At 49.9% G+C, this 115,343-nt stretch carries 114 protein-coding genes and 1 pseudogene (1 of these 115 running past the window's edge); 40 read left to right on the top strand and 75 right to left on the bottom strand.

The features are described from left to right. Both FH968_RS03695 and FH968_RS03690 read left to right on the top strand, forming a co-directional pair. Nucleotides 1-894 carry the 3' portion of a Gfo/Idh/MocA family oxidoreductase gene (locus tag FH968_RS03695; protein ID WP_139877529.1) on the top strand. Its footprint begins 138 nt before the window's first position, so the window shows 894 of its 1,032 coding nt (coding positions 139-1,032); its start codon lies off the left edge, out of view; the stop codon is at nt 892-894. 111 nt (nt 895-1,005) lie between these two features. Then, complete coding sequence (locus FH968_RS03690; protein ID WP_223271279.1) at nt 1,006-1,314, top strand: hypothetical protein; 309 nt, start codon at nt 1,006-1,008, stop codon at nt 1,312-1,314. A 75-nt stretch (nt 1,315-1,389) separates the two neighbouring features. Here FH968_RS03690 and FH968_RS03685 read toward each other — a convergent pair whose 3' ends face one another. From FH968_RS03685 to yceD, 22 genes are all read right to left on the bottom strand, one after another. Continuing rightward, nucleotides 1,390-1,926, bottom strand: a complete 537-nt coding sequence (locus tag FH968_RS03685; protein ID WP_139877526.1) for a glycine zipper 2TM domain-containing protein — start codon at nt 1,924-1,926, stop codon at nt 1,390-1,392. 216 nt (nt 1,927-2,142) lie between these two features. Further along, on the bottom strand, nt 2,143-3,447 hold the full coding sequence (locus FH968_RS03680; RefSeq protein WP_139877523.1) for an NAD(P)/FAD-dependent oxidoreductase: 1,305 nt from the start codon (nt 3,445-3,447) through the stop codon (nt 2,143-2,145). A 225-nt stretch (nt 3,448-3,672) separates the two neighbouring features. Continuing rightward, on the bottom strand, nt 3,673-4,215 hold the full coding sequence (gene ycfP, locus FH968_RS03675; RefSeq protein ID WP_139877520.1) for an alpha/beta hydrolase YcfP: 543 nt from the start codon (nt 4,213-4,215) through the stop codon (nt 3,673-3,675). Between the two features lie 42 nt (nt 4,216-4,257). Next, nucleotides 4,258-5,283, bottom strand: coding sequence for a beta-N-acetylhexosaminidase (gene nagZ / locus FH968_RS03670; RefSeq protein WP_139877518.1), 1,026 nt, complete (start codon nt 5,281-5,283; stop codon nt 4,258-4,260). 15 nt (nt 5,284-5,298) lie between these two features. Then, nucleotides 5,299-6,153, bottom strand: a complete 855-nt coding sequence (gene thiK, locus FH968_RS03665) for a thiamine kinase (RefSeq protein WP_223271278.1) — start codon at nt 6,151-6,153, stop codon at nt 5,299-5,301. After that, the gene (gene lpoB, locus FH968_RS03660; RefSeq protein ID WP_255431475.1) at nt 6,107-6,703 is read right to left on the bottom strand and encodes a penicillin-binding protein activator LpoB; all 597 of its coding nucleotides are present in this window, start codon (nt 6,701-6,703) and stop codon (nt 6,107-6,109) included. Before lpoB ends, thiK begins: the two co-directional genes overlap by 47 nt. 55 nt (nt 6,704-6,758) lie before the next feature. Further along, the gene (locus FH968_RS03655) at nt 6,759-7,133 is read right to left on the bottom strand and encodes a YcfL family protein (RefSeq protein ID WP_139877513.1); all 375 of its coding nucleotides are present in this window, start codon (nt 7,131-7,133) and stop codon (nt 6,759-6,761) included. Between the two features lie 4 nt (nt 7,134-7,137). Then, entirely contained in the window at nt 7,138-7,494 is a 357-nt protein-coding gene (hinT, locus tag FH968_RS03650; RefSeq protein WP_139877509.1) for a purine nucleoside phosphoramidase, read from the bottom strand. Between the two features lie 247 nt (nt 7,495-7,741). Beyond that, on the bottom strand, nt 7,742-9,175 hold the full coding sequence (gene ptsG / locus FH968_RS03645) for a PTS glucose transporter subunit IIBC (protein ID WP_139877507.1): 1,434 nt from the start codon (nt 9,173-9,175) through the stop codon (nt 7,742-7,744). A gap of 300 nt (nt 9,176-9,475) precedes the next feature. Further along, the gene (locus FH968_RS03640; protein WP_139877505.1) at nt 9,476-10,270 is read right to left on the bottom strand and encodes a metal-dependent hydrolase; all 795 of its coding nucleotides are present in this window, start codon (nt 10,268-10,270) and stop codon (nt 9,476-9,478) included. A 10-nt stretch (nt 10,271-10,280) separates the two neighbouring features. Beyond that, nucleotides 10,281-11,288: a DNA polymerase III subunit delta' gene (gene holB / locus FH968_RS03635; RefSeq protein ID WP_139877503.1), complete on the bottom strand. Its 1,008-nt coding sequence runs from the start codon at nt 11,286-11,288 to the stop codon at nt 10,281-10,283. Continuing rightward, complete coding sequence (gene tmk / locus FH968_RS03630) at nt 11,288-11,926, bottom strand: dTMP kinase (protein WP_139877501.1); 639 nt, start codon at nt 11,924-11,926, stop codon at nt 11,288-11,290. Before tmk ends, holB begins: the two co-directional genes overlap by 1 nt. Continuing rightward, nucleotides 11,916-12,938, bottom strand: a complete 1,023-nt coding sequence (yceG, locus tag FH968_RS03625) for a cell division protein YceG (protein ID WP_139877499.1) — start codon at nt 12,936-12,938, stop codon at nt 11,916-11,918. The genes tmk and yceG overlap by 11 nt, the downstream gene beginning before the upstream one ends. Nucleotides 12,939-12,948: 10 nt before the next feature. After that, entirely contained in the window at nt 12,949-13,749 is an 801-nt protein-coding gene (pabC, locus tag FH968_RS03620) for an aminodeoxychorismate lyase (RefSeq protein WP_139877497.1), read from the bottom strand. A gap of 114 nt (nt 13,750-13,863) precedes the next feature. Beyond that, the gene (gene fabF / locus FH968_RS03615) at nt 13,864-15,105 is read right to left on the bottom strand and encodes a beta-ketoacyl-ACP synthase II (RefSeq protein WP_139877495.1); all 1,242 of its coding nucleotides are present in this window, start codon (nt 15,103-15,105) and stop codon (nt 13,864-13,866) included. An 87-nt stretch (nt 15,106-15,192) separates the two neighbouring features. Further along, the gene (gene acpP / locus FH968_RS03610; protein ID WP_034456161.1) at nt 15,193-15,429 is read right to left on the bottom strand and encodes an acyl carrier protein; all 237 of its coding nucleotides are present in this window, start codon (nt 15,427-15,429) and stop codon (nt 15,193-15,195) included. Between the two features lie 155 nt (nt 15,430-15,584). Then, nucleotides 15,585-16,319, bottom strand: a complete 735-nt coding sequence (fabG, locus tag FH968_RS03605; RefSeq protein WP_139877493.1) for a 3-oxoacyl-ACP reductase FabG — start codon at nt 16,317-16,319, stop codon at nt 15,585-15,587. 14 nt (nt 16,320-16,333) lie between these two features. Continuing rightward, the gene (gene fabD, locus FH968_RS03600) at nt 16,334-17,263 is read right to left on the bottom strand and encodes an ACP S-malonyltransferase (protein ID WP_139877491.1); all 930 of its coding nucleotides are present in this window, start codon (nt 17,261-17,263) and stop codon (nt 16,334-16,336) included. Between the two features lie 17 nt (nt 17,264-17,280). Continuing rightward, entirely contained in the window at nt 17,281-18,234 is a 954-nt protein-coding gene (locus tag FH968_RS03595) for a beta-ketoacyl-ACP synthase III (RefSeq protein ID WP_139877489.1), read from the bottom strand. 5 nt (nt 18,235-18,239) lie between these two features. Further along, nucleotides 18,240-19,274 carry a phosphate acyltransferase PlsX gene (plsX, locus tag FH968_RS03590; RefSeq protein ID WP_139877487.1) on the bottom strand — a complete coding sequence of 345 codons (1,035 nt, stop codon included), beginning with the start codon at nt 19,272-19,274 and terminating at the stop codon, nt 18,240-18,242. 11 nt (nt 19,275-19,285) lie between these two features. Next, entirely contained in the window at nt 19,286-19,456 is a 171-nt protein-coding gene (rpmF, locus tag FH968_RS03585; RefSeq protein ID WP_034456167.1) for a 50S ribosomal protein L32, read from the bottom strand. A 16-nt stretch (nt 19,457-19,472) separates the two neighbouring features. Then, the gene (gene yceD, locus FH968_RS03580; RefSeq protein WP_139877485.1) at nt 19,473-19,994 is read right to left on the bottom strand and encodes a 23S rRNA accumulation protein YceD; all 522 of its coding nucleotides are present in this window, start codon (nt 19,992-19,994) and stop codon (nt 19,473-19,475) included. 140 nt (nt 19,995-20,134) lie between these two features. On the opposite strand from yceD, the gene FH968_RS03575 reads away from it, so the two are divergent. Then, nucleotides 20,135-20,719, top strand: coding sequence for a nucleoside triphosphate pyrophosphatase (locus FH968_RS03575; RefSeq protein ID WP_139877483.1), 585 nt, complete (start codon nt 20,135-20,137; stop codon nt 20,717-20,719). Between the two features lie 59 nt (nt 20,720-20,778). On the opposite strand, the gene rluC is transcribed toward FH968_RS03575, so the two are convergent. Continuing rightward, nucleotides 20,779-21,741, bottom strand: coding sequence for a 23S rRNA pseudouridine(955/2504/2580) synthase RluC (gene rluC, locus FH968_RS03570; RefSeq protein WP_139877480.1), 963 nt, complete (start codon nt 21,739-21,741; stop codon nt 20,779-20,781). Nucleotides 21,742-22,314: 573 nt separating this feature from the next. On the opposite strand from rluC, the gene rne reads away from it, so the two are divergent. Further along, on the top strand, nt 22,315-25,578 hold the full coding sequence (rne, locus tag FH968_RS03565) for a ribonuclease E (RefSeq protein WP_139877478.1): 3,264 nt from the start codon (nt 22,315-22,317) through the stop codon (nt 25,576-25,578). 153 nt (nt 25,579-25,731) lie between these two features. Here rne and flgL read toward each other — a convergent pair whose 3' ends face one another. From flgL to flgB, 11 genes are all read right to left on the bottom strand, one after another. Continuing rightward, a complete protein-coding gene (gene flgL, locus FH968_RS03560; protein ID WP_139877476.1) occupies nt 25,732-26,694 on the bottom strand; it encodes a flagellar hook-associated protein FlgL in 963 nt (320 codons plus the stop codon). A gap of 16 nt (nt 26,695-26,710) precedes the next feature. After that, complete coding sequence (gene flgK, locus FH968_RS03555) at nt 26,711-28,372, bottom strand: flagellar hook-associated protein FlgK (RefSeq protein ID WP_139877473.1); 1,662 nt, start codon at nt 28,370-28,372, stop codon at nt 26,711-26,713. Nucleotides 28,373-28,457: 85 nt separating this feature from the next. Next, nucleotides 28,458-29,399, bottom strand: coding sequence for a flagellar assembly peptidoglycan hydrolase FlgJ (gene flgJ / locus FH968_RS03550; RefSeq protein ID WP_139877471.1), 942 nt, complete (start codon nt 29,397-29,399; stop codon nt 28,458-28,460). Next, a complete protein-coding gene (locus tag FH968_RS03545) occupies nt 29,399-30,496 on the bottom strand; it encodes a flagellar basal body P-ring protein FlgI (protein ID WP_139877469.1) in 1,098 nt (365 codons plus the stop codon). The genes flgJ and FH968_RS03545 overlap by 1 nt, the downstream gene beginning before the upstream one ends. 11 nt (nt 30,497-30,507) lie before the next feature. Then, nucleotides 30,508-31,203: a flagellar basal body L-ring protein FlgH gene (gene flgH, locus FH968_RS03540; RefSeq protein WP_139877467.1), complete on the bottom strand. Its 696-nt coding sequence runs from the start codon at nt 31,201-31,203 to the stop codon at nt 30,508-30,510. A gap of 55 nt (nt 31,204-31,258) precedes the next feature. Then, complete coding sequence (flgG, locus tag FH968_RS03535; RefSeq protein WP_139877464.1) at nt 31,259-32,041, bottom strand: flagellar basal-body rod protein FlgG; 783 nt, start codon at nt 32,039-32,041, stop codon at nt 31,259-31,261. Between the two features lie 31 nt (nt 32,042-32,072). Continuing rightward, entirely contained in the window at nt 32,073-32,828 is a 756-nt protein-coding gene (locus FH968_RS03530) for a flagellar basal body rod protein FlgF (RefSeq protein ID WP_139877462.1), read from the bottom strand. A 19-nt stretch (nt 32,829-32,847) separates the two neighbouring features. Beyond that, on the bottom strand, nt 32,848-34,056 hold the full coding sequence (gene flgE / locus FH968_RS03525; protein ID WP_139877460.1) for a flagellar hook protein FlgE: 1,209 nt from the start codon (nt 34,054-34,056) through the stop codon (nt 32,848-32,850). 27 nt (nt 34,057-34,083) lie between these two features. Beyond that, nucleotides 34,084-34,761 carry a flagellar hook assembly protein FlgD gene (gene flgD / locus FH968_RS03520; protein WP_139877458.1) on the bottom strand — a complete coding sequence of 226 codons (678 nt, stop codon included), beginning with the start codon at nt 34,759-34,761 and terminating at the stop codon, nt 34,084-34,086. 11 nt (nt 34,762-34,772) lie between these two features. Beyond that, nucleotides 34,773-35,177: a flagellar basal body rod protein FlgC gene (gene flgC, locus FH968_RS03515; RefSeq protein ID WP_139877457.1), complete on the bottom strand. Its 405-nt coding sequence runs from the start codon at nt 35,175-35,177 to the stop codon at nt 34,773-34,775. A 3-nt stretch (nt 35,178-35,180) separates the two neighbouring features. Further along, complete coding sequence (flgB, locus tag FH968_RS03510) at nt 35,181-35,597, bottom strand: flagellar basal body rod protein FlgB (RefSeq protein WP_064557739.1); 417 nt, start codon at nt 35,595-35,597, stop codon at nt 35,181-35,183. A 152-nt stretch (nt 35,598-35,749) separates the two neighbouring features. On the opposite strand from flgB, the gene flgA reads away from it, so the two are divergent. The 6 genes from flgA (at nt 35,750) to xdhC (ending at nt 41,141) form a co-directional block, all read left to right on the top strand. Then, on the top strand, nt 35,750-36,409 hold the full coding sequence (gene flgA / locus FH968_RS03505; RefSeq protein WP_139877454.1) for a flagellar basal body P-ring formation chaperone FlgA: 660 nt from the start codon (nt 35,750-35,752) through the stop codon (nt 36,407-36,409). A gap of 96 nt (nt 36,410-36,505) precedes the next feature. Beyond that, a complete protein-coding gene (flgM, locus tag FH968_RS03500) occupies nt 36,506-36,799 on the top strand; it encodes a flagellar biosynthesis anti-sigma factor FlgM (protein WP_139877452.1) in 294 nt (97 codons plus the stop codon). A gap of 4 nt (nt 36,800-36,803) precedes the next feature. Beyond that, the gene (flgN, locus tag FH968_RS03495) at nt 36,804-37,226 is read left to right on the top strand and encodes a flagella biosynthesis chaperone FlgN (protein ID WP_139877450.1); all 423 of its coding nucleotides are present in this window, start codon (nt 36,804-36,806) and stop codon (nt 37,224-37,226) included. 255 nt (nt 37,227-37,481) lie between these two features. Next, on the top strand, nt 37,482-39,788 hold the full coding sequence (gene xdhA / locus FH968_RS03490; RefSeq protein WP_139877448.1) for a xanthine dehydrogenase molybdenum-binding subunit XdhA: 2,307 nt from the start codon (nt 37,482-37,484) through the stop codon (nt 39,786-39,788). A 4-nt stretch (nt 39,789-39,792) separates the two neighbouring features. After that, on the top strand, nt 39,793-40,671 hold the full coding sequence (gene xdhB / locus FH968_RS03485) for a xanthine dehydrogenase FAD-binding subunit XdhB (RefSeq protein ID WP_139877446.1): 879 nt from the start codon (nt 39,793-39,795) through the stop codon (nt 40,669-40,671). After that, nucleotides 40,668-41,141, top strand: a complete 474-nt coding sequence (xdhC, locus tag FH968_RS03480; protein ID WP_139877444.1) for a xanthine dehydrogenase iron sulfur-binding subunit XdhC — start codon at nt 40,668-40,670, stop codon at nt 41,139-41,141. The genes xdhB and xdhC overlap by 4 nt, the downstream gene beginning before the upstream one ends. Before the next feature lie 58 nt (nt 41,142-41,199). Here xdhC and FH968_RS03475 read toward each other — a convergent pair whose 3' ends face one another. Next, on the bottom strand, nt 41,200-42,987 hold the full coding sequence (locus FH968_RS03475; protein WP_139877442.1) for a sigma-54-dependent Fis family transcriptional regulator: 1,788 nt from the start codon (nt 42,985-42,987) through the stop codon (nt 41,200-41,202). A 489-nt stretch (nt 42,988-43,476) separates the two neighbouring features. On the opposite strand from FH968_RS03475, the gene ygeW reads away from it, so the two are divergent. The 5 genes from ygeW (at nt 43,477) to arcC (ending at nt 49,633) form a co-directional block, all read left to right on the top strand. Beyond that, nucleotides 43,477-44,664, top strand: coding sequence for a knotted carbamoyltransferase YgeW (gene ygeW, locus FH968_RS03470; protein ID WP_139877440.1), 1,188 nt, complete (start codon nt 43,477-43,479; stop codon nt 44,662-44,664). Nucleotides 44,665-44,730: 66 nt separating this feature from the next. Beyond that, the gene (gene dpaL / locus FH968_RS03465; RefSeq protein ID WP_139877438.1) at nt 44,731-45,930 is read left to right on the top strand and encodes a diaminopropionate ammonia-lyase; all 1,200 of its coding nucleotides are present in this window, start codon (nt 44,731-44,733) and stop codon (nt 45,928-45,930) included. A 44-nt stretch (nt 45,931-45,974) separates the two neighbouring features. Then, nucleotides 45,975-47,192: a YgeY family selenium metabolism-linked hydrolase gene (locus FH968_RS03460; protein ID WP_139877436.1), complete on the top strand. Its 1,218-nt coding sequence runs from the start codon at nt 45,975-45,977 to the stop codon at nt 47,190-47,192. Nucleotides 47,193-47,253: 61 nt separating this feature from the next. Then, nucleotides 47,254-48,651, top strand: a complete 1,398-nt coding sequence (hydA, locus tag FH968_RS03455) for a dihydropyrimidinase (protein WP_139877434.1) — start codon at nt 47,254-47,256, stop codon at nt 48,649-48,651. A gap of 49 nt (nt 48,652-48,700) precedes the next feature. Next, nucleotides 48,701-49,633 carry a carbamate kinase gene (gene arcC / locus FH968_RS03450; protein WP_139877432.1) on the top strand — a complete coding sequence of 311 codons (933 nt, stop codon included), beginning with the start codon at nt 48,701-48,703 and terminating at the stop codon, nt 49,631-49,633. An 87-nt stretch (nt 49,634-49,720) separates the two neighbouring features. Here arcC and yqeB read toward each other — a convergent pair whose 3' ends face one another. Together yqeB and yqeC are read right to left on the bottom strand one after the other, a co-directional pair. Continuing rightward, nucleotides 49,721-51,355: a selenium-dependent molybdenum cofactor biosynthesis protein YqeB gene (gene yqeB / locus FH968_RS03445; protein WP_139877429.1), complete on the bottom strand. Its 1,635-nt coding sequence runs from the start codon at nt 51,353-51,355 to the stop codon at nt 49,721-49,723. Between the two features lie 21 nt (nt 51,356-51,376). Continuing rightward, on the bottom strand, nt 51,377-52,114 hold the full coding sequence (yqeC, locus tag FH968_RS03440; RefSeq protein WP_139877427.1) for a selenium cofactor biosynthesis protein YqeC: 738 nt from the start codon (nt 52,112-52,114) through the stop codon (nt 51,377-51,379). 564 nt (nt 52,115-52,678) lie between these two features. On the opposite strand from yqeC, the gene ygfK reads away from it, so the two are divergent. The 7 genes from ygfK to FH968_RS03405 all read left to right on the top strand — a co-directional run bounded on the left by ygfK (nt 52,679) and on the right by FH968_RS03405 (nt 65,117). After that, a complete protein-coding gene (ygfK, locus tag FH968_RS03435) occupies nt 52,679-55,789 on the top strand; it encodes a putative selenate reductase subunit YgfK (protein ID WP_139877425.1) in 3,111 nt (1,036 codons plus the stop codon). A 2-nt stretch (nt 55,790-55,791) separates the two neighbouring features. After that, nucleotides 55,792-57,120, top strand: a complete 1,329-nt coding sequence (ssnA, locus tag FH968_RS03430; RefSeq protein WP_139877423.1) for a putative aminohydrolase SsnA — start codon at nt 55,792-55,794, stop codon at nt 57,118-57,120. A 52-nt stretch (nt 57,121-57,172) separates the two neighbouring features. Beyond that, on the top strand, nt 57,173-57,952 hold the full coding sequence (gene ygfM / locus FH968_RS03425) for a molybdopterin-dependent oxidoreductase FAD-binding subunit (RefSeq protein WP_139877421.1): 780 nt from the start codon (nt 57,173-57,175) through the stop codon (nt 57,950-57,952). Next, nucleotides 57,949-60,819 carry a molybdopterin-dependent oxidoreductase Mo/Fe-S-binding subunit gene (locus tag FH968_RS03420; RefSeq protein WP_139877418.1) on the top strand — a complete coding sequence of 957 codons (2,871 nt, stop codon included), beginning with the start codon at nt 57,949-57,951 and terminating at the stop codon, nt 60,817-60,819. Before ygfM ends, FH968_RS03420 begins: the two co-directional genes overlap by 4 nt. A gap of 125 nt (nt 60,820-60,944) precedes the next feature. Then, nucleotides 60,945-62,369: a nucleobase:cation symporter-2 family protein gene (locus FH968_RS03415; protein WP_139877416.1), complete on the top strand. Its 1,425-nt coding sequence runs from the start codon at nt 60,945-60,947 to the stop codon at nt 62,367-62,369. Beyond that, nucleotides 62,366-63,682, top strand: a complete 1,317-nt coding sequence (gene guaD / locus FH968_RS03410; RefSeq protein WP_139877414.1) for a guanine deaminase — start codon at nt 62,366-62,368, stop codon at nt 63,680-63,682. The genes FH968_RS03415 and guaD overlap by 4 nt, the downstream gene beginning before the upstream one ends. A gap of 67 nt (nt 63,683-63,749) precedes the next feature. After that, nucleotides 63,750-65,117 (top strand): NCS2 family permease, encoded by a 1,368-nt coding sequence (locus FH968_RS03405; RefSeq protein WP_139877412.1) that lies wholly within the window; start codon nt 63,750-63,752, stop codon nt 65,115-65,117. A 52-nt stretch (nt 65,118-65,169) separates the two neighbouring features. On the opposite strand, the gene FH968_RS03400 is transcribed toward FH968_RS03405, so the two are convergent. After that, nucleotides 65,170-65,670 carry a 4Fe-4S dicluster domain-containing protein gene (locus tag FH968_RS03400; RefSeq protein ID WP_139877410.1) on the bottom strand — a complete coding sequence of 167 codons (501 nt, stop codon included), beginning with the start codon at nt 65,668-65,670 and terminating at the stop codon, nt 65,170-65,172. After that, nucleotides 65,670-67,628, bottom strand: coding sequence for an FAD-dependent oxidoreductase (locus FH968_RS03395; RefSeq protein WP_139877408.1), 1,959 nt, complete (start codon nt 67,626-67,628; stop codon nt 65,670-65,672). The genes FH968_RS03400 and FH968_RS03395 overlap by 1 nt, the downstream gene beginning before the upstream one ends. A gap of 393 nt (nt 67,629-68,021) precedes the next feature. Between FH968_RS03395 and FH968_RS03390 the strand changes: the two are divergent. Beyond that, nucleotides 68,022-69,344 (top strand): annotated as a pseudogene (locus tag FH968_RS03390) (nucleobase:cation symporter-2 family protein); the annotation flags it as partial. Nucleotides 69,345-69,417: 73 nt separating this feature from the next. On the opposite strand, the gene FH968_RS03385 reads toward FH968_RS03390, so the two are convergent. The 5 genes from FH968_RS03385 to rimJ form a co-directional block, all read right to left on the bottom strand. Beyond that, nucleotides 69,418-69,906, bottom strand: coding sequence for a cold shock domain-containing protein (locus tag FH968_RS03385; RefSeq protein WP_139877403.1), 489 nt, complete (start codon nt 69,904-69,906; stop codon nt 69,418-69,420). A 68-nt stretch (nt 69,907-69,974) separates the two neighbouring features. Then, complete coding sequence (gene murJ, locus FH968_RS03380; RefSeq protein WP_139877401.1) at nt 69,975-71,510, bottom strand: murein biosynthesis integral membrane protein MurJ; 1,536 nt, start codon at nt 71,508-71,510, stop codon at nt 69,975-69,977. 237 nt (nt 71,511-71,747) lie between these two features. Beyond that, nucleotides 71,748-72,671, bottom strand: coding sequence for a Gfo/Idh/MocA family protein (locus tag FH968_RS03375; RefSeq protein WP_139877398.1), 924 nt, complete (start codon nt 72,669-72,671; stop codon nt 71,748-71,750). 3 nt (nt 72,672-72,674) lie between these two features. Beyond that, the gene (locus tag FH968_RS03370) at nt 72,675-73,325 is read right to left on the bottom strand and encodes a YceH family protein (RefSeq protein WP_139877396.1); all 651 of its coding nucleotides are present in this window, start codon (nt 73,323-73,325) and stop codon (nt 72,675-72,677) included. A gap of 9 nt (nt 73,326-73,334) precedes the next feature. Next, entirely contained in the window at nt 73,335-73,919 is a 585-nt protein-coding gene (gene rimJ / locus FH968_RS03365; RefSeq protein ID WP_139877394.1) for a ribosomal protein S5-alanine N-acetyltransferase, read from the bottom strand. Nucleotides 73,920-74,161: 242 nt separating this feature from the next. On the opposite strand from rimJ, the gene mdtH reads away from it, so the two are divergent. The 8 genes from mdtH to FH968_RS03325 all read left to right on the top strand — a co-directional run bounded on the left by mdtH (nt 74,162) and on the right by FH968_RS03325 (nt 80,397). Beyond that, nucleotides 74,162-75,370, top strand: coding sequence for a multidrug efflux MFS transporter MdtH (gene mdtH, locus FH968_RS03360; protein ID WP_139877392.1), 1,209 nt, complete (start codon nt 74,162-74,164; stop codon nt 75,368-75,370). A gap of 75 nt (nt 75,371-75,445) precedes the next feature. Continuing rightward, on the top strand, nt 75,446-76,093 hold the full coding sequence (gene grxB, locus FH968_RS03355) for a glutaredoxin 2 (RefSeq protein WP_139877390.1): 648 nt from the start codon (nt 75,446-75,448) through the stop codon (nt 76,091-76,093). Nucleotides 76,094-76,267: 174 nt separating this feature from the next. Then, a complete protein-coding gene (locus tag FH968_RS03350) occupies nt 76,268-76,828 on the top strand; it encodes a lipoprotein (RefSeq protein ID WP_139877388.1) in 561 nt (186 codons plus the stop codon). A gap of 133 nt (nt 76,829-76,961) precedes the next feature. Then, nucleotides 76,962-78,008, top strand: coding sequence for a dihydroorotase (gene pyrC, locus FH968_RS03345; protein WP_139877385.1), 1,047 nt, complete (start codon nt 76,962-76,964; stop codon nt 78,006-78,008). A gap of 73 nt (nt 78,009-78,081) precedes the next feature. Further along, nucleotides 78,082-78,327 carry a DNA damage-inducible protein I gene (gene dinI, locus FH968_RS03340; protein WP_139877383.1) on the top strand — a complete coding sequence of 82 codons (246 nt, stop codon included), beginning with the start codon at nt 78,082-78,084 and terminating at the stop codon, nt 78,325-78,327. Nucleotides 78,328-78,772: 445 nt separating this feature from the next. Beyond that, nucleotides 78,773-79,027 carry a biofilm formation regulator BssS gene (bssS, locus tag FH968_RS03335; RefSeq protein WP_034456211.1) on the top strand — a complete coding sequence of 85 codons (255 nt, stop codon included), beginning with the start codon at nt 78,773-78,775 and terminating at the stop codon, nt 79,025-79,027. Nucleotides 79,028-79,157: 130 nt separating this feature from the next. Beyond that, nucleotides 79,158-80,276 (top strand): N-methyl-L-tryptophan oxidase, encoded by a 1,119-nt coding sequence (gene solA / locus FH968_RS03330; RefSeq protein ID WP_139877381.1) that lies wholly within the window; start codon nt 79,158-79,160, stop codon nt 80,274-80,276. A gap of 7 nt (nt 80,277-80,283) precedes the next feature. Next, complete coding sequence (locus FH968_RS03325) at nt 80,284-80,397, top strand: YceO family protein (protein ID WP_139877378.1); 114 nt, start codon at nt 80,284-80,286, stop codon at nt 80,395-80,397. A 40-nt stretch (nt 80,398-80,437) separates the two neighbouring features. Here FH968_RS03325 and FH968_RS03320 read toward each other — a convergent pair whose 3' ends face one another. Continuing rightward, on the bottom strand, nt 80,438-81,487 hold the full coding sequence (locus tag FH968_RS03320) for a rhodanese-related sulfurtransferase (RefSeq protein ID WP_139877375.1): 1,050 nt from the start codon (nt 81,485-81,487) through the stop codon (nt 80,438-80,440). 231 nt (nt 81,488-81,718) lie between these two features. Here FH968_RS03320 and FH968_RS03315 point away from each other — a divergent pair, with 231 nt between their 5' ends. The 3 genes from FH968_RS03315 to FH968_RS03305 all read left to right on the top strand — a co-directional run bounded on the left by FH968_RS03315 (nt 81,719) and on the right by FH968_RS03305 (nt 84,624). After that, on the top strand, nt 81,719-82,639 hold the full coding sequence (locus tag FH968_RS03315) for a Kdo(2)-lipid IV(A) acyltransferase (RefSeq protein WP_139877372.1): 921 nt from the start codon (nt 81,719-81,721) through the stop codon (nt 82,637-82,639). 154 nt (nt 82,640-82,793) lie between these two features. Further along, nucleotides 82,794-84,020 carry a multidrug efflux MFS transporter MdtG gene (gene mdtG / locus FH968_RS03310; protein ID WP_139877369.1) on the top strand — a complete coding sequence of 409 codons (1,227 nt, stop codon included), beginning with the start codon at nt 82,794-82,796 and terminating at the stop codon, nt 84,018-84,020. Nucleotides 84,021-84,249: 229 nt separating this feature from the next. Further along, nucleotides 84,250-84,624 (top strand): MysB family protein, encoded by a 375-nt coding sequence (locus FH968_RS03305; protein ID WP_139877367.1) that lies wholly within the window; start codon nt 84,250-84,252, stop codon nt 84,622-84,624. A 3-nt stretch (nt 84,625-84,627) separates the two neighbouring features. Here FH968_RS03305 and FH968_RS03300 read toward each other — a convergent pair whose 3' ends face one another. The 3 genes from FH968_RS03300 to mdoG form a co-directional block, all read right to left on the bottom strand. After that, nucleotides 84,628-84,849 (bottom strand): YceK/YidQ family lipoprotein, encoded by a 222-nt coding sequence (locus tag FH968_RS03300; protein ID WP_139878025.1) that lies wholly within the window; start codon nt 84,847-84,849, stop codon nt 84,628-84,630. Nucleotides 84,850-84,931: 82 nt separating this feature from the next. Beyond that, nucleotides 84,932-87,463 (bottom strand): glucans biosynthesis glucosyltransferase MdoH, encoded by a 2,532-nt coding sequence (gene mdoH / locus FH968_RS03295; protein WP_139877364.1) that lies wholly within the window; start codon nt 87,461-87,463, stop codon nt 84,932-84,934. Continuing rightward, a complete protein-coding gene (gene mdoG / locus FH968_RS03290; protein ID WP_139878024.1) occupies nt 87,456-88,991 on the bottom strand; it encodes a glucans biosynthesis protein MdoG in 1,536 nt (511 codons plus the stop codon). The genes mdoH and mdoG overlap by 8 nt, the downstream gene beginning before the upstream one ends. A 294-nt stretch (nt 88,992-89,285) precedes the next feature. On the opposite strand from mdoG, the gene mdoC reads away from it, so the two are divergent. Further along, on the top strand, nt 89,286-90,440 hold the full coding sequence (mdoC, locus tag FH968_RS03285) for a glucans biosynthesis protein MdoC (RefSeq protein ID WP_139877361.1): 1,155 nt from the start codon (nt 89,286-89,288) through the stop codon (nt 90,438-90,440). On the opposite strand, the gene FH968_RS03280 is transcribed toward mdoC, so the two are convergent. From FH968_RS03280 to csgB, 23 genes are all read right to left on the bottom strand, one after another. Continuing rightward, nucleotides 90,421-91,905 carry a phospholipase D family protein gene (locus FH968_RS03280; protein WP_139877358.1) on the bottom strand — a complete coding sequence of 495 codons (1,485 nt, stop codon included), beginning with the start codon at nt 91,903-91,905 and terminating at the stop codon, nt 90,421-90,423. The two genes, mdoC and FH968_RS03280, sit on opposite strands and share 20 nt — an antisense overlap. Beyond that, nucleotides 91,859-92,383 carry an O-acetyl-ADP-ribose deacetylase gene (gene ymdB / locus FH968_RS03275; RefSeq protein WP_139877355.1) on the bottom strand — a complete coding sequence of 175 codons (525 nt, stop codon included), beginning with the start codon at nt 92,381-92,383 and terminating at the stop codon, nt 91,859-91,861. Before ymdB ends, FH968_RS03280 begins: the two co-directional genes overlap by 47 nt. Nucleotides 92,384-92,709: 326 nt before the next feature. Then, the gene (locus FH968_RS03270) at nt 92,710-93,315 is read right to left on the bottom strand and encodes a 4'-phosphopantetheinyl transferase superfamily protein (RefSeq protein WP_139877352.1); all 606 of its coding nucleotides are present in this window, start codon (nt 93,313-93,315) and stop codon (nt 92,710-92,712) included. Then, the gene (locus FH968_RS03265; RefSeq protein ID WP_139877348.1) at nt 93,315-94,541 is read right to left on the bottom strand and encodes a beta-ketoacyl-ACP synthase; all 1,227 of its coding nucleotides are present in this window, start codon (nt 94,539-94,541) and stop codon (nt 93,315-93,317) included. The genes FH968_RS03270 and FH968_RS03265 overlap by 1 nt, the downstream gene beginning before the upstream one ends. Further along, the gene (locus FH968_RS03260; RefSeq protein ID WP_139877345.1) at nt 94,541-95,272 is read right to left on the bottom strand and encodes a 3-ketoacyl-ACP reductase FabG2; all 732 of its coding nucleotides are present in this window, start codon (nt 95,270-95,272) and stop codon (nt 94,541-94,543) included. The genes FH968_RS03265 and FH968_RS03260 overlap by 1 nt, the downstream gene beginning before the upstream one ends. A 15-nt stretch (nt 95,273-95,287) precedes the next feature. Then, nucleotides 95,288-95,746 carry a 3-hydroxy-fatty acyl-ACP dehydratase gene (locus FH968_RS03255; RefSeq protein ID WP_139877343.1) on the bottom strand — a complete coding sequence of 153 codons (459 nt, stop codon included), beginning with the start codon at nt 95,744-95,746 and terminating at the stop codon, nt 95,288-95,290. After that, the gene (locus FH968_RS03250; RefSeq protein WP_139877341.1) at nt 95,739-96,911 is read right to left on the bottom strand and encodes a beta-ketoacyl-[acyl-carrier-protein] synthase family protein; all 1,173 of its coding nucleotides are present in this window, start codon (nt 96,909-96,911) and stop codon (nt 95,739-95,741) included. Before FH968_RS03250 ends, FH968_RS03255 begins: the two co-directional genes overlap by 8 nt. Nucleotides 96,912-96,913: 2 nt before the next feature. Then, a complete protein-coding gene (locus tag FH968_RS03245) occupies nt 96,914-97,489 on the bottom strand; it encodes a DUF3261 domain-containing protein (RefSeq protein WP_139877339.1) in 576 nt (191 codons plus the stop codon). After that, nucleotides 97,489-99,819: an MMPL family transporter gene (locus FH968_RS03240; protein ID WP_139877337.1), complete on the bottom strand. Its 2,331-nt coding sequence runs from the start codon at nt 99,817-99,819 to the stop codon at nt 97,489-97,491. Before FH968_RS03240 ends, FH968_RS03245 begins: the two co-directional genes overlap by 1 nt. Further along, nucleotides 99,791-100,396, bottom strand: coding sequence for an outer membrane lipoprotein carrier protein LolA (locus tag FH968_RS03235; RefSeq protein ID WP_139877335.1), 606 nt, complete (start codon nt 100,394-100,396; stop codon nt 99,791-99,793). The genes FH968_RS03240 and FH968_RS03235 overlap by 29 nt, the downstream gene beginning before the upstream one ends. Then, the gene (locus FH968_RS03230) at nt 100,389-100,814 is read right to left on the bottom strand and encodes a thioesterase family protein (RefSeq protein ID WP_139877333.1); all 426 of its coding nucleotides are present in this window, start codon (nt 100,812-100,814) and stop codon (nt 100,389-100,391) included. Before FH968_RS03230 ends, FH968_RS03235 begins: the two co-directional genes overlap by 8 nt. Beyond that, nucleotides 100,808-102,502, bottom strand: coding sequence for a glycosyltransferase (locus FH968_RS03225; protein WP_139877330.1), 1,695 nt, complete (start codon nt 102,500-102,502; stop codon nt 100,808-100,810). Before FH968_RS03225 ends, FH968_RS03230 begins: the two co-directional genes overlap by 7 nt. Continuing rightward, a complete protein-coding gene (locus FH968_RS03220; protein WP_139877328.1) occupies nt 102,493-102,843 on the bottom strand; it encodes a hydroxymyristoyl-ACP dehydratase in 351 nt (116 codons plus the stop codon). The genes FH968_RS03225 and FH968_RS03220 overlap by 10 nt, the downstream gene beginning before the upstream one ends. Then, nucleotides 102,830-104,152, bottom strand: coding sequence for an AMP-binding protein (locus tag FH968_RS03215; protein ID WP_139877326.1), 1,323 nt, complete (start codon nt 104,150-104,152; stop codon nt 102,830-102,832). The genes FH968_RS03220 and FH968_RS03215 overlap by 14 nt, the downstream gene beginning before the upstream one ends. Then, the gene (locus tag FH968_RS03210) at nt 104,145-104,714 is read right to left on the bottom strand and encodes a hypothetical protein (RefSeq protein WP_223271277.1); all 570 of its coding nucleotides are present in this window, start codon (nt 104,712-104,714) and stop codon (nt 104,145-104,147) included. The genes FH968_RS03215 and FH968_RS03210 overlap by 8 nt, the downstream gene beginning before the upstream one ends. Before the next feature lie 2 nt (nt 104,715-104,716). Then, complete coding sequence (locus FH968_RS03205; protein ID WP_139877324.1) at nt 104,717-104,965, bottom strand: acyl carrier protein; 249 nt, start codon at nt 104,963-104,965, stop codon at nt 104,717-104,719. 19 nt (nt 104,966-104,984) lie between these two features. After that, entirely contained in the window at nt 104,985-105,257 is a 273-nt protein-coding gene (locus FH968_RS03200; protein ID WP_139877322.1) for a phosphopantetheine-binding protein, read from the bottom strand. A 15-nt stretch (nt 105,258-105,272) separates the two neighbouring features. After that, nucleotides 105,273-106,043: a 1-acyl-sn-glycerol-3-phosphate acyltransferase gene (locus FH968_RS03195; protein WP_139877320.1), complete on the bottom strand. Its 771-nt coding sequence runs from the start codon at nt 106,041-106,043 to the stop codon at nt 105,273-105,275. Further along, the gene (locus tag FH968_RS03190) at nt 106,043-106,765 is read right to left on the bottom strand and encodes a beta-ketoacyl synthase chain length factor (protein WP_139877318.1); all 723 of its coding nucleotides are present in this window, start codon (nt 106,763-106,765) and stop codon (nt 106,043-106,045) included. Before FH968_RS03190 ends, FH968_RS03195 begins: the two co-directional genes overlap by 1 nt. A gap of 214 nt (nt 106,766-106,979) precedes the next feature. Beyond that, nucleotides 106,980-107,291, bottom strand: a complete 312-nt coding sequence (locus tag FH968_RS03185; protein WP_139877316.1) for a type 1 fimbrial protein — start codon at nt 107,289-107,291, stop codon at nt 106,980-106,982. A 110-nt stretch (nt 107,292-107,401) separates the two neighbouring features. Then, nucleotides 107,402-107,731 (bottom strand): curli assembly chaperone CsgC, encoded by a 330-nt coding sequence (csgC, locus tag FH968_RS03180; RefSeq protein ID WP_139877313.1) that lies wholly within the window; start codon nt 107,729-107,731, stop codon nt 107,402-107,404. A 72-nt stretch (nt 107,732-107,803) separates the two neighbouring features. Then, on the bottom strand, nt 107,804-108,247 hold the full coding sequence (csgA, locus tag FH968_RS03175) for a curli major subunit CsgA (RefSeq protein ID WP_139877311.1): 444 nt from the start codon (nt 108,245-108,247) through the stop codon (nt 107,804-107,806). Nucleotides 108,248-108,294: 47 nt separating this feature from the next. Next, nucleotides 108,295-108,750 (bottom strand): curli minor subunit CsgB, encoded by a 456-nt coding sequence (gene csgB, locus FH968_RS03170; protein WP_139877309.1) that lies wholly within the window; start codon nt 108,748-108,750, stop codon nt 108,295-108,297. Nucleotides 108,751-109,540: 790 nt separating this feature from the next. Here csgB and csgD point away from each other — a divergent pair. The 4 genes from csgD to csgG are packed head-to-tail and all read left to right on the top strand — an operon-like array spanning nt 109,541 to nt 111,900. After that, nucleotides 109,541-110,206, top strand: coding sequence for a biofilm master transcriptional regulator CsgD (csgD, locus tag FH968_RS03165; RefSeq protein WP_139877307.1), 666 nt, complete (start codon nt 109,541-109,543; stop codon nt 110,204-110,206). Between the two features lie 4 nt (nt 110,207-110,210). Beyond that, a complete protein-coding gene (csgE, locus tag FH968_RS03160; RefSeq protein ID WP_139877305.1) occupies nt 110,211-110,600 on the top strand; it encodes a curli production assembly/transport protein CsgE in 390 nt (129 codons plus the stop codon). A gap of 9 nt (nt 110,601-110,609) precedes the next feature. After that, nucleotides 110,610-111,026 carry a curli production assembly/transport protein CsgF gene (csgF, locus tag FH968_RS03155; protein ID WP_139877302.1) on the top strand — a complete coding sequence of 139 codons (417 nt, stop codon included), beginning with the start codon at nt 110,610-110,612 and terminating at the stop codon, nt 111,024-111,026. A 40-nt stretch (nt 111,027-111,066) separates the two neighbouring features. Further along, nucleotides 111,067-111,900 (top strand): curli production assembly/transport protein CsgG, encoded by an 834-nt coding sequence (csgG, locus tag FH968_RS03150; RefSeq protein ID WP_139877300.1) that lies wholly within the window; start codon nt 111,067-111,069, stop codon nt 111,898-111,900. A gap of 59 nt (nt 111,901-111,959) precedes the next feature. On the opposite strand, the gene FH968_RS03145 is transcribed toward csgG, so the two are convergent. The 4 genes from FH968_RS03145 to ghrA all read right to left on the bottom strand — a co-directional run bounded on the left by FH968_RS03145 (nt 111,960) and on the right by ghrA (nt 115,058). Then, complete coding sequence (locus FH968_RS03145; protein ID WP_139877298.1) at nt 111,960-112,439, bottom strand: DUF1097 domain-containing protein; 480 nt, start codon at nt 112,437-112,439, stop codon at nt 111,960-111,962. A gap of 107 nt (nt 112,440-112,546) precedes the next feature. Then, nucleotides 112,547-113,101, bottom strand: a complete 555-nt coding sequence (locus tag FH968_RS03140; RefSeq protein WP_139877296.1) for a molecular chaperone — start codon at nt 113,099-113,101, stop codon at nt 112,547-112,549. Between the two features lie 196 nt (nt 113,102-113,297). Continuing rightward, nucleotides 113,298-114,035 (bottom strand): phosphatase, encoded by a 738-nt coding sequence (locus FH968_RS03135; RefSeq protein ID WP_139877294.1) that lies wholly within the window; start codon nt 114,033-114,035, stop codon nt 113,298-113,300. Nucleotides 114,036-114,116: 81 nt separating this feature from the next. Beyond that, nucleotides 114,117-115,058: a glyoxylate/hydroxypyruvate reductase GhrA gene (ghrA, locus tag FH968_RS03130; RefSeq protein WP_139877291.1), complete on the bottom strand. Its 942-nt coding sequence runs from the start codon at nt 115,056-115,058 to the stop codon at nt 114,117-114,119. A 98-nt stretch (nt 115,059-115,156) separates the two neighbouring features. Between ghrA and FH968_RS23810 the strand changes: the two genes are divergently transcribed. Beyond that, nucleotides 115,157-115,343 (top strand): hypothetical protein (locus FH968_RS23810; RefSeq protein ID WP_223271276.1); only part of this gene is annotated, 187 nt, incomplete at its 3' end.

Genomic DNA, 115,343 nt, shown 5'->3' with positions numbered 1-115,343 from the left:
TGCGATTCCCTTGAAGCGTTGCTGGCAAAGTCGCTGGACATCGTTCTGATAACAACCTCCTCACTTCATCATCTTCCGGTGCTTGAAGCCGTATTGCAAAGTAACGTACCCGCTATTGTGGTTGAAAAACCAGTCGCCGCCACGCTTGAGCAGCTTGAGAAACTCCAGATATTACTCAAAGAACCGCAAATCGCCGCTCGTATTCTGGCATTAGATCACTGGATGGTACGCACCCAGGCCTGTAATTACATTCGCAGCATCAATGAAATAAGCCGTATTGAAGGTTTTTTGCTCGAGCCAAGTGGCTTTAATGCGGCGGGTGAAGCTATTGCCTTGAACTTCGCCACAGGAGATGCAGATACTCGCCAGTTGCGCCACCCTGACGGCGTAATTGTGGATATCGGCACTCATACGCTCGCCATGATGCGAGAGACTCTCCACCAGCTCGGTGGCAATGACCAGTTGAGCATTGAGCTTAGCTACGCACGTGACCGGCTGGGTAACGCAATTTCAACCGGAGATTTTACGACTGCAGAAGGCGAAGCTCTACTAACCGGCACCCTCAACGAGATTCCCTTTACACTTCATCTCAACAAATATGCCGGGCCTGCGGGCGGGCAAAAAGGGATGCGCATTTATCTTCACGATGGGCAAATTATTAATATCGACCGTGAAGGTATAAACGAAGTGGTTGAACAAATATCGGATCAGAGTACCGAACGCAATACACTTGCAGGGCCACTCTATGACCGATGTTTACATGATGTGGTGTTTGGTGAGAATCGGCTATTTGTGCAAGCGCCTGAAGAAGTCCCTGCTTACACCCAGCGGCGGATAGCAGAGGTGACTGCATTACTGGAAATACAGCAGCAATTACGTGGTTATCACAAATAAAAACTCAAGCCGTGGTGCGTGGCAATTCATAAAAAAATCAGTCTACGTATCGCCGAAGATCTTTCTCAGCCAGAATAATATGATGCGATGGTCTTATTTTCAGCTCTCGAGATGGGCAACAAAGATGAAGCCGTTGCCAGTCTGAATAATGAATATCGTCAGCGTTTAGAAAAGACTCTGGTCGCAGTATTTATCGAAGGACAACAAAGCAGTGAACTAAGCAATAAAGCAACGGCCGTCGAGATGGCAAGAGGTTTTATGGCGGGCTATTACGGTTTACGCTTACTCAATAAAAACATTTCAAATGGAAAAACCCTCGAAGATATCGTCGGGCTTAGTTTTACGCTCGGCTGTATAGATTGGAACGGGATTAGCGATTCTGGCTTTATTATCCGTGTTACCTTATCTCCGTCGCAGTAAGTAAGGGTGGAGTTAATAAACCCTTAATAGAAAAAACGCCCCGTTCATAAAAATTGCGGGGCGTCATTTTAGCCATTAGATTTTATTCAAAACTAACTGGCCTTTATCATCGAGTGGGATCTGTGTACCAGGGTCTTTATCCATACGGATTTTACCCTGTTGATCGCCAATGCGGTAGGTCACGTCGTAACCGAGCATCTTCTCTGATTTATCATAGATCGTTGTGCATTTCTGCTGCGTGGTGGTGTAGGTGTCGCGTTCCTGCATGGAGCCCTGTACCTGGTTACCAGCGTAACCACCGCCCAGCGCACCCGCCACTGTCGCAACATCTTTACCGCGTCCACCACCAAACTGATGACCAATGACGCCACCTGCTATAGCACCCAGAGCAGAACCGACAATACGGTTTTCATCTTGTACCGGACGGCGATGAGTGACCGCTACGTTACGGCACTCCTGACGCGGTGTTTTAACTGTTTCCTTAATCGGTGTCGCAGACACCACCTGTGCATACTGAGGACCACGGTCAAAAACATTCATACTGGCAACCGCCGCCACACCCAGTGCTGCGGCCACACCGATACCTATACCCGCTACCATTGATTTATTCACAGGACATCCTCCTGATTGTGCAATTGCTTACAATTTTGCAACCAGATGGGGCTTTTGACAAATCAGACAACGGATGAAAAGTGCGGGTTCATACAGATAAAAGCGGTGTTTGAGAGCATTCCTAAGCATGAAAAGGTCATATATGAATTTTTATGCTGCGTTCAGCAACAAAAAACCCGGCACGAGGCCGGGTTTGCATCTCTTGGGCAGAGGCACTTAGTGCAGTTTTAAACGCGGACGGATCACGCGGTTGATACTACCCACCAGCATCATCAGGCCAGTTTTGAAGTAACCATGCAGTGCAACCTGGTGCATACGGTAAAGCGAGATGTAGACGAAACGCGCCATGCGCCCTTCTACCATCATCGAACCACGCATCAGGTTACCCATCAGGCTACCCACTGTTGAGAACTTAGACAGGGACACCAGTGAACCGTGGTCTTTATAGATGTAAGCTTTCAGTGGCTTATTGTTCATCTGCGCCAGAATATTGTTCAATACCAGCGATGCCATCTGGTGTGCGGCTTGCGCACGCGGTGGCACAAAGCCACCTTCAGGACGTGCACAGGAAGCACAGTCACCAATTGCATAAATATCAGGATCGCGCGTGGTTTGTAGCGTTGCCTCTGTCACTAACTGATTGATACGGTTAGTTTCAAGGCCACCGATATCTTTCATAAAATCTGGTGCTTTAATTCCTGCAGCCCAAACCATCAGATCAGCGGCGATGTATTCACCGTCTTTAGTATTCAGACCGCCAGCATCTGCAGATGTCACCATGGTTTGCGTCAGTACGCGCACACCCAGTTTGGTCAGTTCGCTATGCGCCGCCGCAGAAATACGCGGTGGCAAAGCAGGCAAAATACGTTCACCAGCTTCAACCAGCGTGACGTTCAGCGCTTCGTTAGTCAGGCCTTTGTAGCCATAGCTGTGTAGTTGTTTGACTGCATTATGCAGTTCAGCTGACAGCTCAACACCGGTCGCCCCACCGCCAACAATCGCAATATTAACTTTGCCACTAGCCCCTAAGTTTGCAGAATACTTAAGGAACAGATTCAGCATTTCGGAGTGGAAACGACGAGCCTGATGCGGGTTGTCGAGGAAGATGCAGTTTTCTTTCACGCCCGGCGTGTTGAAGTCGTTGGAAGTACTTCCCAGCGCCATCACCAGCGTGTCATAAGGGATTTTGCGTTCAGGAACCAGTAATTCCCCTTTGTCGTCACGCAATTCTGCGAGCGTCAGGGTTTTGCTTTCGCGATTAATATCCATTACTGAACCGAGCTGGAACTGGAAGTGGTGGTTGCGGGCATGAGCCAGATAGCTCAGCGCGTCCACGCCTTCATCCAGTGAACCGGTTGCTACTTCGTGCAATAACGGTTTCCACAAATGACTATGGTTACGGTCGATAAGTGTAACCTTCGCTTTTTTACCACGGCCCAGTTTCTTACCTAGCTGAGTGGCCAGTTCAAGTCCGCCAGCACCACCACCGACAATGACAATTTTTCTTAATGGCGTAGTCAAAGTGACCCCCTTAAAATATTAACCAATTGTTAATTAAAGGTTATGTAAATAGCATTTAATTAACAACAAGTTACACAAACAAACCCAGTAATATGACCAAAGAATAACATGGATGGTGTATTGGTCATACCAAAATTGATGTGCGTCAAATTTTTATGTCGAAAAGATAAACAAAAAGGGCCAGCACATGGCTGACCCTTATAAAAAACATGTCTGACAGGCCATCTAGCCCAGGGTTTTAAATGCCTTAATCCGCTGCAAATGTGGTGAGATATTTTTGAATTTGTGGGTCTGTTCCTGATCCCATACGATCTCATAGTAATGATGCAACAATTCGGCGGCTCGCGCGTTATCCAGCGCTTCGTCGTTACGCGACAAGATTGCCAGGCAACGATCGCGGTTTTTCTCGCGGAAGTTTTGCACGCATTTAGTCGAAATATCAGTGTATTCCTCAGGACGGTCGATTTTCCCTTCCATATTCTCTTGCGGGAATAAGTTTGGATTAAAGATAACCTGACGAATATCGCACAGAAAACCAATACGTTCGGCCCAGAACCCACCCAACCCCACGCCGCAAATCAACGGGCGATCGTCGTCGCTCAGCTGCTGCATTTTGTCGACTTCTTTGAGCAGATGCTGCATGTCGTGCTTCGGGTGCCGGGTGCTATAGCTGATAAGACGTACGTCCGGGTCAATAAACTGGAGTTGCAGCACCTTTTCATGGTTACCAGGACTGTTTGAGTCGAAACCGTGTAAATAGATAATCATTGCATCCTCACCACACGAATTCAGGCCTGTTGGCCCGAGGAGTTAAAGACCCGCCTTGTGGGCTTGCCACTGCTCATGCAGCGCCTCAAGTTGCTGGTTTGCTTCCTTCCAGCGCGCTGATGACATCAGCTCCTGACGGGTAAATGAACCTTTATGATACAAACCTGTAACACGCTCTGCTTTGACCGGAGACAGGTTATCTAACACGCTAACTGCACCATTACGATTATTGCAGACCAGGATCATATCGCAACCTGCATCCAGTGATGCCTGGCCACGTTCGGCATAACTGCCCATGATCGCTGCCCCTTCCATAGACAAATCATCTGAGAAGATAACGCCGTTGAAGCCCAGTTCACCGCGTAAAACAGTTTTCAACCAGTGCGGGGAACCGCTGGCTGGAAGTGGGTCAACGTCGGTATAGATAACGTGGGCAGGCATAATCGCGTCGAGTTTGTTATCCGTAATCAGTGTGCGGAAGATTTGCATATCATGTTCGCGGATCTGCGCTTCTTCGCGTGAGTCACGTGGGGTCTCTTTATGGGAATCAGCGGTCACCGCGCCGTGCCCTGGGAAGTGCTTACCCGTCGTTTTCATGCCAGCTTCGTGCATGCCGTCGATAAAACGCGTTGCCATCGCCAGCGCTTTACCAGAGTCTTCATGATACGAACGCTCACCAATAGCGGCGCTAATATGGCCGATATCTAGCACCGGCGCGAAACTGATGTCTATATCCATGGCAATCATCTCGCACGCCATCAACCAACCCGCTTCCTGGGCCAGCTTACCGCCTTTTTCCAGACCGTGTAATGTGGCAAAGGATTGAGCAGCGGGTAAACGGGTAAAGCCTTCACGGAAACGCTGAACGCGCCCGCCTTCCTGATCAACGGCGACCACCAGACGATTGCGGGAGGCTGCGCGAATTTGGCGCACCAGTTCACGCAATTGCTCAGGATCATGATAGTTGCGCGTAAACAGAATCAACCCACCAACCAGCGGGTGCTTTAGAATTTCACGCTCTTCGGCATCCAGCTCAAAGCCTGCCACATCCAACATTACCGGGCCCACATCTACCTCTCTTAATTAATCAAACACCTGCAAACGGCTCCACGCCTCATCTGCAAGGGTTATAAATGTTCTGTCTTGCGTCTGTTGCCAGCGGCATTCATGCCAGGATGCCATCAGCATGAACACCCATGGCCGCCAGCGTTCAACCTGCCGCCCTAGTGTTTCAACCTGGATATGACTTAACTGGGCATAGGTGGATATCAGCGGCTCGCAATCTATATTATTCGCGGCGGCAATGGATGCCAGTTCCAGCGCTACGTCCCCATCACCGGCATATTCCCAGTCGATGAGTTTTAAACCTTCTGGTTGATGTACCAGATTACCTGCATGAATATCCATATGCAGTGGAGCAAGTCGCAGCAGTTTAGGTTCACCTTGCCTATTCATCTTTTTAAGCTGCTTTAGCCATGCCAAGCTTCTTCGCTCTGCTGCCGCGTTTTGCCAGTAGTATTCCAGTAACGGCAACAGACTGATTCTCCAACCAAAACAGGGTTGTCGGTGCAAATCATATAATAAGGATGTGAGCGTTTGCAGTGAGGGGAGTTCCGATTTTACCTCACCACTTAACCATTCGACGATTAACCATCCTTTTGCCATGCAAACCGGCAGCGGCCCTATTCCCTGAGAAATACGTGTTAAGGCACGATATTGCCTTGAGAGCGAAACACCCGGCATCGGGGACTCAAGTTGGTGTCGTGCGACATATTCCTGCTCACCCGCTTTAAAGTGCAGGCTACCGCCGCTTAATCCCTGGAGTTGCGAAAAACAACCGGCGGCCTGAGCCGCCGGTATGTACTGTGCAATCACACTTTGCAGTGTTGAATTATTGGGTTTGCTGTACAGCACCGCTACCTGACCAGATAATTTCACCTGTTTGCACCTGCATCAACTGCATTTTAAGCGTTGGTGCATTCACATTGCCGCTAGCATTGCTATAGAGCACATACTGCGCGCCAACCTTACGGGCGATGCCAATTGCTTTGCTGCGAGAACCCAGGCTGTCCTGCGGAGATAAACCCAGTTGTTGTTTTGCCAGGGAAAGCTGTTGTGCAGAAACAAGGGTAAATTTGCTGTTGTTGGCCAACGCACCGCGTAACGCTTCTGTCGCTTTGCTGGTTTGCACCGAGCCGTTAGTGTGGTTATTCACGCTATCCACCAGCAGAACACCACCAGCGGTCACACCCTCGGCTTGCAACATTTTCCCTACCATAGGCTGCATTGTACTGCCCCAGTCGTAGCTTCGAACTTTGGGCGTGGCAGGAATCGTTGGTTGAGGCTGTTCAATTGGGCCAGGTTGAGTTGGAACGGTTGGCACAGTTGGCACGGTTGGTTGAGGCTCGACCGGCTGCTGTGGCACAGGTTTCACTTCTTCCACAGGTGCTGGCGCTTCACCACGATTGATACACCCGGATAAAATCATCGCCGCAGCGATAATTACCAGGTATCGATAAATTCCCTTAATCAAAATTCACCCCTTATAAAGAGAGATAAAGACGAACTTTACGTGCGTCTGGATAACTGGCTATTGATGACACCGTCACGCTAGATCTTGCCGGCAGCGTAATCGTGCGCGATTGCTCGAGAGGATGAATCTCGAGCCCTTTCGCGTCATACCAATAAAAACGATAGCTGATGATGACCGGCTTAGACTGCTCATTATACAACTCACTGCGTGACACAGTAGCGCCGTTATTAGATGAAATATCTGGTTTTTCAGCGCTGATCCCCGCCGCCAACACCGACGCCTCCATAACCAGCGATTGCCCATCGTTGACGGGAATGGCAGGTTTAGTACTGCATCCCACCATCAATATGGTGGCCAATAGCATTAACAGCGGGTTAGTTTTCATCAAATTATCCCTTATGCGCCAGCATCGGTCCCAGCACGCGGCCACCCAGCAGGTGCATGTGGATATGGTAAACCTCCTGCCCACCGTGGCGATTGCAATTCATGATCAGTCGGTAGCCATCTTCTGCAATCCCTTCTTGTTCAGCAATTTTTGCCGCAACCGTGATCATGCGCCCCAGAGCCAGTTCATGCTTTGCTGTGACGTGGTTTACCGTTGGGATCAAAACATTAGGAATAATAAGGATATGGGTAGGCGCCTGCGGCGATATGTCACGGAATGCAGTAACTAACTCATCTTGATAAACGATATCTGCCGGAATCTCGCGGCGAATGATTTTACTGAAAATAGTTTCTTCGGCCATGACGTTACCTTTATTCATTAATTGCTGGCTATTTTTGTCCGTCAAATCGCTGTGTGCGTAGCGTTGTTAAGACATAACGTAAGAGTATGAGCGAGTTACTCCTGCTCTTTCAACCTTAACCCATTATTTCTTTATATGGGTTCTGGCTGTAGGCACCTTAGAGCCTTTCCAAACGCCTGCAACTTGCAGTTTTGCGGCAATAAAAAAGGGAGGCCAATGGCCTCCCTTAGTTCTCCCCAACTTCTTCTTAGCTGTTACGGATCCACTCATCCATTTCAGTTTTCAGGTTATCGGATTTAGTACCGAAGATTGCCTGAACACCTGAACCAGCTACAACTACACCTGCTGCACCCAATTTCTTCAGGCCAGCCTGGTCGACTTTAGAAATGTCGGCCACGCTAACACGCAGACGGGTAATACACGCATCCAGGTTAGTGATGTTTTCTTTACCGCCGAAGGCGCTAACCAGAGCCGGTGCCATTTCGCTTGTGGAAGTGGTCGTAGTCTCGGTAGTTGCATCTTCGCGACCTGGAGTTTTCAGGTCCAGAGCTTTAATCAGCACACGGAACACGGTGTAGTAAATCGCCGCGTAGCACAGACCCACTACTGGGAACAGCCACAGTTTGCTGCTGTTACCGCTCAGCACGATGAAGTCAATCAGACCGTGAGAGAAGGAAGTACCGTCACGCATACCCAGAAGGATACAGATTGGGAACGCCAGGCCTGCCAATACCGCGTGGATAATGTACAGGATTGGAGCAACGAACATGAAGGAGAACTCGATTGGCTCGGTAATACCGGTCAGGAACGAGGTCAACGCAGCGGAGATCATGATACCGCCGACTTTTGCACGGTTCTCAGGTTTAGCTGAGTGCCAGATTGCGATAGCCGCAGCAGGCAGACCGTACATTTTAAACAAGAAGCCACCAGACAGTTTGCCCGCAGTTGGGTCACCTGCCATGTAACGTGGGATATCGCCGTGGAATACCTGGCCCGCTGCGTTGGTGTATTCACCAATTTGCATCTGGAATGGAACGTTCCAGATGTGGTGCAGACCGAATGGTACCAGGCAACGCTCTACGAAACCGTAGATGCCGAATGCCACAACCGGGTTCTGGTAAGCAGCCCACTGAGAGAAGGTCTGAATAGCCGTACCGATTGGAGGCCAGATGAAGGACAACACAATACCCATGAAGATCGCAGCCAGACCAGAGATGATCGGCACGAAACGTTTACCCGCGAAGAAGCCCAGATATTCAGGCAACTTGATGCGATAGAAACGGTTAAACATGTAGGCTGCAATTGCACCAGAGATGATCCCGCCCAGAACACCGGTATCAGCCAAGTGTTTTGCTGCAATTTCTTCAGCAGGTAGATGCAGAACCAATGGCGCGACAACCGCCATGGTTTTAACCATGATGCCGTAGGCAACCACAGAGGCTAGTGCAGAAACGCCATCGTTATTAGTGAAGCCTAATGCAACACCGATAGCAAAAATCAGCGGCATGTTGGCGAAAACTGAACCGCCCGCTTCCGCCATAACATGAGAAACCACGGCTGGTAGCCAGCTGAAGTTTGCAGAACCGACGCCAAGCAGGATACCTGCGATAGGCAGTACGGATACTGGCAACATCAGCGATTTACCCACCTTTTGCAGGTTAGCAAATGCATTCTTAAACATAATTGAGAGTGCTCCTGAGTATTTGTGCTTTTTTTACGCGTTATGCGCATCGGACTGAGGGGAGAGTCAGTCCATAAACAGGCATCTAAGTGCCTTTTGATTTATTACGCAGAGTAAAATAAATCGACGAAAGTTTGTTTGACGGCTATCACGTTTCTCTAATAGCCATAAGAAAAACTTTCATAAATTTACAAAACGCGTTTCTGAATGTTACAAAAGTGGTGTGCACCACCTGTTTTGTGGCGGTGCACTTTACTCGCTTCGATTATTAATTACGAGCTTTAAAATAAGTTAGATTTATCAGGCGGATTGCAGGCGGGAGTCAGGAATATGGAACAACGTGGCGAAGTTTTTAGTCGTCGCAACGGCCAACTCCTCAAGTGAAACGCCTTTCAGTACCGCCATATATTCCGCTACGTCACGCGTCATTGCCGGTTGGTTTTCCTTACCACGATGCGGCACTGGCGCAAGGTAAGGTGAATCCGTTTCCACCAGGATGCGATCCAATGGCACATAGCGCGCCGCATCCCTGAGTTGTTCGGCATTGCGGAACGTCACAATACCGGAGAAAGAGATGTAAAAACCCATATCGAGCAATTTTCCAGCAGTTTCTCTGTCTTCCGTAAAACAGTGTAGTACCCCACCGCAGTCTGTCACTTTCTCTTCAAGTAAAATGGACAGCGTATCGGCGCGCGCATCTCGCGTGTGAACAATCACTGGCTTATTCAGTTCACGACCAATCTGAATGTGGTGACGGAATGATTCCTGCTGGCGTGGCTTGGTTTCAGGAGTGTAGAAGTAATCCAGCCCGGTTTCCCCCATAGCCACAACACCTGGATCAGCGGCCAGGCGGCGAAGTTCTTCAACATCATATTCTTCGCTTTGGTTAAGCGGATGCACGCCGCACGAATAGGCGACATTTTCGCGCTCACCAACCAACTCGCGCATATTGCGATAACCATCGAGCGTGGTGGCAACGGCGAGGCAGAATTTCACATCGCGCGCGGCGGCTTTTTCCAGAACGTCATCAACGCTTTTATGCAGAGATTGATAATCGAGGCCATCAAGATGGCAATGTGAGTCAACCAGGAACATACAGATACTCTTAAAGATGGAAAGTAGGAAGGACCGCACCTGGTTGCATTAAACGCTCCCAGGTGAGCAATTGTTCAGTCAGCAATAGTTCGCGATTCACACCCACCACCCTAAGCAATGCTTCGCGGCAGGTAAACCAATTATGCAGTACGGCTTGTAGCATCGCAGATGTCGCGCTATTGGCAAGATTCGCCACTAAGGTTTGCTGATCATCATTGGTCAGCCACGTCGTTGCCCCTTGCTGCCATTTTAGTGCATCAACTAGTAGCGAGCACAGCCAGTGAACACGAACAGACGCATCGTCACTATTCAAAGCAGGAAGAAGCGCCAGCATGTTTTTCGACGCACAAGCTTCATTAAGCTTGTCACACAGCGCCTGGCGGTGTTTCCACGAATCTGGTTGCAACAGTGCTAAAGCACCCGCTGGTGCGCCGGAGCTCAAACGCAGGGCGGCTCGTAATTGCGCGCTATCAAGTTGGATTTCCCGTGCCAACCACGCGAGTGCAAAGGTTTCATCCGGTGGAGTCAAATACCAATACAGGCAACGGCTACGTAGTGTGGCTGGCAAACGTGCAGGTTCACGGCTCCCAAGGAAGAACCAGGTGTTAGCAGGCGGTTCTTCGAGGGTTTTCAACAGCGCATTCGCCGCGGCTTCAGTGAGTAAACCGGCATCTTCCAGCCAGACTACTTTCGCCCCGCCTTGTTGAGCGTGGCTATAGAGCTTTTCGGTAATCTCGCGAATAGCGTCAATGCCAAGGCTTGATTTACCTTTCTCAGGTGCGACTACGTAGCTGTCTGGGTGCGTACCGGCTTGCATCAACTGGCAACTGCGGCATTGACCGCAGCTTTTACTGCCTTGCGGTTTCTGGCACATCAACCAGCGTGTGAGCGCATAAATTAATGCGTCATCCCCCATGCCGGATAAAGAATGAAGCAGTAATGCATGGTGCCCGCGACCAGCCTGATACTGGCTGAGAATTTGCTCAAAAGGTGCGCGTAACCATGGGTACCACTTCATTACGCCAGCCCCTTAGCCCATTCAAGCACCGCGTTACGCACGTCCTGCGAAACAGCATCCAGCGATTGTGTTGCATCAATGGTATGAATGCGGTCATCAGCAGCCGCAAGCTCAAGATAGCGAGTGCGGGTACGATTAAAGAAGTCGATAGACTCCTGTTCGATTCTATCCAGCTCGCCACGCGCACGCGCACGGGTCAGACCCACTTCTGGCGTGACATCGAGATAAATCGTTAGATCTGGATAGAAATCACCGAGAACAGTATTGCGCAGTGCCATCAGTAATTTTTGGTCAATACAACGGCCTCCACCCTGGTAAGCTTGAGTCGAGAGGTCATGTCTGTCACCGATGACCCACGCGCCACGGGAAAGTGCCGGTTTGATAACCGTCTCAACCAGTTGCACGCGCGCGGCGTAAAACATCAACACTTCAGCTTTATCAGTAACGACTTCATCACCGATGCCTTTGTTGTTCAGCGTCAACTCGCGCAATCTTTCCGCAAGCGGAGTGCCGCCAGGCTCACGCGTGAACACCAAGTCTGTGATGCCCAGTTCTTTTAAGGTCGCAACCACCACGTTATGCGCGTTAGTTTTCCCTGCTCCTTCGAGCCCTTCGATAACGATAAATTTACTGACCATTCTTGTCCTTCAGCGCTTTGATATAGACCTGCACAGCCTGATTGTGGCTTGCAAGATTGGTATTAAATGTGTGACCGCCCTTTCCATCTGCGACAAAATAAAGATAAGGCGTTTTCGCCGGATGAGCAGCAGCCTGCAGCGACGCATCACCGGGTATAGCGATTGGACCAGGCGGCATACCGTTTATCACGTAGGTATTATATGGCGTTGGAGTTTCGAGATCTTTACGGGTGAGTTTACCATTATAACTTTCACCCATCCCGTAAATGACCGTCGGATCGGTTTGTAAACGCATACCAATGCGCAAGCGGTTGATGAATACCGAGGCCACTTGGTCGCGTTCCTCTGCCACTGCCGTTTCTTTCTCGATGATCGATGCCATGGTGACCAAATCGTTCTGCGTTTTGTATGGCAACCCGTCGTTTTTGCCATCCCATGCAGCCTGTACTGCTTTGACCATTCGCTGATGCGCACGTTTTAGCAGTGCAACATCGGTGGTATTCGCGGTGTAAAGCCAGGTATCAGGAAAGAACCAGCCTTCTACCCATTCTGGGTGCTCGAACTTCAAAACTTCGGCGACAGTAGCATAGCTGTCATCTTTGAGTGTGTGCTCGATATACGGTGCTTCTCGCAGTTGTCTCAGCCAGTCACTCAGACGAGTCCCTTCCACAAAACGTATAGGAAATTGGGCTTCTTTACCGCTGGCTAACAGTTTGAGCATGTCGCGAACTGTCATTTGCGGTGTGAAGCGGTAAGTCCCCGCTTTGAAGTTAGCGAGGTCCGGCTCAACTTTCAGCAGCCACTGAAACACGCGTGGGCGATTGAGCAATTTCTCTTCATACAATTGTTTACCCAACGCCAGACGACCCGTGCCAGGTTTAAGGGTAAATATGGTTTCTTGAGCAATGGTCAGATGGCTGTCGGCAAGCTGGCGGACTTTATATACACCAACGCCTGCTGCCACACCCAATACCACTAACAGCAGCAGAAAGAAACGTAGCATCTTTTTCATCGTTAATCGGTTACTCGCAAAGTGGTGCTAAAAATTGATAAAGTTCTCGAGATTCAAATCGCCAGGACTCAGCTTGATTCACAGGGATAACCGGCATCAATGCATTGCAAATGAGCACTTCGTCGGCCTGCGCCAGGCTGTCTAACCTTTCCCGCACTTCAGTTACCCGCCAGGATGAATCAGCAAGACAAGCAATAATATGCTGGCGCATAGTGCCGTTCACACCAGATTTATCTATATACGGTGTAAATACCTGAGATCCTTTACGCCAGAATAAATTAGCGGCACAGCATTCCGTAAGCCACCCATCACTGTCAAGAACCAGGGCTTCCTGAGCTTTCGTCTGTTCAAGATGCGTACGAATCAGCACTTGTTCGAGACGGTTCAGATGTTTAATTCCTGCAAGATGCGGGTTGATGCCAAGTTGAATAGGGCTTAGTGCAAGGCTAATTCCCTGCTCGCGCCATTGAGGATAAAAAGAAGGGTACGCAGAAACGGATAATATGCGTGTTGGTTGCAGGCAATTAGCCGCACTGTAGCCGCGCCCACCACTACCTCGGGTAATTATCACTTTCAGCACGGCTTGTTGTTCCCCGGCGGCAAGTTGCTGCACTTCTCTTTCAATCAATGACCACTCACTAAACGGAAGCAGGAGTTTTTCGCAAGCTTGCTGTAAACGGTCAATGTGCTGTCCTAAGAAACGAACGCTCCCATTTTTGACCCGCGCAGTTGTAAAACAACCATCGCCAAACTGCACTGCACGATCGTTTGCGGGTAAATGGGCCGTGAACTCACCATTGATTAAATACATAACAACTCCTCAACATTCCGTGAGTTAAGAGTGCCAGCGTGAAAGGGATGCAGCAAGAGGGAGAGGTTTTAGATGTATAAAGGGCCCGCAAGCGAGCCCTTTATTAATAACGACTTAGATCTTTTTAAAGATCAGCGAGCCGTTTGTACCACCAAACCCGAAGGAATTACACAAAGTGTATTCCATTCCTGTTACCTGGCGCGCTACATGTGGAACAAAGTCCAGATCGCAACCTTCGTCAGGATTATCGAGGTTAATGGTTGGTGGTACCACCTGATCGCGTAATGCAAGGATGGAGTAGATTGACTCTACTGCCCCAGCAGCACCCAACAGGTGACCGGTCATAGACTTAGTTGAGCTCACCAATACACGGTAGGCATCCTCACCAAAAATAGTCTTAACCGCTTGTGTTTCAGCTTTATCGCCAGCTGGCGTTGAGGTGCCATGCGCATTGACATAGCCCACCATACCTGGAGTAATACCTGCATCGCGCAGTGCATTTTCCATGGCCAATGCAGCACCTGCCCCTGTTTCCGGCGGAGAAGTCATGTGATAAGCATCACTGCTCATACCAAAACCAACGACTTCTGCATAGATTTTCGCACCACGTTTTTTAGCATGTTCGTACTCTTCAAGTACCATCATGCCCGCGCCATCACCCAACACAAAACCATCACGGTCTTTATCCCACGGACGACTCGCCGCTTGTGGGTTGTCATTACGGGTGGAAAGCGCACGCGCGGCACCAAAGCCACCCACGCCCAACGGTGTGCTGGCTTTTTCTGCACCACCAGCCAGCATAGCGTCAGCATCGCCGTACGCGATGATACGTGCTGCCTGACCGATGTTATGCACACCAGAAGTACAAGCCGTTGCGATGGAAATGCTTGGACCACGTAGGCCGAACATAATGGTCAGGTGACCTGCCACCATATTCACGATAGTAGACGGTACAAAGAATGGGCTGATCTTACGTGGGCCACCCTTAACTAGCGCGGCGTGGTTCTCTTCGATAAGACCCAGACCACCAATACCAGAACCGATTGCGGCGCCGATACGGATTGCATTATCTTCCGTTACTTCCAGACCAGAATCCAGCATGGCCTGGTGGCCAGCAACAATTCCATATTGAATGAAGGCATCCATTTTGCGCTGTTCTTTGCGCGAAATGATGTCGTCACAGTTAAAATCCTTTACTAAGCCAGCAAATTTCGTTGCGTAGGCGCTAGTATCGAAATGGTCGATTAGGCTGATGCCACTCTGACCGGCAAGGAGAGCTTTCCAGGTAGACTCTACGGTATTGCCGACAGGAGACAACATGCCCAGTCCGGTCACAACTACACGACGCTTAGACACGTTTGTCCTCCAGGGAGGGAAAAAATAATACTAGTGGGACACTTAGATAAAACTCAGGCGGTCGAATGACCGCCTGGAGATGTTCACTTACGCCTGGTGACCGTTGATGTAATCAATGGCAGCCTGAACGGTAGTAATTTTCTCAGCTTCTTCGTCCGGAATCTCAGTATCAAACTCTTCTTCCAGAGCCATTACCAGCTCAACGGTGTCAAGAGAATCAGCGCCCAGGTCCTCTACGAAGGAAGCGGAGTTGATAACTTCTTCCTGCTTAACGCCCAGTTGTTCGCCAATAATTTTCTTAACGCGTTCTTCGATAGTGCTCATACTCTTAAATTTCCTATCAAAACTCGCTTTCGCGATGGTTTTCGTAGTGTATAAAATGTTGAAAAAGATGCAACTAAATCCCGGCAGGTCGTACCACGATTTTACGCTATTTTGCGGGCATTCGCCCAAATAACGCAAATAGTTTTGTATTGTGGTTAAACCATATACATTCCGCCATTGACGTGCAGGGTTTCACCGGAGATGTAACCCGCCTCGTCAGAGGCTAAAAATGCAACAGCACTGGCGATTTCTTTTGCGTCGCCTAAACGACCCGCTGGAACTTCCGCTAGTATACCCGCACGCTGTTCATCAGAAAGCGCACGCGTCATGTCCGTTTCGATAAAGCCCGGAGCAACAACGTTTACAGTAATACCACGTGACGCGACTTCACGCGCCAGAGATTTACTGAAACCAATCAGACCAGCTTTAGCCGCAGCGTAGTTAGCCTGACCAGCATTTCCCATGGTACCAACCACGGAACCAATAGTGATAATACGACCATGACGCTTTTTCATCATAGCGCGCATTACCGCTTTTGACAGACGGAATACTGATGACAGGTTGGTTTCGATAATATCGTTCCACTCGTCATCTTTCATGCGCATTAACAGGTTATCACGAGTGATACCGGCATTATTAACCAGAATATCGACTTCGCCAAATTCTGCACGAATATTTCCTAAAACAGCTTCAATTGAAGCCGGATCGGTCACATTTAGTACATAACCTTTACCGTTATCGCCCAAGTAATCACTGATCGCCTGCGCACCGCTTTCGCTGGTCGCAGTACCGATAACTTTTGCACCACGGGCCACTAAGGTTTCCGCGATTGCGCGGCCGATACCGCGGCTTGCACCAGTTACCAGCGCAATTTTTCCTTCAAAACTCATGGGTTTCCCTCGTCTTATTGCTCAAGCGCCGCTGACAGCGCTACCGGCTCGTTAATGGCCGATGCAGTCAGGGTGTCAACAATGCGTTTTGTCAGGCCGGTCAAAACCTTACCAGGCCCTACTTCCAGCAGTTGGGTCACACCCTGTTCTGCCATAAATTCTACTGATTTGGTCCACTGTACAGGGCTGTAAAGCTGACGTACCAGCGCGCTACGGATAGCGTCTGGTGCAGTTTCGCATTTCACGTCAACGTTATTTACAACCGGAACAGATGGCGCGTTAAACGTGATTTTTTCCAGTGCTACGGCGAGTTTATCAGCAGCAGGTTTCATCAATGCGCAGTGAGATGGCACACTAACAGGCAGTGGCAAAGCGCGTTTTGCGCCAGCTGCTTTACATGCTGCACCCGCACGCTCAACTGCATCTTTGTTACCCGCAATCACAACCTGGCCTGGTGAGTTAAAGTTCACCGGAGAAACCACTTCGCCTTGAGCCGCTTCTTCGCAGGCTTTCGCAATCGATGCATCATCAAGACCGATGATGGCATACATTGCACCGGTGCCAGCTGGCACCGCTTCTTGCATCAATTTGCCGCGCAATTCGACCAGACGCACCGCGTCTGCGAAATTCATAACGCCAGCACAAACCAGAGCAGAATACTCGCCCAGACTATGCCCTGCCATCATCACAGGGGTTTTGCCACCCTGTTGCTGCCAAACGCGCCACAATGCAACAGATGCTGTCAACAATGCAGGCTGAGTTTGCCAGGTTTTGTTCAGTTCTTCAGCGGGGCCTTGTTGAGTCAGTGCCCACAAATCATAGCCCAGCGCATCAGAAGCTTCACGGAAGGTGGCTTCAACAACAGGATTTGCTGCTGCAATTTCTGCCAACATACCTACTGCTTGCGAACCTTGTCCCGGGAAAACGAAAGCAAATTGAGTCATGGTTAAATCCCTAATAATCAAAAACGAACCAGTGCTGAACCCCAGGTAAAGCCGCCGCCGAAGGCTTCCAGTAATACCAGTTGGCCACGTTGAATCCGTCCATCACGAACCGCTTCATCCAGCGCTGCCGGTACGGAAGCCGCTGAGGTATTCCCGTGTCTGTCGAGCGTGACAACCACATTGTCCATCGACATACCCAGCTTTTTCGCCGTCGCGCTGATAATGCGTAGGTTCGCCTGATGTGGCACTAACCAGTCGAGCGCCGAGCGGTCGAGATTATTGGCAGCCAGGGTTTCGTCAACGATGTGAGCAAGCTCCGTCACCGCAACTTTAAAGACTTCGTTACCCGCCATGGTCAGGTGAATTGAATTCTCAGGATTCACGCGATCGGCGTTTGGTAACATTAACAGTTCGCCGTAGCGACCATCTGCGTGCAGATGGGTGGAGATGATACCTGGTTCTTCGGAAGCGCCAAGCACAACGGCACCAGCACCATCACCAAAAATAATAATCGTTCCACGATCGGTTGGATCGCAAGTGCGAGCCAGCACGTCAGAACCAATCACCAGTGCGTGTTTTACTGCACCTGACTTCACGTACAGGTCAGCAACGCTTAATGCATAGGTAAAACCTGCACAAGCCGCTGCGACATCAAACGCCGGGCAACCTTTGATTTCCAACATTGCCTGCACCTGGCAGGCAGCGCTTGGGAAAGCGTGCGTTGAGGACGTGGTTGCAACAATGATTAAGCCAATTTCGGATTTATCAATGCCAGCCATTTCCAGGGCGCGAGTTGCTGCCGCGAACCCCATAGTTGCCACGGTTTCGTTTGGCGCTGCAATATGGCGTTCACGGATACCGGTACGGGTGACAATCCACTCGTCAGAAGTATCCACCATTTTTTCCAGGTCTGCGTTGGTCCGCACGTGTTCAGGCAGGAAGCTGCCCGTACCAATAATCTTCGTATACATGTACGTCAGTCACTCTTGGGTAATACAGATTCCAGGCGGGCAGCAATCCGGGTAGGAACTTGCCGCGCCACCGCCTGCACTGCCTGTTCAATCGCGACAACAAACGCTCGCTGATTGGCCGCTCCGTGACTCTTGATCACTGTGCCGCGCAATCCTAACAGACAGGCGCCATTATACTGGTCGGGGTTGAGGTGACTGAATCGCCTTGTCAGGCTCTTTTGTAACCAATGTTTCAAAATAATTAGCCACCACGACCTTTTTTTCCCTTCGCCTTGTGATTTCAAAAGCGAAAGGAACATTCTTGCAACCCCTTCCATCGTCTTCAGGGTAACGTTACCGACAAAACCATCACATACCAATACATCGGTTTTACCCGTCAATAACTCATTAGCTTCAAGATAACCAATATAGTTGATAGAAGGCATTGTTTTTAATAAAGCTGATGCATCGCGAATACTATCGAGACCTTTGGTTTCTTCTTCGCCAATATTCAGCAGCGCGACTCGCGGAGTTTTGATGCCGAGAACTTCTTCAGCCATCACGGACCCCATTATCGCAAATTGCACCAGCATATTGCTGTCACAATCGACATTCGCGCCAAGATCCAGCACGACAGTTTTGCCTTTATGCTGATGAGGCAATACCGTCATCAACGCCGGGCGCTCAATCCCATCAATTGGCTTGAGCAATAATTTAGCCAGTCCCATCAGTGCACCAGTGTTTCCGGCACTGACGCAAGCTTGCGCTCGCCCATCTTTCACTAATTCAAGCGCCACTCGCATTGAAGATCCGCGACTATGTCGAATCGCTTGCGAAGGTCTTGCATCACTGGCAATAACCGACTCCGCAGGTACTATCTGCGCACGTGAACGTTTTTCAAAATCAGCTTTGGCAAGTAATGGCGTGATGGCGTCGGGATCGCCGACTAATAGAAGGTTTAGTTGAGAGTTAGAGTCCAGTGCCTGCAATGCTGCAGGCACTGTCACGGAAGGACCGAAGTCCCCACCCATGGCATCTAACGCAAGGGTTAGACGTGTCAAGGTATCGCCAATTACTTAGCGATAACCTTGCGGCCGCGGTAGAAACCGTCGGCTGTGATGTGGTGACGCAGATGAGTTTCGCCAGAAACTTTGTCTACGGATACTGCTGCTGTGGTCAGCGCGTCATGGGAACGACGCATGCCACGTTTGGAACGGGTTGGTTTATTCTGTTGTACGGCCATGGACCTTACTCCTCAATTACTTACGCTTTAAACTGGCTAATACGGCAAATGGATTTGGTTTCTCCGCCTCGGAAGGCAGTTTGCCAAAGACCATGTCCGCCTCGGACACTTCACAGTGTTCAGAATCATGCACCGGAACCACTGGCAAGGAGAGGATAATTTCATCTTCAACCAACGCCAGAAGATCGATTTCACCAAATTCGTTGACCTGAACTGGTTCATATCCTTCCGGGAGTGCTTCAGCCTGCTCATCTTTGACGATCGGGCTAAAACAATACTGTGTGTAGACCTGATGAGCAAACGGCTTTCCGCAACGCTGACATGCCAGTGTTACCGAAACTTTCGCATCACCGGTAATAACCGCGAGGCGTTGGTTATCGATAGCAAATCGCATATCGCATTCCACATCACTGTCTACACTGACTACAAACTCGGCGACACGCTCTACCTGAATAGGGGTGTAAACACCCTGGTAATCAAGGCGTTTTTGAGCCGTACGAACCGGATCGAGAGTCAGGGGTAATTTTACTTTTTGCATAGGGCGCGCATATTAACTTTGTAACGTCATAGAGTCAAAGAAAAAGGCCTCGAAACAGCGCCTTTGCCATTTATTCGCACACATTGCGGTGGCACAGTTTAAAATGCCTTTACTCGAATCGCTATCATTAATGACAAAATATGACTCAAATTGTTCTGGCCTCGACTTCACCCTACCGCAGGGAGTTACTTGAAAAACTGGCAATCCCCTTTATTTGTGCTGCTCCGCAGGTAGATGAAACACCAATAGCTGATGAAGACCCCCGCCACTTAGTCACGCGTCTGGCGCAAGCCAAAGCTCAAGCACTGAGCAAAGAGTATCCGAATCACCTCATTATCGGCTCAGATCAGGTCTGTGTGTTAGAAGGGAAAATCGTCGGTAAGCCGCATACTGAGGAAAAAGCAGTCGAACAATTGCTAATTGCCCGCAATAGCATTGTGACGTTTTACACCGGCCTGGCGCTTTATAATTCCGCATCCAGTAATTTACAGGTGCTTTGTGAGCCGTTTGATGTGCATTTTCGCCGTCTTAGCGAGCAAGAAATACGCAATTACGTCCATAAAGAACAGCCATTGCAGTGTGCGGGGAGCTTTAAAAGTGAAGGTTTGGGGATCACATTATTCGAAAGACTTTCAGGAAAAGACCCAAATACCTTAGTGGGGCTACCGCTGATAAGTTTGTGTCAGATGCTGGGTAACGAGGGTGTTAACCCGCTACTGGCGTAGGATAGATGAAGCATAAATGCCATCTATCACAAATTATGATAGATGGCATGACAACCGATTTATGAACGCACGTTACGTAACACAGCAAGGCAACGTTTCAATTTCTCATCCAGCGGCGCTTCTACACGCATAATTTCACCGGTATTAGGATGGGTGAAACGTAATGCCACTGCGTGCAAGAACAAGCGATTCAGACCCGTTCCCGCAACCGTAAGTTGTTTATCAAATTCACGGTCACCGTAACGATCATCAAAAGCAATCGGGTGCCCGGCATGCAGTGTGTGCACACGAATCTGGTGAGTACGTCCTGTAATTGGACTACAACGCATTAGTGTTGCAAATGAGTAGCGCTCTTCCACTTTAAAGCGCGTTTCAGACGGTTTGCCTTCACTATTAACTCGCACGATGCGCTCACCGCTTTGCAAAATATTCTTAAGCAGCGGGGCTTGCACCGCTTTGACGTGCGATTGCCACTGACCACGCACCAGCGCCAGATAATCCTTCTGCATGCCTTTCTCGCGTAACTGTTCATGCAACGAACGCAGAGCCGAACGTTTTTTCGCAACCAGCAAAATGCCGGATGTATCGCGGTCCAGTCGATGCACAAGCTCAAGGAAACGTGCTTCAGGACGCAGCGCACGCAAACCTTCAATTACACCGAAACTTAAGCCACTACCACCGTGTACCGCAGTACCAGATGGTTTATTCAGAACCAGAATATGGTCATCTTCATACAGAATCGCATCAGTCAGGGCGGCTACTTTTTGCAGATGAGGCGAAACTGCCTCTTCTTCACGTTCCGCAACGCGGACAGGTGGAATACGAATTTCGTCCCCATCCTGGATTTTATATTCAGGCTTAATGCGTTTTTTATTCACCCGCACTTCGCCTTTACGCAAAATGCGATAAATCATACTTTTTGGCACACCTTTTAAGCGAGCGAGCAAAAAGTTGTCGATACGCTGCCCGGCTTCATCGGCGGAAATGGCAACGATTTGTACTGAAGGAGTCTGTGTTTTCATGGTCGGCGATTCTAAATAGCGTGCGCGCATAGCGCCACTCATTTTTATGTGCTTAACTGAGAATCTGCCTGGTTTTAAGTCGCCTGACTCCCCTTTTTCAGCTTTCTGCGGCATGCAGTGAAAAAGTGAGTTAAAAAACTGTCAGAAACGAGGCATCAAAGGCAAAAGTCATCTTGCTATAATAAGGTTAGCAATGGAATAATGTTGTGGTTTTCCGTGTTGATACTTGTTAGAACAAGGAATTTTGCGGAATTACCAGTTTTGCCTGAATGTTCATCCACGCAGCAATGGCGTAAGACGTATTGTACTTTCAGGCAGTTAGCGGGCTGCGGGTTGCAGCCTGGCCGGTAAAATGGAATCAACGCTTGCGAAACTTTTCCAAGGCTTGTTCCCACGATAATTGCGCTGTATTTCCGTATGAAATACAGGCTACCGACACTTTGCGCCTCTCAGCAAGCGACAACCGTGAGGTTGGCGACTTAGCGTTTAGTCACGAGGCCATCGGTTCACTCCCGGTCAGCGTCACCATGCCCGTAGCTCTGTCACCAATGTAAGAATAATGAGTAAGTTACGATGAAAAGAATGCTAATAAACGCGACTCAGCAAGAAGAGTTGCGTGTCGCCCTTGTAGATGGGCAGCGCCTGTACGATCTGGATATTGAAAGTCCTGGACACGAACAGAAAAAAGCCAACATCTATAAAGGTAAAATCACCCGTATTGAACCAAGTCTGGAAGCGGCATTTGTAGATTACGGCGCGGAACGTCATGGTTTCCTTCCTCTTAAAGAAATTGCCCGCGAATATTTCCCGTCTAATTATTCATCACACGGTCGTCCGAACATTAAAGATGTTCTGCGCGAAGGCCAGGAAGTGATTGTTCAGATTGATAAAGAAGAACGTGGTAATAAAGGCGCAGCCTTGACCACCTTTATTAGTCTGGCAGGAAGTTATTTAGTATTGATGCCGAACAACCCACGTGCTGGTGGTATTTCTCGCCGTATCGAAGGTGACGATCGTACTGAATTGAAAGAAGCCCTTTCCTCTCTGGAACTGCCAGACGGCATGGGTCTGATTGTACGTACTGCTGGCGTGGGTAAATCCGCTGAAGCACTGCAATGGGATTTAAGCTTCCGTCTGAAGCACTGGGAAGCGATTCAAAAAGCGGCGGAAAATCGCCCTGCACCATTCCTTATCCATCAGGAAAGCAACGTTATCGTGCGTGCCTTCCGTGATTACCTGCGTCAGGACATCGGTGAAATCCTTATCGATAACCCGAAAGTACTCGAACTGGCTCGCCAACATATCGGTGCTTTAGGTCGCCCTGACTTTAGCAGCAAAATTAAGCTCTACACCGGTGAAATCCCGCTGTTTAGCCATTATCAAATTGAATCGCAGATCGAATCCGCTTTCCAGCGTGAAGTTCGTCTGCCATCCGGTGGCTCGATTGTTATCGACTCTACTGAAGCATTGACCGCTATCGACATCAACTCCGCGCGCGCAACTCGCGGTGGAGATATCGAAGAAACGGCCTTTAATACCAACCTTGAAGCTGCCGATGAAATCGCACGCCAACTGCGCTTGCGTGACCTGGGCGGTTTGATTGTCATCGACTTCATCGACATGACTCCTGTGCGCCACCAGCGTGCAGTTGAAAACCGTCTGCGTGAAGCTGTGCGTCAGGACAGAGCCCGTATCCAGATTAGCCATATCTCTCGCTTTGGCCTGCTGGAAATGTCTCGTCAGCGTCTTTCTCCTTCTCTGGGCGAGTCCAGCCACCATGTCTGCCCGCGTTGTAGCGGTACAGGCACCGTGCGTGACAACGAATCTCTGTCGCTGTCTATCCTGCGCTTGATTGAAGAGGAAGCACTGAAAGAGAACACGCAGGAAGTTCATGCGATTGTCCCGGTACCAATAGCTTCTTACCTGCTTAACGAAAAACGTGATGCAGTGAGCGCGATTGAAACCCGTCAGGGCGGCGTGAAAGCCATCATCGTTCCTAACGATCAGATGGAAACTCCACACTATTCCGTTCTGCGTGTGCGTAAAGGCGAAGAAACTAAAACTCTGAGCTACATGCTGCCTAAGCTGCATGAAGAAGAGATGGCGATGCCGTCTGAAGAAGAGTACGCCGAACGTAAACGCCCTGAGCAACCTGCGCTTGCGACTTTTGTCATGCCAGACGAGCCTCCTGCTCCACCAGAGCCAGCACCTGTCGCAGCGCCAGCCTCTGTAGCCAAACCAACGGTTGCAAAAGTGCCAGCCATAGAACAGCCTGGTCTGATTAGCCGTTTCTTCGGTGCGCTGAAAAACCTCTTTGCGGGTGAAAGCACCACTGAAAGCAAAGAAGTTCAGGAAGAGAAACCGGCCGAGACTGAAAGCCAACGTCAAGGTCAGGATCGTCGCAATAACCGTCGTCAGAACAACCGCCGTGATCGTGGCGATCGCAACACCCGTGATAATCGTGGTGAGCGCGATAATCGCAGCGAAAATCGTGACAACCGTGATAATCGTGAGCCGCGTGAAAACCGCGATCGTGACGATAATCGCCGTAATCGCCGCCAGGGCCAGCAGCCAACTACTGAAGTACGTGAAGTTCGTCAGAACGTTGTTGAAGAAGCTGAAAAGCCAAAAGCACGTGACGAACAGCAACCACGCCGTGATCGTAACCGTCGCCGCAGCGATGATAAGCGCCAAGCACAGCAAGAAGTTAAAGTTCTGCAACGTGATGATGTTGTAGAAGTTGAGGCGGAAGCTGAGCAGGAAGAACGCATTCAGGTTATGCCACGTCGTAAGCAACGTCAGTTGAGCCAGAAAGTTCGCTTCGAATCTGCACCAGATTCTGCGGCTGAAGTTGTGGCAACGCCTGTTGTTTCCGAAGCAGTCGCTGCACCAGTTGCACGTACCGAACTGGCGACCATCCCGTTACCAGCGGTGATTGAAACACCGGCCGTTGAGCAACATCAAGAAGACAACAACGATTCACGTAACGATTCTAACGGTATGCCACGTCGTTCTCGTCGTTCCCCACGTCACTTACGTGTCAGTGGTCAGCGTCGTCGCCGCTATCGTGATGAGCGTTACCCAACGCAGTCTCCAATGCCATTGTTTGTTGCATGTGCTTCTCCTGAGCTGGCATCGGGTAAAGCCTGGATTAGTTATCCTGTTGCCCGTGCGCATGATGAATCTCAGTACGATAATGGTGATCAAACGCCTGTCTTCGTTTCGCACGAAGAACAAGCTGTGCATTTGAATATTGAGCAACCAGTGATTCAGGAAGCTGCAGTAGTGCAACCGGCCATTGAAACTGCTCATGTTGAGACTACGCACCCTGAAGTCATTGCTACACCGGTTACCGAGCAACCGCATTTGATTGCTGTAGAGGACGACGTTGTTGCTGAACAAGTGATTGACGAAGTCGTACCTGCACAAGAAGAGCTTGTAGCTGAAACTCAACAGCAACAAGCAGCAGAGCTTACGCAAGAAGCACCTGTAACCGTTGCCGAAACTGTGCCAATGGCGCAGGTTGAAGAAACTAAGCCGCTAGAAGTTGTTGCACAGGAAGTTGTCGCTGAAAAAACTGTTGCACAAGAAACTGTGGTTCAAGCAACACCAGAAGTGAAAGCTGTTGAGCAAGAACAGCCAGTTGTTGCTCACGTCGTTAAACATGCGACGGCGCCAATGACTCGTGCCCCTGCCCCGGAATACACGCCAGAAGCTCCGCATCATAGCGATTGGGTACGCCCAACTTATGACTTCACTGGTCGTGGTTCTGCCGGTGCTAGCAGTGCGACTCATCAAGCAACCGCTCCTGCTACACGCCCGCAAAGCACTGAATAACCGCTAAGCGTTGTGAGAAAAGCCGATCAGGAAACTGGTCGGCTTTTTTATTTGCCATGGCTCTGTATTTAGGGCAAAAAAAACCCACTTCAGGGTGCAGAAGTGGGCATATAAAGCATGCTCAGTTTCATAGCACGCCCAAAACGGTAGAAATTACTTATTGAGTTGGAACAAAGACATCCCTTGCATATCGCTAAAAGCTTTATAAGAAGCCTGAAGCGCTGCCTGTTGCATAACATAAGAAGATATGGCTGAGTTCCAGTCCACGTTAATCAAATCACTCATTTGCTGAGCCTGACCTAAGCTACGGTCGCTGCCTAGCTCATCAAGCTTATCCAGTTCACTCAGCTGTGTACCCAACTCAGCACGGACTGTCAGTACGTTATTGAGTGAGTTTTTCAGGCCACGGCTGGTTTTATCAATGGCGGCGGTTAAATCCGCTTTTTGTGCATCATCTTTGCCTTCGGTCGGTGTTCTCAATGTTTCAATAGCTGAGTCGAGCATATTGAATAGATTGCTTTCAGACGTACCGGTTCCGGGTTCAGGGACTGCATTACTGGTCAGCGTGTCAAAAATTTGCTTACCGGTATGACCAATCGTCATGGTACGTGACGCATCTACAGACTGAGAAACAGGTGTATCACCACCGCCATAGATTACCTGACCTGCATCGCCGGAAAACGGTGCCTTTTCGGTTTTGTAACCAGCAAAAATATAACGCCCATTGCCATCGGTACTGTTGGCCAGGTTCAATATCTGATTGCGGATACCTTCCAGATCGGTTGCCAGTGACCCACGGTCATCGTCGCTTAACGTGCCGTTGTTGGCGTAAACGATTTTTTCCTGCGCAGACTGGATAGCTGTTGTCACCTGCCCCAACACGTTTTCTTCTAACGATACTTTTTGCGTGGCAAAAGTACGTGCCAGCGCATATTGGCTGTTTTGCGCCTGAGCCTGTGAGAGCACCACGGCTTGTGAAGCAGCAATAGGGTCATCAGAAGGTTTGTTAACGCGTTGGCCTGTCGACATCTGCTCGCCGTAACGCAGCCACTCGCTTTGTGCGTTAGTTACGCCACGCATGTTCTGTTGGTACATCATTGCGGTACTGATACGCATACGCCAGACTCCTTAATTAACGGATGGACAGTAACGCATCAAACAGAGTTGATGCTGTCTGAAGTACCTGAGCGTTCGCCAGGTAATACTGTTGGAAACGCTGCAAGTTACCGTATTCTTCGTCAAGGTTGACGCCAGAGATAGACTGCTGTTGGTTACTTAGTTGCGTGACCACATTATTTTGCGTGGTACTGGTGACTTTGAGCGTGCTGGTTTTGTTACCAACATCACTAACCAGGCTGGCGTACGCGTCGTTAAACGATTTGTTGCCATTCACTGTTTTGGCACTTTGTAAGTCCAGCAACGCCTGAGCATTTCGGTTATCGCTTTCACCATTGTCTGCTGCACCAGCCAATGCCAGCTTACTTTCGTCGGTGATCAGCACGTCCATATTCACTACGGCATCTGACACTGGTTTCACCGTAAAGCTGTCATTTTTGGTCGGTGCTGTGCCACTAATGTCTAGCTTCAGCCCGTCGAAGCTCATGCTCTTGTTACCGGTGCCATCATCGGTAACCGTAGCCGTGAATTGCTTATTATCCGACAGACGCGTGACTTGCCAGTCCGTACCGTCATATACCACTTTGTAGTCGCTGGCCTGCACCTGAGTGCTGTCCGTCATACTGGCAGTCAGTGTGGTGGATTTAGAGGCATTGTTGCTATTGCTCAGAACCGACGGGCCGCCGAATTTGAAGAAGTCTTTTCCTGCAGTCCCTTCGGCATCGAACCCTTTACCATGTTGTTTGTTAATCGCATCAGCAAACGTCAGAGCCAATTGTCCGAGACGGTTACGGGCGCCATCAAGGTCCTGCGAGCGGAAAGTCAACATACCGCCCAGTGAACCACTTTTCAGCTGGCTTTCAGGGATTTCAGTGGTTCCTGAAACTGAATCAACATAGCCGACAGTGATACGAGAAGGATCTGCGCTGGAGCCCACCGCCGCCAGTTTATTCGCTTTGTCACCCTGAACAAGGGATAACCCATTGGCGATGGATACGTTATAGGTACCACCATCCTGAACGCTAACTTCTACGCCCACAATCTGGTTTAATTCGCTGACTAATTGGTCGCGCTGATCCAGCAAATCGTTAGGTACGGCACCTGCTCCCACACCGGTAAGGCGTGAAATCTGAGTGTTGAGATTAGCTATCTGGCTGGAGTAGTTGTTGATTTGCTCAACGCTGCTTTGAACCGCGGTATTAACTTGCTTATCCTGGTCACGCAGATACTGATCCGTCACCTTAAACTGGTTTACCAGGCCGCTGGCATTACCCAGTAACGCCTGGCGCGCAGCCGGGTCTTCAGAGTTACTGACCAGCGTTTGCAAGCCGCTGAAAAAGCTCTGCATGGTTGTTGCAAGGGTATTTGTGGTACCAGACAGAATGTTGTCAATTTTAGACATCTGTTGATACTGCGTATTCAGCCCACTGCTTTGGGTCTGTGCCGCGCGCAGTTGGTTGGTAATGAACGAATCATATTCACGTTGCACACCGCTGACATACACCCCATTACCAACCCAGCCACCAGCGCCCAGCGTACTTTGCGACTGTGACAACACGGTAGTCTGGCGGGTATAACCGGTAATGTTGTAATTTGAAATATTGTTACTGACGGTATTCAGTGCCGCCTGAGCAGCACCCAGGCCACTCATGGCACTGTTAATCAGGCTACTGGACATGAAATTTCCTTTGCTCGTTTATCACGGGTCCTGTCGATTATTATCGGCAGCTCCCGTCAGGACTTGAGGCTTTAATAACGTGTGTTCAGAACAAATTTGACAGATCGTTGCTGTACGCTTTTGCGACTTTATCACCCATCGCTTTCATCTGTTGAATCATGCCAGTGAGTTTGCGTGCGTAATTTGGATCGGTGGCGTAGCCTGCATTTTGCAAGGCCTGAGCCCCCTGTTCCGCGGTATCAGCATTAGTTACGGCGGCGTAACGAGGGTTGCGGGTTAGCAAGCCTACGTAGTCAGAAAGTGCTTCGAGATAAGAGCTATACACGCGGAACTTAGCTTTCACCTTTTTCGCTTCACCATTTTCGTATTCAGTGGTGGTGATTTCGGTGACCTTCCCTTTCCAGTTTGCCGAAGCTTTAACACCAAACAAGTTAAAGCTTGGCTCGCCTTTTTCAGTGAGGATTTGTCGCTGTCCCCAGCCAGACTCCAGCGCGGCCTGCGCCAGAATCAAGTGATGAGGGATACCACTCTGCTCGCTGGCAAGTCGTGCTGGTAAAGAAAGCTGTGCCAAAAAGTCTTTGCTGTCGCCCGTTAGCGGTTCTTCGTTAGAAGGCACTTTGGGAATAGCCTGGCGCACCATTTGCGTTAATGTCTGGTTCTGGAAACTGGTTACGGTTTGCATATCAAACTTCATCGGTACTTTACCTGCGTCTTCCGATGGATCTGCATTGCCCCCCATTTGTTCAACCATCATATCGGCAAGCCCAAGCCCTTTGGCACTGAGCTGCTGCGCGATTTGCTGATCGTAGATGCTGGTATACATACGTGTCTGCTCGCTGCTAAATAAGCCATCTTTTGGCAGCGCCTCACGCATGCTTTTTAGCATCATCTGCACAAACATCCCTTCCACCTGGCGGGCAACCGTTTTGAGATTGCCCTTGGGATCTTGCCCAGTTTTCGCTTTCAGCTCATTGAGAGAGTTAGCGTCCCACGCCGCATTAGCCAGTGACTGGGCTTCGTTAAGCATCAGATGATTTCCACTTTGGCACGCAAACAACCCGCGCTTTGCATGGATTGCAGAATCGACATCAACTCCATTGGTGTTGCCCCCAACGTATTGAGTGCGCGAACCACGGTATTGAGGTTGGCGCTGGCGTTAACCCGCTGTAACGCACCGCCACTTTGGCGTAAATCAATTTGGGTTTGCGGCGTCACCACAGTTTGCCCACCCCCAAATGGAGTATCCGGCTGGCTGACCTGAGCTTGGCGGTTAACCGTCACCGACAAGTTTCCTTGCGCCACCGCACAAGTGTTCAGCGTCACTTCCTGGTTCATTACAACCGAGCCTGTACGTGAGTTGATGATCACTTTGGCGTCTTGTGCCGGTAAGTTCACATCCAGGTTCTGGATATCGGCTAACAAACGTACTTGTGAGCTATTACCGGTTGGCACACGAATTTGGATAGTGCGCGCATCTAATGCCGATGCACTGCCAAAGCCACGCGAGCGGTTGATAGTGTCGGTAATTTGCTGGGCCAGCGTGAAGTCGTCATTGTTTAATTGCAGACTAATAACATTACCGGTGCCAAACGTGCCCGGTAACTCGCGTTCGATAACAGCACCGTTGGTAATACGACCGCCGTTGAGCTGGTTAACCTGAACGCTGCTGCCGCCTGCAGAAGCTCCCGCACCGCCGACTAAAATGTTGCCCTGAGCCAGTGCGTAAACCTGGTTATCAACACCTTTCATTGGTGTCATCAGCAATGTGCCGCCACGCAGGCTTTTGGCGTTACCCAGAGAGGAAACCACTACGTCAATATTTTGTCCGGAGCGCGCAAATGCCGGGTACTTCGCGGTCACCATAACTGCCGCCACGTTCTTGAGCTGCATATTAGTGCCCGCAGGAACGGTAATGCCCAACTGGGAAAGCATGTTATTGAGTGTTTGTGTGGTAAACGGCGTTTGTGTCGTCTGGTCGCCCGTACCATCCAGCCCAACGACTAGCCCATAACCAATCAGGGCGTTCTCTCGCACACCTTGCACGGTTGTCAGGTCGCGGATACGGTCCGCCAATGCCTGCGTCGCCACCAGCATAATTAAAAATCCAAGCAAATATCTGGTCATGTACCCCTCGCTTACATCGGCGATAAATTAAGGAAGAAGCGTTGCAACCAGCCCATGTTCTGCGCCTCATTGATATAGCCGTTACCGACATATTCGATACGTGCATCAGCCACTTGTGTGGACGGTACAGTATTGGAACCACTGATGGTGCGAGGATTCACCACACCGGAGAAACGAATAAATTCGGTGCCCTGATTAATAGCGATTTGTTTTTCACCTACAACATGCAGGTTACCGTTTGCCAGCACCTGATCCACCGTCACGGTTAACGTGCCGCTAAAGGTATTACTGGCGTTTGCCCCACCTTTACCGTTAAAGCTGTTGCCACCAGAAGCATCTACATCAGCACGATTGTTGCCAAACAGGCCTTCGAGATAACGTGGCGTGACGTCCATACCAAAGTTTGTTTTGCCATCACGGCTGGCATTCGCCGACGAACTCTTACTGGCACTGACATTTTCCTGAAGCTGAATGGTCAACGTATCACCAACATTACGCGGGCGACGGTCTTCAAACAGCGGTTGATAACCGTAGTTCACAGGCTGTGCCGTCTGGAAAATAGATCCATTAATCACAGGCGCAGGGCCGGGAACCGGTTGGGCGGTTGTTGCCCCTTCTACCAACGGTTTGGCGGGGATCAGGGCACAACCGCTTGTTGCCAGCACCAGACACATCACGACAGGACGAAGAACCATAGGGTTTTGCATTTCTTTCATCTTCAGGTCTCGGCAGCCGGCGCGCGTGAACGCACCGGCAAACATCTTACAATTGCGTCAGTTTTTGCAGCATCTGGTCTGTAGTAGAGACCGCTTTACTGTTGATTTCGTAAGCGCGCTGAACCTGGATCATATTCACCAGTTCTTCCGCCACGTTTACGTTCGAGGTTTCGACATACCCCTGATACAACAGTCCTGCTCCGTTGAGGCCCGGCGTACTCTCATTTGGTGTACCGGAAGACTGCGTTTCGGCGTACAGATTCTCGCCCAGGCTTTCCAGACCCGTATCATTCATAAATGTGGTCAAGTTAAGCTGACCAACCTGAACGGGTTGCGCCTGGCCCTGCTGGGTCACACTCACAATGCCATCACGTCCGATAGTAATCGTCAGCGCGTTAGCCGGAATAGTGATTGCAGGCTGAACCTGGAAACCACCCGCCGTAACCAACTGACCGTTTTGATCAACCTGGAATGAGCCATCGCGGGTGTAGGCGCTTGAGCCATCCGGCAACTGTACCTGGAAGAAGCCCTGGCCTTTGATGGCCACATCTTTACTGTTATTGGTCTGAGACAGGTTACCCTGGCTGTGCAGTCGCTCGGTTGCCACTGGGCGCACACCTGTACCAATCTGCAAGCCTGACGGCAGCGTTGTTTGTTCAGAAGATTGTGCACCTGGCTGGCGAATCGTCTGGTAAAGCAAATCTTCAAACACCGCACGCTGACGCTTAAAACCATTTGTGGAGACGTTTGCCAGGTTGTTGGCAATCACATCCATGTTGGTTTGCTGGGCATCAAGACCGGTTTTGGCGATCCATAAAGAACTGATCATAGTGAATTCCTGTTAATTACACGGCTTAACATCAGGTCATTGACAGCAACTGATTGGCACGTTGTTCGTTCTCATCAACGCTCGAGATAATTTTCATCTGCATCTCGAAACGGCGGGCGTTGGTTATCATGTCAGCCATCGCTTCTACTGGCTTAACGTTGCTGCCTTCCAGCACACCAGACATGACTCTGATGCTGGGATCGGCCTGCAACGTTGTGCCGCGCGTGGCCTGAGCATTAGCACTCAAACGGAATAAACCATCATCACCGCGCACCACTTCCTGGCCGCTGGCTTTCACCAGTTTCAAACGGCCAATCGGTGCCACGGTATTGGGTGGATCTCCAGGATTGAGCGAAGAGATAGTCCCATCCGCCGCGATAGTCAGTTGTGAACCCTGCGGGACAGCAATCGGGCCACCGTCGCCCATCACCGGTTGCCCACCGATAGTTAACTGCCCGGCAGGGCTGACCTGCATATTGCCGTTACGGGTATAAGCCTCACTGCCATCAGCACTTTGTACCGCCAGCCAGCCATCTTGTTGCAGGGCAACATCCAGTGGACGTTGAGTGTAATCAAGCTGCCCTTGTGACATATCCGCACCCGGCGTTGATGCTGTCACCAGCGTACGCGTTGGCAGGGAAAGGCCTTCCACAGGTACCGAGCGCAACGCAGTAAGCTGCGCACGAAAGCCTGGTGTTGAAGCATTTGCCAGGTTGCTGGCCGTCACCGCTTGTTGATTCAGCGTCTGACTTGCCGCACCCATGGCGGTATAAATTGCGTGATCCATTAAACTATCCCGTTAGTGCTTAGCGCAGGTTAACCAGGGTGTTGAGGATCTGGTCCTGGGTCTTGATGGTCTGCGCGTTAGACTGATAGTTACGCTGCGCGACAATCATGTTGACCAGTTCTTTACTCAGATCGACGTTTGAAGACTCCAGCGCGCCGTTGGTCAGCGTCCCGAAGTTGCCGCTACCCGCGGTACCCAGCAGCGCCACACCTGATGCATTGGAAGCAGACCACACGTTGTTCCCTTCTGATGCAAGACCTTCAGGGTTGGCAAAATTAGACAAAACAATTTGCCCTAACAGTTGGGTTTGCTCGTTGGAGTAGTTACCGACAAGGGTGCCATCATCGTTGATCTGGTAGCTGACCAGGTCACCTGGCTTATAACCATTCTGATTCGCAGCAACGATGTTGTTTGAGCCGGTGTTTTGCTGCATGGAGTTCAGGAAACTGAGATCAAACGTCGCAGGAGTGGCGCCATTGATAGCTCCAGTCGTGAATGTATTGGTCGTTCCACCAGTCAACACGCCATTGCTGTTGAACACCATGGAATTCCCTTTAACGACAGGGCTATTCGCCACGCTGCTGTCCTGGGTATAAACATCCCAGGTGTTAGCTGTTGCTGATTTTACAAAATAGACGTTCATATCATGGGAGTTACCCTGGCTGTCAAAGACAGTGATAGAACCTTTTTTGTTGTAACTTTCGGGATCCGTTGGGCTAAAAGTAGTTTTCGCCGGAACAGCATCAGTGGAGTTCAGGTTGATCTGCATCGATGCCGTGGTGGTGGTTTTCGCCGCCATCAGAGTGTTAGGAACAGAAAGCCCGGTCGGGTTTGCACCTTGCTGAATCGTTGGTGGGGTGCCTGTTGCGGGGTAGCCCGTCAACTGCATACCCTGCATGTTCACCAGGTTGCGGTTTTCATCTAATTTGAACTGACCGTTACGGCTGTAATAAACCGAACCATTCGTGTCCACCAAGCGGAAAAAACCGTTCTGGCTGATAGCCACATCCAGGCCGCGCCCAGTGTTGGTGGTTGTACCGTCGTTAAAGTCCTGCGTGATACCAGCAACTTTAACGCCCAGGCCAACTTTAGAGCCTGCGAACATATCTGCGAAAGAAACGCTGCCAGATTTAAAACCGTAGGTGGCGGAGTTGGCAATGTTGTTACCAATCACGTCCAGGTTGGTCGCTGCAGCATTCAGGCCGCTGACCGCTTGAGAAAAGCCCATGTTTTACTCCTGCAAAGGGTTGGAGGCTTAGATAATCTGCCTGATGTCATCGAGGGTGGAGGTGCCGTAAGTACCGAGGTCAAGCAAGGTCTTGCCATTACTGAGTGTCACACCGTTGACCATGGCAAAATTAAGCGGTTGAGCGACCAACTGCGTACTGCCATTACTGGCATTAATAGCGACGTTGTAAGCACCATCTGGTGCGGTCGTGCCGTCCGTCATGGTTCCATCCCAGGTGAAGGTATGAACACCTGCGGTTAGCGCACCAATATCGAGCGTACGCACCACTTTTCCCGTGTTATCGGTTATCGTCGCGGTGACTTTGTCGGCGGCTTGTTGCAGCTCAACACCAAATGGTGTGGTTGCTTCACTGCCTGCCAGAATTTTGGTACCGGGGATCATTACACCATGTCCAATCAAGGCGCTGGACTGGACAGACTGGTTATTAGTTAACTGACCTGACACCGAACCCAGTGTGGTATTGAGCTTTTCAATACCACTCACAGTGCTGATTTGCGCCAACTGAGTCGTCAGTTCATTGTTTTGCAGCGGGTTGGTGGGATCCTGGTTTTTCAACTGCGCAACCAGCAGCGTCAAGAAACTACTCTGAAGATCGGCAGAACTACTACCAGTCAGGCTGCTATTACTCAATGTCGTATTAACACCACTAGTTGTGGTGTCATTCATATTAACGGCGATGCCCATCAGTCTCTCCTTTATTGACCAAGAGTCAGGGTTTTCAACATCATGCTTTTCACGGTGTTGAGTACTTCCACGTTGGCCTGGTAGCTGCGTGATGCAGACATGCTGTTGACCATCTCACCCACCACATCCACGTTCGGCATGCGCACATAACCTTTAGCATCTGCCAGCGGGTTACCCGGCTGAAACACCAATTTGTCCGGTTCCTGGCTTTCCTGAACGCCGGTCACTTTTACGCCACCGGTTTCCGCACCTGGTGCGGCATCAACCTGGAAAATAACCTGCTTAGCGCGATACGGTTGGCCATCAGGCCCGGTAGCACTATCGGCGTTAGCCAGGTTACTCGCCGCCACGTTCATACGCTTGGATTGCGCGGTCATTGCTGAACCGGCAATATCAAAAATATTCAGTAAAGCCATCTATTAGCCACCCTGTTGCAGCACCGACATCATGCCCTTGATTTGGCCGCCAAGAACCGTGAGATCTGACTGGTATTTCAGGCTGTTATCGGCAAATTGTGTACGTTCGCGGTCCATATCGACGGTGTTGCCATCCATCGACGGCTGGTCAGGAATTCGGTAGAGAAGATCGAGCTGCGGGACAGTTTGAGTTTGTGCCGGAATATGGCGCGAGGAGGTCAGCGCAAGCGATACGCCGCTACCTTCAACACGTCCTCTGTCCATCACTTTTTTCATTTCACTGGCAAAATCAATATCGCGTGCCTGATAGCCTGGGGTATCCGCATTGGCGATATTTGCTGCCAGAATTTCCTGACGCTGGGCGCGCAAATTAATCGCTTCTTGCTGAAATCGCAGCGCGGCATCCAGTTTGTCTAGCATGTTCCCTCCGCATAATTAGGATTTGTCCGACAGCTTAAAGCCCCTTACGCGTGCGTTATCGTTGGAATAGACACAAAATGCGTCGCTATTTATCGCCTTGATCAATTCCGTGTGCGGTTAAAATCACTGCAACCTGAACAAGGAGAAGCGTCATGAGCGGTCTGAAAACCTGGAGCATAATTGCCCTTTTACTGGCTTGCCCACAGGTATTTGCCAGCATCCTGGATGCACCATTGAGCCAGTTTTTTCAGCAACGTTTGGCAGGTATAAGCGATGAGGTGTCGGTGGTTGTTAAAACGCCCGACGCACAGTTACCACCCTGCCCACTTCCCGATTTTTCAATGCCAGGTAATGGTCGGCTATGGGGTAATGTGAGTGTTCTGGCGCGATGCGGTAACGACAAGCGATACATTCAGGCTGAAGTGCGTGCCACAGGAAATTACGTGGTTGCCACTCAGGTTTTGCCGCGAGGTAGCGTAATCAATGAAAGCCTGGTGCAACTCAAACGTGGGCGGCTAGATCAACTGCCTCCGCGCGCGATGTTAGATATCAGCCAGGCAAGTAATGCCGTGACTCTGCGCGATATCGCACCAAACCAGCCCATTTTGCTGTCAATGGTGCGCCAGTCCTGGCGAGTCAAGGCTGGGCAACGCGTTCAAGTGGTGGCGGCAGGTGAAGGATTTAGTGTTAATAGTGAAGGCAAGGCGCTGAACAATGCAGCCGTCGCGCAAAATGCGCGGGTGAGGATGGATTCGGGTCAAGTTGTGAACGGTGTAGTCGACTTGGATGGGAATATTCTGATTAACTTATAATATTCTGTTGGCGATTAAGAAGACTATAAAGGTTCTGCGGCGACTGCCGATAGTGTGTTAACAGATGATAGATATTCCCTCGATGAGGATAAAATAATGAGCATTGATCGCACATCGCCTTTAAAGCCGGTAAGTACTGTACAACCGCGCGAAACGCCAGAAGCTCCGATTCAAAAGAGCCGTCTGGAAAAAAACACGACACCAAACAGCACCAATGTGACACTCAGTGATGCGCAGGCGAAATTAATTCAGCCGGGCAGCGGTGATATCAATATGGAACGCGTTGAAGCGCTTAAAACCGCTATCCGCAACGGTGAGCTTAAAATGGATACCGGCAAAATCGCCGATGCACTAATCCAGGAAGCTCAAAGCTATTTATCGAGTAAATAATTGCATGAGTCGTCTGTTAGAAGTGATGGATCAAATGACTGTGGTGCTCAACTCTCTTAAAGAGGTGATGGATGCCGAGCAGCAACAATTATCCGCAGGCCATGTGAATGGCAGTGCGTTACAGCGCATTACTGAAGATAAAAGCTCATTGTTAGCCACGCTTGATTATCTTGAGCAGCTTCGCCGTGCCGCACAGAATGCCGAAAATACCGGCAGCACGGATATTAGCCAGCGTTGGCAGGCGATTACGCAAAAAACGCAGCATTTACGTGATATCAACCAGCATAACGGTTGGTTATTAGAGGATCAGTTAGCGCGTAATGAACAAGCGCTGGCGGTACTCAAGCCGCATCAGGAACCTAATCTTTACGGGGCCGATGGGCAAGCGACAACGGTGAGTCGTGGCGGAAAGAAAATTACAATTTAGCCGCCAATGCGCAAGTGAGGAATAACCTTATCGGTGAGTCCTCACTGCGATTTATCATAATGATCCCTGCCTATCATTATGAGAACGAAATCGCCGTCTTATAAATCACCTATTCCCTGTCATTCATCTGTTTACTTCATCTCCATCACAGTTCTGCCATGTGCAGCCATTGAATGCGACGACTGGCGTACTTCTTGCTTCACTCAGGAGCTTTAACCCAAGCGTGACCTTATTCCTGAGAATAGAGGAATTACCATGTCAGATATAACGGATAAGACACCATTAGGCTTGCCTTGCTTACGGATTGATGCCCTCGCAAAAGTCACAGGACAAGCCCGATACACTGACGATATCCCGATGGCAGGCATGTGCTATGCCAAATACGTTCGTAGCCCGATTGCCCATGGTTTCGTAAAATCCATCGACTACCGCGCAGCGCTAGAAATACCCGGCGTTATCACCGTCTTTACCTGGAAAGATGTGCCAGATATCGCCTTTGCCACCGCGGGCCACGCCTGGACGCTGGAACCAGCAAAACAAGACGTAGCCGACCGCTTCTTGTTGACAAACCATGTGCGTCATTTCGGTGATGCCGTCGCCATCGTTGTCGCGCGCGACGAACTGACAGCCGAAAAAGCCGCTGAAACGGTGGTTGTCACCTGGGATGAGCTCCCCGTTATCACCTCGCCAAAAGCCGCGCTAGCCGTAGATGCCACCGCCATACATGAAGGTGGAAACTTGCTCAAACGCAGCGAGGTTTCAACCAACAACCCACAGGCCGCTATCAAAACTGCCGATTACCAATTTTCCGGCAACTTCCAGACGCCTATTATTCAGCACTGCCATATGGAAGGCGTCACCTGCTTTGCCTGGATGGAACAACCCGACCGCATCACCATTGTTTCCAGCACGCAAATTCCACACATTGTGCGTCGCGTCGTTGCGCAAGCGCTTGATATGTCGTGGTCAAAAGTACGCGTAATCAAGCCTTACATTGGCGGCGGCTTTGGCAATAAACAGGACGTGCTGGAAGAACCCATGGCGGCGTTTCTGACACTGAAATTAGGTGGCATTCCGGTCAAAGTATTAATCAGCCGCGAAGAGTGCTTCTTCGCCTCACGCACCCGCCACGCTTTTAGTATTGATGCGCATCTCGGCATCTCGTCGGAAGGGATTTTAAAAGGCTTTGAGTTGGATGTGTTGTCCAACACCGGCGCTTATGCCTCGCACGGGCACTCCATTGCCTCCGCTGGAGGTAGCAAAATTTCCTGGCTCTACCCGCGCAGCGCCTATGGTTACCGCGCCACCACAGCCTACACCAACCTTCCTTCTGCAGGTGCTATGCGCGGCTACGGTGCGCCACAAGTTGTCTTTGCGCTGGAATCATTGCTCGATGATGCCGCTGCCGCTTTAAACCTCGACCCCGTCGATGTTCGTCTGCTAAATGCCGCCCGTGAAGGCGATATCAACACCCTATACAACAGAGCGATAAACAGCGCCGGACTGATTGAATGCTTAAAACTTGGCCGTGAAAAATTCGGTTGGGATGAGCGCAAAACCGCCTGCTTACAAACCCAAGGTGATGTGCGGCGCGGCGTAGGCGTTGCCTGTTTTAGTTACACTTCCAACACCTGGCCGGTCGGCGTTGAGATTTCCAGCGTGCGCTTAGTGCTAAACCAGGACGGCATTGTCAATTTGCAAAGCGGAGCCACCGAAGTCGGGCAAGGTGCCGACACCGTATTTGCGCAAATGGTCGCACAAACCATGGGTATGCCATTCAACATGGTTCACACTATTTCCACGCAAGACACGGATATCACGCCATTTGACCCTGGCGCATTCGCCTCACGTCAAAGCTACGTTACCGCTCCAGCTTTGCGCGAAGCTGCACAAATTTTACGGCAAAAAATACTGCATCACGCTGCATTGATGCTTCATCTACCCGAAATTAACCTGACTATCATTAATGGCAACATCGTGCTGGAAACACGCCCTGCACAAACGCTGTTAAGCGTGGCTGATCTTGCAATGGATTCCTTCTACCACCCGCAGAATGGTGGGCAACTTTCAGCAGAATCTTCCTTTAAAACCCAGACTAACCCGCCAACCTACGGCTGCACTTTTGTGGATGTCACCGTCGATATTCCCCTGTGTAAAGTCACCATCAACCGTATCCTGAATCTGCATGATTCGGGGCGCATCCTTAACCCCATACTCGCCGAAGGGCAGGTTCACGGCGGCATGGGTATGGGTATTGGCTGGGCGTTATTTGAAGAATTAATCGTCGATGAGAAAAGCGGCGTAGTGCGTAATCCTAATCTGCTGGACTACAAAATGCCGACCATGCCTGACCTGCCCGATCTGGAATGCGCCTTTGTCGATACTTACGAACCGCAATCGGCCTATGGGCACAAAGCGCTGGGCGAGCCGCCGATAATTTCCCCTGCTGCTGCCATTCGTAACGCCGTACGTATGGCAACAGGGGTCGCCATCAATACGCTCCCCCTCACCCCAAAACGCCTGTTTCAGGAATTTGTCGACGCTGGGCTGATAAAAGGATAACGCTATGTATGACATTGAAAGTTACCATCATGCCGACAGCGTAACTCACGCTGTCGCGCTGCTGGTGCAAAATCCCGAGGCCCGTTTGCTTGCAGGCGGCACCGATGTTTTGATCGAGCTCCACCACCTCAACCCGCGCTTTCGCCATATCGTGGATATTCATGATTTGCCCGAATTACGCGGTGTGACATGCAGTGGCAGCGGCCATATTCGTATTGGTTCAGGCACCACATTTAGTGAACTCATCGACCATCCGCTTGTGCAACAACATCTTCCGGCGCTGACGGCTTCCGCCGCAGTGATTGCCGGGCCGCAAATCCGCAATGTCGCCACCTACGGCGGTAACATTTGCAATGGCGCAACCAGTGCAGACTCAGCCTGCCCATCGCTGATATATGAAACCGAGCTGGAAATTGCCACACCGCAAGGAACCCGCTTCACGTCGATTAACGGCTTCCATACAGGGCCTGGTAAAGTGGCATTAGAAGCGGGTGAATTACTGGTGGCTTTTCATTTCAAACCAGAAAACTACCGCAACAAAGGCGCGGCCAGTTTCAAATACGCTATGCGCAATGCGATGGACATCTCAACCATCGGTTGTAGCGCATTGTGCGAAATAAACGCCGGCCGTTTCCGTGAAATCAAACTCGCCTTTGGCGTTGCAGCTCCCACGCCTGTGCGTTGTGCTCATGCCGAACAAGCAGCTATAGGGCAGCCGCTCACCCAGGAAACGCTGGCGGCAATCGCGGAAGCAGTCACTCATGACGTTTCACCGAGAACCTCCTGGCGTGCTGAAAAAGCCTTCCGATTACATCTGATTAGCACGTTATCAAAACGCGTTATTGAGCAAGCGGTGAAACAAGCTGGAGGGGAAATTCAATGAATACCTTAATTATCGACTGCCGTGTAAACGGCGTAAAACAGCAGCTCAGCGTAACACCTGCGATGCCGTTATCTGACGTGCTGCGCGCGCAAGGTTATCTCAGTATTAAACAAGGTTGCTGCGTGGGTGAATGCGGGGCCTGTACGGTGCTGGTGGACGGCGTCGCTATTGATAGCTGTCTTTATCTGGCGGTGTGGGCGCAGGGGAAAAGCATCCGCACTGTTGAAGGTGAGCGCGTGAATGGGAAACCATCGCACGTGCAGAAAGCGTTCGCCGAGAGTGGTGCAGTGCAATGCGGTTTTTGCACGCCGGGTTTTATCATGGCAACGACTGCGCTACTGGCAAAACCGCGTAGCCAACCCATGACAGTGATGCAAATTCGTCAGGGACTAGCAGGTAACTTATGCCGCTGTACAGGCTACCAGATGGTAGTTGAAGCCGTTCAGGAATGTGAATCCAGCGCTCAATAAAGCACAAGGGGAATGATGCACGCATCAACTCCCTATGCTCTTCACAGCCTAATCCATTTCAGGCCGAGAGCAGTTCATACTTCTTTATTTTGCGATACAGGGTAGCAATCCCTATCCCCAACTCGTCCGCTGCCAGCTTCTTATTCCCGTGGCGCACCAGCGCCTCGGCTATAAGCTGTTTTTCCATCTCCTCCAGCGCATGTGTTCCATGCTCAGGCTGTTCATTACTGTCGCAAGTTTGCTCAGGGCGTGCTCGGTTGATATCCACCACAATATGCCGCTGGTTGGCGATATTCGGCGGCAGCAACGACGTGGTAATCACCTCACCGGAAGGGACAACATTCACCAAATACTCCATCATATTGCTTAATTCGCGCAGATTTCCCGGCCAGTGATAAGCCGCCAGCAACGCCATCACCTCCGGCGCAATCCCCGGATACACCAGACCGATGCGTTTGGTATGCAGGTTAAGAAAATAGTGAATCAGCAGCGATAAATCATCTTTACGCTCGCGCAGCGGCGGCAATGTAACGGGGATAACATTCAGGCGGTAATACAAATCCTCACGAAATTTCCCTTCAGCAACATACTTCTCCAGATTCTGATTGGTTGCGGAAATAATACGAATATCAACAGCGATAGGCCTACTAGAGCCTATCGGCTGAACCTCACGAGCCTCGATGGCGCGCAGCAATTTTGCCTGAATGATTAACGGCATATCGCCAATTTCATCAAGAAACAGCGTTCCCTTGTCGGCAGCCTGAATCAATCCTTGCTTACCAGTAGTTGAGGCTCCGGTAAATGCCCCTTTCACATAGCCAAACAGCTCACTTTCCAACAGTTGTTCCGGGATAGCGGCGCAGTTAATGGCTATAAACGGTTTGTCGTTACGGTTGCTGAGTTTATGGATTGCCCACGCCACAACCTCTTTACCGGTGCCACTTTCACCGGCAATCATCACGCTCGATGGACCTGGTGCTATGCGGCTTATCAACCGCTTCAGTACCTGCATAGGCTGGCATTCACCGATAAGATGTTCGATCTGTGGGACTTCGTTACTAGACTCTGAGCTAATGGAAGAGTGTGATTGATGGAACGCCATTAAAAATATCTGGTTTTCCTGCACTGTTTGCAATTGCCCAATAATTATCTCGCTACGGTCACCGAAGGAAATAATATATTGCATGTGTCCACTGGAAAATGAACCCTGGAAAGTTAGCGCTCGTGCAGAAACCACCTCTCCTATTAATTGTTCATGACTAGAACTTAATATCTTTAATGCGACAGCATTCGCAAATCTTAAATTATTATTTTTATCGAGGATCAATACACCTTGATCCATATTATCAATAAGGTTTGACAGTATCCTACTGGCGTTACCCTCCCCACTCTGGTCATCGAGAAGTTTAGAAATAAAGATATTTGAAATATGCTGAACATAATCTGAGAATTCACGCAAATTATCTTTTATTCTTTCTTGTTGTTCATTGTTAAGCGCCACCAGGCTAATAACGCCGACACAAGCACTTTGGAAAATAACAGGTGTCCCCAGGAAAGCCTTTTCCCGGCAATTTTGTTTATCCGTGCAGTCTTCACAAATAGGGTCAGTACGCGAATGGGTAACGACTTTTTCTTTCTTAGTTTCAATAACATGTTTCAACAATCGCGAATTGGTTTTTAGCTTCACCCCCAACGACTTATCATATGGCCCAGTGCCTGCCACACGGACCATATTCACATCAACAATCTCGACTTCCAGTTGCAACACACTTGCGAGCATCTTCGCAAAACGCATGATCGTCGGTTGGATTTGCATCAACACCGACTGAGTTTTTACGGCTACCATAATCGATGATTCCCTTTGCAATTAAACAATTACAATCATTGACAGCATAATTCTGCCGTACTGGCCTCGTATATACGCTGCATAATACTATTTCGCCAAACAAAAACATTGACAACAACCTGATTAATTACATTTATTTATAATTTAATGGGTAAAAGAGTTCGCATTTATTTATCAAATTGATAACTCACCGTCTGCCGTTATCAATTTGAAGGGCTGGGTGATGATAATGCTCCAGTGCGCCATCCAGCTTATAAGCACGTGTTGATTTTGCATTATCTCGGGTTCAAATAGCACGCAGTAAATTCAGTCGATCAGAGTGTTTTTTGCGTTTGCGTTCACAATTCCCACTCCCCATTCATGGTCAGGAAACCATATTCCTGCACCTGGCATACTTATTGTTAATCAACGAATAGCTCATACAGATTTGATGGGTTAATTCTGCACAGTACAGCAGTCCTGTGACCAGTCATAAAAAAGGGTGTTCTGATGAAAACGATTAATGATTTGATTAAAGATCTCAGCAAACTTAACTCTCACCTTCATGAAAAGGATTTTCTGTTAACCTGGGAACAGAGTCCGGATGAACTTAAGCAAGTCCTCGACGTAGCCGCCGTGCTGAAATCCATGCGTGCTGATAACATCGCAACCAACGTCTTTACCAATGGCTTGGGCATCTCGGTTTTCCGTGATAACTCAACCCGCACCCGTTTCTCTTACGCTTCCGCACTCAACATGCTGGGCCTTGCACAGCAAGACCTCGACGAAGGAAAATCGCAAATCGCCCACGGCGAAACCGTCCGCGAAACAGCCAATATGATCTCCTTCTGTGCAGACGCCATCGGCATTCGTGATGATATGTACCTCGGCGCGGGCAATGCTTACATGCGTGAAGTCGGTGCTGCACTGGACGAAGGTTACGAAGAAGGCGTATTGCCACAGCGCCCAGCACTGGTCAACCTGCAATGCGATATCGACCACCCAACCCAGGCAATGGCGGATTTGGCCTGGCTTCGCGAACACTTCGGCTCGCTTGAAAATCTCAAAGGCAAAAAAATTGCCATGACTTGGGCCTACTCCCCAAGCTACGGCAAACCGCTGTCAGTTCCACAAGGCATCATCGGTCTAATGACCCGCTTTGGAATGGACGTCACACTCGCGCATCCAGACGGTTATGAACTGATTCCTGATGTTGTTGAAGTGGCGAAAAACAACGCCAAATCTTCAGGTGGCAGCTTCCGTCAGGTCAACTCAATGGAAGAAGCCTTTAAAGACGCCGATATCGTTTATCCAAAATCTTGGGCACCTTACAAAGTCATGGAAGAACGCACCACTCTGTTGCGTGCCAACGACCACGACGGTCTGAAAGCGTTGGAACAGCAGTGTCTTGCGCAAAATGCCAAGCATAAAAACTGGCATTGCACCGAAGATATGATGAAGCTCACTCGCGATGGCGAAGCGCTGTATATGCACTGTCTACCTGCGGATATCTCTGGCGTTTCGTGCAAAGAAGGTGAAGTCACCGAAACTGTGTTCGAAAAATACCGCATCGAAACCTACAAAGAAGCTAGCTGGAAACCGTACATCATTGCCGCGATGATCCTGTCGCGCAAATACGCCAAACCGGGCCAGGTACTTGAGCAACTGCTTAAAGATGCTGCGAAACGCGTCAAATAACATGGATTCTGGCCTGAGGCCAGAGTCTCCTCCAGCAAATCCTCTTTTGCTAAATGAGGTTAAGTTATGTCCGTTTTCTCTTTGAAATTAGACATCGAACAAAACCGTTTATTCAACGGTGAAATATCCCCGCTGTTCACCAGCGAGCAGACCCGTAAAGCCCGCGCTTTTCACCAGAAAATCGCCGGTTACCAGCCCACACCCCTTTGCGAATTGAATGCACTGGCGGGATTGTTTGGCGTCGGCAAAATTCTGGTCAAAGATGAATCACAGCGCTTTGGCCTGAACGCGTTCAAAATGCTGGGCGGCACTTACGCCATCGCCCAATTGCTGTGCGAAAAATACCAGATGGACATCAATGATTTCTCGTTTGAGAAAATCAAAAACACCATCAAAGAAAAAATGACTTTTGCCACCACTACCGACGGAAATCACGGACGTGGCGTAGCCTGGGCGGCACGGCAATTAGGGCAACATGCCGTTGTTTATATGCCAAAAGGCTCGGCGCAAGAGCGCGTGGATCACATCCTGAACCTTGGGGCAGAATGTATCGTCACCGACATGAACTACGACGACACCGTGCGTATGACCATGAAAATAGCCCAGGAGCGCGGCTGGGAAGTCGTGCAGGACACGGCTTGGGAAGGGTACACCAAAATCCCAACCTGGATTATGCAGGGCTACTCAACCCTTGCCGACGAAGCCGTTGAACAGATGAAACAGCTCGGTATTGAACGCCCGACGCACGTCTTTTTACAAGCCGGTGTCGGAGCAATGGCGGGTGGTGTACTGGGTTATCTGGCGGATGTGTATGGCGCGCAACACCTCCATTCCGTGATAGTCGAACCAGAACTCGCGGACTGCCTTTACCGCTCGGGCGTTAAAGGCGACATCGTTAACGTCAGCGGTGATATGGCAACCATCATGGCAGGTCTTGCCTGTGGTGAACCAAACCCGCTTGGCTGGACAGTGCTCCGTGACTGCGCCACGCAGTTTATCTCCTGCCAGGACTCCGTTGCCGCACTCGGTATGCGCGTACTCGGTAACCCTCTCGGTAAAGACCCACGTATCGTTTCCGGCGAATCGGGAGCGGTCGGTCTCGGCGTGCTCGCAGCCGTTCACTACCACCCGCAGCGTGAAACACTCATGGCAAGACTTGGGCTTAACCGCGACTCCGTGGTGTTGCTTATCAGCACCGAAGGGGATACCGACGTTAAGCACTACCGCGAAGTAGTTTGGGAAGGCGCGTACCCCACAACAGCATGAACCACGGCGGTTCACTGATAAGTTTCATTTAGGGAGTTAAAGAAATGACTAAGCAGATTCCATTTAAACTGGTTGTAGAAAAAGCTGAACATTACAAAGCCGACATGGCGCGCTTCCTGCGCGACATGATTGCCATCCCAAGCGAAAGCTGCGATGAAAAACGCGTCGTGTATCGCATCAAAGAAGAGATGGAAAAAGTCGGTTTCGATAAAGTTGAAATTGACCCGATGGGCAACATCCTCGGCTACATTGGCCATGGCCCGCACCTGATAGCAATGGACGCCCACATTGATACCGTTGGCGTCGGCAACATCAAAAACTGGTCTTTCGACCCATATCAGGGCATGGAAACCGAAGAACTGATTGGTGGACGTGGCGCATCTGATCAGGAAGGTGGCATGGCCTCTATGGTCTACGCTGGTAAAATCATCAAAGATTTAGGGCTTGAAGATCAGTACACCCTGCTGGTTACCGGCACTGTTCAGGAAGAAGACTGCGACGGCCTATGCTGGCAATACATCATTGAACAATCGGGTATTCGCCCGGAATTCGTCGTCAGTACCGAACCCACAGATTGCCAGATTTATCGCGGCCAACGCGGGCGCATGGAAATCCGCATCGACGTTCAGGGTGTGAGTTGCCACGGCTCAGCACCGGAGCGTGGTGATAACGCCATCTTCAAAATGGGGCCAATCCTTAACGAGCTTCAACAGTTGAACATGCGTTTAGGTAATGACGACTTCCTTGGCAAAGGTACGCTAACCGTCTCTGAAATCTTCTTCACCTCACCTAGCCGTTGTGCTGTGGCAGATAGCTGCGCCGTCTCCATTGACCGTCGTTTAACCTGGGGCGAATCATGGGAAGGTGCACTTGAAGAAATCCGCGCACTCGACTCTGTAAAAGCCGCCAAAGCGACTGTTTCTATGTACCAGTACGATCGCCCATCGTGGACTGGCCTTGTGTATCCAACCGAATGCTACTTCCCAACCTGGAAAGTGGAAGAAGACCACATCACGGTTAAAACCCTCAGCAAAGCCTACCAGGGCCTGTTCCAAAAAGATCCGGTCGTGGACAAATGGACTTTCTCCACCAACGGCGTTTCCATCATGGGCCGTCACGGTATTCCGGTCATCGGTTTTGGCCCGGGCAAAGAACCTGAAGCTCATGCACCAAATGAAAAAACCTGGAAAGATCACTTGGTTACCTGTGCTGCTCTTTACGCCTCGATTCCGTTGACCTATTTATCTGAATTGAAGAAATAATTTTTGCTGACCGTGCTCCGTTGGGTCACCAGCGGAGCCTGTTAGTGATGGAGTTCCCCCCATGAATCCCACAAAAAATGTGCTGATTAAAAACGGCTGTGTTGTGAATTCAACAGGCCAGACGCAAGCCGACGTGCTAATAGTTAACGGCAAGTTTGAACACATTGCAGCGGACATTCCTGTTCCTGACACTTGTGAAGTCATTGACGCCACAGGCTGTTACGTGATGCCAGGCGGAATAGACGTTCACACCCATTTTAATATTGATGTCGGCATTGCCAGTAGCTGTGATGATTTTTTTACCGGCACCCGCGCCGCTGCGTGTGGTGGTACAACAACCATTATTGACCATATGGGATTTGGCCCAGCGGGATGCAACCTGCACCACCAGCTCGAGGTTTACCACGGTTATGCCCGTGATAAAGCGGTTGTCGATTACAGCTTTCATGGCGTTATCCAGCATATTGACGATGCCATCATTGATGAAATCCCCTCGATGGTCGATGAAGGGATCAGCAGTTTTAAACTGTATCTGACCTATCTCTACAAACTGAACGACAGCGACATCCTGCGTGCGCTGCAACGGCTTAACGAAGTCGGCGCGCTCACCACTGTGCATCCGGAAAACGATGCCGTTATTGCCCAACGGCGAGCTGATTTTCTTACCGCGGGGCTTACCGCCCCGCTCTATCACGCGCGCAGTCGCCCGCCAGAATGTGAAGCAGAGGCCATAGCAAGGATGATTAACCTGGCACGTCTTTCGGGCAACGCACCGCTGTATATCGTCCATCTTTCCAACGGTTTGGGGCTGGATTACCTGCGTCTGGCAAAAGTGCGCCATCAGCAAGTTTGGGTAGAAACTTGCCCGCAATATTTAATGCTGGATGAACGCCTGTACCTGCGCGAAGACGCCCTGAAATTTATTCTCAGCCCGCCATTGCGCGACGTACGCGATCAAGATGCTCTATGGTGCGGTATTAGCGACGGCACGATTGATGTGGTCGCAACAGACCACTGCACTTTCCCTTATCAGCAACGAGTTGCGCTGTCTAATGGCGATTTCAGCCGCTGCCCAAACGGGCTGCCTGGCGTGGAAAATCGCTTACTTTTGCTGTTTTCTGCAGGTGTCATGAGCGGGCGTATTTCTCCGGAACGCTTTGTTTCACTCACCAGCACCATGCCCGCACAATTATTTGGTTTGTGGCCACAAAAAGGCTGCATTGTCGTGGGTGCCGACGCCGATGTGGTGATTATCGACCCGCAAGCCAGCACCACAATTTGCCACAGCGAATTACACGACAACGCCGATTACAGCCCCTACGAAGGTATGGAATGCCAGGGAAAAATCCGCCACACCTTGTCACGCGGAGAAACACTCTGGAGCCAGGGGAAATTTACCGGAACCGCAGGGCGCGGGCATTTTTTGAAACGCCAACCGTTTAACTATTCAGATTTTTAACACGCTAATTTTTTTAAAAATAAACCACCAATCTGCAAACGAGGTAGGGATGAAAAAAACAATCGTACTGGCTTTGGGAGGCAACGCTTTAGGCGATGGCCTGGCAGAGCAAATGGTCGCGGTGAAAATTACCGCTCGCGCCATTGTTGATTTGATTGAACAAGGACATAAAGTTGTACTGACACATGGTAACGGCCCGCAGGTTGGCATGATTAACCGAGCATTTGAAGCCGCAGCCAAAACCGAAGCCCATACACCGATGTTACCCATGTCTGTGTGCGTGGCACTAAGCCAGGGCTATATTGGTTATGATCTGCAAAACGCCCTGCGTGAAGAGCTTCATCTGCGCGGGCTGGAAGTCCCAGTGGCAACAATTATTACTCAAGTAGAAGTCAACAAAAACGACCCCGCTTTCCTCAACCCGACCAAACCCATTGGTTCTTTCTTTACACACGAAGAAGCCCGAATTCTGATGGCAAACGGCCACCAGATGATGGAAGACTCCGGTCGAGGATGGCGGCGCGTGGTGGCATCACCCAAACCTGTCGACATCATCGAAAAAGAAACGGTAAAAGCGATGTTAGCTGCCGGGCAACTGGTGATAACCGTTGGCGGTGGTGGTATTCCGGTGATCCGTGAAGGTAACCATTTACGCGGTGCCAACGCGGTTATCGACAAAGATTGGGCAAGTGCTCGGCTTGCAGAGATGATCAACGCCGACATGCTGATCATCCTCACCGCCGTAGAAAAAGTGGCGATTAACTACGGCAAGCCAACCGAGCAATGGCTGGATCGCCTGAGCCTGAATGACGCAGAGCGCTTTATCAACGAAGGGCATTTCGCCAAAGGTTCGATGTTACCGAAAGTAGAAGCCGCCGTAGCATTTGCGGCCAGCCGTCCCGGACGAGAAACGCTGATCACTGTGCTTGAGAAAGCCAAAGAAGGTATCGAAGGGAAAACGGGAACCGTGATTTGCCAGTAGCTGGCTAGTATTTTGGAATTCAAGTAAAGGGTGGATAAGCGCTAGCTTTATCCACCCTTTTTATTTTATTTCATAATAATATCAGCGCTATCCCACCAATGCATCTTCCCGAATCGGTACCTTGCTGGTCACTGGAGTCTGCTTTTGCGGTAACGCCATCATCGCTTCCAGAACGGCACCGCCAATGGCGCGGGCTTTATCCGACACGGTGGTAAAATCTGCCGCAATACCTCGCGGGTCAACATCGCCAATTTTAAAACCAACCGTTACACTCAAACCGTCATTGAGCAAACCGCGCACCATTCCGCTTAATGGCGCAAGCACGGGTGTGTCGCCAAGCCAGGCCACAATATCCCCTTCATTCACCATATCGCCCAGCTTCACATTACAACGGAATTTTCCCGCGACAGCGGCTCGCATTACCCGCCGCGTCGTTTCACCATTAATATTTCCAGGGATCCCCGTATTAGCCTGCGCGTGCCCCTGATAAATAACCCGCCCCAGATAATGCCCACGATTGGTTTCAATCACCGCGTCGCAGTCTTTTCCAGCTTCAAAACCAGGCCCTAATGCAATCGTCACAGGAGCCATACCCCGGTGCGTGCCTTTATTCACTTTGGCCAAAATCGCGTCCACCACACCATCGGGCCTCAGCATTGGCAGCAAACTCGCTTTTTCATCAGCTAATATCGGAATGATACCGGCACGTAAAAGTGCAGGAACCTCATCAACACTCGCCGCGTGGCGGGCTTTAACACCTTCCACACTTACTTCACCGTTAAACATTGCCTGAGCAAAAGCCACCGAACAGCGGATTACCGTCGGCTTTGCCATTTCCAGCATCACCACACGGAAACCAGAATGATAAAGGCGAAGTGCTACGCCAGTCGCAATATCGCCCGCACCGCGAATAACCACCAACCGCCCTACCGTTTCAGGTGTTTTCATCGGGCCACCCGGGGCTTGATGACGGTACTGAACAATTTCCGCCAGGATGCTGATAGCAATTTCCTGCGGGGTTTCTGCCCCAATATTAAAACCAATCGGTGCATGCAAACGCTCAAGCTCAGCTTCAGGTACGCTATTGGTACGCAATTGGTGAAGAAATGTCTGAGTTTTGCGGTGGCTTGCCAGCAGGCCAAGATATTTAGTGGGCCGATGTATCAGGCAATCCAGCGCTTCTTTATCCTGGCTGTTGGTGGCAATCACTACGTAATCTTCAGCCTCAATTTGCAACGCATCTATAGCCTCAGTGAAACTTTTTGCCTGTAACAAACGGGTCGTTAAAGGAAAGTAATCAGGGTTTAGGTTATCGGCATAAACATCGGCAACGTGGATATTAAAATCCAGCGCAGCCGCCGCTTTCGCAATGGCCTGATTTACATGTCCAGCACCGATCAGAACTAGACGCGGGTTATGGCCGTGGACATCAATATAAACGGTCATCGCCCCACCGCAGTCGGAGCCAACGGCATCTTCACCGTTACGAGCCATGCGGCCATGAAATAAACGGGGTTTGCGCTCGGCGAGTGCCAGTAACGCCTCATTAATCACGCAGCGCTCCATCATTCCCCCGCCGATCGTCCCTAACACGCTACCATCGTTACGCACCAACATTTGCGCGCTATGACGTGGAGTAGACCCCCGACTATCAACAATTTGTGCCAGCGCAAAGGGGCTATTTTGCTGCTCCAGTTTTGCTGCTTCTGCGAAAATTTTCATGAATGCCTCAACAGATGGTTATCAGTAATCGTGCTTTTCATGGCGTTGTAATACGCATGCAATCGGTGGAAACTCCCTGACCGCCCCCAGCCAAATGGCATCAAGCTCAGTGCGAGCAAGAAGCTCTGACAGAGAGTCCTTCATATTCTCAATATGAGAACATTGGTTAATTAACCAGATTCGTTTGGCCTGCGGGGGTGCCTGTTTGAACAAGCCGTCACGGTGATTGATGAAGTTCACCAGCGCTTCAATGCCAAAGCGTTCCCCCTGCCGCAGACCCGTTAGTGCACTAAACAGTGGCCAGCGATGAACATTCTGCGGCCCAATGTCCTGGCCGATGACCTGCCCGCCCATTAGCGCAATAACGAAATGGCTGGATTGAGGTATGCAAGGTTCGTGCAAAGCTGCAGCTTTCAGTGGATACCCTCGCGCGCCATCCGCCTCAACCAGCAAGATATCGGTGATATTTCGTTGTGCCAGGGCATCAATTTGCAACGGGGAAAACCCCCGCACTTTTCCTGTTTCCGGGACCCATCCCGTAAAACAGGAAAATGACCGCGAAGGAAATGCAGCACCCGGGAGTTTGTCGGGGGAGTGGCAAAACAAAACGGGAATATTTTCTTCCGGTAAATACATTTGTGTGGTGGTAGTGGCAATCACTCGCTTCCCGATACCAGCAAATTCACGGGCTAGCCAGAATAAGGTACTCGTTTTCCCACCGGCTCCAACAATACTAATCACCGTTGTTTTTTGGCGCATTATACTTTCACCATCTGAAATAGAATTTAAGGGCTCAGGTATATGGGCTATTAACACTATTCTCGCCTCTTGAAATAATTGAAATCATTTCTGAAAGTAACGAATTAACTTTGGATACAACAGTTATATCAGATGTAATTAATTCAATTCTTCACCATGTTTAACTCGCTCAAAAGATTACCGACTACATTTAATAAATTCCACGACAACGATCGTTAAAAAACGTTATTTTTCAACCAATTTGTATTTAATCGATTGCGTTCAAAGAAAAGTGTTTTTGCCAGAAAATTTTTATCAAAGTGATATTCAACATCTATTTATGAGAATTAATAAAGCTACAACCGACACCACCATCAGGTGATGTTTATTATTGATATTCATTCTCAAATCGCTGAGTGTGAACTATTTCACAAATCAGCATAAATATTAGAAGTAGCTCCCAATTATTATTCTTGTTCACTACGGACGGATTCCCTGGCTCGATAGTTGCACAGACCATAACAACTATTTTTGTGGAAAAACCACAAGCGCTATTACCCTATAATTTGTCGCAAGGAGAGTGTCATGGGAGATATTATGCGTCCGGTTCCATTCGAAGAACTATTGACGCGCATTTTCGATGAGTATCAGCAAAGCAATTCCATCTTCGGGATCCCGGCTCAGCAGTTTTATCGTGCGAACCCAACGTCTTCATTTAATGTCTTTGGTGAAACGTGTGAAACGCCTATTGGCCCAGCTGCTGGTCCTCACACTCAATTAGCACAAAATATTATCGTTTCCTGGCTTACGGGCGGCCGTTTTATCGAACTGAAAACCGTGCAAATCCTTGACCGGCTTGAGCTTGAAAAACCGTGTATTGACGCCGAAGACGAGGCCTTTAATACTGAGTGGTCTACCGAATTTACCCTCCCTAAAGCCTACGACGAATATCTAAAAGCCTGGTTCATTCTCCATCTGCTGGAAAAGGTATTCTCAGAAAAACCTGCGCATGCGCAAAAATCATTTATTTTCAACATGAGCGTAGGCTACAACCTCGAAGGTATTTGCCAGCCGCCAATGCAGCAGTTTATTCATTCCATGATGGATTCCTCAGCGCATCCGGACTTCGCACGTTACCGCAAAACTCTGCAACAGTGGCTGCAAAACGATGCATTCATTAATCGCTTTACGCTACTGATTGAACGCAAATCTGCACTGGCGACATTGCCTGAATCCATCCCTGCCACGCTGGTGAAAGGTATAACACTTTCAACCATGCACGGCTGCCCGCCGGATGAAATCGAAGCCATTTGTCGCTACATGCTTGAAGAAAAAAACCTTAATACCTTCGTGAAACTGAACCCAACGTTGCTAGGTTATGCACGTGTCAGAGAAATTCTGGATACTTGCGGCTTCGACTATATCGGCTTGAAAGAAGAGTCATTTGGCCACGATCTGAAACTCCAGCAGGCGCTGGAAATGCTTCAGCGTTTAATGGCGCTTGCCAAAGAAAAACAGCTTGGTTTTGGCGTTAAACTGACTAATACCTTGGGCACCATCAATAACAAAGGCGCGTTACCCGGCGAAGAGATGTATATGTCAGGCCGCGCGCTGTTCCCCCTGTCCATTAACGTGGCGGCCGTGCTCTCCCGCGCTTTTGACGGTCTACTACCTATCTCTTATTCCGGCGGCGCCAGTAAATTCACGATTCGGGATATTTACGAAACCGGTATCCGCCCTATCACTATGGCAACTGACCTGCTCAAACCAGGTGGCTACTTGCGTATGCTCGATTGTATACGCGAGCTTGAACGCTCAGATGCAGCATCGCTGACGCGTGTTGATGTGGAACGCCTCGAAGCGTTGGCGCAACGTGCTGTCAGCATGGAGTACACACAGAAGCACTGGAAGTCAGATGACCAAATTGATGCTGGCGGCCCGCTACCACTTACGGATTGTTATGTAGCACCTTGCGTCAGCGCCTGTGCGGTGAAACAGGACATTCCTGAATACATCCGCCTGATGGGCGAAGGCCGCTACACCGATGCGCTAGAGGTTATCTATCAACGTAACGCGCTACCTGCCATCACCGGCCATATATGTGACCATCAGTGCCAAAGCAACTGTACGCGCCTGGACTATGACAGCGCGCTGAACATCCGTGAGCTGAAAAAAGTCGCACTGGAAAAAGGCTGGGAAGGTTACAAACAACGCTGGCATAAACCTGCCGGGTCTGGTTCCCGCCATCCTGTAGCGGTTATTGGTGCAGGTCCGGCAGGCCTTTCTGCGGGCTATTTCCTTGCACGTGCTGGGCATCCAGTCACCGTATTTGAGCGTGAAGCCAACGCGGGTGGCGTGGTGAAAAATATCATTCCTCAATTCCGTATTCCAGCTGAACTCATTCAGCATGATATCGATTTTGTTGCCGCCCACGGCGTGAAATTTGAATACAACTGCTCGCCAGATTTGACCTTTGAGCAACTGCAAAACGACGGTTTCCATTATGTGCTGGTTGGTACAGGAACCGATAAAAACAGTGGTGTGAAACTGGCAGGTGACAACCGTAACGTTTACAAATCCCTGCCTTTCCTGCGCGACTTTAACCGTGGCGTGAATCTGAACCTTGGCAAACATGTTGCAGTCATTGGCGCGGGCAACACAGCAATGGACTGTGCTCGGGCAGCGTTACGCGTACCAGGTGTGCAAGAAGTTACCGTGCTTTATCGCCGCAGCCAGGCCGAAATGCCCGCGTGGCGCGAAGAGTATGAAGAAGCGCTGCAAGACGGCGTGCAGTTCAGATTTCTGACTAACCCGGAAAGCTTTGCCGAAGATGGCACATTGACGGTACAGAAAATGGAATTAGGCGAAGCAGACAGCTCTGGGCGCCGTCGCCCTGTTGCTACTGATAAAACTGAAGCGCTGCATTTTGACGCCTTAATCACTGCTATTGGCGAGCAGCAAGACTGTGAAGCACTGGCAGCAATGGGTGTACCGCTTGACGAGCAAGGCTGGCCTGCAGTCACCTCTACCAACGGTGAAACGACAAAACCTGGTTTGTTCCTGATTGGTGATGTGCAAAGTGGCCCGTCTTCGATTATCGCGGCTATCGGCACAGCAAGGCGAGCAACCGATGCAATTTTAGAGCGCGAAAACATTCACTCACACCATGCAGATAAATACTGGAACAACGTCGATCCGACGCATGTTTATCAGCGCAAAGGCAAAATTGCCGTAAGTCTTGTGGACAAAAATGACCGCGAGATGTTTGTGAAACAAGAGGCTACACGCTGCCTGGAGTGTAATTACATTTGCAGTAAATGCGTCGATGTTTGCCCTAACCGCGCCAACGTTTCCATTGCCGTTCCCGGCTTCCAGAACCGCTTCCAGACGCTACACCTTGATGCGTTTTGCAACGAATGCGGCAACTGTGCCCAATTCTGCCCATGGCAGGGCAAGCCATATAAAGACAAATTGACCGTTTTCAGCTTGCTGGAAGACTTTACCAACAGCAGCAATCCTGGCTTCTACGCCGAAGGTAACAACGTCTGCATTCGCCTGCATAAAAAGGTCTGGGAATTAACGCTCAGTGATGACAGCCAGTTCCACGAAGTCCCGCATGAACTCGGCGATATCTGCCGAATTATCAGCCATGTGCATAAGCATCATCGCTATCTCTTAGGAAAAGTGGAGGCTTGATCATGTTGATACTGAAGAATGTCACCGCCGTGCAGTTTTCTCCAGCACAGGTGCTGGAAAACGTTGATATCGTCATTGATGGCAGTGAAATAGCCAACGTCGGGGCTGGGCTTGCAGGGCACTACCCACAGGCCACGGTCAAAGAGATGCACGGGCGCATCGTGATGCCAGGCATTGTCTGTGCACATAACCATTTTTACTCTGGTTTATCACGCGGGATTATGGCGCAAATCCCGCCCTGCCCGGACTTTATCTCCACGCTTAAAAACCTGTGGTGGCGGCTTGATCGCGCACTCGACGAAGAGTCTCTCTACTACAGCGGGCTGATTTGTTCGCTGGAAGCGATTAAAAGTGGCTGTACGTCGGTCATTGACCACCACGCGTCTCCGCATTACATCGCCGGCTCACTCAACATCTTGCGCAATGCTTTCTTAAAAGCAGGACTGCGCGGGATGACCTGTTTCGAAACCACCGACCGTAATGGTGGCATGGAAGAACTGGAAGCGGGTGTCGAGGAAAACATAAACTTTGCACGCCTTATCGACAGCACCCGTGCAGCAGGAAAAGAACGCTATCTGGTTGAAGCACACATCGGCGCTCATGCCCCGTTTACAGTACCGGATGCAGGGCTTGCCATGCTTTCGGGTGCAGTAAAGCTGACCGGGCGCGGCCTGCATATTCACGCCGCTGAAGACAGTTATGATGTTTCTCATAGCCATGACAAATACGGCAAAGACCTGCTGGTTCGCCTCGCCGAATTCGATTTACTTAACAACAAAACGTTGATTGCCCACGGGCTTTATCTCTCTAAAGACGATATCCGCCTGCTCAATGAGAAAGACGGTTTCCTCGTTCACAACGCCCGTTCCAATATGAATAACCATGTTGGCTACAACCACCAGCTTGCTGAATACCATAACCTGGCGCTAGGCACAGATGGCATCGGCTCGGATATGTTCGAAGAGCTTAAATTCGCTTTCTTTAAACACCGTGATGCGGGCGGCCCGCTGTGGCCGGACAGCTTCACTCGCTATTTGTGGAACGGTAACTCTCTGTTAGCTCGCAACTTTAATGCGAAATTTGGTTGCCTTGCTGCTGGCTACAAAGCTGACCTCACCATCTGTGATTACTTATCGCCAACCCCTCTACAGGCCGAAAACATCGGCGGTCATCTGGCGTTCGGTATGGGCTCATCCAGCGTTCATAGCGTGATGATTGATGGCGTGATGGTTTATGAAGACCGCGAGTTTACCTTCGATTGCGAACCCATTTATGCCGAGGCCCGTAAGGTAGCGGCAAAAATGTGGCGGCGTATGGATGCTCAAAAATAATCACTCGCAGCGCTTATGCCAGCCATAAGCACCCGAAAGAAGAGAGGAAAATATGATTAAGCAATTTTTCCGCGTCACCTCCATTGAGCAGGCGATGGAACTGAAGCAGCACTATAAAGACAACGCAGTGTGGATGGCGGGTGGCAGCAAATTGAATGCCACACCTACGCATACGGAACATTGTGTTGCGATCTCCCTTCAAGGTTTGCCGCTTGACGAAGTGGACTGGGACAACGGAACGTTACGCATCGGTTCGCTGATAACACTGCAAAAACTGCGTGATACCGTTTTTATCCCCAAAGCACTTCACGACGCTCTGGGTTTTGTCTACTCCCGCCACATCCGCAACCAAGCCACATTGGGTGGTGAAATTGCCGCCCGCCAGCCTGAGTCCGTTCTGATCCCGCTGCTACTGGTGCTGGAATCCGAACTGCTGTTTGCCGATGGTGAAACGTTAACGCTCGAAGAGTATTTGCAAACACCAAGCGACCGCCTGCTGGTTGAAGTGATCATCCACGATCCTTTCCGCCGTTGCGCAACACGTAAGTTCAGCCGTTCTGCTGGTGGTTGGGCGGTTGTCACTGCCGCTGTTGGCATTACTGAATCCGATGGAATCCGTATCGCACTGGATGGCGTAGGTGAAAAACCACTGCGAGTGCGCGACGTTGAATCGCTAGCTTTAGAAGGTGAAGCACTGGAGCAAGCCGTCGGTGCAGCAATTTATCCACGAGCTGATTTATCCGGTAGCGAAGCGTTTAAACGCCACATTGCCGGCGTGCTGGTATCTGACCTGCTAACCGACTGCCAGCAGCAAGATGAGGGAATGAAATGATGATTCACTTTACGCTCAATGAAACACCACGCGAAATCGAGTGTGGTACAGGTGAAAACGTCCAGAAACTGTTGTTCGGGCTAGGCCTGCACTCGGTGCGCAATAGCGACGATGGCTTTGGCTTTGCAGGTTCCGATGCCATTTTGTATAACGGCGTTATCGTTAATGCCTCACTGTTAATTGCCGGGCAACTTGAAGGCTGTGTTGTAAAAACCGCCGAATCTCTGGGTGCCTGGAACCAACTTAGCCTGGTACAGCAAGCGATGGTGGATATTGGCGTCGTGCAGTCAGGTTACAACGACCCCGCAGCCGCACTGATCCTGACCGACTTACTGGAACGCATTCCATCCCCAAGACGTGAAGACATTGACGATGCGTTGTCAGGGTTATTCAGCCGAGATGCGGGTTACCAGCAGTTTTATCAGGTTGTTGACCTCGCCAAAACACGTCAGACCGATCCTACTTATCAACCAACTATCGCGCCATCTTTCCGTCATGATCTCGCCGTTATTGGCAAACGCCATCCTAAAACGGATGCGGCTAATATGGTGCAGGCCAAGCCTTGTTATGTAGAAGACCGCGTACCTAAAGATGCCTGCGTAGTGAAAATGTTACGCAGCCCATATCCGCACGCGCTGCTTATCCGTCTGGATGTCAGCAAGGCCGAAGCGTTGCCAGGCGTAGTTCATGTGATTACACACGTTAACTGCCCGGATATTTACTACACACCTGGCGGGCAAAGCGCACCAGAACCTTCCCCGCTTGACCGCCGTATGTTTGGTAAAAAACTGCGCCATGTCGGTGACCGCGTTGCGGCAGTGGTTGCAGAAAGTGAAGAAATCGCCCTGGCGGCACTCAAGTTAATTGACGTTGAATATCAGGTGTTAAAACCCGTGATGTCGATTGACGAAGCAATGGCAGAAAATGCCCCACGTGTTCATGACGAAAAAGTAGTTTACGTAAATGGTGCCCCCGCTGACCTTGAAGCGCAGAACCGCCACGCAGCCGAGCGTGACGAACACATGATTATCAATTTCCCTATTGGCGCGCGGCCTGAAAAGAACATCGCCGCTAGTATTCATGGGCACATTGGTGATGTTGACAAAGGCTTTTCCGAAGCAGATGTGATAATCGAACGCACTTATGAATCAAAACAGGTACAACAATGCCCGACAGAAACCCACGTTTGCTTTACCTATATGAATGGCGATCGCCTGGTTATCCATGCATCAACACAGGTTCCGTGGCATTTACGTCGCCAGGTCGCGAGTTTAGTGGGCTTAAAGCAGCATAAAGTTCATGTTATTAAAGAGCGCGTCGGCGGCGGTTTTGGCTCCAAGCAGGATATTTTGCTGGAAGATGTTTGCGCCTGGGCGACCTGCGTAACCGGGCGTCCGGTCTATTTCCATTACACACGTGAAGAAGAATTTATCGCCAACAGCTCGCGCCACGTCGCCAAAGTCACGGTGAAAATGGGTGCGAAAAAAGATGGCCGCCTGACTGCCATTAAAATGGATTTCCGCGCGAACACCGGCCCCTATGGCAACCATGCGCTGACCGTGCCGTGTAACGGGCCGGCGCTGTCATTACCGCTTTATCCTTGCGATAACGTCGATTTCCAGGTCACCACTTACTACAGCAATATCAGCCCAACCGGTGCCTACCAGGGATATGGTGCTCCGAAGGGTAACTTTGCGCTGACGATGGCACTGGCTGAACTGGCGGAAAAACTGGGTATTGACCAGTTAGATATGGTGGAAATTAACCGTGTACGTGAAGGCCAGGAACTGAAAATCCTTGGCGCGATTGGCGAAGGAAAAATGCCCACTTCAACCCCAACCGCCGCAAGTTGCGCGCTGGAACCGATTTTGCGCAAAGGCCGCCAGCTTATTGAATGGGATTCGCCAAAACCGGTTGAGGGTGACTGGCATACCGGGCGCGGCGTGGCAATTATTATGCAGAAATCCGGTATTCCCGATATAGACCAGGCTAACTGCATGATCAAGTTGGAATCGGACGGTACGTTTATCGTGCACTCCGGCGGGGCCGATATTGGAACCGGGCTTGATACCGTAGTCGGTAAACTTTCTGCTGAAGTGCTGTGTTGCCCGCTGTCTGACGTGCATGTCATTTCCGGTGATACCGACCATGCGCTGTTTGATAAAGGCGCTTACGCTTCTTCCGGTACCTGTTTCTCCGGCAATGCGGCGAAGAATGCGGCAGAGAATTTGCGTGAAAAAATTCTCTTCCACGGTGCGCAAATGCTCGGTGAATCGTTAGAAGATGTCGTTGTAGTGGCGCCAGGCGTTGTGCGCGGTAAACAAGGCGAAGTCACATTTGCAGACATTGCCCACAAGGCTGAAACCGGCACCGGCTTTGGGACTTTGGTTGCCACCGCCACTTACATCACCCCTAATTTCGCTTTCCCGTTTGGCGCAAACTTTGCCGAAGTTGCGGTGAATATCCGTACCGGTGAAATCAAACTCAACAAGTTCTACGCCCTGCTGGATTGTGGAACGCCTATCAACCCTGACCTCGCACTGGGGCAAATCTATGGCGCGTCTATGCGCGCCATCGGACACAGCCTGACAGAAGAGATTCAGTACGATGCGCAAGGTATTCCGCTGACGCGAGATTTACGTACCTATGGCGCCCCTATGATTGGCGATGTTCCCCGTGATTTCCGCGCATTCCTCGTCCCAAGCGAAGATCACGTTGGGCCATACGGTGCCAAGTCTATCTCAGAAATTGGCGTCAACGGAGCGGCACCCGCTATTGCCACAGCTATTCACGATGCCTGCAAAGTCTGGCTGCGAGAGTGGCATTTCACCCCTGAGAAAATTTTGCATGCCTTAGGAAAACTGTAAGCCGGTAATTGTGTCGGATGGCGATCGCGCTTATCCGATCTCCGAAAATCGTGGATGGCGGAGTTTTGTAGGGTGGATGTGCGCGAACGACATCCACCATTACCGGTAGATACAGGAGTGTCCATATGTCTGATATCCGCAATACCGAGGCTGAGTTAGTTTACGAGTTAGAAGATAAACCACCTTTTTACCAGGCGTTAGTGGCCGCCATAACCCACCTTTTAGCCATATTTGTGCCGATGGTGACGCCTGCGCTGATCGTTGGCACAACATTACAACTATCAACAGACACCAGTGCCTATCTGGTCTCAATGGCAATGATTGCCTCCGGCATCGGCACTTGGCTACAGGTCAATCGCTACGGCCCGATTGGTTCGGGTTTATTATCTATTCAGTCGGTTAATTTCTCTTTTGTCACCGTGATGATTGCCCTAGGTAGCTCAATGAAACATGACGGTTTACACGAGGAGTTGATTCTCTCGTCTCTGATGGCCGTATCGTTTGTCGGCGCATTTCTGGTAGTTGGCTCGTCATTTATTCTGCCTTATCTACGTCGGGTGATTAGTCCGACCGTCAGCGGCATCGTGGTGCTGATGATTGGCCTGAGTTTAATTAAAGTTGGCATTATCGATTTTGGTGGTGGGTTCTCTGCCAAAAGCAGCGGCACCTTTGGTAATTATGAAAATATCGGACTGGGGTTGCTGGTGCTGCTGATAGTGATTGGCTTCAACTGCTGTCGTAGCCCTTTGCTCCGTATGGGCGGGATTGCTATCGGGCTGATTGTAGGCTACGTCGTTGCACTCTTTTTAGGAATGGTGGATTTCAGCAAGTTACGTGACCTGCCTCTGGTCACTATCCCAGTGCCTTTTAAATACGGTTTCAATTTTGAGTTTCACCACTTCCTGGTGGTGGGCACCATTTACCTACTCAGCGTACTGGAAGCCGTAGGTGATATTACGGCGACGGCAATGGTATCTAACCGCCCCATCGAAGGTGAAGAATTTCAGGCTCGCTTGAAAGGAGGGGTAATGGCTGATGGCCTGGTGTCGGTTATCTCCTCAGCGCTTGGTTCATTACCGTTGACTACTTTCGCGCAAAATAACGGTGTGATTCAAATGACCGGTGTCGCCTCGCGTCATATCGGCCGTGTGATTGCCGTGATACTTATCATACTGGGCATTTTTCCGGTTATCGGGCGCTTCTTTACCACCATTCCGGCTCCGGTTTTGGGTGGTGCCATGACACTGATGTTCTCGATGATTGCTATAGCAGGGATCAGGATCATCATAACCAATGGCCTGCAGCGGCGTGAAACCCTGATTGTGGCAACATCACTTGGGCTAGGACTTGGGGTTTCTTATGACCCGGATATCTTCCAAATTTTACCCCCTTCGTTATTCGTGCTGGTGGAAAACCCCATCTGCGCCGGTGGTCTGACGGCCATCATCCTGAATCTGCTTATCCCATTAAAACAAAAAGAAACAAAAGCAATCCCGGTTGACTGTAAAAATCGGAATGATTGTTGTGAATCACTGAGGAATAAAGAATGACTGGTGTACCAAACCTGAAGGCTGTGCGCGGGAACTTCCTTGATGTCACGCGCACCATTACGAACCCTGAAGAAATTGAGTCAGCATTGCGCTTTATTGAAGACGGTTTACTGCTAATAAGCGAAGGCAAGGTGGTGTGGTTTGGTGCGTGGGAGGAAGGAAAAAACCGCGTACCGGCCACCATTCGTGTGCGTGATTATCGCGGAAAGCTCATTGTACCGGGATTTGTCGATACCCATATTCACTACCCGCAAAGTGAAATGGTTGGAGCATATGGCGAGCAACTCCTTGAGTGGCTCAACAAGCATACCTTCCCTACCGAGCGCCGCTATAAAGACCCTGAGTATGCACGTGAAATGGCTTCGTTTTTCCTTAAACAGTTGCTACGCAACGGCACCACCACCGCACTGGTATTTGGCACGGTTCATCCTGAGTCTGCCAACGCGTTGTTCGAAGCGGCAAGCAATATCAATATGCGCATGATTGCTGGCAAGGTGATGATGGACCGCAACGCGCCAGAGTGGTTACTCGATGATGCACAAAGCAGCTATCAGGAAAGTAAGGCACTGATTGAGCGCTGGCATAAAAACCGCCGTTTGCTGTACGCGATTACACCGCGTTTTGCGCCGACCTCAACGCCAGAACAACTGAGGATGGCGCAGCGGCTGCGCGAAGAATATCCCGACACCTGGGTTCACACGCATTTATGTGAAAACAAAGACGAGATCGCCTGGGTGAAAGAGTTGTTCCCGGATCGCAAAAACTATCTGGATGTTTACCACCACTACGGCTTGACCGGCAAAAATAGTGTGTTCGCCCACTGTATTCATCTTGAAGAAGAAGAGTGGGACTGCCTGCATAAAACCGACTCCACTATAGCTTTCTGCCCGACCTCGAATCTGTATCTTGGAAGTGGTTTATTCAATTTGCAAAAAGCCTGGCACAAGAAAATCAAGGTCGGTATTGGTACAGACATCGGCGCTGGCACCACCTTTAACATGATGCAAACCCTGAATGAAGCCTACAAAGTGATGCAGCTTCAGGGTTATCGGTTGTCGGCTTATGAAGCGTTCTATCTTGCCACATTGGGTGGAGCGCACTCGTTAGGGCTCGACGGTTTCATCGGCAATTTCGACATCGGCAAAGAAGCTGATTTTGTGGTGCTCGAGCCAACCGCCACACCGCTGCAACAATTACGCTATGACAATTCCGTTTCATTGATGGACAAGCTGTTTGTGATGATAACTCTGGGCGATGACCGCTCGATTTATCGCACTTATGTCGATGGGCAACTGGTGTACGAAAGAACGTAGCAGGCAGGAAAGCCATCAATAACACGATAAGAAAACACTCCGCTTCACCGTTGAAAAGGACTGAACTATGTCGACCGATTCATCACAACTACCTGAGACTGTGCAGGTAAAAGGGGCACTTGACCGCTATTTCGATATTACGAAACGCGGCAGTACCGTTCGTCAGGAAGTGCTGGCGGGCATTACTACATTCCTGGCGATGGTTTATTCCGTAATTGTCGTACCTGGCATGTTGGGGAAAGCTGGGTTTCCGCCTGGTGCAGTCTTTGTTGCAACCTGTTTAATCGCTGGGATTGGCTCATTGCTAATGGGCCTTTGGGCAAATTTACCCATGGCAATTGGCTGCGCCATTTCACTTACCGCCTTTACCGCATTCAGCCTGGTTTTAGGCCAACACATCAGTATTCCCGTGGCGTTAGGTGCAGTCTTTCTAATGGGGGTGCTGTTCACCGCCATTTCCGTAACTGGGGTGCGAACCTGGCTGCTGCGTAACCTGCCAATGGGAATCGCCCACGGAACGGGTATCGGTATTGGTCTGTTCCTGTTGTTAATTGCGGCAAATGGCGTGGGACTGGTTATCAAAAACCCACTGGAAGGCTTACCTGTTGCGCTCGGTGGATTCACCACCTTCCCTGTGGTCATGACGCTGCTGGGTTTAGCCGTGATTTTAGGTCTGGAAAAACTGAAAGTCCCTGGTGGCATTCTGTTGGTTATTATCGCTATTTCCATTATTGGCCTGATTTTTGACCCCAACGTGCAATATCACGGGCTCGTGGCATTACCAAGCCTGAGTGGGGAAAATGGCAAATCGCTGATTTTCAGCCTCGACATTATGGGTGCGTTACAACCGATGGTGTTGCCAAGCGTACTGGCTCTGGTAATGACTGCCGTTTTTGATGCCACAGGCACCATTCGCGCGGTAGCGGGCCAGGCAAATCTACTGGATGAAAACAACCAAATTATCAATGGTGGCAAAGCGTTAACCGCCGACTCGGTTAGCTCTATTTTATCAGGTCTGGTTGGTGCAGCTCCTGCGGCTGTGTATATCGAGTCCGCAGCGGGAACGGCTGCCGGTGGGAAAACAGGTTTAACCGCGGCTGTGGTCGGCGTACTGTTTTTAGTGGTGCTGTTCCTTTCGCCGTTAGCTTTCCTTATCCCCGGTTACGCCACTGCTCCCGCACTGATGTATGTCGGTTTGCTTATGCTAAGTAACGTAACCAAACTTGATTTCGACGATTTTGTTGATGCAATGGCGGGATTGGTGTGCGCAGTGTTTATCGTGCTGACCTGTAATATTGTCACCGGTATTATGCTGGGATTTGTGACGCTAGTGGTTGGGCGTGTGTTCTCAAATGAGTGGCGTCGGTTGAACATCGGCACAGTGGTAATAGCGCTAGTATTGGTTATTTTCTACGCGGGTGGTTGGGCAATTTGATGAATGAAAAACGGCCCGATTATCGGGCCGTTTGACTGTTAATTTTTACGTACTATTTCAATGAAGAATATGCACTTTGCAATGCGGCAGCCTGACGGCGCAAACTGGCTTGCTGCTTCACCCCTTCGCTATCTTTTATCTCCAGCGCCTCGGTCGGGCAAACTCTCACGCATTCCGGACCACTTTCTTGCTGCTGGCACAAGTCGCATTTCACTATCTGTAAATATTGACCTGGCACAAGGCCAATGTCGATTACACCAAATGGGCAGGCCATCACACAGTTTTTGCAACCAATACACAGTGACTCATAGATCGCCACGCAGTTTTCTTCCTGCACCAGCGCCTGTACCGGGCAAGCTGCCACGCAGGGCGCATTTTCGCACTGGTGGCACATCACCGGTTGGGTCGACGAGTGCAGTTTTAGTACCCGTAATCTTGGGTGAAAATGGCTGTCGTTCGAAGATTTGTTATCCGCGTGAGCCTGGACGCAGGCGATTTCGCAGGTGCGGCAACCAATGCAACGTTCGTGATTAACGTGAATAAATTGTGTCATCACAATAGCTCCGCACGGGGATAGTCTTGAATTGAAGTGAGATCCTCCAACACTGCCAGAATGTCTTGCGCAGCTTGCCGTCCTGCAACCATTGCCGTGACCACCAAATCCGCGCCATGTACTGCATCGCCACCCGCGAAGATTTTCGGGTTTTGAGTTTGAGTGGATAACCGCCCCGCTTGCCCAGTTTGGATCAGACCATATTTATCGAATGTAACCTGATGAGTGCGTAACCATGGCATGGGGTGTGGCTGGAAACCAAACGCCATCACCAACACATCAACGGGGAGCACAAATTCAGAACCGGCGATGGGCTGTGGGCGCCGCCTGCCGTCGCTTCCTGGTTCACCCATTTGCGTGCGAATCAGCCCAACTCCTGTTACTTCGCCCTTGTCGTTGCGCTTGATGAGTTGCGGTTGCACATTGAACAAAAACTCCACACCCTCTTCTCTGGCATTCACCACTTCTTTCTTCGACCCCGGCATGCTAGCTTCATCACGGCGATAAGCGCAGGTGACGCTGGTCGCCCCACGGCGCACCGACGTGCGTAGGCAGTCCATTGCAGTATCACCGCCGCCTAGCACCACTACACGCTTATCTTTAAGTTCAATCCATGGTGCGGAATCGTCGTCGGCAAGGCCCATAACTCTGTAAGCACTGGCGGTAAGCAATGGCAGCGCCTGCACGACACCCGGTGAGTCTTCATGCTCAAGCCCCGCGCGCATTAATCCGTAAGTCCCTACACCAACAAATACTGCTGGGTAATTGTCCATCAGATCAGTAAAGGAAATGTCGCGCCCAATTTCGCAATTGAGATGAAACTCGATTCCCATGGAAATAAATATTTCGCGCCGCATGGTGAGCAACTGTTTGTCGAGTTTGAAGGGCGGAATGCCGAAAGTCAGCAGGCCACCTATTTCAGGATGGCGGTCGTAGACATCAACCTGAATACCGTTGCGTGCCAGAATATCCGCACAACTCAACCCCGCGGGGCCTGCGCCAATCACAGCCACCCGCTCTTGACGTTTTTTGATTTCTGGCGAGACTTTTGGCCACCAGCCTTGAGCAAGTGCAGTATCCGTGATGTAACGTTCAATATTCCCGATTGCCACCGCACCGCTGTGCGGCTTCAACGTGCAAGCCCCTTCACACAGGCGTTCTTGTGGGCAGACGCGTCCACAGATTTCTGGTAGCGAGCTGCTTTGGTGGCTCAGTTCCGCTGCCTCAATAATTTTGCCTTCGGCGACTAACCGTACCAGGTCTGGTATGGCGTTATGCAACGGGCACGTCCAGTTGCATTGCGCTTTTTGAGCGCAGTACAGGCAACGCTGGCTTTCGCTAATCACCTGGTGTGTGGTTAGCCCTTGGTAGATTTCTTCAAAGTGCATTTTGCGAAGTTCCGCAGGAATTTTATCTGCCCCTTTGCGGGTAGGTTTTTCTAATAAATGATGGCGAGGGCGTGAGATTGATTTCCCGCTTACTGCCGCGTGTTGCCGCCGTTGGCGCAGGGTGTCTAGCGCAGAATCGTCCACCAGTTTTAGTGCACTTGCCGGGCAATTGGCGACGCAGGCAGGTTGTCCGGTTTCACTTTGTTCACATAGGTCACATTTTTGCGCCTGATAACTGCTTTTATTGCCTGAGCCGACCATTTCTATAGCCCCAAACGGACAGGCCAGCACGCAGCTTTTACACCCAATGCAACGCGCCTCGTTCAGATGCACCTGCTCGTTGCAATAAGTTAAAGCATCTACCGGGCAACTGGTCACACAGGGGGCATTGTTACAGTGATGGCAGGTTACGGTGACGTGGTTTTGTTGGAGGGAAATAACCTCGATGCGCGGATGGAAAGCAGTAACAGACTCAGGCCATTGCTGGTGATTGTGCGCCACAGCGCAAGCAATTTCGCAAACATGGCAACCGATACATTCCTGCGCATCAACAGCAATAAATTTATTCATTGACATCCTTTTATTGAAAGCCTGAACCCACAGACAACAATGCAAAAAGAAGGACAATTTGTTAATTGAAACGAGACCAAATTCAATTTTGTGAACTATCTCTAAGAATGTCATCCCGTGCTGAAATTTTGGGTATCCTCTTTGGCTGACCTGCGTTCAAAAGTGAAACGCTGCCTTATCAAACTGAGAGAATAACCACCAAACTGATAAAGCTTCTTAGTGGTTGTCATGAGTGCTTCTTTACCATCAAGCCCCATTGCGTGATGTTTTTCACACTTCTTTAATCAATTTAGTGGTCTACCAGAAACTGGCATCGGTTACGCATGCATTCCCTGTGCTCGTATTTTTGGAAAAGCAGGATTACCAATACCGCCGCCATCAAAGGAGAGTGTCATGGAAAATAGTGCTTCTGGAATAGCACCCACTACCGCAATAAACGAAGTGGATCGAATACTGCCACCCGGACAATTACTGATCCTGGGCCTTCAACATGTGCTGGTGATGTATGCCGGGGCCGTAGCCGTCCCTCTGATGATTGGCGACCGTTTAGGGTTAAGCAAAGAAGTCATCTCTTTGCTAATTAGCTCTGATTTATTCTGTTGCGGCGTTGTCACGCTGATTCAGTGTCTGGGTATCGGTAAATTTATGGGAATTCGCTTGCCGGTTATTATGTCGGTGACATTTGCAGCAGTAACCCCAATGGTCGCTATTGGTATCAACCCTGACGTCGGTCTGACCGGTATTTTTGGCGCGACTATCGCCGCCGGGTTGATAACCACCCTGCTGGCTCCTGTGGTTGGCAGGTTAATGCCATTGTTTCCCCCACTGGTAACCGGGATCGTTATTACCTCGATTGGACTAAGCATTATCCAGGTCGGCATCGACTGGGCAGCAGGCGGGGCTGGGAACCCAAATTACGGTGATCCCGTTTATATTTGCGTCGCCTCTGCCGTCTTGTTGTTTATCTTGCTGATCACCCGTTATGCCAAGGGATTTTTATCAAATGTGGCAGTGCTATTGGGTATTGCGTTTGGGTTTGCGCTGGCTTACATGATGGGCGAGGTTAATTTGTCCGGGCTGGCGGATGCGAAATGGTTCGCTATTGTGAAACCCATGGCGCTGGGTATTCCGACGTTCGATCCCATCGCCATCCTGACACTGACCGCGGTACTGATTATTGTGTTTATTGAGTCGATGGGGATGTTTCTGGCGCTCGGTGATATTGTGGGCCAGAAATTAACGGCAAAAGATATTATCCGGGGTTTGCGGGTAGATGGTGTAGGGACGATTATCGGTGGTGTATTTAACAGCTTCCCCCACACTTCGTTCTCCCAGAACGTCGGCCTGGTGAGCATAACGCGCATCCATAGTCGTTGGGTGTGTGTGGCGGCGGGTTGTATTTTGATCTTGTTTGGCATGGTGCCAAAAATGGCCGTATTTGTGGCTTCAATTCCGCAATTTGTCTTAGGCGGTGCGGGGCTGGTGATGTTTGGGATGGTGCTCGCGACAGGGATTCGAATTCTTGCGCGTGCCAATTACTCAACCAATAGTTATAACCTGTATATCGTCGCCATCAGCTTAGGAATGGGTATGACGCCCACTCTCTCTCATGGCTTCTTCTCACAATTCCCGGCTGCACTACAGCCTTTGCTGCACAGTGGGATTATGCTGGCCACGGTTTGTGCGGTAATTTTGAATCTCTTTTTTAATGGCTACCCAAAGGCTGAAAAACCGCAGGCTTAACTGGAAAGGGATTCGTAGTGCTCAACATTGAGCACTACGAATTGGCTTACTTAAGACTCTTGAGCACTTTCATTGTGGCTTCAACATCAATTTCATCTTCCGAGAAAATTAACGTCGATCCCTGGAACGTGGTGATGGCCAATTTTTTCAGCGTGCGCATTTCGCCAGGCTTTGGATCAGCTTTTGGGCGGATGCTGTTCATCAAAGCCCCCACCGACAGCACCGCATTTTCTTTATCAATCTTCGTTTCAGCAGGCACTTCTTCGCTGTAAACGAGGAAGGACTTAATCGCCGTGATTTTGATGCGCTCGCCTGCGATAAAGATATATTTACTATCGGGTTCGACTTTTACAGCAAAGGCAGACAAGCCTTTGTTGTTCGTCGTTGGCTCGAAAGTCACCGAAGCATCTTTCTTAATCAGTTCTGGGTTGGCGACCTTAATCACATGAAAATAACGATTGTCACCGTTTTCATCTTTGATAAAACCGAAACCTTTATCTTCAAACCAGGTTGTGATTGTTCCGTGCATCGCTATTACCGCCTAATTAATCTTTCAATGTGCCAAATTTTGCAGCGCGTAGTTTAATGCAGAATGCCCGTTTACTACAGCGTGCGGCGGGCGAAATCTTTCACTCTGAACCCTAGCACCGTTAACGTGGCGAAATAAGCTGCGATCCCTGCAACTACCACCACCATTAAACGCAATATTCGGTATGGCATAGTGCCCAAATCCCATGCCGGCATAATGTGCATCATGCCGAGCAGCACCGCCGCCATCACAATCACGCCTGCAAACAGACGCCAGAGAAATGCGCCCCAACCCGCTTGTGGCTGGAAAATATCTTGTTTACGCAACTGCCAGTATAGCAGGCTGGCATTCAGACACGCCCCCAGGCCAATCGACAGCGCCAGCCCTGCATGCTTTAGCGGGCCGATAAACGCAAGGTTCATTACCTGGGTCAAAATCAGCGTCACAATAGCGATTTTGACTGGAGTTTTGATGTCCTGGCGTGAATAGAATCCTGGGGCCAACACTTTCACCACAATTAATCCCATCAACCCGACGGAGTAAGCCACCAGCGCACGTTGTGTCATGAGCGCATCGAAAGCTGTGAATTTGCCGTACTGGAACAGGGAAACCGTCAGCGGTTTAGCGAGAATGCCCAACGCCACCGCACTCGGCAACGCCAGCAGGAAACATAAACGTAAGCCCCAGTCCATCAGGCGTGAATATTCGTCGTGGTTACCGCTGGAAAAACTTTTCGCCAGCGATGGCAACAAAATAGTCCCCAATGCAACACCCAACACACCGGATGGGAACTCCATCAAACGGTCAGCGTAGTACATCCAGGAAACCGAACCGGAAGCCAGGAAAGAAGCAAAAATGGTGTTGATAATAAGTGAAATTTGGCTGACAGAAACACCAAGAATGGCGGGCCCCATTTGTTTGATCACGCGCATCGAGCCTGCATCTTTCAGGTTAACGCGCGGTAAAACCAACATGCCTATTTTTTTCAGATGAGGTAACTGATACGCCAGTTGCAACACACCGCCAACGGTAACCGCCCAGGCCAACGCCAGAATCGGCGGGTTAAAGTGTGGTGCAGCAAACAGCGCAAAACCAATCATGCTGAGGTTTAAGAAAGTCGGTGCAAATGCCGGCACCGAGAAACGATTCCAGGTATTAAGAATCGCACCACACAGCGAGGCCAGCGAAATCAGGAAGATATACGGGAATGTTATCCGCAGCAGACTGGAGGTCAGCGCAAATTTATCAGCGGTATCGGCAAAACCCGGAGCGGTGACCAAAATCACCCACGGTGCCGCAATCATCCCAATGACGGTGACAACTGCCAGAGCCAGCGTTAATAACCCAGAAACATATGAGACAAACACACGGGTCGCATCTTCGCCCTGCTTACTTTTGTACTCGGCAAGAATAGGGACAAACGCTTGCGAGAATGCACCCTCGGCGAAAATACGGCGCAATAAGTTCGGTAATTTGAATGCGACAAAAAAGGCATCTGTCGCCATCCCTGCCCCAAAAACCCTTGCCACAATGGCGTCACGTGCAAATCCCAGCACGCGGGAAAACATCGTCATCGAGCTGACTGCTGCCAGCGATTTTAATAGATTCATTTATTATGTGGTTCCACAAACATCAACGCCTGCTGGGCAGGCGTTGGCAATAACAGCAGTTTCACTACCGTCTTAGAGGTCACGTTAATGCCGGATGTCACTGCGTTAATCCGACCTACGAAAACCGTTGTTGTAGGGTGGATTAGCGTAAGCGACATCCACCACATGGCATGATTTATCGAGCGACGCTTAGTCTACCGATACACAGCCGAAATACTACTATCAGATGTTACTGGGTTATTCGCTCATCGCTTCGCGCCATAGCTTTTCAACTACACGTTGCGCAATCAAGGCCTGCTCGCCCGAGGTTTCAGGAACAGTCTGATTTGCAACGCTTTCAAGGAAATGACGAGCGCAGCCGGTAAAACCGCGTTGTTCGAGCATGGATTGCCAACCAGGTATTGGGCGATTGACCACGCCATTGCCGCACTCCTCACGCCACTCGCGCATATCCGTAACATCGTACAAACCGCCGTCTGTCACCGCTTGCACCCACTCGCGCTGGCTACCTGAACGGCGATGCATGCTGGTAGTAATTTGCAGATTGCCACTAACAAAGTGATGTTCAGCAAACAGCATTTGCCCTTGATCGTTAGTGAGCAACGTTCCGCTTTGCAATTGTGCTTCACTGCCACCCAGCCACAATGCGGTATCCACCACGTGCAGATAATCGTCCAGTAGTGTGAAACGCAGATCGTTTGGCCCAACGCTGTCGGCGCGGTGTTTATCCATCCGAACGGACGCACCGCTCGCCAGTTTGTCTTTCAAATCAAGATATAACGGAGAAAAACGACGGTTAAAGCCGACCATCAACGTGCGCTTTTGGCGCTGCGCCATTTCCACCAGACGTTCTGCATCAGCGAGGTTTTCTGCCAGCGGCTTATCCACACAGACATTGACACCGGCCTGCAATAATTCACTGACGACTGCGTAATGGCTGCTGGTTGCGCTATGGACAAATACCGCATCGCACTGCGCTGCGAGTTCGGAAATAGAAGAAACGTAGGGAATGCGGTAAGCGTCGCAAACTTTCTGCGCCTTTGCCTGGGTTGGGGAAAAAGCACCCTGCAATGTCCAATCGCGGGCCTCGGTTAGTACCGGCAGCCATGCCTTTTGTGCAATGCCACCTAAGCCGACAACACCGACGCGAAGTTTAGTCATCAATTAATCCCCGAGATGAGCAAGCAGTGAATCAAGGCGTTGCTTAAGATCGGCAACTTCATTTTCAAGCTGTTCAACGCGCGCAGTTAAATCATCCGCAGGCTGCGCAGCACTCTGTGAGGCTGCCAGTTGCGAAGCATCAACTTCACCACTGAAAAGGTGCATATAACGGCTTTCACGCTTACCTGGCTCACGCGGCAAACGCACCACGAACGGGCCATCTTCCCGATTGGCAAGATTTTCCAGGGTATTTTCAACCTGCGCCATGTCGCTGAACTCAAACATTCTACCCGCACGTGTGCGTAATTCCCCCGGCGTTTGCGCACCGCGCAGCAGCAGTGCCGTCACTACTGCGACTTCGGCAGGCGAGAGCTTAAGATCGCCAAATTCAGAATTGCAAAAACGCTGCTCGTACTTAGTGACGCGATTACCAAAGCCGCTGACGGTGCGTAAATAATGGCGTTTAACCAGTGTGTCCAGGGTGTCCTGAACGTCAGGCTCTTTCAGGTCCATAACCGGTTCGCGGTTAGTTTTCTGATTACTTGCCGTCACCACACCGTTGACCGACATTGGATACTGTTCGGGCGTGGTCACCTGTTTTTCCATCAGGCTACCCACCACTCGCGCTTCAACCGCAGTTAACTGATATTTCATCTCTCGTCCTTAACGCCCTAGGGTCCATTCTTTATTAGTCAGCACGGTCAGAACATGATCGCGCCACACACCATCAATCAGTAAATACTCTTTGGCATAGCCTTCTTTTTCAAAACCGAGGCGCGCCAGAAGATCGCCGCTTCGTTGGTTATGCGGCATATAGTTCGCCATGATGCGATGGATATGCTGGCTGCGCTGCATGTAACGAATAGCCGTAGTCAGCGCTTCAAACATCAAACCCTGCCCCTGCCATTTTTCGCCAAGTGAGTAGCCGAGATAGCAAGCATGGAATGAACCGCGAACCACGTTTGAAAAGTTAGCCACGCCGTAAATCTCTTTTTCTTCTGGATCAAGCAGCGCAAAGTAATAAGCACTGCCGGTTTTATGCATTTCACTGATCATGCCCAGCCGCGCCTGCCACCCGGAAGGGTAGCAATGGCTGTCATCACGAATCGGTTCCCAGGGTTTCAGGAACTGGCGGTTTTCGGCGTAGTAATCTGCCAGACGCCAGGCATCGCGCTCATAGACCAGACGCACAACCAGGCGGTCCGTTACTAAGCGTACTTTCGGCACGTTACTGCGGTAGCCAAACATGTTCACCCTACTCCTCACATCCCACATTTTTCTTAGGCAATTTAATTACTATACCTGTGGCTGGCGGTGGAAGGAAAACAACAACCTGCAGATTTTTCATCACGCCATATTTTTTTCGATTAATGAGTTCAATCAAAGCATCAGATTGATAAAAAAATATTGTCGCAAGCCTCCCTGTCATAAACGCTCAGAGCAGTGGAGAATAGTGCGTTGTCACACTTTTAAAGTTCTCTGGAGGGGAGATGTCACGGGTAGCGCAGGCCAGGAGCCTGGGTAAATACTTCTTACTGCTCGATAACATGCTAGTTGTATTAGGTTTCTTCGTGGTTTTCCCTCTTATTTCCATACGCTTTGTCGACCAAATGGGTTGGGCTGCGTTAATGGTCGGTATTGCGCTCGGCCTGCGGCAACTGACACAACAAGGGTTGGGGATTTTTGGCGGGGCAATTGCCGACCGCCTGGGCGCAAAACCGATGATTGTCACCGGTATGCTGTTACGCGCGGTGGGCTTCGCACTCATGGGAATAGCCCATGAACCTTGGGTATTGTGGCTCTCCTGCTTTATCTCCGGCATCGGTGGTACGCTATTTGACCCACCTCGATCCGCGCTAGTGGTGAAACTGGTGCGACCGCATCAACGCGGTCGATTCTTCTCAATATTGATGATGCAAGACAGCGCAGGTGCCGTAATCGGCGCACTCCTCGGCAGTTGGTTGCTGCAATATGATTTTCGTTTGGTATGCGGCGTTGGTGCACTGATGTTTGTGATTTGCGCCATCGTTAATGCCTGGCTGTTGCCAGCTTATAAGCTGTCTACCATCCGTACACCAATGCGCGAAGGGATGGGGCGCGTGCTGCGTGACAAACGTTTCGTCACTTACGTGCTGACGCTTGCCGGGTATTACATGCTTGCTGTGCAAGTCATGCTAATGCTACCGATTATGGTCAACGAAATTGCTGGTACACCTGCCGCCGTTAAATGGATGTACGCCATTGAAGCAGCGCTTTCATTAACACTGCTGTACCCGATTGCCCGCTGGAGTGAAAAACGTTTCCGCCTTGAGCAGCGCTTAATGGCCGGTTTGTTTTTGATGACACTGGCAATGATACCTATTGGCTTTAGCAGCAACCTTCAACAGCTGTTAACCCTGATTTGCGTGTTTTACATTGGTTCAATTATTGCCGAACCGGCCCGCGAAACCCTGGGGGCTTCGCTTGCCGATTCCCGCGCACGCGGCAGTTATATGGGCTTCAGCCGTCTGGGTTTGGCAATTGGTGGGGCGTTGGGTTACGCCGGTGGCGGTTGGCTGTTTGATGCCGGAAAAAGTATCAACCAACCGGAACTTCCTTGGGTAATGCTAGGGATTATTGGCGTGATAACCCTGATTGCATTGTGGTGGCAATTCAGCCCAAAACCGGTGGAACCTTCGATGCTCGAACCTGGCAACTAGTTTGCGGGACTCACACTTCTCCTCCATACTCAAAAGTTAACGGATACTATCCGCTAATCAATATGGAGGAGTAACGTGAAGCTTTATATCTACGATCACTGTCCTTTCTGCCTTAAAGCACGCATGATTTTTGGCTTAAAGAATATCCCCATTGAGCTGAACGTCTTGCTAAGCGACGATGAAGCCACCCCGACGAAAATGATTGGCAAAAAAATGGCGCCAATCCTGCAAAAAGACGACAGCCGCTATCTGCCTGAAATTATGGATATCGTGCACTACGTCGATAAACTTGATGGCAATCCCCTGCTGACGGGCAATACTAACGCCACCATCAGCGACTGGCTGCGCCACGTGAATACTTACGTCCAACATCTGCTAATCCCACGCTTTGCGAAAGCGCACTTTGACGAGTTCGCCACACCGGAAGCGCGAGCTTATTTCGTAAAGAAAAAAGAAGCGATGATAGGTTCTTTTGCAGAACACCTCGCACATTCACCGGGCCTTATCAAAAAAATCAGTGATGATTTACGTAAACTCGACAAACTTATCGTGCAGCCGAATGCCGTCAACGGTGAGCTATCGGAAGATGATATTCATCTGTTCCCTTTACTACGTAATCTAACCCTGGTTGCCGGGGTTGAGTGGCCAAGCCGTGTTACGGCATATCGCGATAACATGGCCAAACAGACGCAAATAAACCTGCTCTCATCCCACGCTATTTAAAGATCAATCAGGATTTTCTTAAGGCGGGTAAGCGACAGACGCACCCGCCACCATCCAACCGCAACAACAGATAAAACTCAACGATTCAGCTTTTTCCTGTAGCACGGCCTGCGCTGGTACATCATGATGCTTTATGTCAGGATCTGGGATCTATGCAGCTTGTTAAGGAACTCCATGAAGAAGATAGTGTTAGCCGTAGCGTTGGTGCTGAGCGGATTAGTAGTGGGTTGTAATCAGCTAACGCAGTACACAGTAAGCGAACAAGAAATTAACCAGGCGCTGCATAAACGTAATAATTTCTCTAAGGACATTGGCCTGCCAGGTGTTGCTGATGCCCATATCGTGTTAACCAATTTGACCAGTGCAATTGGCCGTGAAGAACCGAACAAAATCACGCTAACCGGTGATGCAAGCTTGGATATGTCGTCCCTGTTTGGCAATCAGAAAGCTAACATCAAGCTGAAACTCAAAGCCCAGCCGGCCTTTAACAAAGAACAAGGCGCTATCTATTTGCAAGAAATGGAAGTGGTGGATGCCACCGTTGAACCTGAAAAAATGCAAACGATAGTCCAGACCATTATTCCTTACCTGAATCAATCGCTGCGTAATTACTTCAACCAGCAGCCTGCTTATGTGTTGAGCGAAGACAACAGCACAGGTGAAAAATTGGCTAAACAATACGCCAAAGGGATTGAAATTAAACCAGGCGAAATCGTTATTCCTTTCACTGAGTAAACAACCTTTTCGGGGGAGACATCGTGCTCCCCAAGAAAATTTCAACGAAAATGGTGCAAAGAAAAACGTTTGCACATATCCTTTGTGTCCGGCATAAATCATCGTTATTTCCTTCCTACGCCGGAGCACTTTCATGACCGTATTACCTCAGGTATTAAAAATTCGCCGCCCAGATGACTGGCATGTTCACCTTCGTGATGGTGAGATGTTAAAAACGGTGGTGCCTTATACCAGCGAAATTTATGGTCGCGCGATTGTGATGCCCAACCTGGCACCGCCTGTAACAACGGTTGAAGCTGCCATTGCTTATCGCCAACGGATTCTCGACGCCGTACCACAGGGGCATAATTTTGAGCCTTTGATGACCTGCTATCTGACCGATTCTTTAGACCCGAACGAAGTTGAGCGCGGGTTTAACGAAGGTGTGTTTACGGCTGCAAAACTGTATCCGGCTAATGCGACAACCAACTCAAGCCATGGCGTAACCAGCACCGCTGCAATCTTACCGGTGCTCGAGCGCATGCAAAAAATCGGCATGCCACTGCTTATCCATGGTGAAGTGACTCACGCCGACATTGATATCTTTGACCGTGAAGCACGCTTTATCGAAACCGTTCTGGAGCCACTGCGCTGCCAGTTGCCAGAACTGAAAGTGGTGTTTGAACACATCACAACTAAAGACGCTGCACAATATGTGAAGGAAGGAAACTCCCTTTTGGGCTCAACCATTACCCCGCAACACCTGATGTTCAACCGTAATCATATGCTGGTTGGTGGTGTTCGCCCTCACCTGTATTGTCTGCCAATATTAAAACGCAGCATTCATCAGGAAGCGTTACGCGAGCTGGTTGCCAGCGGATGTGACCGTGTATTCCTCGGTACAGACTCCGCGCCTCATGCGCGCAACCGCAAAGAAACCAGCTGCGGTTGTGCAGGTTGTTTTAACGCCCCTTCAGCTTTGGGTGCTTATGCGACAGTGTTTGAAGAGATGAATGCGATGCAGCACTTTGAAGCGTTCTCCTCACTCAACGGCCCACGCTTCTATGGTTTGCCAGTCAACGAAGAAACCATTGAGCTGGTACGCACGCAGGTCACAATGCCAGAGACTATCGCAACCAGCGATGACAGCATCGTGCCATTCCTGGCCGGTGAGCAAGTGAGTTGGTCTGTAAAAGCATAATTTTTAACGCCCCTTGTTGCATAGTTAATAATATGACTGTATAAATATCCAGTATATTATACAGGGGGCTGTTATGCGTATTGAAGTTACTATTGCCAAAACTACATCTCTGCCGCCAGGCGCTATTGATGCGCTTGCCAATGAACTCTCACGTCGCATTACTCAACATTATCCTGAAAATGAAAATCACGTTCAGGTGCGTTATGCCGCTGCTAATAACCTGTCGGTTTTAGGAGCTAACAAAGAAGATCGCGATCGCATTAGCGAAATATTGCAAGAGACCTGGGAAAGCGCTGACGACTGGTTTGCTGCGGATTAAAACACATCATGGAAGGTGGTCAGCTTTGAGCCACTATTTATCCTTGATATACCCTAAATAATTCGAGTTGTGGGTAGACGGCAAGGGAGCTTGCTCAGGTTTGCGAGTGTAGCCAACACCCCATAGCTTGAAGTATGACGGGTATAAATAAATTCCCTCGTTACTATTTTATACCGGGTGTCGCCATCCGGTTTTTTTAATTGTTTAAAACTAACCCCGCAAATAATTCCACTTTCCTCTTTATTACTCGGATTCCGCCGATTCAATGAGAAATATTCTGCCGGTTTATTGCACTACAAAACGCTTTATTGTAAAAAAAGTGTTGCAGGGTATTTATTTCTTCCTCGAAATAGCTTAATCATTGATATACTTAACTGGCTTCACATTAAACAAGCATTAAACCTCGCGAACCGTTGTCTTAAACACACGTACAAAAGGGGTTATGATGGAAAAAAATAGTGATGTTATCCAGACCCATCCCCTTATTGGATGGGACATCAGCACCGTAGATAGCTATGACGCGCTGATGCTTCGCCTGCACTACCTGACCTCAAATACGCAAAAGCACGACGAAACTGAAATTGGTCAAACTTTATGGCTGACCACGGATGTCGCCCGGCAATTTATTTCTATTTTAGAAGCCGGCATTGCAAAGATTGAATCTAGTGATTACCAGGTAAACGATTATCGTAAGCATTGATTGACGATGCTGCCCAAATAACGCAAGGCACCGCAGAGGTGCCTTTTTTATTATTCAGGTTTCACTTATTTGTCAGCTAGTCAAAAATTAATTACCCTACTAAGCAATTTCTGTCACAGAGAAAAGCCCTATGCATTATGACCTAATCATCGTCGGTAGCGGTTCTGTCGGTGCAGCAGCCGGGTGCTATGCCACTCATTCCGGTTTAAATGTGCTAATGATAGACAGTTGCCACCCTCCTCATCAGCAAGGCAGTCATCACGGTGATACACGCCTGATGCGTCATGCTTATGGTGAAGGGGAAAAGTATGTCCCGTTGGTGTTACGCGCTCAGAAACTGTGGGACGCATTGCAAGAAATCAGCGGTGAGAAAGTATTTCATCGCACCGGCGTGATTAACCTGGGCCCTGCAGACTCAGCTTTTATCTCCACGGTACAAAGCAGTGCGCAATCCTGGTCATTACCACTTGAAACGCTCACGGCTGACGAAGTAATGATGCGTTGGCCGCAACTTACCGTTCCAGCAAACTATCTTGGCCTCTTTGAGCCAGATTCTGGCGTGTTACGCAGCGAACTGGCAGTAGCCACTTACATTCGTCTGGCCAACCAGGGCGGTTGTGCCCAGCTGTTTAATTGTCCAGTGACTGATATTCGCCATACCGCAGACGGCGTAAGCGTTACAACCTCGGAAGGTGAATTCACTGCAGATAAGCTGTTGGTCAGTGCCGGAACCTGGGTAACCAAATTGTTACCCGAACTGCCGGTCACTCCGGTGCGCAAAATCTTTAGCTGGCATCAGGCTGATGGGCGTTACAGCGAAAATAACCATTTCCCAGCCTTCACTGCCGAATTACCCGATGGCAGCCAATATTATGGTTTCCCCGCAGGCGAGGATAACGAGCTGAAACTGGGTAAACATAATGGTGGGCAGGTCATCAGCGAACCCCAGCAACGTAAACCATTCGGTGCTATCGCAAGTGACGGTAGTGAGGTGTTCAGCTTCTTGCGCCAGATAATGCCGGGTGTTGGCGTCTGCATGCATGGTGCCGCCTGCACCTACGATATGTCGCCAGACGAAGATTTTATCATTGATACTCTACCTGGCCATGACAATACACTGGTGATTACTGGACTGAGCGGGCATGGGTTTAAATTCGCTTCGGTACTTGGGGAAATAGCCTGTCAGTTTGCATTGGGTAAAGAGTCGACCTTTGACCTTGCGCCATTCTCACTTTCACGCTTTAAATGAGCCTGTTATGCGCCGCATTTTTGACTATTTGATTCATAACGTACGCGAGCACTTGATGCTGTATCTGGTGCTCTCAGCGTTGCTGATTTTGATTGATGTGATTTACTTGTGGTGGCACTGAAATAAATCGGGTGGATATGATTTTATCCACCCATTTAGCGTTACTCAGGGTCGGGGATGCGTAATGTGGTATTCAACGCACCACGCGATTTGTTGAAAATCTTATTACCATTCTCTCGGCCTGCACGGCGACGACGCTGCTCTTCTGGCGACAGTGCCAATTCCTCGCGGCAAATCTCACTACAACAACCAGCGAACTTCTCAGCACAGCTTGGGCACTGAATAAACAGCAGATGGCAGCCATCATTTTTGCAGTTGGTATGATTGTCGCAAGAGGTGCCACACTGATGGCAATGGGCAATCACTTCATCGGAAATCCGCTCGCCCATACGTTCGTCAAAAACAAAGTTTTTACCGACAAAACGCACAGGAATACCTTGTTCACGCGCACGTCTGGCGTACTCAATGATTCCGCCTTCAATATGGTAAACGTTCTTAAAACCGTTGTGCAGCATCCAGGCACTGGCTTTTTCACAACGAATTCCACCGGTGCAATACATGACAATCTTCTTGTCTTTGTCATCCTGCAACATGTCTACCGCTTTTGGCAGCTGTTCACGGAAAGTATCTGCTGGGATCTCCATGGCATTGTGAAAATGGCCCACTTCGTACTCGTAATGGTTGCGCATGTCGATAAACACGGCTTCAGGGTCATCAAGCATCGCGTTGACATCTGCCGCCTTGAGATAAGACCCGACGTTGCTGGCATCGAATGACGCATCGTCAATCCCATCTGCAACGATGCGGTCGCGAACTTTCATGCGTAACACCCAAAACGATTTACCATCGTCCTCAAGTGCAATATTCAAACGCACACCGTTCAGTGCAGGATGGAACCCAAAAAGCGCTTCGCGGAACGCATCGACTCGGCTCTGCGGAACGCTTATCTGCGCGTTGATACCCTCATGGGCAAGATAGACGCGGCCAAATACGTTCAGCGCAATAAAAGCCTGATACAGCGCATCACGTGTAGCTTGAGGTTCTTCGATGGTGAAATACTTATAGAATGAGATGGTGGTGCGCGGCTCGGCTTCAGCCAACATGCGCTCACGCAGTTCATCATTCGATATGCGGTTATGTAACACTGGCATGGTGTTCGCCCGAATTTCGTAGATGGAAAAAAGTGGGCTGCATCATAAAGCAATTAACGTTAATTTACATCCCTGCATTTTGCGCTACATTTCCCTAATCTTTCCGCTTAGAGAACAACAACTGTTGGGTTATCAGACACTCTGCCGCTGTTAACTTTGGCACACGAATAAATAATGTCACAATAGTCTGACTCAAGAAGATCCGGCATTTGCCGTCACTATAGGTTTTACATGACGAACTTACCGCAATTCTCGCGCGCATTACTCCATCCCCGCTATTGGGGAATCTGGTTTGGTATTGGCATACTCTATTTAATTACCCTACTACCTTACCCGGTTATCTATCGGCTTGGGCTCGGTCTTGGCCAATTAGCTATGCGGTTTATGAAACGCCGCGTCAGAATTACACGCCGCAATCTTGAACTCGCCTTCCCAAACAAAACAGCTTCTGAACGCGAATATTACCTGGTAAAAAACTTTGAATCTGTAGGCTTAGGTCTGATGGAAACGGGTATTGCCTGGTTCTGGCCGGAATGGCGTATCAGGCGTTGGTGTGATGTAACGGGAGTTGAACAAATCCATGCGGTGCAGAAAGCAAAACGCGGCGTGCTGCTTATTGGTATCCACTTTCTGACCCTTGAGTTAGGCGCACGTATGTTTGGCATGAATACGCCAGGTATCGGTGTTTACCGCCCGAATGACAACGCCCTGATCGACTGGCTGCAAACCTGGGGCCGTATGCGTTCGAACAAAAGTATGATCGATCGTAAAGACCTTAAAGGCATGATTCGCGCCCTCAAAAAGGGCGAAATACTATGGTACGCACCCGATCATGACTACGGCCCAAGTGGCAGCGTTTTTGTGCCGTTCTTTGGCGTTGACGAGGCTGCTACTACCTGCGGAACTTATACTCTGGCGCGGATGTCGGGTGCTGCCATTGTCCCGATGGTGCCACGCAGGAAACCAGACGGCAAAGGATACGAGCTGATTATTCTGCCTGCAGAATTTTCACCACCGCTGGAAACACCAGAAGGCACCGCAATCTGGATGAACAAAATCATTGAGCAATGCATTATGATGGCGCCAGAGCAATACATGTGGCTGCATCGTCGCTTTAAAACTCGCCCTGAAGGCGTTCCTTCACGCTATTAATCCTTTCTTCAGCAAATTTAAGGGTGGTATTCAGCCACCTTTTATCATTTTAAAATTGTGTTTCACAAACGTTGCTACTCCCCCTTTAACAGGAGCATAATTAGCAAGGTAATAATTTCATTAGCCTGTATCCCCCATTCTGAACTGGAGTGTTATGACTCTCCCCGAGTGCACCATTAACTGGAAACGAAATCTCACCGTTGCATGGCTTGGGTGTTTTCTTACCGGTGTTGCATTTAGCCTGGTAATGCCTTTCCTGCCCTTGTATGTAGAGTCTCTTGGTGTGACAGGTCACAGCCAGTTAAACATGTGGTCAGGAATTGTTTTCAGCATTACCTTCTTGTTTTCAGCAATAGCATCACCTTTTTGGGGAGGACTTGCTGACCGTAAAGGCCGCAAGATAATGCTGCTGCGTTCCGCTCTTGGAATGTCCATCGTGATGGTGCTGATGGGTTTTGCAAGCAACATCTGGCAGTTTTTAGCTCTCCGCGCTCTGCTAGGTTTGCTGGGTGGTTTTGTTCCCAATGCTAACGCGCTGATTGCCACACAAGTCCCACGTCATAAAAGCGGTTGGGCGCTCGGTACACTGTCTACCGGCGGTGTGAGTGGTGCACTGCTTGGCCCGATGATTGGCGGTTTTCTGGCAGATACTTACGGCCTGCGCCCGGTGTTTTTCATCACGGCTGCCGTGTTGTTTATCTGTTTTATCTTCACGTTTTTTTGCATTCGCGAGCAATTTACCCCAGTGCACAAGAAAGACATGCTGCACGCACGCCAGGTATTAACCTCATTGAAAAACCCACGCCTGGTCCTTAGCCTGTTTGTCACCACCATGATCATTCAGGTAGCAACAGGTTCAATTGCACCCATTCTTACGCTCTATGTGCGTGAGCTCGCGGGCAATGTCAGTAACCTGGCATTTATCAGCGGCATGATTGCATCCGTGCCTGGCGTTGCCGCACTGCTCAGCGCCCCACGTCTGGGTAAGCTTGGCGACAGAATCGGCCCTGAACGGATTTTAATCTGCGCACTGGTTATCTCGGTGCTGTTGCTTATCCCTATGTCGATGGTACAAACACCGTGGCAATTGGGAGTATTACGTTTTCTGCTGGGAGCTGCCGATGGCGCATTGCTACCTGCGGTTCAGACACTGCTTGTCTATAACTCCAGCAATCAAATTGCCGGGCGTATCTTCAGCTACAACCAGTCATTCCGTGATATTGGCAATGTCACCGGTCCGTTAGTGGGTGCTGCTGTTTCCGCCAGCTATGGTTTCCGTACCGTCTTCTTAGTCACCGCCTGTGTGGTACTTTTCAACGCGCTTTACTCATGGATAAGCCTGCGTCACCCAACCGATCGCGCCCGTACTTTGGAAGAGTAACTCTGTAATCCTCTAAATAATTCAAATTGTATCGAGGCGGCAAGAGAACGAGCCCCAATGAGCTTACATCAGTAAGTGATTTGGGCGAGTGAGTGCAGCCAACAAAGAGACAACTTGAATTATGACGAGGATTAAATCTCATACTTGCAACTTTGCAAACAGCGTCAACAATTAACTTGAAATTGCACCGGAGCGCGTGCTCCCTGACCTGTATCAAAAGGAGATTACTATGAGTCTGTACGCGACGCTGGAAGAAGCCATTGATGCTGCACGCGAGCTTTTCCTTGTAGAGAATCCAGAAATTGATGAAGAAAGTGCCAGTGTTCAGCAACTGAATATTCAGAAGTACATTCTTCAGGATGGCGACATTATGTGGCAAGCCGAGTTCTTCGCCACGGATAGCGAAGATGGTGAGTGTTTGCCGATGGTCAGTGGTGAAGCGGCGCAAAGCGTGTTCGATGGTGACTACGATGAAATCGAGTTACGTCAGGAATGGATTGAAGAAAATACGCTGCACGAATGGGATGAAGGCGAGTTTCAGCTTGAGCCGCCGCTGGATACCGAAGAAGGGCAAGCTTCATCTGATGAATGGGATGAACGGTAACACTTATTCATAAGGACCGTGGCTTGCGTCAATTGGCAGCAACAGCGTATCGAAGACGAGCGAGAACGGTAAATCGAGCACCGTAATATAGCGCCAGGCGCTGTCCCGCACATCCCATTGCACGCCGGGGTAATACTGATTTCCATGCCCCTGCCCCGGCACTGCACGGCTGATGATACTCCCGCAGCCACTTAGCACACACGCGACCATTACCACCACAATCATTCTTAGCAATTTACTCTCCTGCCGCTTGAGCTCAAAAAAAATGCCAACCCGAAGGCCGGCATTTTATTATGCAGTCCGCGCTTTATTTAGACGGTAATGCCTCAGGGTTCAGACTAACCGTTTTGTAGTTATCGACCCAGGAAGAATAACGCTCCGGGTTAGACCACACACGGTAGTGCAAACGAGACATCGTCACCGGGTCACTTAACAGCACCAGACGACGGTCACGATTAAGTTTCTCAGGCGTCTCATTAAGAGCCTGTTCAACGTGGCGATCACGAGCAATTTCCAGCACCTGGCTTGCACGGTGACGCGCAGTAGCCATTGCTGTTGCCAGGGCGTTAAACGATGGGTTAAACACCGCGTGCATAAAGCCATCATCCAGCGTACGGCTGCGGTTCAACTTCAGGTAATTGTCGGTGTCGACCAACACCTGCGGAGGAGAGTACTCTTCCGGGATCAGGAACAACTTCCAACGCTTAGTACGCAAACCGATGGTCGCGCGACTTGAGATCACCGAAACAAACGGTGACAGAATCAGCGAGAATACGATTGGCGCAAGCCAGAACAAGAAGCGTAAATCCAGCCACGCCATGCCAACTGCCCAAACCAGACCCAGCAGAAGCTGAGAACCGTGGCGCATAAACGCCTCGCCCCAAGGGGTGGAGTCGTCATCACGCTGCGGTGAGTTCCACACCACTTCCCAGCCGAGGAAGGCGCTGACCACAAACACGGTGTGGAACAGCATACGCACCGGAGCCAACAGCACAGAGAACAGCACTTCCAGCAGCAGTGAGAGCGTCACGCGCAAGAAGCCACCGAACTCTTTCGAGCCTTTGCACCAAATCAGGATGATGCTCAGCAACTTAGGCAGGAACAGCAACACCATGGTGGAGGCGAACAGCGCAATGGCCAGCTCAGGACGCCACTGCGGCCACACCGGGAATAGCTGGCGTGGTTGCAGGAAGTATTGCGGTTCCGTCAATGCATGTACCACCTGCAATGCAGTGGATAACGCAAGGAACATAAACCACAACGGCGCAGACAGATAAGACATTACGCCCGTCAGGAACACTGCACGGTGAACCGGGTGCATGCCTTTCACCAGGAACAAACGGAAGTTCATCAAGTTACCGTGACACCAACGGCGGTCACGCTTGAGTTCATCCAGCAAGTTCGGTGGCAATTCTTCATATGAACCCGGCAAGTCATAGGCAATCCACACCCCCCAACCCGCACGGCGCATCAATGCTGCTTCCACGAAGTCATGAGAAAGGATTGAACCCGCGAATGACCCTTCACCTGGCAACGGTGCTAACGCACAGTGCTCGATGAACGGCTTAACGCGGATAATCGCATTATGGCCCCAATAGTGGGATTCGCCCAGTTGCCAGAAGTGCAGCCCCGCAGTAAACAGTGGACCGTAGACACGAGTCGCAAACTGTTGGCAACGTGCATACAGGGTGTCCATGCCAGACGCTTTTGGTGACGACTGAATAATGCCCGCATTCGGGTTGGCATTCATCAAACGCACCAGGTTAGTCAGGCAATCACCGCTCATGACTGAGTCGGCATCCAACACCACCATGTAGCTGTATTGATTACCCCAACGACGACAGAAGTCATCGATGTTGCCACTTTTACGCTTCACACGACGACGGCGACGACGATAGAAAATCTGCCCTTCGCCCTGCACTTCGTTAATCAGCTCCATCCACGCTTTTTGCTCAGCAACACAGATATCCGGGTTGTAGCTGTCGCTCAGGATGTAAACATCGAAGTGCTGCTGTTGACCAGTCGCTTTTACCGATTCCCACGTCGCACGCAGACCAGCAAATACACGGTCTACGTCTTCGTTACAGATAGGCATTATAAGTGCGGTGCGATTTGCCGGGTCGATTGGTTCATCACCAACTGTTGAAGCAGAGATACTGTATTTATCCTTGCCCATCAGTAGCTGAAGGAAACCCATCAGCGCGGTCCAGAAGCCAGCCGATACCCAACAGAACAAAATCGCAAACAGGATAAGAATGCCGGTTTGCAGCACATACGGCAGCAGCTGCATGAAAGACACCCAAAGATCCTGGCCGAACATGTCGGAAGGATTGATCAGTGCCCAACCCTGGTAAGGAAGAATGGTCTTCATGTACCAGGTCGCAACGACAGTCTGAGATATGGTCAACAGCAGCAGAATGTAACGTCGGATAGTCCCGACGGTACGCCATTTCTGCTCAGCCTCGGCCTCTTCTTTCGACATGTAGCGAGGATTAACTTCGCGCCCGCGCAGACGGTCCCAGAAACGACCAATTGGGTTGGTGCGCCATGGGTCCGGGAACATAGAAGCACGCGTTGCTTTTGGCATCGCCTGCAACTGGGTGCGCCCTTCTTCGTCCTTAATTAACTGTTCACCACCCAACGATCCAGGCCAACTCGCTTCGAGCCGGGCCTTTACCGAGGCTAAAGGGGAATCATCGGCTCTGTCATAGTGCTGCTCTTGCGCGCCGAGCGCCTCATGCACCGCTTGCAGATCCGATGCAGGAAGAGCCGCCTTCTGCTGGGCAGAAAGCGGAAGTGCATCAATATACTCAGACGCAGTATCAGTAAACTTATTCATTGGCAGGTAGCTGGTAGCTCCAGGTTTCACTCAACGTTTGATCACCATTGACCAGCGCTGCACGCATTTCAGTCGGTTTCTTCTCATCTTTGACTTTCAGACGTACAGTCAAACGCCAGCCTTTAGTGACCGGGTTATAACGTACCTGGCTGTCAACGATTTCACCATTATCGCCAATGCTGGTTTGTGCAGTAATCGGCGTATCTTGCGGCAGTTTTTTCATATCCGCGCCGACATAATCCAACACAAACGCAATCGTGCCATCAGGCTGGCGAATCAAGTTCGACTGCTTCACATCGCCAGTTGAGCGGCGAGTCTGCGCAACATACGCGTTATCTGGCGCATGCATTTTGTCTTCATCGCGGCTGAAGGTAATGGTGTACTTGAAGTTCATCTCTTTGCCCGGTTCCGGCAACTGATCCGGAGTCCAGTAAGCAACGATGTTGTCGTTAGTTTCGTCGTTAGTTGGGATTTCAACCAGCTCGACGCGACCTTTACCCCAATCACCTTGCGGCGCAATCCAGGCACTTGGGCGCTGATCGTAGCGATCGTCAAGGTCTTCAAAACGAGAGAACTGACGGCCGCGTTGCAGCAAACCAAAGCCAACCGGATTTTCTGTAGCGAACGAGCTCACAGCCAGATGTTTCGGGTTGTTCAACGGACGCCAGATCCACTCACCGTTACCGGCGTGGATAGACAGACCGTTGGAGTCATGCAATTCAGGACGGAAATTGGTGCTTGGTGACGGCTGATTTGGCCCAAACAGGAACATACTGGTCAGCGGTGCGACACCCAATTTACCTACTTTATCGCGCAGATAAACTTTTGACTGCACGTTGACTACGGTGTCTCGTCCAGGGGTAATAACAAAGCGGTACGCACCTGTTGCACGCGGGGAATCGAGCAACGCATAAATGGTTAACGTTTTGTCGGTCGCTTTCGGGCGCTCAATCCAGTATTCACGGAATCGCGGGAATTCTTCGCCAGAAGGCAAAGCAGTATCGATAGCCAAACCACGAGCAGACAGGCCATAAACCTGACCTGAGCCAATTACACGGAAATAACTCGCCCCGAGCATGCTGACAATTTCGTCATTTTTATCTTTGCTATTGATCGGATAGAGCACTTTGAACCCGGCAAAACCAAGATCTTTTACGGTGTCTTTATCGTGTTTTACATCACCGAAATTAAAGAAATCCGGGTTGTACTTGATCTTATGAACTGCAGTTGCTGTCACTTCGTTGATAGCAACAGGGGTGTCGAAGTACATACCCTGATGATAAAATTCAAGCTTAAATTGGGTCTTTAACTTGCTCCAGTAGGCTTTATCGTGATTGAACTGGATCTGCTGATAGTCCGCATACTTCATGTCGCGGAAGAGCGAAGGCAGATTGCTTTTCGGTGCTTCGTAGCTTTTGCCCGCTAATGTTTTCGCTTGTTTTGCGACATCATCGATAGTGAAAGCCCAAACCGAGGTGGTATAAAGTGACAGCATTACAGCGGCACCGAGCCCACACATTTTCATCATTTTTAGTTTATGTTTCATATTAACCAGCACATCCCCCTTTGTGTGCTTAAATCAATCCAATCCATTTTAATGGAAACTTCTTACTTCCGACAACCAAATACCCGCATTGTTCAGCACGCTGGCTCAGCCTTTAAGCAAAAAAAGACAACTGCTTACGCTTTCAGAGTCCATCCTGGAGACAGGATGTCACGGTTAGTGTAGGGTTGCCACGGAATTGATATCGTTCGGGACTTCAAGCCTATTGGGATATGTTCTTAAGGATAAGGCGATTCGTCCGATAATGTCTGGAGTATTATGAGTAAAGCACCACAACAACGCGAGTTTTTCCTGGATTCTATTCGGGCTTGGTTGATGCTTTTAGGCATCCCTTTCCATATCTCGCTCATCTATTCAAGTCACCACTGGCATGTAAATAGCACCGAAGCCTCATGGGGATTAACCCTATTTAATGACTTCATTCATGCCTTCCGTATGCAGGTGTTTTTTGTCATTTCGGGCTATTTCTCCTACATGCTTTTTTTGCGCTACCCGCTTAAACGCTGGTGGAAAGTACGTGTGGAGCGCGTCGGCATACCTATGCTAACGGCCATACCGCTGCTGACGCTACCGCAATTTTTAATGCTGCAACACATTAATGATAAAGCAAAAAATTGGCCGGGTCTGACCGCATACGAAAAATACAACACACTGGTTTGGGAACTGGTTTCCCATTTGTGGTTCTTGTTGGTGATGGTGGTGCTTACTACGGTTTGTTTATTTTTGTTTCAACAAATGAAAGCGCGTATTGCTGAAACGCCCGAAAATAATCAGGCTTCCCTCACGTTAGGAAAACTCTCAATTGCCTTCCTCGGTTTCGGAGTTTTATATGCCGTTATTCGGCGCACTATTTTTATTATTTATTCACCGATATTAAGCGATGGTCTATTTAACTTCGTGGTGATGCAAACGTTGTTCTATCTGCCGTTCTTTATGCTGGGTGCTTTACTCTTCGTACGCCCACAACTGAAAACGTTGTTTACCACATCATCGCCGTGGTGCTCGGTGGGTGCTGCACTGGCATTTTGTGCTTATCTGCTGAACCAGCGTTATGGCAGCGGCGATGCCTGGATGTATGAAACCGAAAGCGTTATCACCATGCTGATGGGCCTGTGGATGGTCAACGTGGTATTTTCTCTTGGTTATAAATTGCTTAATTTTCAGTCGAAACGCGTCACCTACTTCGTCAATGCGTCACTGTTTATTTATCTGGTGCACCATCCGTTGACGCTGTTTTTTGGCGCATATATCACGCCGCATATTGCTTCAAATGCGATAGGTTTTATTAGCGGATTGATCTTTGTGGTAGGGATTGCGGTGATTCTTTATGAAATCCACCTGCGGATCCCACTGTTGCGTTTCCTGTTTTCCGGTAAACCACAGAATGTCGCTGTTAAAGTAACCACTCAATAGGCAAGCGATAAACTAACCGCACCAACACCCGTTGCCAAAAGCGGGTGTACGGTTCTTTCTTCCAGACAATCTCTTTGCCGTCACTGTTTTCCACCCAATTCACTCGTCCCCAATGGTCTAACCGTAGAGCCCACGCGGCTTCTTTTTGGCTTTGGGTGAAACGTTGGTGGATATCCTGTGCCAGCGCAGCGCTTTCAATCACAAAGCCCATTTCGGTATTCAGCATTGCCGAACGCGGGTCGAAATTGAATGAACCAATAAACACTTTTTGCTTGTCGACACTGAAGGTTTTGGCATGCAGGCTGGAACCCGAGTTGCCCGTTAAGCCACGATCGCGCGGCCTACGTGGGCCATCCTGTTCCGGCTTTAATTCATAAAGCTCAACGCCGTGGCGCAATAATTTTTTACGCCAACGAGCATATCCTGCGTGAACTACGGCCACATCGTTAGCGGCTAGCGAATTGGTCAGAATGGCTATTTTTACCCCTTTGCGCACCAGCCCCAAAATTTGCGCGATGCCCGCACGCGTCGGCACAAAATAAGCCGATATAATGTCTATTTCGCGTTCAGGTATGCCAATCACATTCATCAGGCGTTGTGGAAGCAGCGTATGATTGCGTGCTTTCCCCTGTCCTTTTCGCGGGTCGTCGCTGAGCATACGCGTTTTCGCCCAGTACATATCCAACGAGCGCGCCACCAGGTTGGTCGCAAATTGGCTGGTCGTTAACCTGTCAAGATAGCGCCTGGCCATCGGGTCGCTACGCCAGTCATCAGGCAGTTGAACCCGTTGCTGTAAAACATCAGGATCAACGTTCAGCACTTTATCCAGCGTCGATACGCACTGGCTACTCCAGTAGCGCTCAAAATCCTGGCTGACCTCCCCCACTACCGGGCCAATCGCCAGCACGTCTAAATCTGAAAACAGCGGTTGTTTCCCCACGCCAAAGTAAGCATCGCCGACATTGCGCCCGCCAATAATCGTCACTTCGCCATCAACTGTGAATGTCTTGTTGTGCATACGGCGGTTAAGACGAGCGAAGTCGGTCAGGTAACCAATGGCACGAAACAGGCGAAATGAAAATGGATTAAACAGACGAACCTCAATCTGCTGATGAGCATTGAGGAGTTCTAAAATATCATCCAGGCCGTTGGTATTGTTATCGTCGAGCAACAGCCTAACTCGCACTCCGCGGTCTGCCGCCGCCAGCAAAGCGCTAAACAACAGCCGCCCGGACATATCGTCCTGCCAGATGTAATACTGCACATCGAGGGTTTTCTCCGCCATGCCGCATAGCAAATAGCGGGCTGCAAACGCATCCAGGCTGTCCGATAGCGGATGAATACCGCTCAGCCCAGGATGCTCGCTTGTCGCAGGAGAAATTGCCCTCCCTAGGCGCGTGGCGAGAGGGTTATTCACATTAAAGCTGGGCAAGTAATTGCTGATAAATGCGGGTGTTTTCGTCATCGAAACAGACAAAAACCACCTGCTCAGGTAACGGACGCAGGCCGATATACCGGTAAACGGTATCAACGGCTATTTTTGCAGCCTGGTCTTTAGGGTAACCGTACGCTCCTGTGCTAATCGCCGGGAACGCAATGGTGCGATAGCCATTAGCCGCAGCCAAATCGAGGCTGTTGCGATAAGTTTGCTCGAGCAATTCTGCTTCCTGTTTTTCCCCACCCTGCCAAACCGGGCCTACCGCGTGAATCACAGCTTTAACCGGAATATTTCCTGCTTCGGTAATCACGGCATGCCCAGGCGCACATTCACCCTGATGCCGGCGAATTACCTGGCAGGCTGCCATTAACGCAGGTCCTGCCGCGCGATGAATGGCACCATCAACACCGCCTCCCCCCATCAGGGATGAATTCGCTGCATTGACTATCACGTCAACCTCAACGCTAGTGATATCACCTTGTATCACCGACATTCTTTCGCTCATTGGGAAATCTCCAGTTAGTCTTTGAGAGTAGTCTAAACTCACCGAACAGCAGACGTATATCACTTCGTAAGGATTTCTCCACATCACCTAAGTCCTGATTTTTTCTCGTTTACTACAAAAAAGCCCCAATAAACCTGACGTGTTTTTTATTTGCAGGCGCACCTGAACAAGGTGCTTTTACCGCGCGGTAAGTATGGGGCGAGAAATTCCCCGGCTTTGAGAAAGAACTGGAAGGTACCGAACTTATTGATGGGGTTTATCACATCTGGGCATTGAAGGAATAACAAGAGCGGTGGATATCACTGTTGCTATTCCACCCGACAGAATCAAGTAATCATCAGTTCCACAGAAAAACCAACAGGAAACGGAACCTCGCCACAGCAGGCGATAAGTGTGTTGTGAACAAGGAGATGAGTCAGATGGCGGCCCGGTGAGCATAATGTTTCCAGTGGCAATTGCAGCGCGGCAATTTGCCACACCGTTCCGCCCTGCTGTTTCACCACAGCCTCATGGGCAGTCCATAATTTCCAGAAGGCGGGAAGCTGGTCGTTCGCGGGCAAACTGACCAGCCAGTCGTACAGTTCTGGGGTAAAACTGTGCTGCGCTACGGCCATGAAACGCTTTCTCGGCCGCAGAAATTCTATATCGCAGCCCACTGCATCGTCCCCTAGCAGTACTGCGACACTGCTCGCACTATTGCTGATGTTAAAATGCGGCAATTCAGAGTGTTGCGGTTTGCCATTCGACCCCGAATCCAACAATGGCAGCGCTTTTTTTTCTGCCAACATCGCCAACAGAACTCTTCCCGCAAGCCAGACGGGGCGGCGGTTTCCGGCCGGTGCTGCCGCCACTAACTCAGGCGACAACCAACATTTGACCAACGCGTCATCAGATAAACGCGCCACATCGCCAAACGCCAGCCGATAATCCATTATTGCCAACGCCGCATGACTAGCGAAGTGTTGATGCCACCAAAGGCGAAGTTATTGCTCTGCACAAACTCAGTATCGATTTTGCGCGCAGTGCCCATGATGTAATCCAATTCGCCACAAACTTCGTCCGGCTGAGTCAAATTTAGCGTTTCTGCAAACCAGCCTTCGCGCATCATTTCGATACTCATCCACGCTTCCAGTGCGCCACAGGCACCAAGCGTATGACCGAGGTAACTTTTCAGCGAAGATATTGGCGTGTTAGCACCGAAAACCGCCGCCGTTGCGTGACTTTCGGCAATATCGCCACGATCCGTTGCAGTTCCGTGTGCGTTGATATAACCAATATCACTGGCCTCAAGACCTGCCGAACGTAAAGCGCGTTCGATACAGATTTGCATGGTTTCTTTCTGCGGTTGGGTAATATGCGCAGCATCACAATTGGTATGGAAGCCGACTATCTCAGCATAAATCGTCGCACCACGCGCCAGGGCATGATCGAGATCTTCGAGGATCAACGTTCCTGCACCTTCACCAATAACCAGACCGTCACGCTGTTTATCAAATGGCGATGGCGTGCTTTGCGGCTGGTCGTTTCGCTGGCTGGTGGCAAAAAGCGTATCAAACACTGCGGCTTCCGACGGGCATATTTCCTCTGCGCCACCCGCAACCATCACGGTTTGGTAGCCGTGACGAATCGCTTCCCAGGCGTAACCTATTGCCTGGCTTCCTGAGGTACAAGCGCTGGACGTTGGGATCACTCGCCCGCGCAGGCCAAAAAATAGCCCAGCATTAACCGCTGCAGTGTGCGGCATCATCTGCACATAGGTGGTGCCGGTGATATTGCGCGTGTGTTTCTCAGTCAGCATGGTGGCAAACTCGCTCACCGGTCCGGTGCTGCCGGTGGAAGAACCATAAGCAATGCCGGTTTCGCCGCTGGTCAGTATCGCATCATCAAGCAAACCCGCCTGCATTAATGCCAGTTCCGTTGCCCGAGTGGCGAGCAGTGAAACGCGCCCCATCGCTCGAATGCGCTTACGCGTGTAATGTTCAGGCAGGATAAAATTATCGATGGGTGCGCCGAGCAGGGTGTTCAGCCCATCATAGATTTGCCATTCTGGCATGTGTCGGACTGCATTTTTGCCGGATTTCAACCCCATTGCGACATCCTGCCAGTTATCGCCAAACGCCGTCACGCCGCCCATTCCGGTGACTACCACACGGCGCATCACAACATCCCCCCATTAATGGAGATAACCTGGCGCGTGACATAACCCGCAACGGAAGACATCAAGTAGCGCGCAAGCCCAGCCACTTCTTCTGGCTGGCCCATACGTTGCAGCGGAATCAGTCGCATAGCTTCATTAAGCGCCGCTTCTTCCATTTCAATCATTCCGGTGTCAATCAAACCCGGTGCAATACAGTTAACAGTAATTTTCCGTTTTGCCAGTTCAATCGCCAGTGCTTTCGTTGCACCAATAATGCCCGCTTTTGCGGCGCTGTAATTGACCTGACCACGGTTACCCATCAAGCCTGAGACTGACGATAACGTGATAATTCGTCCACCTTTGCGCAGGCCAACCATTGGCATCACACACGGCTGAATCACGTTGTAAAAACTGTCGAGGTTAGTGCGAATTACACCGTCCCAGTCATCATCGCTCAGTGCGGGGAATGCACCGTCACGGGTGATTCCGGCGTTGTTGACCACGCCCCAATACGCGCCGTGGGTTTCAATGTCTGCTTCAATGGTGCTGCGGCATTGGCTGCGGTCAGAACTATCAAATTGCATCACGCGTCCATTCCCGCCCTGTGCAGTAATTTGCTCAAGCGTTTGTTGTGCACCCGCTTCGTCGCGATGGTAATGCACGACTATTGCAAACCCATCAGCGGCAAGCCCTAGAGCAATTGCCTTGCCAATTCCTTTGCTGGCACCGGTTACTAATACCGTCTGTGTCATCTTGCTGCTATCCCATTAAAATAATTGTTTTAATTCTTTATTATCAGGCTGATAGGTATTTACTCGCCCGCTCGCCAATACGTTACCGTCGGCAAGAATTTTCCCTTCAAAACTACCAATTTTTTCATCACGCATCAGTAGCGTGACATGACAATCGAGCACTAATCCTTGCGCCATAAATCCCTGCGGGCAGCGTAAGCCTCTCCCACCCAGCAGCATACCGACGCGGCTGGCTTCTTCGCCATTATTCATTGCATGCCAACCGGACCACACGCCCACCGTCTGAGCAATAAGTTCGATGGCAAACCAGCCAGGTAAATTCCCTTCAGCGTTCAAAAACGGCGCAAGCACGCCGTGATCACTCACCGCAACCCGACAATGCGCGCTTTCTTGTTCCACGGCCACTACCGACTCGAGCAGACACATAGGTGCTTCGTGCGGTAGATAGTGTTGTGGGGCAAGAAAATCAGTCATTGGACACTCCAAAAATCAGGCTGGCATTATTACCGCCAAAAGCAAATGAGTTCGATAGCATTACAGATTTAGTAAATGGCTGTGGCGTGGTGAGTAAACCACAGGCGGCAAGGCTCTGATCTTGATGCGCATCAGTGAAATCTTGTGCAGGCAGCGCTAACCCACGTGATAACAGCAAATAACACAGCACCGCCTCACAGGCCCCGGCGGCACCTAAGGTATGGCCGGTCAGATGCTTCGTTGAACTGGCTGGCACGCTTTCACCGAAAATTTGGCTCACTACTTTGGCTTCGATTTCATCATTCAAACGCGTGGCTGTGCCGTGCATATTAATATAACCAATGTCTGTCGCTGCGAGTTTTGCCTCACGCAACGCCATTTCTATCGCACTGATAGCACCAACACCTTCAGGATGGGGAGCCGACATATGCCAGGCATCTGACGATTCCCCCACGCCAAGCAACTGCACCTTACCGGCTTCTTGAGTCAGTAAAATTAACGCTCCAGCTTCACCGACAGTAATGCCGTTACGCTCAGCACTAAACGGTTTACAGCGCACATTGCTTAACGATTCCAGGCTCTTAAAGCCATTGATTGGCATACGACTTAGCGAGTCTGCACCGCCAACAATCGCGGCATCAACCATGCCCGACTCAATCAGCCTTTTGCCCGTAATAATCGCCCGAGCACTGGAAGAACAGGCCGTTGAGATCGTTAATGCTGGGCCAAACAGTTGCAGGTAGTCGCTAAGAAAACGCGAGGGATCGCCGAGTTCCTGCTGACCGTAGCGATAGGACACCGGCGGAGTGCCTGCATGAGCACCGCTGACCATGCGGTCGCCTTCATCAAGCCCGGAAGTGCTGGTTCCCAACACCACCGCCACGCGTGAATTACCATAACGGGCAATCACCTCATCGACCTGCGGGCGAATTTGCGCCAGAGCTGCCAGCAATAAACGATTGTTGCGGCTGTTATATTGCGGCAACTGCGCGGCTATTTCTGGCAGTTCGCCAGTCACGCGCCCAACCCAGCATTCACCGAGCTGTATCCAACCGTCGGTATCTGGCCCCATGCCTGGTGCAAAGTTGGCCCGCAAATTTGCCTCGATTTCGTCAAGGTTGTTACCCAACGCATTGACCATTCCGGCAGCCGTTAACGTAATCATGATTAGCTGTCCAGATGCTGAATACTGATGACATAACCGAAACGATGATGCTGGACGCTCACTGGCTGGCGGCTACCATTACGCGTGAGGTAATGAATCGTCTCAATCAGCTCACCGTGGTCGTCACGCAACTCGCGGCGGGAATCAATATCTTTTAACGTCCATCCGGTGGGCAGTTGCGGTTGCCATGCGCTTATCGGCCAGTAGCTCAACATAATATCAGCAAGTACCTGGCTTGCTGGAGGTAGTTCTGGAAGCTGGATGGACTGCTCGGTTTTCACACCTTGCTGGTCGTAAGTCAGGCGGAATAAACGGATCCCCAACGGCGACAGGCCCGCCAGCATGATTTTCTGTTGATCGGCGTTGAGCAGCACCATCAGCGATTGGGTTTTGCCTTTAACGTGCGCGCTCAACAATTGCTGCTGGGTGATAGAAGGTGAAATCCCCGGTGCGGGTAACGTCACCAGGGTGCCCGGTTTTAACCAGGCTTGCGGTCTTGAGTCATCTTGTTTGGACGTGCTGCACGCGCTGAGGAGTAATGTGCCAAGCAGTAAAACCAGTGTCGGTAATTTTTTCATTATTCTCTCTTTCCCTCTCCTTGGGTGGATGTGGGTAAAGCTAAGGGGGCGGTCAGGTATGCGCAGAAGATCCCAAAACTCAGCACAATGCCAAAGCTTGCGATGGCTTGTGTCTGGCTAAAGACCAGCATTCCTAAGGTAAAGAGCGTGGTCAGCAGTGCAACACTGATGGCCAGCAGTGAAGTCAGCGGCGTGCCGCGTGGGTTGCTAAAGAACAAGGTGTAATTGATGCCAATACCCAGCACCAATACCAACGCCAGCAACGAGAACAAGTTTAGTGTGTGGCCGCTAAATGCCAGCGCGGCAAGGCCTCCACCGAGCGATAACAGCGAAGGGATTACGCTTAATAAGCCGCGTTTTACGCCAAGGCGCACCACATAGCTCAGAGCAATCACCACAACCGCTGCGGTCAGCAATCCGGTCAGTAAGCTCCGGAAATGGCTGAAGATTTCGTTAAACATCACTTTTCTGTCGACCCAGCTTACGCCCGGTATTTTTGCCGCGATGCTTGCCAATGCCGCGCTGTCGTGAACCCCGTTCACCGGCACTAATGCACCACTTTTACCATCAGGCAGTGAAAGCCATAACAAGCGCCAACCGCTGCTGATCACGCTCTTTTGCCATAAATCCGGCGTCACCGCCATCTGCTGAAGATTCGGTGCAGTGACGGTAACGCCACTTTCCGCCAGGCGTTTTTGTAACACCGGTGCGGCTTCACGCAGCAGACGCAAATCGGCTTGCTGCTGTTCAAGGGAGGCGAGCGGGATTAATCGGTAACTATCGAGCGCTTTCTGGGTACGTGCAGCCACTAATTCTGGAGCCAGTTTTTCGAGGCGTTGCAGCGTTTGCTCGGCAGTATCGCCGTAAACCACGAACCATTTTTGATCCATCCCCTGCCCGGTCAGCGCGGTAATGGCCTGCTCATCACGTACTAAATCTTGCGGTAATGCCTGGAAACTGGCGATGTCATCATTGATTTTTAAGGATGCTAATCCGGCAACGCTCATCACCAGCAATAGCAATGGCAAACCAAAACGCACCGCTTTATTGGACTTCCACGCATCGAGCCAGCCATTAAGCAAACGGTGGCAAGGCACCGGACGGACAGGTAAACCGCGCACCGCAAAGGGATACCAGCACACCACAGTCAGGCAGGAGGCGATTAAACCACTGGCGCCAAAGACTGCAAGCTGGCGAATGCCTGGGAACGGCGCGAGGATCATAATCAGATAAGCAATAGCTGTTGTCGCCAGTGCCAACAATAAGGCAGGAAGCACTTTGCGCAGGCTTGCAATCGGCGAGTTTTGCCCACCATGCACCATGCGTTCGGTAAGGTAATACAGCGTGTAATCTGCCGACACCCCGACGATGCTCATACTCATCACTAGCGTCATCAAGTGCAGTTCACCAAAGCACAGCAGTGTGATGGCGGTACCTGCCAGCGCACCAATGGCGACGGACGTGGTACATAACAACAGAGGCCGCACCGAGCGAAACACCAACAACACCAACAGCAGCACACCAATAACCGTCGCAAGCCCGAGTGTTGAAACATCGTGCTTTGCCTGTAGGCTTGCGTAGTCGCTATAGAATAAGGTGCCGCGTGACATCACCTCCGCCTGCGGGAAGTGTTGTTTCAGGTTTTGCTGCAAGCTGCGCAATTGCACAACCGCTTCGCGCCCTTGCTGCATATCAAACGAATCACCTTTCATTTCGCCATGCAGTAAATACCAGTAACGCCCTTGTTTATCACGCGCTACCAACCAACCATTTTGCAAACGCATCTGACTGGCAGTTTGTTGCAACGCCAGTTGTGAACCGCGCACAAGCATTAACGGATCATTAGCCAGCTCTTTACCACTGACACCAGAAAACGCCGAGTAAAGCTGCGATAGCACCCACTGTGCCTGCGCTTCACCACCGTTTTGTAAACGGCTACGCGTCTGGTTGTCCACCAGGCCATTGCGGTGCTCGAAGTAGAATTTCCCCCACTCCTGCTGGCCCTGCGCATCCATCGGCCCCTGCACATTTTGCAGGAAGGGCTGTTGCTGCAGCTGCGTTTGCCACCACTGCGCAGCGGCAGGGTCCGGAGTCGTCCCCGGGCTGACCATCCACATCATTTGCCGATCAAGACGTTGCAGAAAACCGTTCTCGATCTGGGGTGGGATCTTCCCGAGGCTGCTGGCAGGAAGCAGCGACAACACGCTGCTGTCGAGCCGCGACTTAGGCAGCAAGGCGCATAGCACCACCAGCAGCAGAGTGACTACCGCAAGCCAGCCCCAAGCAAGGCGACGATGCACGTCAGAAAGCGAAGCGCTGCTGCTCTTCATGAGTAAGTTTTCGTGGTTCTAGTCGGTGATCACTAAAGGTGATTTCTGTAAAATCCCCCTGCAAATCGTTCAGTGCAATGCGATTAAGATATTTGTCACCCTGCAACGTAATGGTGCTAAACAGCTTATCGAGCGGTGTAACCGTCGGTGTTAAGACCAATTGCCATTTGCCGTGGCCCTGATCGGTAAATGCGCTGGAAAAATTTTCATCCAGCACTTTTCTATCAGCCTGGAATAACGCACGCAGTAAATGGTTGAACTGGAACATTTGCGGATTGCTGTCAGCCGTGATGATTTGCGGCGCCTGGCTGCCCATCACTTGCACCATATGGCTGTCATCAAGTATCAGCGTCATCGGGAAAGGGTGCTGTTGTTGCCACCACAAACCTTTGCTTTTCGCGATTAATACCTCGCCACTGGAATGCAACGGTTGTGCCATGCCACTGATTTGTCTTTCTTGCTGGAATTTAGCTCGTACCACCGGCTGCGACGCAAAACTGCGTTGCACGTCATTAAGGGTGATTGCACTCGCCGTAAAGCTGATACACAGCAAGGCCATTAAAATAATTTTATTCATGACTCAAGCCCATGCGTTCGAAAAGTATCTGAGGGGAAACAAAACAAAGCTCTCCGCTTGTTGCCTCAACGGCAACCTGAATGGTGTAACCCGTGGTGGTACGTTTACCGCTGGCCACATCGACTACTTCATAACCAATTTTCAGACGGTTTTCGTATTCAATCACGGTTGCCCGCACCAGAATCTGTTGTTCAAACTTCACCACATCACGGTATTTAACTCGGGTATCGACAACCGGCCAAACATAGCCTGACTCACTCATTGCGCGATAGCCATAATCAAACTGATTAAGCAATGCTTCGCGCGCCACTTCAAAGTAGCGAAAATAGTTGCCGTGCCACACAACACCCATTGCATCAACATCATGGAATGGGACTTTGATGCTGACCTCTACAGTAAAACGTGGGTCATTTAACATCCGGGCTCCTTTTCTGGTGGTAATTGCCAGAAATCATAAAAATTAAACCAATCGAGCGGCGAACGCAGTGCGTAGACTTCAAGACGCCGCGCGTAATTATCAATCGTTTCTTGTAGCGCTTGTGCCCGCGTTGCTCGCGGTAATAGTAAAGGATTGGCAAAGGCTTCTGCGTGAATACGCAATTTCCCCTGCTCATGCAATACCATCATCAGGATGACTGGGCATCGTAATGCAGCGGCGAGGATAAACGGCCCTTGCGGAAACGGTGCCGGGCTGCCCATAAACGGGCTCCAGCATACGCGCCGTTCACCACCACGTTGCGGATTCACCGCAATTCTGTCACCGACAATCGCCACCCATTCCCCGGCATCAAGCTTTTCTTGTAATAGCATGGCTGTTTCCGGGCCAATGTGGCTCACCGGCAGCAGGTTCACGCCAGCCTGCGGGGCAATTTCTTCAATAATCTGACGAAAACGCTGAGCGTGGTCGGTAAACACTAGCGCATTAATAATCAGCCCAGATTCAACCTGTGCCAGTGCGCGGCTGGCTTCGATATCCCCGAGATGGGCGGCAAGAATTAACTTCCCCTGCCCGGCCTGCGGCTGCAACACTTCGTGGCTACCTGGGGCAAATTCGATGTCCCGCCCCCAGACTATATCGCCACGCCAGGCGGCAATTTTATTGAGCATCGCATCACCAAAACGCAAGAAATGGCGATAGCTGTTTAAACCTTCTGGCAGCGTGATTTGCTGACGTTCAGCCTGTTGGCGAACCCTTGCAAGCCATTGCTGCGAGGCTTCGCGCTGCGTACGCCCCGTCAACCACATCCACGCAACCACCGGATAAAGCAACGCATTAAATGCACGGCGCCCTAAACGCTGGTAGATAGTCAGCATTAAGCGCATTCCTGCCAGCCCTTTGCGTTCCGGCACTTGTGCCCAGTGCGCGGGTTGACGGCGGCGAGCAAGCAGCATCGGAATACGCGGCAACATGCCAAAAAACAGCCGTGTATGCATCCAGGATATACGCAGATTATCGTGCAGTGCATCAAAGTGCGACACGCCATCTGGCGGATAAATCACGCGGGTACGGATAAACCGGCTGTTGGTGCCAGCCCAGTACAAACGCACCATGATTTCGGTGTCAAAATCCATCCGTTTACCGGGGCGATGTTGGGCAACTATCGCGAGTGTTGCCGGCAGCGGATAAACACGGAATCCACACATGCTGTCTTTTAATGACAACGATAATGTTTCAATCCACACCCAGACATGCGTGACATAACGCCCATACAGGCGAGATTTTGGCACGGACTCATCGTAATGCGGCGTGCCCGAAATAAGGCTTTCTGGATGCGTTCGCGCTTCATCTAAGAAACGTGGAACATCCTCAATGCAATGCTGTCCGTCGGCATCAAGCTGAACCGCGTGGGTAAAACCTGCCTTACTCGCGGCTTTAAGCCCGGTAATGACCGCTTCACCTTTACCGCTGTTAGTTTCCAGGCGAATAACCGTGACACCGGTTAATTGCGCCAGTTGCTGCTCTGTTTCAAGCAAACTGCCGTCATCAACAATAATGCAAGGCAGCTCAAACGGTTGCAGACGTGCGAGCACCGCCGCCATAGTCGCGCCGTGATTGTAACAAGGGATCACCACACAGGGGCGAAAAGCCGCAGATGCTACGGACATAGCTTAATTTTCCCGCTGCTGGCCGGCACACTGCCCTGCTCGTTTAGCAACATGTAGGTAAAGCTCAGCACATTGCGTGTGGCATCCCATTGCAAATTCAATTCCAGCTCACTTTCCGGGACAATCGGGCGCTGGAATTTAACGCTATCAATCGAACTAAAGCGCATTCCTGGCGCAAGTTCCGCGCCATAGGCCATCACCCAGTCAAGTTGTGCGACACCTGGCAAGATCGGTTGAGTGGGGAAATGCCCCTTAAACCATCCGAGTAAGGCCGGAACAGCTAAGCGTAAGCACAATTTCCCCGCTTCAGGTTGCACGCGCTGTAACTCAATGGGTTTCATCAAATAACTCCTGTAATTGTGCCCACGCACGCTTGCTTTGGCTGTTGAGCGCAATACTCTCGACGACGCGCCAGTAGCGCGGAATCGCTATCGGCTCAAGCCAGACGCTAAGTGCTTCCCGCCAAAGCCGTTTACTGACGCTATCTGATTCTGGCGCCACAACTACGGCCCCCAGCGCAATCCGGTTTCCCCGCATAACCGGAACTACTGCGGCATCTTCAATACCGGGTAATGCCAGCAAACGCCGCTCAATTTCACTCAGCGAGATACGCTTTTCTTCTATTTTTACGATGCGATCGCGCCGTCCTGATAAGCGAAAACTTCCTTGAGCGTTAAATTCAAGAATGTCGTCCAGCTGCGTGGCTCCTCCATGAATCAAAGGAGATGTAACCTGCCACCCATCCTGTTGCTGGAGAAAGCGCACCGCCGGAAACGGCTGCCATTCTGGTGCAGGCTGAGAATGCTGCCGCCACGCCAGCACGCCGGTTTCGGTTGTGCCGTAAATTTCCGATACCGGCGTTTCGAACCACACCAACGCATTTTGCGCGGTATCATCTTCGAGTTTTCCGGCAGCAGAAATCACCATCGCGAATTTTGGCGCACTCAAGTTGGTATCAAGCCGTTTTAAAAATGCCGGGCTGCTAATAAACAGTAAAAGATGTGCCGAATGCGCGACCAGTTGCTCTGGGAAATGAATCATCGTCGCGTCGCTCGGCAGCCCAAGCGCCATCGGCAACATCACACGGAATGTGAATCCATAAAGATGCTGGTGTGAAACAGAGCCGACCACGCGGCAATCGTGCAGCCGTTCACCCCATAATTCGGCAAGCCAGGCGATTTCTTCATCCAGCGCATTCAGCGTTTTAAATATTTGTGCTGGTTCGCCAGTCGAGCCCGAAGTAAACAACACCACGCCTGCTTGCGCCGGAATAGGTTCAAATAGCTGAATAGCGGTATACGCTAAAGTTTGCGGATTTAGCACCGGACAGCTCAGATTCAAAGGAACATCGCTTATCACGCCGTAAAAATGCGCTTGCTGTTCTCGCAGTTGAGCTTCCCGGCTGTGGCCCGGGACAACAGGCGTTTTGCCCGCATGCAGTGTCGCCAACAACGCGGTGATAAACGCATAGCTATTATCAAAACACAGCGCCCAACGCTCGCCCGGCTGCATTTTCAGCCAGCTATAAATTCGCTGAACGTCATTGATTAAATCGGCCTGCGTCCAGATTTTTTGCCCTTCAAACGCCACAACATGCTGTGGGTGACGGTTGCCGTTAAGCCACTGAGCCAGAGATAAGGGATTATTCATTGCGGCGCTTCACTCGCAAGCGTACCAGCCACTCGGCGGCAAATAATAAGCCCATCAGCAGATAACTGATCATTCCGTTCCACAGTGTCCACCAATGTACGTTGCCCGCAAGGCAGGTAAACAGCGACACACCGCCGTTGAAGATAAAGAAAATGCACCAGACTTGAGTTACGCGGCGGGTATAACGTACGCCCGCGGGAGAAAGATCTTTTTCGCGTAGCCGTGCCAGGCGTTCGATAATCGACATGCGGCTAAACAGCGACGAGCCAAATAATGCCAACATCACCACGTTGACCACTACCGGATACCATAGCAATAACTGTGTTTCTCGCATCCAGATACTGGAAATGCACAGTACCGCCCCCACCAGCGCCAACCCTTTTAAAACACGACTTAACGTGCCGGTTTTACCCCGTAACGTAGCCAGGCGCAGCAAAAAGCATAGCGCCAGCAGCGGCAATAAAATGTGCAATTTTGGATATTGAATTGCCAGCCAGACGGCAAAGGGCCAGCCTATTACGGCTAGCCCTCCCGCTATACTAAGTGCTCGTTTTGCCAACACGTTTACGACCCGCTTTGTAAACGCTCAACGGCGTCTACAACATCCTGTACGGTGCGTACCGCTTTGAAGTCGTCCGGTTTGATTTTTATACCGCTGCGTTTTTGTAGATGCACGACCATATCGACCGCATCAATGCTGTCGAGATCCAAATCTTCGTAAAGACGGGATTGCGGAGTAATTTGTTCAGGAGAGAGTTCAAATAATTTAACCAGTAACCCGGTGACTTCCTGATAAATATTTTCTTTATTCATAGCGTACTCGTGGTTTCAATCAGGCGCTGTGCGCAGGGTTTTGACTTTTAATAAATTTGGCCAGATTCGCAACAGAGTAAAAATGTTCACGCATCTCTTCGTTTTCAGCAGATAACACCACACCATAGCTTTTTTTAACGGCCAACCCCAATTCCAGTGCATCAATGGAATCGAGTCCGAGCCCGTCATTGCCAAATAACGCGGCGTTACTTTCAATCTCATCAACGCTTATCTCTTCCAGATTCAGGGTGTCGATAATGAGTTGCTTAATATCGGTCTCTAAGGATTCCATATAACCATCCGAGTCTTAACGAGGGTCAGGAACCAGTTCCTGACCTAAATATTGGCTAAGGCGGCGCGCCGCAATTGCGCAAGCACCGTCATGACTTGCCATAAAACTTTGACTGTCGATCCGCTGTTTTACGCTGACGGTAATCATCGGCTTGCGCGCCGGGATTTGGTACCAGCGACTGTGTTTATCCAGGTAACGCTGGTCACAGTGAATATGTACCAGACGCAATTCGCAGCCGCTGCGTACAGCAATATTAGCCGCACCGCGCTGGATAACCAACGGCTCGCCCGGGCGCGTGCGCGTACCTTCCGGGAAAATCAGTATCGCCTCCCCTGCCGCCAGGCGCTTCTGGCTTTCAGGAAGCAATGTTTCACCCTGGCTGTTTACCAGGTAATCCGCTGCTCGTATCACGCCACGAAAACAGGGGTTGTTCACCAGACTGGCTTTTACCAGGCAGCCAATATGTGGCGCCTGAGAAGCAATAAACACGTAGTCCAGCAGCGTCGGATGGTTGGCAACAATCAAACATCCACGATCGTTTGCTAATTGCTCGCAATTTTCAAAGCGGTAGTCGAATACCCCAAGGCCACGTCCGATACGTAAAAATAGACGGAAACTCGCGGCAATGCTAAGGCGCGCAACCTCACGACGTTGACTATTATTGCGCACAAACACTAACAGTAAATTAAACCACACCAGCGAAAGCAACAGCCCGCCGCTACCAAACAGAATAAACAGCCAGCCGGTCATCAGTACACGCCAGCACCATTTCATGCGCGACCACATTAATGTCGGCTCCAGTGCCAGGCAAGACGTTCTCCGGCTACGGTGAACGTTTGTTGTTCGCTCAACCAGCCGTGGAGAAATACCAGACCCTGTGGTAAATCGACGGGTTCGCTCATTCGACAAGGAACCGTTTCACACTGGATCTGCGACCCCGCCTCCAAAAGCAAACCAACTGCAAACGGCATGTTAACCGGTTGCCCCGCAAGATGGTCGTGATAAAACTCCGGTATCAGGCCGTCGAAATCCACCAAGAGTACGCGTTGATACCCGGCGTGATGCAACGATGCCACTTCTACTAGCGCCTGCGCAAAGCTGTCATATCCGGCAGAGACTGAAGATGAGACTAACGCCTGTTGAGCCGTAATCGTGGTATTACCCACTGCTGAATTGTGTACCGACATCGCAAAATCCGTTGGCGAAAGGCTTTCTCGTTGGGCAAGTGCGGTCAATATTCGGAAATTTCGCTCCAGCTCACCGTGACGGCTGGAAAAAACAAGAGCATCTGTTTTTTGTCGGGACAAAATCGCCAATGCACAATCAACCGCAAGACGGCTGCCAGACGCCAGGCGGCGGGCGGTCATCATCGGCAAATGGCGGCTTTTAGCAAGCGGGGCCGTAATATCAATATCGGCACAGGTTTTCCCCCATGCCTGCCAGGCATCGCTTTCAGATAAACCAGCGGCACTGGCCTGCCAATCGACAATGTTAAACGCAAGCTTCATGTTCAGTACCAGTATTCATCCAGGACGCCTGTCAGATATATCTTGTGGCATATCTGCCGACTATAAAATAAGTCTTAATTTTGCGAGATTTTTCTCAAGCTGATTATATTTCATGCGTCAGGAGTTCACTAACGGCGGAGAATAGTAACAAAAAAGGCAATTAAATAAATACTTGAGATCACTCCAAAGACCTACTTCTCGTAGGCCTTTGATTTTAACGGTAGGTCACTTCCACAATTGCCAGCGTACGCTTTTCATTGAGGTAATGTAGTTTGGTAGAAAACGGGAGGTCGCTGCTGGGCTTGAATTGATTAAGCTGGTTGAATGCAACCGTCTGCACAACAGGCTTGCCGCTTTGCGAGCAGGAAAACTTAACCGATTGCTCCTGAGGTGATAGATGGCATCCATCTTCGACTATCATCCCCCGGAAATTAATCACACCATCGCTGGCATGCGCGTTAAATAAAGGAAAAACGAGAGCTAGCATGGGTAAAAGCATTGAACATTTTAAGTTTACTGTTTTCACGCTATGTACTCCTCAACTAAGTGGTATGAGGGTTATCGGCACAAAACGGTTAGAACTACAGTTAAACTCTGGCATATAGATGGAATAAATCTACATGCCCGTAACATTAATTAAACTTTGCCGGGTGATGACCATTGTTTTTCCAGATGAATATCTTTTCCGTCAGAGACGGTAACCATAATAGTTACGCTGTCTCCTGGAGAAAGCGTCAGACTCATACGTGATAATTTGGTCGGCTCATGACTCTTGATAAAAATATGATTACTCTGGCTACTGTTGCTTTGCCCGGCACTACCCGAACTCTGAGCTGTAAGTTTGACCATACATTGGCAGTCCTGGGTTAAAGTCGCCACCGGCACAATGGTATAAACATTTCCTTGCTGCTGGGTATCAAATGTGAGCTGGTTACCGAGAGCTGCAAGTAATAATAAGGTATGCATAATTTCCCCTCCCGATTAAAAAAGAAAAACAGGGCAACAAAGGCCCTGTTTTTTTATAGTGCATAACTTCAATTAATGCTGTTGAAGATTCGCATGGTTATTATAGCCAACTTGCGTCAAATCAATTGAAGAGGCAGCAGCTGTTTGGTTAACAATCGCGCCGTTTTTAGCACCATATTGGCTAACATCGATGGTAGAGCCTTTGGCTTCCCATTGGTCGATGGTTGCATTGTTACCATAACCTTTTTGCAGCAGGTCAACAGAAGCGTTATCCGCGCCCTGGCCTACATCTGCACCATTCGAAGAACCGTATTGTTTAATATCAACAGTTGATTTACGAGCATCAGCCTGCAATGCAGTAACGTTGTTATTTGCACCGTGTTGGTACACTTTCATTGTTGATTCTGGGCCGCTGTCGCCGCCACCATGGCCGGGCCAGCCAAATTGAAGATCTGATGCCATTGCACTGCTTGAAACCACCACTGCTGCGATTGCTGCGATTTTGAAGAAATTCATGGTGAAACCCCCATTGTATTGAGAATGTTAGTCCAAATGGTCATGTATTAACGTTGAATAACGCGTACTGCCATTTGAGACTGTTTCTGTACAACAACTGCTGATTTTTGTGTGCCTTGTTGAATAATGCTTGCTCTATTAGCAGAACCTTGCTGAATAATAACAGCTGCATTACCAAACGAGTCTTGCTTAATATCTGCATCATTGCCGTAGCCGGTTTGTGATACATAAGCAAAGTTATAACTCCCTGATTGATCGACATTCGCACGGTTAGCAGATCCAGTCTGACTAACAACCGCTAATTGCCGGGTTCCATTTTGGTCAACATTAGCACTATTATTATTACCATATTGACCTACTATCGCTGCCTGATTGAATGAACTTTTGCTTAATTCATTTGTAGCAAAGTTATATTCTGATTTTGCGAGGTCAGGATTATTCGCAAACACATAACCAGGGGCACCCAGCAATGCAAACATCACAAATAACGATCTGTTCTTCATGTTGTCACCCTGGACCTGGATGCAGCCATTGAAATAATTATTTCAATTCTAACTGCTGGCTAGTTGTTAACGCTAGCGACGAAAGGTTATTGCTGCGTTACGGAAATGAGTATGTCTGTCGAAACAATTTAAATATCTCACCCGCATGTTGTATTTTTATATTTCCACTCATTACAAAGTATGAGTTAAATAAAAAAAACCAAATACAACAAAGAGTTCTTAATCGATCATTTTAATTCTTTTCATGCTTTTAAAATTATCACATTAATCAAGCCTGACTTTGCCGTTTGGTTGGATTCATAGAGAGGTTCTTCGCAATTTTTAGCGTGCATTTGTCACGAAGATGAGTTTTCTTAAGAGATGAGAGGATGTGGAATGTAACTCTAATAATTTACATATGTTAAGTTTAAAAACACTCAACACAAAAAATACAAAATCCATAAAAAACATTAAGTTAAAAACATTTGTATGATTTTTAAAACTGTGCAATTTATAATATGTGTACAACTTTAGTATTAAATCTAAATAGAAAAAACATTCGTATGAAACATTTAAATATTGCAAGTTACATTTTGTAACAGCTTTAACACTTGCTTTAAGATTAGTAACCGCTAGATTGAAATCAGCAGTAACATTTTGATTAACACATTAAGTCAGGACGCAACTTAGCGTTATTTGACAGTGTTATATTAATTTCAAACACAGCAGTGCAGCACCTTTCAGTACCTCTGGTGGATTAACTTTCTGTTAATTCAGCTGATTGATGCGCAAACTCGGATGGAGTTTCATCATGTTTAATGAAGTCCATACAATGAATAGCCAGGTGTTAAATGCTCAGACATTATTGTTGATCACAAAACCCTCGCTACAAGCGACTGCGTTATTACAGCACCTAAAGTCTTCACTCTCTATAAATGGGAAACTCCATAATATTCAACGCTCTCTTGAAGATGTCGTCGGTAATGTTGTGGTGCTTTTCGATATGGTTGAAGCCGATAAAAAGCTGATTAACTATTGGCAGGATAACTTAAGTCGCAAACATAACAGTATTAAGTTGTTGTTGTTAAATACTCCTGAAGAGTATCAATTCCGTGACATAGAAAATTGGCCACATATCAATGGTGTTTTTTATATGTCTGAGGAAGAACCGCGTGTGGTAGAAGGTATTCGTGGCGTGATGGAGGGAGAATGTTACTTCTCACAAAAGTTAGCTAGCTACCTTATTAATCACTCAGGAAACTATCGCTTCAATAATGTTGAGTCGTCCCTTCTGACTCACCGTGAAAAGGAAATACTTAATAAATTGCGAATTGGCGCATCGAATATCGAAATTGCCCAGTCGTTATTTATAAGTGAAAACACGGTTAAAACGCATCTCTACAACCTTTTCAAGAAGATATCCGTAAAGAACCGCACTCAGGCGGTTTCCTGGGCTAACGACAACCTCAGGCGATAAAGCGATGAAATTACACGCTGCTTTACTGCTGGCGTCGGCATTAGTCTGCGCCTCCGGGGGTGTACGAGCTGTTGAAGTGGAAATCCCCGGATTATTAACGGATCACACCGTTTCATCTGTGGGGCACGACTTCTATCGCGCCTTTAGTGACAGGTGGGAAAGCAGCTTTACCGGAAATTTAACGATAAATGAACGGCCCAGTGCTCGTTGGGGAAGCTGGATAACCATAACAGTCGATCAGGATGTCATTTTTCAGGCTTTTCTATTCCCCTCAAAACGTGATTTTGACCGCAACGTCAATTTCGCACTGGCTCAAACAGAACAAGCGATTAGTCGCCGGCAAATTGACAAAACATTGTTGAGTACTGGCGATTTAACTACCGACGAATTCTAGGAGGCTGTCATGCGTATCACTCATGCAGTTCTGTCATTACTGCTTATTTCGCCCCTTTCATGGGGTGGAAATATGACGTTCCAATTCACTAACCCGAATTTTGGCGGCAACCCCAATAATGGCGCTTTTTTACTCAATGAAGCACAAGCTCAGAACTCGTATAAAGACCCTAGTTTTGATGACAATTTTGGCATTGAAACCCCGTCAGCCCTGGATAACTTCACTCAGGCTATTCAGTCTCAAATATTAGGTGGTTTGTTGACCAACATTAATACTGGCAAACCTGGGCGCATGGTAACCAATGATTTTATCGTTGATATCGCTAACTCTGATGGGCAGCTGCAATTAAATGTGACTGACCGTAAAACAGGGAAAGTATCAACTATTCAGGTTGCTGGATTACAGAATTCATCTACTGACTTCTAGTGAATCTTAAATAATCAAAAAGTATTTAAGGATAAACATCATGCAGCGTTTTCTTCTCATCGTAGCGGTGTGTTTATTGAGTGGCTGTTTAACCGCGCCACCTAAAGAAGCTGCTAAACCTACACTTATGCCTCGGGCACAAAGTTATCGTGATTTAACCCATTTGCCGGAATCAAAAGGTAAGCTGTTTGTCTCGGTTTATAATATTCAGGATGAAACCGGGCAATTTAAACCTTATCCTGCAAGTAACTTCTCAACTGCCGTGCCACAAAGTGCGACCGCAATGCTGGTAACAGCATTAAAAGATTCGCGCTGGTTTGTTCCGCTAGAACGTCAGGGCCTGCAAAACCTGTTGAACGAACGTAAGATCATTCGTGCAGCACAGGAAAATGGCACCGTCGCAGAGAACAACCGTAGACCACTTGAATCTTTAGTGGCGGCAAACGTGATGGTTGAAGGTTCCATTATCGGTTATGAAAGCAATGTGAAATCTGGTGGTGTTGGCGCGCGATACTTTGGTATCGGTGGCGAGACACAATATCAGTTGGATCAAATTGCAGTTAACTTGCGTGTAGTAAACGTTAGTACTGGTGAAATATTATCATCAGTAAATACCAGCAAAACAATTTTGTCTTATGAAGTGCAGGCCGGGGTATTCCGTTTCATTGATTACCAACGACTGCTGGAAGGTGAAATTGGCTATACCACCAATGAACCTGTCATGATGTGCTTGATGTCAGCGATTGAAACAGGGGTTATTTATCTGGTTAATGATGGTATTAACCGCGGCTTATGGGATCTGCAAAACCCGAAAGATGTTAACAACCCAATACTCGCTAAATACAGAGAGATGTCCGTCCCTCCTGAATCCTGATAATCATCAGGTAATAAAAAACCAGCCTCGGTGGCTGGTTTTTTTATTTATTCGGCTCTCTACTCAGTGATGGCTTGAGATTCAGGTTTCGCTTTTCGCGCCGCCAACCACATCCCGCTGTTTTTCATTGCAAAGCCAAACACCAGACCCAGCAGTAAAGAAGGCACAACAATTCGCCACTCACCCTGGTTTGCAAACGTTGCGCAAGCACCGATAAACGTCCCCGGAACAAACGACAACAGCATATGTTTGGCCTGCACACACATCAAGAATGCTACGACGCCGGTAACCATGTAACCCAGGATTTCCATATGCGGGGCCAGTGCGCTACCGTGAATGATCACCTGCGCCCACAACACACCGCTACATAGCGTGCATGCAGAAATGAAAAGTCCCTTTATACCGCCCTGCGGACACGCAAAGTACGCGGTACAACCAAGGAAACCTGCCCAACTAAGAAGGCCGAGACTTACCGCAACCCAACCCCAAAGGCCGGAAAGAATACCGGTGGTCAATGCCAGAGAAATAAGTATGTTCATAGCGGTATATCATAGCAGAGCCTTATGGTTCGACTACGATCTACCGCACATTTTTTGTAAATCAAAAATAAATGTTGCAGTATAAATGTGATACGCATCACACCACACTATTCATCGTCAGACTCTTCCAGCTCATCACGCATCGCCTGAATAGCTTCACGGCTGATTAACGCCAGCGTGCGGTAGAACGCGGTAGTTGAGTGCGCTTCTACTTTGCCGAGGAACGTACCCGCCCACGGCATCAGGTAATCGTCAAATAAGCGAACTTGCGCTTCGAATTCATCTTCCTGTGATTGATCTTCCAGCCAGGAAGCAGCCAACAACAGCGTACCAAAATGATCGGCTGGGGTATCCGCAAGCGGCATACCGCGTTCCTTCAGAAACTCACGTACATCGCCTTCATGACTACCCGCTTCCCATGCTGAACGATACGGCGGAACGCTGCATTCTTCACCAACAAACAGCGCGTTATAATCAGCGGCTAGCTGCTGAGGATCGCAACTTTGTTGCAGACGAGTCAGTAACTCGTCTTGTTCCAGCGGCCAATGTTCCGCCAGCTTGCCTTCACGGATCATCGTCAACAACGGGACTAACAACGGATCCTGAGGTTGGCGGTAAAACAGCGATCCTAATATGCGGCAAATAATTGAAAACTCATTCATGCTGACTGTCCATTTAGTAATAACTGAAAGTATATATACGCTAAATAATTCGAGTTGTGGGTAGGCGGCAAGCGCTGGCCCGAAGGGTGAGCCTCATGGACGAGGCTCATAATCCCCAGGAGCTTCCTTGAGTAAGTGCCTGGGGTAAGCGAGTACAACCAACACCCCCACACCTCGAAGTATGACGGGTATAAATTTAAAGTGTGGCGAATTCATCAATTGGCGTCATGCCACGCGACTCAAGAAAACCGAGCATACGGCGAACGGAAACATTCAGAATACGTTCTTCCGGGAACTCAACTTCTGCCAGAACCTTCAGGCATTCATCAAAATCCCCGAGGGTAAATGCGGTATGGGAATCAGACCCCAACGATAACCAGCCTCCGGCATCACGCACTGCGGCGGCTATTGCCCGGCAGTTCGGACCACTGCCCTTGCGTGAATGCGTAAACGAGGAGTTATTCAGCTCCAGCGCGACGTTATATTTCGCTGCTGCCTGCGCTATGGCAGGAATATCGACCGGGAATTTCGGGTTGCCTGGGTGACTGATAATGTGAACGTTACCGCTCGCCATCGCTGCAATCATCGCTTCGGTGTGAGTTGCGCTATCCTGCGGTGGGAAAACAGGTTCATGAAAACCAGCAATAATCAGGTCCAGCGCATCCAGCATCGGGCCGGTACAGTCGATTTCACCCGCGGTATTTTTAATATTGGCTTCGATACCACGTAAAATACCGACACCATTAACCACACGTGGCCAGATACGCATATTCACAAAATGCCAGTAATGCGGCGCATCTGCCATGTCGGGGCCGTGATCGGTAATAGCGAACAGTTTGACCCCTTTGCTTTTAGCAATGGCGATGTAGTCATGAAGGGTGCTGTAAGCGTGAGTACTAGCGACGGTGTGCATATGCAGGTCAACGGGATACATGGCTCTCTCCTTTTATCTCTTTCCCGCAAGGATAGCAGTTATCGCCGTTGTTTTTTAGCCCAGCCAAAGCCGGGCATAGCATTAATAGCCGTGATACAAAGAGACTTGTCCGCTTGGTGACTCGCCATTTTCAATTTGACGGATAGTTTTGGCGATATATGCCATCGCTTCTTGAGGACGTGTGACTGCCGCCAGATGAGGTGTGATGGCAATGCGAGGATGCTTCCACAACGGGTTGTCCTGCGCAAGCGGCTCTTTAGCAAACACATCAAGCATCGCGCCTTTTACTTTGCCACTTTCAAGGGCTGCCAGCAGATCGCTTTCTACCAGATGCACGCCACGCGCCAGATTCATGACATACGCACCATCTGCCAGTTGGTTGAGCAATTGGCTGTTAATAATGCCGACCGTTTGCGGGGTGTTTGGTAGTAGGTTGATCAGCACGCGAGTGCCATTAAGGAAGTCACCCAATTGTTCCGTCCCGGCAAAGCTGGTTATTCCCGGATAATCTTTTTTACTGCGGCTCCAGCAACGCACCGGGAAACCCCAGGCAGCAAGGCTTTCTGCCACTTTTCCACCTAATACACCGGCCCCGAGCACGCCAATCGTAAAGTCTTCGCGACGATAATCCTCCAGCGGCTGCCATTTTGCCTGTTGCTTTAATGCCTGATAATCATCAAAGCGGCGGAACCAGTGCAACACCTGGCTGACCGCGTACTCCTGCATTTGCAGCGCCATACCGGTATCTTCGAGGCGAAAGAGTGGAACACCTTTTGGCAGCATATCTGGATGAGTCTGAAGTTTACTCAGGATAGAATCCACACCTGCGCCCAATGCAAACACCCCTTTCAGTGATTGGCGTCCGCTGAGCATTTCCACTGGCGGATGCCATACCAGCGCGTAATCAGCTGGCTGGTTGTCGCCGGGATGCCACTGGCGAACCGTTGCATCGGGAAGTTGCTGTTGCATACCGTCCAGCCAAAGTTGTGTATCAAATGTCGGGTGGTGAAAAATAATATCCATACTTTCTCCATTTATTCTTAGACTTACGCGCAGCCCTTAACAATACATAAGATGAATGTAATAAAAAACTAGCACGTACTGTTGTTTTAAGAAGCAAGTTGTTTGAAGTTTGGCTAAACGCACCAGATTTACTAAAAAGTGAATTGACGCAGCCCGCACTTTTCCCTACATTAGCGCCCGTTCCAGCTGTACAGGAACAACAAAACGGTGAGGTGTCCGAGTGGCTGAAGGAGCACGCCTGGAAAGTGTGTATACGGCAACGTATCGAGGGTTCGAACCCCTCTC

The sequence above is a fragment of the Buttiauxella sp. B2 genome, assembly GCF_006376615.1.
Taxonomy (GTDB): domain Bacteria; phylum Pseudomonadota; class Gammaproteobacteria; order Enterobacterales; family Enterobacteriaceae; genus Buttiauxella.
The sequence above is the reverse complement of the archived record's forward strand: the minus strand, read 5'-3'. Positions and strand labels throughout refer to the sequence as shown.

Bases quoted from the DNA above. Each gene is read 5' to 3' on its own strand.
- FH968_RS03690 (WP_223271279.1), top strand. From the start codon at position 1,006: ATGGGCAACAAAGATGAAGCCGTTGCCAGTCTGAATAATGAATATCGT.
- ycfP (WP_139877520.1), bottom strand. From the start codon at position 4,215: ATGATTATCTATTTACACGGTTTCGACTCAAACAGTCCTGGTAACCAT.
- lpoB (WP_255431475.1), bottom strand. From the start codon at position 6,703: ATGATTTTATCCGGGTGTATCAATCGTGGTGAAGCGCCAGCACCTGTG.
- FH968_RS03655 (WP_139877513.1), bottom strand. From the start codon at position 7,133: ATGAAAACTAACCCGCTGTTAATGCTATTGGCCACCATATTGATGGTG.
- hinT (WP_139877509.1), bottom strand. From the start codon at position 7,494: ATGGCCGAAGAAACTATTTTCAGTAAAATCATTCGCCGCGAGATTCCG.
- ptsG (WP_139877507.1), bottom strand. From the start codon at position 9,175: ATGTTTAAGAATGCATTTGCTAACCTGCAAAAGGTGGGTAAATCGCTG.
- FH968_RS03640 (WP_139877505.1), bottom strand. From the start codon at position 10,270: ATGTTCCTGGTTGACTCACATTGCCATCTTGATGGCCTCGATTATCAA.
- holB (WP_139877503.1), bottom strand. From the start codon at position 11,288: ATGAAGTGGTACCCATGGTTACGCGCACCTTTTGAGCAAATTCTCAGC.
- tmk (WP_139877501.1), bottom strand. From the start codon at position 11,926: ATGGTCAGTAAATTTATCGTTATCGAAGGGCTCGAAGGAGCAGGGAAA.
- yceG (WP_139877499.1), bottom strand. From the start codon at position 12,938: ATGAAAAAGATGCTACGTTTCTTTCTGCTGCTGTTAGTGGTATTGGGT.
- pabC (WP_139877497.1), bottom strand. From the start codon at position 13,749: ATGTATTTAATCAATGGTGAGTTCACGGCCCATTTACCCGCAAACGAT.
- acpP (WP_034456161.1), bottom strand. From the start codon at position 15,429: ATGAGCACTATCGAAGAACGCGTTAAGAAAATTATTGGCGAACAACTG.
- fabG (WP_139877493.1), bottom strand. From the start codon at position 16,319: ATGAGTTTTGAAGGAAAAATTGCGCTGGTAACTGGTGCAAGCCGCGGT.
- fabD (WP_139877491.1), bottom strand. From the start codon at position 17,263: ATGACTCAATTTGCTTTCGTTTTCCCGGGACAAGGTTCGCAAGCAGTA.
- FH968_RS03595 (WP_139877489.1), bottom strand. From the start codon at position 18,234: ATGTATACGAAGATTATTGGTACGGGCAGCTTCCTGCCTGAACACGTG.
- rpmF (WP_034456167.1), bottom strand. From the start codon at position 19,456: ATGGCCGTACAACAGAATAAACCAACCCGTTCCAAACGTGGCATGCGT.
- yceD (WP_139877485.1), bottom strand. From the start codon at position 19,994: ATGCAAAAAGTAAAATTACCCCTGACTCTCGATCCGGTTCGTACGGCT.
- FH968_RS03575 (WP_139877483.1), top strand. From the start codon at position 20,135: ATGACTCAAATTGTTCTGGCCTCGACTTCACCCTACCGCAGGGAGTTA.
- rluC (WP_139877480.1), bottom strand. From the start codon at position 21,741: ATGAAAACACAGACTCCTTCAGTACAAATCGTTGCCATTTCCGCCGAT.
- rne (WP_139877478.1), top strand. From the start codon at position 22,315: ATGAAAAGAATGCTAATAAACGCGACTCAGCAAGAAGAGTTGCGTGTC.
- flgL (WP_139877476.1), bottom strand. From the start codon at position 26,694: ATGCGTATCAGTACCGCAATGATGTACCAACAGAACATGCGTGGCGTA.
- flgK (WP_139877473.1), bottom strand. From the start codon at position 28,372: ATGTCCAGTAGCCTGATTAACAGTGCCATGAGTGGCCTGGGTGCTGCT.
- flgJ (WP_139877471.1), bottom strand. From the start codon at position 29,399: ATGCTTAACGAAGCCCAGTCACTGGCTAATGCGGCGTGGGACGCTAAC.
- FH968_RS03545 (WP_139877469.1), bottom strand. From the start codon at position 30,496: ATGACCAGATATTTGCTTGGATTTTTAATTATGCTGGTGGCGACGCAG.
- flgH (WP_139877467.1), bottom strand. From the start codon at position 31,203: ATGCAAAACCCTATGGTTCTTCGTCCTGTCGTGATGTGTCTGGTGCTG.
- flgG (WP_139877464.1), bottom strand. From the start codon at position 32,041: ATGATCAGTTCTTTATGGATCGCCAAAACCGGTCTTGATGCCCAGCAA.
- FH968_RS03530 (WP_139877462.1), bottom strand. From the start codon at position 32,828: ATGGATCACGCAATTTATACCGCCATGGGTGCGGCAAGTCAGACGCTG.
- flgE (WP_139877460.1), bottom strand. From the start codon at position 34,056: ATGGGCTTTTCTCAAGCGGTCAGCGGCCTGAATGCTGCAGCGACCAAC.
- flgD (WP_139877458.1), bottom strand. From the start codon at position 34,761: ATGGGCATCGCCGTTAATATGAATGACACCACAACTAGTGGTGTTAAT.
- flgC (WP_139877457.1), bottom strand. From the start codon at position 35,177: ATGGCTTTACTGAATATTTTTGATATTGCCGGTTCAGCAATGACCGCG.
- flgB (WP_064557739.1), bottom strand. From the start codon at position 35,597: ATGCTAGACAAACTGGATGCCGCGCTGCGATTTCAGCAAGAAGCGATT.
- flgA (WP_139877454.1), top strand. From the start codon at position 35,750: ATGAGCGGTCTGAAAACCTGGAGCATAATTGCCCTTTTACTGGCTTGC.
- flgM (WP_139877452.1), top strand. From the start codon at position 36,506: ATGAGCATTGATCGCACATCGCCTTTAAAGCCGGTAAGTACTGTACAA.
- flgN (WP_139877450.1), top strand. From the start codon at position 36,804: ATGAGTCGTCTGTTAGAAGTGATGGATCAAATGACTGTGGTGCTCAAC.
- xdhA (WP_139877448.1), top strand. From the start codon at position 37,482: ATGTCAGATATAACGGATAAGACACCATTAGGCTTGCCTTGCTTACGG.
- xdhB (WP_139877446.1), top strand. From the start codon at position 39,793: ATGTATGACATTGAAAGTTACCATCATGCCGACAGCGTAACTCACGCT.
- xdhC (WP_139877444.1), top strand. From the start codon at position 40,668: ATGAATACCTTAATTATCGACTGCCGTGTAAACGGCGTAAAACAGCAG.
- FH968_RS03475 (WP_139877442.1), bottom strand. From the start codon at position 42,987: ATGGTAGCCGTAAAAACTCAGTCGGTGTTGATGCAAATCCAACCGACG.
- ygeW (WP_139877440.1), top strand. From the start codon at position 43,477: ATGAAAACGATTAATGATTTGATTAAAGATCTCAGCAAACTTAACTCT.
- dpaL (WP_139877438.1), top strand. From the start codon at position 44,731: ATGTCCGTTTTCTCTTTGAAATTAGACATCGAACAAAACCGTTTATTC.
- FH968_RS03460 (WP_139877436.1), top strand. From the start codon at position 45,975: ATGACTAAGCAGATTCCATTTAAACTGGTTGTAGAAAAAGCTGAACAT.
- hydA (WP_139877434.1), top strand. From the start codon at position 47,254: ATGAATCCCACAAAAAATGTGCTGATTAAAAACGGCTGTGTTGTGAAT.
- arcC (WP_139877432.1), top strand. From the start codon at position 48,701: ATGAAAAAAACAATCGTACTGGCTTTGGGAGGCAACGCTTTAGGCGAT.
- yqeB (WP_139877429.1), bottom strand. From the start codon at position 51,355: ATGAAAATTTTCGCAGAAGCAGCAAAACTGGAGCAGCAAAATAGCCCC.
- yqeC (WP_139877427.1), bottom strand. From the start codon at position 52,114: ATGCGCCAAAAAACAACGGTGATTAGTATTGTTGGAGCCGGTGGGAAA.
- ygfK (WP_139877425.1), top strand. From the start codon at position 52,679: ATGGGAGATATTATGCGTCCGGTTCCATTCGAAGAACTATTGACGCGC.
- ssnA (WP_139877423.1), top strand. From the start codon at position 55,792: ATGTTGATACTGAAGAATGTCACCGCCGTGCAGTTTTCTCCAGCACAG.
- ygfM (WP_139877421.1), top strand. From the start codon at position 57,173: ATGATTAAGCAATTTTTCCGCGTCACCTCCATTGAGCAGGCGATGGAA.
- FH968_RS03420 (WP_139877418.1), top strand. From the start codon at position 57,949: ATGATGATTCACTTTACGCTCAATGAAACACCACGCGAAATCGAGTGT.
- FH968_RS03415 (WP_139877416.1), top strand. From the start codon at position 60,945: ATGTCTGATATCCGCAATACCGAGGCTGAGTTAGTTTACGAGTTAGAA.
- guaD (WP_139877414.1), top strand. From the start codon at position 62,366: ATGACTGGTGTACCAAACCTGAAGGCTGTGCGCGGGAACTTCCTTGAT.
- FH968_RS03405 (WP_139877412.1), top strand. From the start codon at position 63,750: ATGTCGACCGATTCATCACAACTACCTGAGACTGTGCAGGTAAAAGGG.
- FH968_RS03400 (WP_139877410.1), bottom strand. From the start codon at position 65,670: ATGACACAATTTATTCACGTTAATCACGAACGTTGCATTGGTTGCCGC.
- FH968_RS03395 (WP_139877408.1), bottom strand. From the start codon at position 67,628: ATGAATAAATTTATTGCTGTTGATGCGCAGGAATGTATCGGTTGCCAT.
- murJ (WP_139877401.1), bottom strand. From the start codon at position 71,510: ATGAATCTATTAAAATCGCTGGCAGCAGTCAGCTCGATGACGATGTTT.
- FH968_RS03375 (WP_139877398.1), bottom strand. From the start codon at position 72,671: ATGACTAAACTTCGCGTCGGTGTTGTCGGCTTAGGTGGCATTGCACAA.
- FH968_RS03370 (WP_139877396.1), bottom strand. From the start codon at position 73,325: ATGAAATATCAGTTAACTGCGGTTGAAGCGCGAGTGGTGGGTAGCCTG.
- rimJ (WP_139877394.1), bottom strand. From the start codon at position 73,919: ATGTTTGGCTACCGCAGTAACGTGCCGAAAGTACGCTTAGTAACGGAC.
- mdtH (WP_139877392.1), top strand. From the start codon at position 74,162: ATGTCACGGGTAGCGCAGGCCAGGAGCCTGGGTAAATACTTCTTACTG.
- FH968_RS03350 (WP_139877388.1), top strand. From the start codon at position 76,268: ATGAAGAAGATAGTGTTAGCCGTAGCGTTGGTGCTGAGCGGATTAGTA.
- pyrC (WP_139877385.1), top strand. From the start codon at position 76,962: ATGACCGTATTACCTCAGGTATTAAAAATTCGCCGCCCAGATGACTGG.
- dinI (WP_139877383.1), top strand. From the start codon at position 78,082: ATGCGTATTGAAGTTACTATTGCCAAAACTACATCTCTGCCGCCAGGC.
- bssS (WP_034456211.1), top strand. From the start codon at position 78,773: ATGGAAAAAAATAGTGATGTTATCCAGACCCATCCCCTTATTGGATGG.
- solA (WP_139877381.1), top strand. From the start codon at position 79,158: ATGCATTATGACCTAATCATCGTCGGTAGCGGTTCTGTCGGTGCAGCA.
- FH968_RS03325 (WP_139877378.1), top strand. From the start codon at position 80,284: ATGCGCCGCATTTTTGACTATTTGATTCATAACGTACGCGAGCACTTG.
- FH968_RS03320 (WP_139877375.1), bottom strand. From the start codon at position 81,487: ATGCCAGTGTTACATAACCGCATATCGAATGATGAACTGCGTGAGCGC.
- FH968_RS03315 (WP_139877372.1), top strand. From the start codon at position 81,719: ATGACGAACTTACCGCAATTCTCGCGCGCATTACTCCATCCCCGCTAT.
- mdtG (WP_139877369.1), top strand. From the start codon at position 82,794: ATGACTCTCCCCGAGTGCACCATTAACTGGAAACGAAATCTCACCGTT.
- FH968_RS03305 (WP_139877367.1), top strand. From the start codon at position 84,250: ATGAGTCTGTACGCGACGCTGGAAGAAGCCATTGATGCTGCACGCGAG.
- FH968_RS03300 (WP_139878025.1), bottom strand. From the start codon at position 84,849: ATGATTGTGGTGGTAATGGTCGCGTGTGTGCTAAGTGGCTGCGGGAGT.
- mdoH (WP_139877364.1), bottom strand. From the start codon at position 87,463: ATGAATAAGTTTACTGATACTGCGTCTGAGTATATTGATGCACTTCCG.
- mdoG (WP_139878024.1), bottom strand. From the start codon at position 88,991: ATGATGAAAATGTGTGGGCTCGGTGCCGCTGTAATGCTGTCACTTTAT.
- mdoC (WP_139877361.1), top strand. From the start codon at position 89,286: ATGAGTAAAGCACCACAACAACGCGAGTTTTTCCTGGATTCTATTCGG.
- FH968_RS03280 (WP_139877358.1), bottom strand. From the start codon at position 91,905: ATGACGAAAACACCCGCATTTATCAGCAATTACTTGCCCAGCTTTAAT.
- ymdB (WP_139877355.1), bottom strand. From the start codon at position 92,383: ATGAGCGAAAGAATGTCGGTGATACAAGGTGATATCACTAGCGTTGAG.
- FH968_RS03270 (WP_139877352.1), bottom strand. From the start codon at position 93,315: ATGGATTATCGGCTGGCGTTTGGCGATGTGGCGCGTTTATCTGATGAC.
- FH968_RS03265 (WP_139877348.1), bottom strand. From the start codon at position 94,541: ATGCGCCGTGTGGTAGTCACCGGAATGGGCGGCGTGACGGCGTTTGGC.
- FH968_RS03260 (WP_139877345.1), bottom strand. From the start codon at position 95,272: ATGACACAGACGGTATTAGTAACCGGTGCCAGCAAAGGAATTGGCAAG.
- FH968_RS03255 (WP_139877343.1), bottom strand. From the start codon at position 95,746: ATGACTGATTTTCTTGCCCCACAACACTATCTACCGCACGAAGCACCT.
- FH968_RS03250 (WP_139877341.1), bottom strand. From the start codon at position 96,911: ATGATTACGTTAACGGCTGCCGGAATGGTCAATGCGTTGGGTAACAAC.
- FH968_RS03245 (WP_139877339.1), bottom strand. From the start codon at position 97,489: ATGAAAAAATTACCGACACTGGTTTTACTGCTTGGCACATTACTCCTC.
- FH968_RS03240 (WP_139877337.1), bottom strand. From the start codon at position 99,819: ATGAAGAGCAGCAGCGCTTCGCTTTCTGACGTGCATCGTCGCCTTGCT.
- FH968_RS03235 (WP_139877335.1), bottom strand. From the start codon at position 100,396: ATGAATAAAATTATTTTAATGGCCTTGCTGTGTATCAGCTTTACGGCG.
- FH968_RS03230 (WP_139877333.1), bottom strand. From the start codon at position 100,814: ATGTTAAATGACCCACGTTTTACTGTAGAGGTCAGCATCAAAGTCCCA.
- FH968_RS03225 (WP_139877330.1), bottom strand. From the start codon at position 102,502: ATGTCCGTAGCATCTGCGGCTTTTCGCCCCTGTGTGGTGATCCCTTGT.
- FH968_RS03220 (WP_139877328.1), bottom strand. From the start codon at position 102,843: ATGAAACCCATTGAGTTACAGCGCGTGCAACCTGAAGCGGGGAAATTG.
- FH968_RS03215 (WP_139877326.1), bottom strand. From the start codon at position 104,152: ATGAATAATCCCTTATCTCTGGCTCAGTGGCTTAACGGCAACCGTCAC.
- FH968_RS03205 (WP_139877324.1), bottom strand. From the start codon at position 104,965: ATGAATAAAGAAAATATTTATCAGGAAGTCACCGGGTTACTGGTTAAA.
- FH968_RS03200 (WP_139877322.1), bottom strand. From the start codon at position 105,257: ATGGAATCCTTAGAGACCGATATTAAGCAACTCATTATCGACACCCTG.
- FH968_RS03195 (WP_139877320.1), bottom strand. From the start codon at position 106,043: ATGTGGTCGCGCATGAAATGGTGCTGGCGTGTACTGATGACCGGCTGG.
- FH968_RS03190 (WP_139877318.1), bottom strand. From the start codon at position 106,765: ATGAAGCTTGCGTTTAACATTGTCGATTGGCAGGCCAGTGCCGCTGGT.
- csgC (WP_139877313.1), bottom strand. From the start codon at position 107,731: ATGCATACCTTATTATTACTTGCAGCTCTCGGTAACCAGCTCACATTT.
- csgA (WP_139877311.1), bottom strand. From the start codon at position 108,247: ATGAATTTCTTCAAAATCGCAGCAATCGCAGCAGTGGTGGTTTCAAGC.
- csgB (WP_139877309.1), bottom strand. From the start codon at position 108,750: ATGAAGAACAGATCGTTATTTGTGATGTTTGCATTGCTGGGTGCCCCT.
- csgD (WP_139877307.1), top strand. From the start codon at position 109,541: ATGTTTAATGAAGTCCATACAATGAATAGCCAGGTGTTAAATGCTCAG.
- csgE (WP_139877305.1), top strand. From the start codon at position 110,211: ATGAAATTACACGCTGCTTTACTGCTGGCGTCGGCATTAGTCTGCGCC.
- csgF (WP_139877302.1), top strand. From the start codon at position 110,610: ATGCGTATCACTCATGCAGTTCTGTCATTACTGCTTATTTCGCCCCTT.
- csgG (WP_139877300.1), top strand. From the start codon at position 111,067: ATGCAGCGTTTTCTTCTCATCGTAGCGGTGTGTTTATTGAGTGGCTGT.
- FH968_RS03145 (WP_139877298.1), bottom strand. From the start codon at position 112,439: ATGAACATACTTATTTCTCTGGCATTGACCACCGGTATTCTTTCCGGC.
- FH968_RS03140 (WP_139877296.1), bottom strand. From the start codon at position 113,101: ATGAATGAGTTTTCAATTATTTGCCGCATATTAGGATCGCTGTTTTAC.
- FH968_RS03135 (WP_139877294.1), bottom strand. From the start codon at position 114,035: ATGTATCCCGTTGACCTGCATATGCACACCGTCGCTAGTACTCACGCT.
- ghrA (WP_139877291.1), bottom strand. From the start codon at position 115,058: ATGGATATTATTTTTCACCACCCGACATTTGATACACAACTTTGGCTG.